The following is a 115,343-nucleotide window of genomic DNA, read 5'->3' as shown; positions in this document are numbered from 1 at the left end:
GTGAACACTCTCAACGGGCTTAAAACGATAGGGGAGGTTATGCTCATTGCTTAGAGGCTTGAAGCGGAACGGGTTTGGTAGAAAGAAAGCACTATATTTCTATGAGTAATAAACACCCCCTCTTACTTAGGCTTTACTCCTCGCCCTTATATAAAATTTAAATAATTGGGGGAAATACTCTTCCTTTTTCATGACTGAGAGAGTTATCAGTAGTAAACGCTCTTTTTTATCGGTATATCAACCTATTTCTCCATTTCTTTCCATCCTTTATAATGAATATATGGATATAATTTCTTTTTCTGGAGGAGGGAGAAATGAAAGTAGTCGATACCTATACGCTCCGTCAGGCCATTAGCGACATCCAGGAGACGATCGATAAGCAGACTGACCAATTTACCAAACTCGAATTGACGATCCAGTCGTTCGTCTCACTGAATTCCTCTTTTTTAGGCCGTGCCGGGGAATCCATTCGTAGTTTCTACCAAGTTGCTCATCTACCATTTATCCAGTCTTTCAAGGACTTTCTGCAAAAGTACCAGCTGGCACTCCAGCAGATTGATCAAGAATTGCAAAGCCTTGAACCATATTTGTATGGGTATATCCGCGAAGATTTTCTGGCAGGGGATGTCAAACAGGGCTTGCTGAACCTCGAGCGAACGGTCACCTCTCTGACCGACACGGCAAATGCGGTTCTTACGAGCGTCCAGGATATTCTATACCTCCCCCCGCTTTCGGATGCCCATGTCCTTCAGGGCATTCATGAGGCGAGGATCGAAACCGACACGACGATCGAGCAGGTATACAGGTTTGACCATAAACATACGGAAGCTTTAAACTTATTACAGACAGACATTCAAACGCTGACAACCTACATAAACGACACTCCAAAATGTTCAGAAACAGGTCAGCTACGTGTTTCCTCCTTTACACCAGGTCAGCTGACCTACCGCACCTCGCACCTGTGGCTACAAACACAGATAAGCGAATCCGTTTCAGATCAGGAGACTCCTTCAAGTCCATCCACTTGGCGGGAAGCAGGATCAGCTATCCTCGATTTTCTGCCATTTTTCGGTAACATCAAGGCCGGCGTGGAAGCCTTAACCGGAAAGGATGCCATCACAGGCCGTCACCTAGAGGGCTGGGAAAGAGTCCTCGCCGGCGCAGCCATTATTGGCGGATCGCTAGCGAAAGGTGTTTCGAGAGGGATTAAGGGTATAGGAAAAGGAGAACAAGTATTAGATAAGGTCAAAACATATGAACAAGCAAGAAACAAGGTACTGGTCCTAGTTGGAGATTTGGGACCAAACTCACAGCCGTATACAGGTAAGCTTAGGTCAAGTACTGGATATGGTCAAGTTGTTGGTAGGCAGTCTGCTGACGGAAAAGTAAGATGGCGATTAGATTATGACCCTAATAAGGGGACGCATATAAATATTGAGGATTTTCGTAATGGTAAAGGGGCTAATGCCCGAAAAATCGCTATCCCATTTGAAGGTAACGAAAGTACTTTTAAATCTTTATTAAAATATTTGAATAGATAAGGTGGACTTTAGATGAGTTTATTTGATGAATGTATTGAAGCACTAGGGGAGGATGTACATGTCTTTTCTGATAATAATAGAGAGCAAATAGTAAGTAATTTTGAAAGTTCATTTCCATTTAAGTGGGGACGTATTGAATGGGAGAAAGTGTCTAGTTATGCTGAAGTGAATACAATCGATGAGATAATCTCCTTTTTTGACCAAAACGTAGATGAATACAGTGATGTTGTTTATGTAATTTGGGACCAAGAGGCTTTACCTATTATTCGATCTACTTTAGATAAAGTATTTAAAGTTATAGATGATGTTACTGCTGTAAGTTTTGATACATGGATATTTTCGCCATCTACAGGATATGTTATTGAAATATTTCATGATGGTGAAGTAAGAGTAGGGTTTAAGAAAAATTGATTAAACCTTGATTGGCTAAATGCCTTTCAAGGTTTCTTTTTGTAGCAGAGTAATGATATTACTACTAATCAAGGCAGGAGTAGGAAATAACAACACGACTACTTGAGCGCGTTGCTAGTTTCAATATAGAGGAGCAAAATAATGAGTATCTGATCACATTGTTCCTTGCACTGTTGTTTCAATAAATAAATATTATGTGAATGTGAATCTTAAAACGGATGATGTCAGAAATGACCTACGTTCTTGTTCAACAGAAATGGCATTATATCTGCGTTACAGACAGACATTCAAACGCTGACAACCTACATAAACGACATCTCCCAAATGTTCAGAACAGGTCAGCTACGTGTTTCCTCCTTTACACCAGGTCAGCTGACCTACCGCACCTCGCACCTGTTGCTACAGACACAGATAAGCGAATCCGTTTCAGATCAGGAGACTCCTTCAAGTCCATCCACTTGGCGGGAAGCAGGATCAGCTATCCTCGATTTTCTGCCATTTGTCGGCAACATCAAGGCCGGCGTGGAAGCCTTAACCGGAAAGGATGCCATCACAGGCCGTCACCTAGAGGGCTGGGAAAGAGCCCTCGCCGGCGCAGCCATTATTGGCGGACCGCTAGCGAAAGGTGTTTCGAGAGGGATTAAGGGTATAGATAATCGTGGTAGGTCGGGTAAACAAAGTAGGCTTAAAGAGATTGCAAATGATGATAAAGTATCTACTGCTTTAAGAGGTGAAATAAAGCAAGATATAAATGAAATAAAACTAGGAAAGAGAAAAAATATAAGAGTTCCACAAGGATATAATTTGGCACATAGACATGGTTATGAAGCAAGAAAAGGTTATGGATATGAATGTAGTGACCTTCAAACCATAAGAAGTCATAGAACTCAGCATAAACATGATGGCTATGGAAAGAGGATAAAATAGAGGAGGTAATGTTATTGAGTAACAAAGAGATTGAAGTAGTTAGTAAACTCCCTATTTCAAAAAGGTATGAATACTTTATAAAGAAAGTAGCTGACTTTGAGGAAGTTTGGGGATTGTTAGATGAAGGGTGGGCAATCTCAGAAGATGATAATGGAAATCCTCTAATGCCCTTTTGGCCGAAAAAAGAATTCGCAAATTTATGTGCAGTTGATGAATGGAAGAATTATAAAGCAGAACAGATAGAACTCGAGGACTTTTTGCAGGAATGGTTACCTGGTATGAAGGTAGATGGAATCAAACCTTCAATATTTTGGAATAATGTAGACTCTGCTGTATTAGATATTGATACATTAATCTTAGATTTAGAAGAGGAGTTAAAAAAATATTGATTTTTAAAAACCTTGATTGGCTACATGCCTTTCAAGGTTTCTTTTTTTTGAGGAAACTTAGTGCTGCACGAACGGCTTAATAAGTATTTGGTAAGCCTTGCAAGCTTAGGTCGTGAGCAGCACTCAGATTTTCTTGTTCGTTATCTCCGTTTTAAATTGCTGCCCCTCTCTCATGTCTCATCTTTCATAAAAGCTCCTTTCATTATCATGAGTTGTTCCCCTATTGTTTGACCATACGAATATCCTTTAACGATCCTTTAACCTTTTTGCCGAAAGGTGGGCGCTATAATGAAGGAATATGAGGAAGGTCAGTTTGTTGCCTATGAGAGCAAGGTAGGAGGTTGTTAAGTTGAAGCGAAGTAAAAAAATCGTCCCTCTTTGGAGCAGCGGTAAAGGCATCTTATTTCTATTTATGGCTATATGCCTTGTGATAGGGTGTTTCACACAAGAAAGTCAGGCCCAGTCGATGGAAGGCCCCGATTATGCTCAGCATTGGGCGAAAGAAACGATTGTGCATTGGCTTGAGCAGGGGCTTGCAAACGGTTATCCGGACGGTTCTTTCAAACCAGATCAGCCTATAACCCGGGCGGAGTGGATGGTGTTCACGAATCGGGTGTTTGGATTTGAGACTGGCTCGACGGGTTCCTTTAGCGATGTTAAGGATGGAGATTGGTATGCGGAGGAAATTGGCAGGGCGGTTGCGGCCGGATATATTCAAGGATATGAAGATAACACTGTCAGACCGTTGAAGGAGGTCTCACGCCAGGAGACGGCAGTGATGATCCACAGGATTTTGGAGCTTGAGACAAGACCGGAGCAAGCCGGCACGTACGTTGATGAGAAGAACATTGCCGAGTGGAGTCGAGGTGCAATCGGTGCATTAACGACGAAGCAGCTGATGGGAGGCTATCCAGACGGACGGTTTAGGCCGGAGCGTGAATTGACACGAGCGGAAGCCGTCGTGCTGCTGGATCAGGCCAAGACGACATGGGAGGCTTCTCAGGATATCAAGCTGGACGATGACGGAGAAACATTCGGTCCGGAAAGAGGCACGGAGCGAATTGGCGGAGATGTGATCGTAAGCGCTCAGGATACGACACTGCAAAACCTGATCGTAGAAGGAGACTTGATTATTGACAAGTCGGTCGGAGAAGGGGATGTCGATCTGCAAAATGTGAAAGTGCAAGGGACGATGCAGCTGCACGGGGGCGGAAGCGACAGCATCCGACTGAAGGACAGTACAGTACGGTTGCTTGTCATTGATAAAGAGGATGGAACGGTTCGTGTGGTGGCGATCGGAGAGACGGCGATATCGGAAACGGAGGTCTATTCTTCGGCCAATCTGGAAGCAGCGGAAGGTATGACGGGAGATGGCTTTCAGTACGTCACAATGGACGGAGGTCACCTCGAGCTGCGGGTAGTTCGGGCAGTGATCGAACAGCTGCAGGCGACAGAAAATGTCAAGGATTCCTATCTATACTTGGTGGAAAATGGGGAAATCATCGAGCTGGTCAATAATGGTGAGTTGCAAGTTATCACTATGGGGAACAATGATGACCGTGATCGTGGCGGTTCAGGCTCAGGTTCAGGCTCTGGTTCTGGTTCGAAACCAGCCCCTATCGAAGCTGATTATATGGAGCTGACAACGGATCCGGAAACCGTCGTGGCAGGTGAGGACATTTCCGTGGAGTTTGCGGTCTATCGTTCGGATGGTACTTTGGATACAGCGTTTGATGGGGAAAAAGAGGTTACGGTAAGTGGATATACTTCTGCGCCGGATGGGACAGTCGGTACTTTTGCAGGGACGACGTTGTCTGGGGCGTCGGTCACCGCAACCCTTGTCTTTCATGATGGAAGAGCATCGGGGAATCTAAGCTTGCATCATGCCGCCGAGCAGACGATTCAGCTGGAGGTGTCCGGAGTCGGGGTGGATACGTTCACCATGACCCCTGAACCGGCTGCGGTGGATCGGTTGATCCTGGTGCAGGAGCCGAGTACCTTAGTTACGGAGAATGTCGTATTCGACGACCAGCCGATCATTCAAGTGGTGGACGAGTATGGTAATCCGTTAACAAGTCTAAATACCGGAACCGTTCAGGTTGAAGTGCAAGACAGCGATACAACAGAGTTCAGTTTGAAGGGGAATGTGACGGCGGCAATTGAGGACGGCATGGCTGCCTTTGATGACCTGGCACTGCTAGGTGAAGGAACTGGAGCCATTCTCCGTTTCACAACGGATATTACTGAAGTGACAACTCCGCTCTTGAGTCGTCCAATCGAAGTTCGAGTCTTTGCGGGAGGAGATGGATCAAGTGAGGCGCCATTTTTAATTGAAAGTCCGGTACATCTCGCCAATATGAGCAAGGATTTAACGGCGCATTACAAACTGAATGCAGACATCAAGCTGTCCAAGGATCTAAGCTTTTATGAGGATGCCGGGGGCTGGGTTCCGATTGGAACAACTACGGAACCTTTTCAAGGAATATTCGATGGCAACGGACACACGATATCGGACCTAAGGATTTCAAGGAATGCGGATCATCAGGGGCTTTTTGGATACGTGAATGATGGAGAAATCAAAAATATTCACTTGGAGAATGCAGAGGTTTGGTCGGATGCAAGTGACAATGCTGGTGCCCTTGCAGGGACAATAAGCACTGGCGTCACAGTATCCAATGTGTCGGCATCGGGGACTGTGGTAGGAAATGGGTTAATTGGAGGACTTATAGGGAGTACTTCTGGAACGGTCATCCGCTCCCATTTCGTCTCTACGGATAAAGTGCAAGGCAACCAGTACGTCGGAGGGCTCGTAGGGGTCAGTAACGGGGACATCTCCGAGAGCTATGCCGATGTCAACGTAATGGGCTGGAATTCAGTTGGTGGGCTTGTCGGATACAACCTTGGGTCGGTCTCCCGCTCTTATGTGTCCTCATCGGGTACAGTGGAAGGCGATGCCAGGATCGGTGGTCTCATCGGGCATAACTTCGAAGAGGTTTCCCAAAGCTTTGCCAACATATCGGTAAAGGGTAGAACTGTGGTTGGAGGACTCGTTGGCTATAACGACGAAGTCAACGGGGTTGTTGAGAGTTACGCAGCAGGTGTGGTCACAGCATCTGAATCTCTTGCTGGCGGACTTGTTGGAGGAGGTGAAGCAGTTATAAATTCGTATTACTATCAAGAGCCGGAGAATGGAATAGGAACTAAAGTGGAGACAGAAGCTGCGATGAAAAACCATAAAACTTATACTGATTGGAAGTTTCTCGGATATGACGAAGTCACCATCGATGATGCCGTATGGGAAATTGATGAAGGTGTTTCATTTCCGACCTTGATCTGGCGCGATTGAGTTGGAATAAGTTCCGTATTCAGTATGCTTAAAAAAGGGGTTTTTTAAAGCTTTGTTGCAGCCTGTTGTGCTCCTTATGAGATAGACGGATGTTATCATGACTTGCTGCGATAACTCATATTGTTCGGACTCTTGACGAGAGGGTTGACCCGATCCGAGGCTATCAGCCTCGGATCTTTTTTAACCTTTCTTTAACCAAATTGGGAGGTAGGCGGTGATAAGATTATTCAGATAAGGTGTTATCAAATAAAACATTTGTAATCTGGGAGGTGGCTATGCAATTGAAAAAGCTAAGTTTGGTTGTCTGGCTCGTTTTGACTCTGTGCCTCGCAGCGGGAGACATCGCGCCTGCGGTTCAGGCCAATCCGGCGGAAGGGGGCGATTATGCCGGCCATTGGGCAAATGAAACGATTGAAAAATGGATGAATATGAACATGCTGAATGGTTTTCCTGACGGATCCATTCGTCCGGATCAGTCGGTCACGCGTGCCGAGTTTATCGTTTTGGTCAATCGCGCGTTCGGATTTTCGGCAGGCGCGGCGATCCCCTTTCATGACGTGGATGAGAACGACTGGTACGCTCCCGCGGTGGCATCTGCAGTTCAAGGAGGATACATATCAGGGTATCGAGATGAGTCATTCCGTCCGTTGCGGGAAGTGAGCCGGGCGGAAGCGGCGCAGATGATGAAAAATATTTTAGCGCTTGATCCCGATCCGGCAGCGGCGGCTACCTTCGTTGACGAAACAGCGATCGCGGAATGGAGCCGCGGTGCGATTGGCGCCGTCAAGGCGAACAGTATTATGAGCGGCTATCCAGACGGACAGTTTCAACCGGAACGTTCGCTGACCCGGGCAGAAGCGATTGTACTGCTAGATCAGGCGCTTGAAGTGAGGGAGGACTCTGATCCGGAAAAGGAAGCAGAGCATGTGATCATTGACGAGGAAGGCGACACACTTGGTCCGGAAGACGGCAGTTTACACTGGATTGCCGGCGATGTGACCGTGACCGCATCAAATGTAACATTGCAAAATGTCATTATTGAGGGCGACCTGGTCATTGCGAAAGAAGTCGGCGAAGGAGATGTTAATCTACACAGAGTAGAGGTGCGCAGCACGATGGAGGTGCACGGCGGAGGAAGTGAAAGTATTCATCTGAACGACAGTGTCGTCCTCCGGCTCGTTATCGACAAAGAAAACGGCGCGGTACGTATTGTCGCTTCTGGAAATACGTCCGTCACAGAAACGATCGTCTTTTCGGATGTCCAGATGGAGGTAACGGACAATGCCGACGGGGAAGGTTTTCAAAACGTCATGCTGAATGGCAGCGAAATGGAGATGAGCATCGTCCGTGCGGTCATCGACCTGCTTTATGTGACGGAAGAAGTGACGGATTCGACATTGTACCTGCTAGACGATGCCCGCATCATCGACTTGATCAATGAAGGACGGATTGAAATGATCGAACCCGGAAGCGGAAACCAGGGCGGAGGAACCGACAGGGGCAGTGGTGGATCTGGTGGTGGCTCCGGTGGGCCTCCAATATCCGATGGGAAAGACGCAAACTATATGAAAGTAGCGGTTTCTGATCCTACCGCTTCAGCGGGGACCCCTGTCGATGTAACTGTCGAGGTCTATCGGTCCGATGACGAACGGGATAGGGATTTTAATGGCGATTATACCGTAACCTTGAGCGGATACAGCTTCGCTCCCGATGGAACTGCGGGTTTCTTCGCCGGCGAGAAGCTGGAAGGCGCGGCGACGGACGCCATATTGCGCTTCACGGACGGGAAGGCAAGTGGCGAGTTAATTTTGCACCATGCCGCCTTGCAACCTATCGAGGTTCGTATCGACGGCGGTGCGGCGATCATCTCCGATACGATGACGGTGGAACCCCAATACGGCACGTTGGCGGAACTCCATTTCAACGCCCCTGTGGCGAGTGTAGTGGAAGAAACGGCTTTTGCCGTATCGGTGAGCGTCACCGATACATTTGGCAATCGGATACCGGAGTCGGTATCCGTGACGGTGGAGGTGTCCGATGCGGGCACCGGCCCGAGTGAACTCGTTGGCGGAACGGCTACGGTTGTTACGACAGACGGTGTGGCCAGCTTCGATCATCTCATTCTTAGAGGCATCGGGGAAGGCGTGAGACTACGGTTTCAAGCTGACACAGTGGAGTTGATCAGCGATCCGATTACCGTAGACAATCTGTTTGAAACGGGAGAGGGGACGGCAGAGACTCCGTTTGAAGTGGCGAATTTCGAGCAATTAACCAGCATTCGCAAAAAACTGGACGCTCACTTCGTGCTAACCGACAATATTGAACTGCCTGCGACGGACGGTGGCGAAATTCGTTGCGACGATTTTGCGGATGTGGAGTGGTGCCTGTCGTATAAGGAAAACGGGGGTTGGGAGCCAATTGGTACGGACGGGAACCCGTTTACCGGAACGTTCGACGGCGGCGACCATACGATTGCCAATCTGACCATCAACAGGGCTGAGGATAACCAAGGGATGTTCGGCCATGTACAAGGAGGACATATCCAGAATGTGGTTCTGGACAACGCGTACGTCGACACAACGACAGACGATGATTCTGAGGGGAAAATGTTTGTCGGTTTGCTCGTTGGAAAATTGGACGGCAATGGGAGCGTCACGAACGCGACGGTCTCCGGTGAAGTGTCCGGTCGTGGCATCGTCGGGGGGCTGCTTGGATTTCTAGACGGAGGTAGTACGGTCACTGACTCCAGTTCGGACGTCACCGTGTTTGGATACACGGATGGCTCACGCTCGGGAGGACTGATCGGAGAGAACTTTGGAACGGTTGCCGATTCCAACGCAACCGGCAACGTGACGGGCGGTTATAATACCGGTGGTCTCATCGGGTACAACAGGGACTCCGCGACCGTCATCCGCACGTACGCGACGGGTGATGTAGAGGTGCCCGGGATAAATCGAGACAATGGCGGCCTGATCGGCACAAACGCTGGTACGGTAGTGCTATCTTTCGCCACGGGCACCATCTCCAGCGGGTCTAATTCCGGCGGTCTGATCGAATGGAATACCGGGAACGTTGCCCATGTCTACGCCACGGGCGACGTGAACGCCACAAATTTCCCTGCTGGTCTCATTTCGGGTAACCCTAGCAGCGGAAACTTTGCCTACGGGTATGCAACGGGGAACGTGAATGGCGACTTAGAGCCCGCCGGTCTGGTTTCCACCGAGTCCGGGGTGTCCGTATACTCCTACCACAACGGTCCCGACAACGCTATCGGCAACCTGAGAACAGACACGGAATTGATGCAACGTTCCACGTATGAGCATTGGCCGTTCGCCGGCGACGACGATTTGGATGGAGAGCCGGTCTGGATCATCAACGACGGTGTCGGGCTGCCGCAATTGTACTGGACGTATGAAGCGCCGGGAGCAGATGAAGGGCTTGAGCTGACGGCAATCACTGGGTCTACCGAGTCGCTCAACCTGAACATGACGGACAACACCACAGCCGCTATCACGTTGACGGGCGAATGGAGTGACGGCACCACCGACGAGGATGTAACGTCGCTAGCGATGTGGCACTCCCGAGATTCCGGAATCGCCACGGTAGAGAATGGTCAGGTTAGGGCTGTCAGTGCAGGAGATACGGTTATCATAGCTGTCTTGGGTGATCAGGTTATCAAGATTGACTTAACTGTAGAATGAATGACGGAGACTGGGTTACGGCTAAGGTTTTGATGGGAAATATGGCAGTGTTTCAGTTCTGTGCAACGTACTAACCTAAGAATCGTTTTGGTAATGGTTAAAATCTGGCGCAGGCTTCGCACACTGCTTCGGAGCTTGAAACAAAAGGTAAACCAGCCTTTTGTTTCAAGTTTTTTCGCTTTTTAGATATACGAGCTCAATAAATCTCCCAGACATTAGAGACAGCCATGCCACCGTTCATGCAGAGGAGGGGGCTTCGTTCGTGGCACGAAGAGAATTGCCGATAAGCTATTGAACATACGTCGACATGAAGCACCCGTGGAATAAAACAGCAAGGCCGTTTGCCGTACTGCCAAGGAGCCGGAAAGGGAATCCGTATGATAAGATGGATTCCTTTTTTGGCTCTTTTTTTCATGCGTTTGGTGCGATGCATCACCTAGTGGTGAAAGACCGTAACTAGCTGGTTGCCAGAATAACAATAGTCGTAAATGCCAGGTGGCCGATCTATCCGTCTTGCTTGTCCATCTCAAACTTATACAAGATCCTTTAACGAAGCTTTAACCATTTTTCTCCTTTTACAATGATAGAATGACTGATAGCTTGATAGAAAAGGAGAGAAGATGGATGACTCGAAAAAAGAGGCGGTTGATCTCCCTACTCTTGATCCTTGTCTTAATGGCGCAAATGTTGCCCATTACAATGGTGAGTGCGACTGAGGGACCATACATTGAGGGAGACTTTCAGTATTATGTGAATGATGATGGCGACGTGATGCTGAGCAACTATTTCGGTGAGAGGGGCATTGATCTGGAGCTGCCTGCGGAACTGGGCGGGCAGCCGCTGAAGATCATTGCCAGCGGAGTGTTAGATAGAAGGGAATTGACCGCAGTAAGCATACCAGATTCTGTAGAGCGGATTGTTATGGGTGCTTTTTCCAACAATCGTTTGACGACGGTGACGATTCCGGCAAGCGTGACGGACATTGGCAATCAGGCTTTTCATAATAACGAGCTGAGCACAGTAGTGGTGCATAATGACAGCGTGACGTTCGGAGATGGTGTGTTTGAGGGCAACGCTTCGGACTTGACTTTAATCGGTGATGTGGGATCAACCACAGAAGCTTATGCCGATGAGCACGGCTATGCTTTCATGAGCATTGCCCACTATTTGGGTTACGGCTTTGAGTATGAAGGGAACGGAGATGGCACGGCGACGATCACGGGATGGGATGAAACAGGTTTTGGTCCTGTCCCTGATCCATTGATCATACCGGCTGAGTTGTCAATCCCTGATGAAGCGGAAACGTTGACCGTGACGGGAGTTGGTGAAGAAGCCTTTCGTGGTAAAGGGCTTACGGAGGTGACCATTTCTCATAGCGTGACAACGATTGGAGCACATGCTTTTCTGGGTAACAACCTGACGGAGCTCGTGATCCCAGAAAGTGTTGTGGAGATTGGCCGGAACGCGTTCTCAGAAAATGATCTCAGCGAAGTGGTGATTCGTCATGACAGCGTGACGTTCGGAGATAATGTGTTTGCGAACAATGCTGCTGAGCTGACCTTGATCGGCGGATCAACCGTACAGGCTTATGCTGATGGGTATGGTTACCACTTTATCGACATTGATGGCTCAGGCTTTCAATATGACGACCACGGTGACGGGACAGCAACGATCACGGGATGGGATGAGGCTGTCTATGGCGCCGTGCCTGATCCGTTGTTCATCCCGGATAGCGTCGGTGAGGACTTGACTGTCACAACGATTGGGGCGAATGCCTTTCGTGATCGTAGTCTAACGGATGTAACCATCCCCGACGAGGTCACGGAGATTGCCGAAGCTGCTTTTGCGGATAACGCTTTAAGTGATGTGACTTTTTCGGCAGCGTTGGAAGTCATCGGGTCGCAAGCGTTTATGGGAAACAAGCTGGAAGTGCTGAATATTCCTGCAAGTGTTACAGAGATTGGTGCTGAAGCTTTTGCCAATAACGAGCTGACGGAAGTGGCGATTCCTAATCGTATTACGGAGATTGGTGATCGGGCTTTTCAGAATAACGGTTTAACTGAAATTGAGTTTCCCGAGGGGTTGGAAACGATTGGCGAGGAAGCCTTTCGGAATAATGACTTGGAGGATGTGGAATTCCCGGACAATCTAACGGAGATTGGTGCGCGGGCTTTTCGGGACAACAGTTTGTCTGAAGCTGCGTTTCCAGAGGATTTGGAAGTCATTGGTGAAGAAGCCTTTCGGAATAATGACTTGGTGGAAGTAACATTCCCGGACAATCTAACGACGATCGGGCGTTGGTCTTTTCAAGATAACCTGCTCACGGAAGTGACGCTTCCTGCTGGTATTACGTCGATTGAGTCGAATGTTTTTTTTCGGAATAATCTTATAGCAGTCGATCTTCCAGAAGGTGTGCAAGCCATCGGCAACCAGTCATTTTTCGGCAATGCTCTGGCGAAAGTCGCTCTTCCGGATCATCTGGAGACCATCGGCAATCAAGCTTTTGCGGGAAATGCTCTCACCGAGGTGATCATCCCTGAAAACGTCACACAGATTGGCGACGGTGCTTTCCAAAACAACGACCTCACACAAGTGGTCATTTCCCCTGAAGATGTGGTGTTTGCAGCTTCCGGCAACATCTTTGCGGACAACACGGACGACCTGGCCTTAGTCGGTTATAGAGGATCGACGACGGAGGCGTATGCCGCGGAGCATGAGTATCGCTTTGTGGATATTCGGCTTTATTCGGGGCTGAGTTTTGAATATGAGATCAACGCCGATGATACGTTAACGATCACTGGATGGAATGAAGCCGATTATGGCCCTGTGCCGACGTCGCTGGTGATTCCGGAGATGATTGAGGGACGGACGGTCACTGCGATTGGGGAGGAAGCCTTCGAGGAAAAATCTCTGACGGAAGTGTCCCTTCCGGATACGCTGACGACAATTGGCGACTATGCGTTTTGGGGGAACAGGCTGACGGAGTTGACGCTTCCAGATGGGGTAACGTCGATTGGGAATTATGCGTTTACGGATAACCGCTTGGAGGAATTAACGCTTCCGAATACGCTCGCGGTGATCGGGAACAATGTGTTTGCGATGAACAATTTGGAGGAAGTGGTGATTCCCGACGGCGTGACTGCAATTGGGAACTGGGCTTTTGGTCAAAACGAACTGACGAGGATTGTCATTCCCGATAGTGTGACGACGATTGGGGAGTATGCCTTTAGGGAGAATGAACTGGAGACGTTGGTGATCCCGGATAGTGTGACGACTATGGGGGCGTATGCTTTTCATGACAATAAGCTCACTGAGGTCGTGTTTGGGACGGGGCTAAACAGAATTGCCGACGAGGCTTTTTCTAGGAACCAGCTGACGTCCGTGGTCATTCCAGATGGGGTGACAGGCATCGGGCATTGGGCTTTTTATGACAATCGTCTTACGGAAATTGAATTCGGCGACGATGTGCTAACGATCGGAACGGAGGCTTTCATGGGGAATGCTCTGGAATCCTTGGATCTTCCAGATAGTGTGACGTCGATTGGCAACGGTGCTTTTGGGTATAACAACCTCACTAGCCTGGAAATCCCGGATAGTGTGACGTCGATTGGCAACGGCGCTTTTGAATATAATGACTTACGAACAGTCATTATTCATAACGACGAGGTTGATTTTTTTTCCGGAAATGTGTTCCCGAACAACGACCCTGATCTGACGTTGATCGGTTATGTAGACTCGACGACGGAAGCGTATGCTGCGGAATACGAGCATCGTTTTGTGGATATTGTTCTTTATTTGGGTCTGGGCTTTGAATATGAGATCAACGCCGATGACACGCTGACGATCACCGGCTGGAACGAAGACGATTATGGCCCTGTGCCGACGTCGCTGGTGATTCCGGAAATGATTGGGGGACGGACGGTCACTGCGATTGGGAGTTATGCCTTTCAGAATAACAATCTGACAGAGGTGACCATTCCAGACAGCGTGGTGGTTATAGGGAGCTCTGCCTTTCAGGGTAATAACCTGACAGAGGTGGTGTTGGGCACCGGTGTGGAGGTGATTGGGGACTCTGCCTTTCAGAATAACAATCTGACAGAGGTGATCATTCCAGACAATGTGACGGAGATAGGGACTGGCGCTTTTTGGAATAACAGCCTGACAGAGGTGGTGTTGGGCGCCGGTGTGGAGACGATTGGGGACTCTGCCTTTCAGAATAACAATCTGACAGAGGTGATCATCCCAGACAGCGTGGTGGTTATAGGGTCTGGCGCCTTTGTGACTAACCCCCTGACAGAGGTGGAGCTGGGCACCGGTGTGCAGACAATTGGGAACTCTGCCTTTGCGTTTAACGCTCTGACGGACGTGATCATCCCAGACAATGTGACGGAGATAGGGTCTGGTGCCTTTGCGAATAACAGCCTGACAGAGGTGGAGCTGGGCACCGGTGTGGAGACAATTGGGAGCACTGCCTTTCAGAATAACGATCTGACGGAGGTGATCATCCCAGACAATGTGACGGAGATAGTGGCTTTTGCCTTTAGGAATAACAACCTGACAGAGGTGATCATTCACAATCTTGATGTTGCGTTCGGCAACGACGTGTTTGAGGATAACGCGGCTGATTTGACACTGATTGGGCACGCGGATTCGACGACGCAATCTTATGCTGCTGAGCACGATCATCGTTTTGTCGCTTTTGACTCAGCTCCTGAAGTCACGATTTTTTATGCTGACGAAGTGGTTGACGCACCGATTGATGTGGTTTTGGGTGCCTCGGCTTCATTGAGGCTCGAGTCCTCCCATAGTCATTTTGAGATTGAAGGGGTGGAATGGACGGTTGACGGGATAACGGCAGGGTCCGATGATACGTTGGAACTCGACACGGGAACCGTGGGAACGTTGACGGTACAGGCCACAGCCACCACGGAATACGGAGGCGCGGCGACAGAAACAGTGACAGTGAATGTCAAGCCGCCTGTCCCGGATACGCCTGTGTTAGAGGTTGACAGCACTTCAACTACGTCGATTCAGGTGAGTTGGGAAAATGTCGCCTATGCCGAAGAGTATGTGCTAACACGTGATGGAGACGAGATTTACCGTGGCGAGGAAATGGTGTATGAAGATACTGGCTTAACACCGGAGACAACGTACGAGTACAGCCTGAAAGCGGTGAATGACTCCGGTGAGAGTGGAGCCTCTACCGTGACAGCGACGACTGCTGCGCGTGCTTCCGGTGGAGGCGGTGGCGGAGGGGGAGCTCCAAGTCCTTCGCCGCGTCCGCCAAGTTCTGCCACGGAGGAAGAGATTCCTGTCGTGGTGGAAGGAATAGAGGAGGAAGTGTTAGTCCTGATTCGGACGACAGGGTCGAACGGAGCCGTGACAGAAGAATTGGTCATAACAGAGTCCTTTGTTACTTTCTTTTTGGATCGAGACGACGTTCCTGATACTCTCCGGCTCTTTTGGCCCGAGGAGGAAGACGTGTCCCGGATGATGATCACGATTGAGAAAGAAGCAGCGGTGCTACTAGAGGAAGCGAATGTGAACGTGGATATCCTTACCTCCTACTTGGGTCTGTTCTTGCCAGTCTCTTCCATGGGGGATGTCAGTGAAGACTTATCCTTGGAGTTGGAGCCGGTCCGAGAGGAAGTTGATCACGAAGCCATCAGTGAGCAAGCACAGGAAGCAGCTCTCCGGCTCGGTCTTGACGATCCGAAAGTGGACATTCTTACCTGGCCGGTGATGGTGACAACCAATGTCCAAGGACGTAGCGTCGACCTGACGATTCCGCTACCGGAACTGGACACGGAAAATCGTGAGGACATCGTCGTATTTATCGAGCATAGTGATGAGGAGCAAGTGCTTGTACCGGTCGAGTTCATTTCATATCCAGGAACGGCGGGAGAGGAAGGAGTTACTTTTCAAGTAGAGAAGTTCAGTACCTTCACTCCGTTGTCCTTGGAAGGATGGGCCAACTACCTTAGGGAAGAAGAAGGAGAGCCAATTCCTCCTTACATTGAAGGCTATCCCGATGGAACATTCCGTCCTAATGAATCAGTAACCAGAGAACAAATGGCGACTATGCTCGGCCGTTATCTCGGGAGCGAGGAAGACGAGAGAGAAGGCTGGTTTGTTGACATTTCCGACGAGCACTGGGCCTACCATGAAATTTCTGTAGTCCAGCGGAACGGCATCATGAACGGATATGAAGATAGGCAGTTCCGGCCTGAAGAAGAAATCACCCGGGCTCAGATGGCGGTTATCGCCTACCGCTGGATGCACGAGCAAAGGGAGGATTGTTGCCCAGATAAGGGAGAAGGTACGGTCATTCTTTACGAGGATGTGTCCCAAAACCATTGGGCCAAGGAAGAGATCGATGCGATCAGCCAATGGGGATTGATGGAAGGGTTTGGAGACAACTCTTTTCGCCCAGCGGCACCATTAACGAGGGCCCAGGCCGTTACTGTGTTAAACCGCCTTTTTGCGCGGGAGGCTGCTGACGTAAGTACGAACCCGAGCTTCGCCGATGTGCCGGTCACCCATTGGGCGTACGCTGACATCGAAACAGCGGCAAGAGGGCAATAAACCGATTTTTAGATCACTGGCAAGGAGCCGAAAAGGATATCCATCTCTTATATGGATTCTCCCTTTCGGCTTTTTTAGCGGCTTCCGGCTCGCCTCTCTGCCCGTATGGCAGTCGTGGTGTTTTTATTATAATGGAAGGGAGACTGGCGCAACTATACTTGGTGTAAGCTGGAGGGGGGAAAGGGTGGGCAATGTGATCATTGCTTCGATGGAGATGTAGGCCTGTTACTCCGTGAAGGAAAAAATTCTCCGGTTGTCTGGGAGGAAGTGGTCCATTCAGAGGAAAAGCTGTCTTCAAAGGGGGAGCAATTTTCCTTTGAGACAGCTCTTTGCTTTTTAAAATAGGAAGGCTCGTGCCATTACCTATTTATGTTTGCGGTCCCTGCACGATTTGTCTTGTCGCGACATTTAGGCGGTTAAACAAATTCACTGTAGCGATTCCGGCAATAAGCGTTGCTAACGCTTTTTCCTCATAATGCCGGGCGGCTTCAAGATACGTCTCCTCAGTAACGGGGTTGCTTTGGTCGCTTAGGCGGGTGACTGCTTCGACAAGTGCCAAAGCGGCACGCTCAGCTTCTGAAAAAAATGGCGTTTCTCTCCAGGCTGCGACAGCTAACACTTTTTCAGGAGAGGCGTCTTCATTTTTCGCATTAGTGGCATGGAGCTGCACGCACACGCTGTCTCCATTAATTTGACTCGCGCGGAGATAGCATAGAAAAAGGATTTGACGCGGGATGTCTGTTTCTGCTGCGGAAGTGAATAACGCCTTTCCTAAGCCTTGCAATGCTTCGTTTACATTCGGAATAACTTCAAGCGGACTTTTCATTCGTGGTTTCATAACATAGCTCCTTTTAAAAATATTTATGAAGAGCATGATTGGCTCCTCTACTACGATGACGTATCGGCTTGATCGGATGTGACAAAAAATAAGAAATACGGTGTCACAACCGTGCGCTTCTTTTCGTCTTACTCTATAAAGAAGGAAAACAAAAGGAATGAACGAAATGACAGAAGAAACGGAACAAAAGGCGGAACAATTTCAATTACATAGAAATCATTTAAAAGCAGTCGCGTACCGCTTGCTGGGCTCAGCCGAAGAAGCGGAGGACGCCGTTCAGGAAGCATGGTTTCGTCTGCAAAGGGTGGAGCTGACCGGGATTGAAAATGTGAAAGGATGGCTGACAACGGTCGTTTCCCGCATCGGTTTGGATATGCTGCGGAGCCGAAGAGCAGGGCTGGAGGTGTCGGAGGAGGAAATGTTCGATGAGATGAGCAGCGATCGCTACATGGAGCCGGAGCGGGAAGTGTTGCTGGCCGATGCTGTGGAGGAGGCGCTGGCAATCGTCCTGCAACAATTGAAGCCTGCTGAACGGCTGGCGTTTGTTTTGCATGATGTTTTTGCTGTTCCCTTTACAGAGATTGCTTCGATTATCGGGAAGTCGGAGTCCGCTGCCAGGCAGTTAGCGAGCCGGGCGCGACGGAAAGTTCACGGAAAAAAAGGGCAGACAGTGGCACATAGAACAGAGCGGGACACGCTGGAAGCGTTTCTCACTGCGGCTTATGCCGGTGACTTCAGCACATTGCTTTCTTTACTGGATCCGGAAGTAGTACTGCGGGATGACCGCGGCGGAGAGGTGAAAGTCGTAAAAGGAGCGGAGCGTTTAGCAAAAGAAGTAGCAGGAAAGGCGCAGCCCGCTCAGTTTATCCTTGTCGATGGAAAGCTCGGCTTGATGGCTGCACGAAACAAAACATTGCTGTACATTCTTAGCTTTAAACTGAAAGAAGGGATCATTACAGAAGTAGAGCTGATTTCCGACAAACGACGGATGGAGAAACTAAAGCTGTCTTTATTGGGGGGATGAAGGGCACTTCCTGCTTAATGTAAGAGCAATGAACGTTTATCGGTGCTATATTAAACATAAGTGAGGAGGAAATGAAATGGTACATCCGAACGAAAAAAGATGGAAACAACGGTTTTAAAACCTTCAAAAGGCTTATTTACAATTCAAGGAAGTGGTAGAGTTAACCGTCAGAAATCCTTAAGCAAACTGGAAAAAGAGGGAATCATTCAACGTTTTGAATACACGTTTGAGCTATCCTGGAAAACATTAAAAGACTATTTGGAAGCTCAGGGTGAAAAAGCCCGCTTTCCAAGAGATGTCATAAAAAAAGCGTTCCAATACGAAATGATTGATAATGGAACGGTTTGGATGCAAATGCTTGAGAGTAGAAATATTCTTTCTCATCCTTATGATGAGCAAGCGTTTGAGACGGTTTTCACTAAAATCATCCAAGAGTATTTTCAAGCGATTACTTCAGCCTTTCAAGAAATGGAGCGGTTATATGAAGGCGACTGAGGAATTTGGTATTGAGAAAGAAAGTCTTGCCCTGATGCGGAACGCTCTTAAGCAAATAAAAGAAGTGGAAGAAGTCATTATTTTTGGCAGTCGGGCCATGGGAACGGAAATTTGGAAGGAGAGGTTGATCATCGTATACGGTTCTTCATATTCCATAGCTGAATCAATAAACCGATCAAAACGGGGTTTATTACGATCCAGAAACGATTCATGCTACGTCCTTAGCGACGTTGCATCAAGAAGTTGCCACTGTTCTTTCCACGGAGGAGTTCATAGCGCAAGTACGCTAACGATATCGGCCGCTTCCTCAGGTCAAGAGGGAGCGGCCGGTCGCTATGGTGTAGGCAGCTTATCCGGATGCATGAGTAGATCGATATCGTGAACCATTTCTTCCTGAATGAGGAAGGAAACCACGGCGTAAATCTCGTGCCGCACATAGCAAGCAAGGGCGGGCTGTTCAATTGCCCGCGCTTCTTCTATATGAAAAGAGCCTCATTGGAAGCAATCAGAGCAATTAACAAAAAATCGAAAGTGTGAATCCTGAATGGCTAAGCCTGTCTGCAACGAGTATAAGGTGAGGGACGTAACGCTAAAGGCTCTCACTGCCAAAACTCCGACTGGCTGTCAATCCAGCTGATATAATCATCAAACGCGCTATCGAGATCGTAGGCCGGGGTGTAGCCGGCATCGTCGATCAATTTTTGAATCGAGAGGGGAGAGCGGTCCTGACTGCCGTGAAAGCTGATGTTGGCTTGTTCGGCTGACTGGACGAGTTCATATTGAAAATCTGGCAGGATCGTTTGGAGCTTTTTGCACCAGTCATAGACTGTCCAGGATGTTCCGGAGCTTATGTTGAGAACATCGCTGGAGATCGCTGTTTTTTGCAAAATTGTGGCGACTGCGCCGGCAATGTCGCGGCTGTACACCCAGTCATTCGGCCCTTTTCTCGGCAGGAATGCTTTTTGGTGTAAATAGGCGAGGCGCGTTGCTTGTAAAGGGGCGCTCAGTGTATCGCGAACGCCGGTATTTCGTTCCCACGGTCCGAAAACAGTACCTACTCTTACGATTCTAATATCGAGATCGAATAATTGTTTATAGCGGAGCGCCGTTTTTTCTGCGGCAAATTTGCTAATGGCATATAATGTTTTAGGTCGGGGGTGCGCAGTGTCTTCGTGTACCGATGTGTAAGCAAAAGCCGCGTCGCCATAGACGGAAGCGGAGCTCAAATAGATGAGTTTTTCGATCTTGTTTGAGAGCGCTGCCTCCAACACTTCCACCGTTCCGGAAAAATTCACGTCTAGGATCTGTTTGCTTGCCGTTTTTTCACGAGTGAGGTCGGGCGTGATGACGGCCGCATGAATGATTTCTGTGATCGAATAGCTTTTGATAATCCGCTTGATTTGAGTGCTGTCGAGGATGCTCGCCTGGACGTGGTGGTATGTACCGCCGTTCGTTTTCAGCGTGTCCTCCGCTTCTTTTAAAAGGGGAGCCATATCGAGCAGAACGACGTCTATCCCCTGTTTCGTCAAGTGTTCTGCGATGTTCATTCCGATAAAGCCGCAACCGCCGGTGATCAGCACAGTCATCGTACTCGCTCCTTTCCGTTCATGAAAGCATGATTTGTGGGTTTACAGTTGGACGGAAGCTTTTTTCTGCGGTTCAATCCATTTCCCCCATCCTTTAACATCAGGCTGAATTTCCCCGTTCTTTGCAACGAGATGGCCGCGGACAATCGTATAGATGGGCAGTCCTCTTATCTCCAAACCATCAAACAGGATAGCTGCATCTCTCGCTCTCGTGATCATCTGACTACTATCGATTTTCTTCTTTGCCTCTAAGTCAACAATCGTAATATCGGCGTCCGTGCCTGCTTGTAAGGAGCCTTTTTGCGGGTATAAATCAAATGCTTTTGCCGGGTTCTCGGATAAAAGCTGAACAACCCTCGCTAAGCTTAATCTGCCTTTGGCAACCTGATGTAACATCAATGGCAGAACGAGTTCCGCTCCGGGGAAGCCGGCGGGAGAACGGAGAATATTGCCAATCCATTTTTCCTTATCAGCTTTGAAAGCCGGTGAATGGTCGCTGGAGATATAATCAATTGTTCCATCACGGATGAAATCCCACATTTTATTAACTTGTTCGGTTGAACGCAGCGGTGGATTGCATTTCCCGTGCGGTCCTAGTTTTTCAACATAGCTTTCATCATAGATCAGGTAATGGGGGCAGGTTTCCGCATAGACGCGCACCCCTTGTTCTTTGGCGGTCTTGATTAATGCGAGAGCCTCGGGACTTGAGACATGACAAATGATTAATGGAACGTTGAATTGTTTGGCGAAGTAAAGCAGCTTATGGATGGCTGATGTTTCGACTACGAGATTACGGACATGCAAGTGGCTTTTAAAATCTGCCGGATCCGTAACCTGTTGCGTGAAAAAGGTGATCAGTTCATCATTTTCGGCATGAACGGCTAAAGGGAGGCCTGTTTTGCTAATTTCAGAGAATCCCTGGATAAGGTCGGCGTCTGTTGTCATGGTAAAGCCTTCATACTCATCTTCACGTCCTTTTGGGGCGCTGTGCATAAACGTTTTATAGGCGACAATTCCTTCCTTGCCGAGTGGCACAATCTCTGCATAATGATCATTGCCCGCTGCTCCGTATAGGGCATAATCGACAACGGCTTGATCTTGAATGATGTCGCGGCGTCTGGTCAGTAATTCTTTATTATAGGTGCATGGATACGAGTTCGGCATTTCAATAATCGTTGTCACCCCGCCGGCTGCCGAGGCGCTCGTTCCGGAAAAGAAGTTTTCCGTGCTTTCCGGGTGTTTGGCAGGTTCCTTAAAATGCACATGTGAATCAATGATGCCCGGCAGCACATATAAGCCGGTTGCGTCAATATAAGCCTTTGACGTAAGCGCGCTATTCGTACTGGAAATTGAGACGATTTTGCCGTCTTTAATGGCAAGATCGTTTCTTTTAAATTCTCCATTTTGCTGATACACGTATCCGTTTCTGATCAAAAGGTCCATCATTATGTTTACCCCTCGTATTCTCATATTTTAATATCATATTTTCATTATATGATAAGTATATTATTATATAATTGCAAGTTTAAATTTTCTGAAAATGTGACGAGGAGCTTTTTTATAGTGATGAGATAAAGAAAAGAATGCCTGCAAGCAAAGGCATCCTCTTCTATAAATTCTTCTCAATTTCGTTTACTGCGTTTTTTATTTTTTCGATCAGCTCTTCTTTGTTGTTTCTGATGATTCTTTCTTTTGGACCTGCGAGGCTTAAAGAACCAAAAATGTTCCCTGATGAAAAAATCGGAACGGCGTATGTGTAGACACCTTCATCCAATTCACTGTCCGACACCGCGTAACCATTCTCTCGGACCTTTTTCATTTCTTTGATTAATTCTTCTTTATCGACGATCGTATGGGGGGTGAATTTTTTGATGAATCCATGTTTATATAATTTGTTAATCGTTTCTGATCCCATATAAGCCAGAATGGCCTTGGAAGACGCGCCGGCAAACAGCGGAATCACTTTTCCGCTTACAGATGAAACTTTAATGAGGTGATGGGATGAGGTGACGTCTTCAAGACAAACCGCATTTAAACCGGAATGAATGACCAGAACGGAAGTCTCCTTCGTTTCATCGGTAAGCTGCTTCATGATTGGATTGGCGATTGAAATAATTTCATTATCAATTCTGGCGAGATTGCCGAGTTCCAAAAGCTTAAATCCAATTTTGTATGAATTTCTCTCCGTCTCAAATACATAGCGGTTCTCTTTGAGAATCCGAATGTAGCGATAGACAGAACTTTGGGGGATGTGCAATAAATTGGAAATTTGCGTGACAGTTAATTCTCTTGTTTCTAAATTAAATAGATTTAAGATTTCTAATGCTTTCTTTATGCTCATCTTTTCAATTCCCATCTTTAGTAAAATTATAAATCATAATAGAAAGATACATGATTACAAGATAAGCGTCAAATAACCCTCGGCTTTTTGAGACGTTGCTGAAAAGTACGATTTTCACTTTTTCAGCAGGTTTTTGGTATAAGTATTTGTCACGATCCTGAGCTTCGATTCGCTCCCAGGATGGGGGGCGCGCTTTCCGCAGGAGGGCGTTGAACTAACCTGAAGGGGCACGAAAAAAATTCCATGCAGGCCTTACGAAAAATGCAAACGAGGCTGAACCATAACTACTGTGTTTACCTGAATGTCGAGCGAAGTCTATTTCAGGAGCGACGGATCCCCTTCTTTTCATTTGTACTCGTCGATAACCTTACCCACTAATCTTAGTATGTTTTGTCTACGGGCTGTAGTAAATGAGCGTAGCCATTACTCTTCTTTGAGTTATGAAAAAGAACGTTTTTCAGGGGCCTTCTGTTTGATGGGGGTATTGGAGGCCTGTTTAAAAATGGCAGCATAAAGTATGTGAGAAAATCGACTATAACGCATTGAATATTATCAGAATTTACACTACAATCGGATTAATTATCACATTCTAATAATTGTTTATTAATATGTGATATTGATTTTCGGAAAATGTTAAAGGGGTGAACGGTTTTATGAAAGGAAATGGACAATTCCACGTTGCGTTTGTCATGTTTATCATGATTTTATTGTTAGCTGCATGCGGCTCAAGTTCAACAGAGGGAGGAACAGGCTCCACTGAACAAGAGGGCAATGATTCAGAAACAAGCGGACAGGAAGTGAGTGAGCAAGAGGGTGAAGCGCAAGGAAAATTAGCGGAAATACTGGAAAGAGGGTCGATTATTATCGCCACGAGCGGAAACAATGCCCCGACCATTTTTCCTAATGAGCAAAATGAACTTGTTGGCATTGATGCGGATTGGGCGCAAATCATCGCCGATCATTTAGGTGTCGAGATTGATTGGAGACGGATGGACTTTAAAGGACTCATTCCAGGGGTAACCGCAGGTAATTTTGATATCGCGATGTCCGGCATCAATGTGACGGAAGAGCGGCTCGAAGCTCTCTATTTCTCAGATCATTACGCCTTTGACGAAGTGGTGGCTGTTTTTCCGGAAAGTACAACGGATATTCACAGTCCGGAAGACATTACGGATCGCGTTGTCGGGGTAGTAGCCGGTTCAACGAACGGGGAAGCGCCGGCAGAAGAAATTGGGGGATACAAAGAATTAAAGTCCTATCCAGGGCTTGCGGAAGCATTGCATGATTTGAAAAATGGCCGGACTGAAGTCGTCATCACAGGAAAAATGTTAGCCGGGCATTGGATTCAAACAGAAGGAGAAGGATTTACGACGTCGGAAGAAGGATTAAATGGACGAGAAGTGGCTGTCGCGTTGAACAAAGGAGAAGACGATCTAAAAGCTGCGATTGATGAAGCGATTCAAAACGCCAAAGAGCAGGGGAAATATGAAGAAATTGCTGAAAAATGGCTTGGAACGACTTTCTCAGAATAAGGTTATGCGGTCAAATTAGAAGAAACATGGCGGTGGCTCCGTTCTGCGCAACCTTTGCTCACTGCTTTAAGCCCGGAGCACAAGGGGAACGTTTGCCTTTGTTCCGGGCTCCTTATAAAAACATCTAGGGGTGAGTCTGAATGATTCAATGGGATATGGTGATTACCTATTTACCCGCTCTGTTGAAGGGAGCATTAGTCACAATAGAAGTGTCCCTGCTAACTTTAGTGATTGCCACGATAGCGGGAACATTTATGGCATTGATGAGGATGTCCAATAACCGTTTTATTCGGACTTTTGCATTTATTTATGTTTGGATTATGCGCGGAACGCCGTTGTTACTAATTTTATTTTTTGTATACTATGCGTTTCCGAGCTGGGGGATAACCTTGCCCGCTTTTGCTGCGGCCGTTCTTGCGATGTCGCTTAATTCCACCGCTTATAAATGTGAAATTATCCGTTCGGGAATTAGCGCCATTCCGAAAGGTCAGACGGAATCGGCGATTGCAATAGGGATGTCGTACTGGCAAGTATTCAGACGAATTATTCTTCCGCAGGCTACGAGAATTGTTCTCCCTCCATATATGAGTAACGCCATCTTGTTAGTGAAAAATTCAGCGTTAGTTTCGGTTATAACGGTTAGTGATTTAATGCTGAACAGTCAACAGATTTACAGTGCGACATACAGACCTGTTGAAATACTTGGCACAGCTGGTGTCCTCTATTTAATTATGACAAGCTGTCTGATGCTCTTTCAGAATTGGGCAGAAAAGAAATTATCTTATTATTCCAGATAGTACTTTTATATGGGGAGTGAAATAAATGGAGCCCTTATTGAAAATTGAAGGACTAAGCAAATCGTATCATGACCTGGAAGTGTTGAAAGGAGTTGACTTGACGGTCAACAAGGGGGAGGTCATCGCGATTATCGGGCCGAGTGGCACGGGGAAAAGTACATTGCTTCGCTGCATTAACTTTTTAGAGGAGCCAACGGCAGGTATCGTTTCAATTGGTGAAGACAAAGTGGAAAGTCTCCCTCAACATAAGAAGCAGCGAACGTTTCATCCGGATATTACAAAATTGCGGACGAAGGTAGGGATGGTATTCCAGCATTTCAACCTGTGGCCACATATGTCGGTGCTGGAGAACGTGATGGAAGGTCCGACATTAATTAAGAAAAAGCCGAAAGCGGAAGCGCTGGAACAGGCAAAGTATTTATTGGACTTAGTGAAGATGGGCGATAAAGCGGATCAATATCCGCTGAGTTTGTCGGGAGGCCAGCAGCAGCGCGTTGCCATCGCCAGAGCGCTGGCGATGGAACCGGAGTTAATGCTTTTTGATGAGGTGACATCCGCCTTAGATCCGCAGCTTGTCGGAGAAGTGCTGGAAGCAATGACAAACCTGGCAAAAAAGGGAATGACGATGCTCGTTGTCACCCATGAAATGCGATTCGCCGAGAACGTGGCGACGAGGGTTATTTTTATGAATGAAGGGAAAATTGCCGAGGAAGGGACACCGGAGAAAGTGTTTCACAATCCTGACAATCCAGCGACTAAGTCGTTCCTGTCATTTTCTAAGCAGTAATGAAATAGAAGATTCCGCTAAACGGTTTTTGTCCATATTCTACGGACAGAGGCCGTTTTGTTTGCTAGTGCGAACCCTCCCTTGTTCAATTAATATACTAGTAAATTAAATGGTTTGGTAGAGAGGAAGAGAGACTTTAGAATGAATCGTTGTTTTTGAAATAAATGTCGTTAAATCGTCATATATTTCAATGTGAATCCACTTGAATTCGATGGGGGATTTCCGGCTTTTTCTTTTTATCGAGCATTATTCTTACTTTACCAATTGGTTTTTGTGTATTATAGTTATAGATGCTCATTATTATAAAAAAGCTTTTAGGGAGGAGAGCATTTTGGATACATTTCTTATTGTTATCAATATCGCTGTCTTTTTACTTTTGATGGCCGGACTTTATACGCTGCAAAGGAAGCATGTGAAGTTCTCAAAACGGGTCTTTGCGGGGCTGGGGCTTGGGATCTTGTTTGGACTTGTCATTCATCTGTTATACGGCACGGCGTCTAATGTCACGGAAACGACCATTCAATGGTTGAACATCATCGGCTCCGGCTATGTCAGTTTGCTGCAAATGATTGTAATGCCATTAGTATTTATTTCGATTATCGCAGCATTTACGAAAGTCAATCTTTCAAAGAACCTCGGCAAAATCAGTTTTTATGGGATCGGAATTTTATTAGTCACAACAGGAATTGCCGCGGCAATCGGGATTGCTGCGACGTTTGGCTTCGGCCTCGATGGAATGGAATTGCAGGCGGGAGAGGCTGAGCTGGAGCGAAATGAGGCGCTTACCGATCGAGTGGCTGATGTTGAAAGCATGACGATCCCCGAGCAGATTCTTTCTTTTATTCCAACTAATCCATTCGCGGATTTGGCAGGATCGCGTTCTACTTCGACGATCGCGGTGGTGATTTTTGCCTCGTTGATCGGAATGGCGTACTTGGGGGTAAGACGGAAGCAGCCTGAACAAGCAGAGTTGTTTACAAAAATCATTGATTCCTTATACGCCATCGTCATGCGGCTTGTGACATTAATCTTACGGCTTACACCTTATGGGGTGCTGGCGCTGATGACAAGGGTCGCTGCTACGAGTGATTATGGTTCAATCGTCAATTTAGGCAAATTTGTTGTCGCTTCATATGTTGCGCTGATTGTGATGTTCCTCGTTCATTTACTGATGATCAGCTTGGCGAAATTAAACCCTGTTACGTATGTGAAAAAAGGATTGCCGGCCTTAACGTTCGCCTTTACGTCACGTTCAAGTGCGGGGACGTTACCGCTTAATATTAAAACGCAAACGGACGGCTATGGTGTCTCGCCGGGGGTGGCGAACTTCGTCGGTCCGTTCAGCTTGACGATTGGTCAAAACGGATGCGCCGGTATTTATCCTGCGATGCTGGCTGTAATGGTGGCGCCGACTGTCGGAATCAATCCGCTCGATCCCGGGTTCATCCTGACATTAATTCTTGTCGTCATCATCGGCTCTTTTGGAGTGGCAGGCGTTGGGGGCGGGGCGACATTCGCGTCCCTGATCGTACTTTCTGTCTTAAATCTCCCTGTCGCGATCGTCGGCTTATTGATTTCAGTTGAACCGTTGATCGATATGGGCCGGACTGCTTTAAACGTCAGCGGCAGTATGACGTCCGGTATTTTAACCGGGAAAATCACCGGCGAGTTTGATGAACAAGTCTACAACGAAAAATCCGGCCTCGATGAAGTGGTTGAAGCGTAAGCCCGGTGTGTGGGGAAGCTGCCTGCATAATATACGATAAGCATTGAAAGAGTAAGATGTAAGATAACATGAGAAACCCGCGAAAGGAGCTGTTCTCATGAATCTTACATCTTTTTTTATATACTGTGTTATCATAAGCTGCTGAAAAAGTACGACTTTTACTTCTTCAATGGCCTCTGTTATTATGAGCTTTACACCAGGTCCGACGAATAGCGTTATTTTATCAACCGTACATAATTGAGGGACGAAGAAAGCGATGGAATATCTATATGGAGCGACAGTCGCTTTTGCTTTATTGCTTATGATTTCAGCGTTGCTGATGGGCATTATTAAATGGTTATCACGCTGCCAGCTAAACATTCGCTGACTCTTTAGGGGAATAAGGGACAAACAGTAACACGATCAGGCCGATCGCAAATAGGATGATTAAGCTGGCGACGCCGAAAGCCGAGCTTCCGGTGAGCTGGGTAATGATCCCGACAAGAAAGGGACCTGAGACGGCGGCAAACCGGCCAAAGATGGTATAAAAGCCGAAAAACTCGTTCGCTTTTTCCTTCGGTACGAGCTGGGCAAAATAGGAGCGGCTCAGTGCCTGAATGCCGCCTTGAGAGGTGGCGACGAGCATTGCCAAAATCCAAAAGTCGGCTGTCGTTTTTAAAAACATCGCATAGACGCAGACGATCATATAAATGATGATCCCTGTATAGAGCATCCTTTTGACGCCGAAGCGATTGGCTAATTTTCCGAATAAGATGGAAAACGGCGCTGCGACAATTTGCACAGCTAAGAGGGCAATGATCAGATCGGTCGCGCCTAATCCTAAATCGGTTCCGTAGGCGGTCGACATGGAGATGATCGTTCCGACCCCGTCGATATAAAAGAAGTAGGCAATTAAAAACAAGAAGATCGTCCGGTATTGCCTGATTTCCTTGAAGGTTTGGCCGAGACGCTTAAAGCTGTTGGCGACAATTCGCGGCTCGGGGTCAATCCCATGCAGCTGCTTGACGTTTTTCAGCATCGGAATGGTAAAGACGAGCCACCACGCAGCCGTAATGAAAAAGGCTGTCCGGCTGGCTCCTGACACCGACAGTGGAATGAACCCCATTTGTGCCGACACAATGATGGCGATGCAGGCGATAAATGGAATCGAGCTGCCGATATATCCTAACGCATAGCCTCTTGCCGACAGTTCATCCATTCGCTCTTTTCCAGTGACATCGACAATATAGGCGTCGTAAAACACATTCGCCCCGCGCGCGCCGAGCGTTGTCAGCGTATAAACGACGAGCAAAAGCAGCCAGTTGTCATCAGGGACAAAAAACAGCGCGACCGTCGATGAGACCCCGATCAGAAAAAAGAAGGTGAAAAATTTCCCCTTCAGCCCTTTATAATCGGCGATTGTCCCTAATATAGGGCCAAGCAGCGCCAACAGAAAAGTGGCAATCGAAATCGTATAACCAAGATAGGCTGTAGAGTCGGCCGAATGAAGCCCGGCATTATCCGCGACCTCTTTATAATAAATCGGAAAAATAGCGGTGACGATAATTAGAAAATAAGCGGAATCGGCCCAATCATACATCATCCAGCTTTTTTCCGCCTTCGTGTATTTGCCCACTGCCGTCCCCTCCTTTATCTAGTAGTCTACTTTAGTCGGAAAAGGATGTATAGATTGCTGGATAAATTTTACTGGATTTTACAAGTGATTTACGTGTTTTTTACATCTGTTCACGGTCGAATGGTCCGAGGTCTGGTGTGTTGTGACGCTTTAAGGGTTCTTTACATTGCTATGTCCGCTAGGTAAGATGAAAGGAAAGGATCGAAAAAGGAAATAGGAGTGTTCCTGATGGCCAATAGCGAACGAAATCCAAAGGTTGATGATTATTTACGCAAAGCAGACAAGTGGAAAACGGAAATGGAAAAGCTGAGAGCGATCGTTCTGACCTGCCCGGTCGAAGAGGAAGTGAAGTGGGGCAAGCCTTGCTACACTGTAGCAGGAAAAAATATATGCATCATCCAGCCATTTAAAGAGTATGTCGCGTTGATGTTTTTCAAAGGAGCGTTGCTGCCTGATCCTCACGGCGTGCTGATTCAAATGACGGAAAATGTGCAGGCGGCGCGCCAACTGCGATTTACCAGCCTTGGGGAGATCGTCGAAGCGGAGTCAATTCTAAAAGCATATGTTCATGAAGCGGTCGAAGTGGAGAAAGCCGGTTTGAACGTGCCTGCTGAAAAAAAAGAACTCGCTCTTCCGGAAGAATTACAGCATAAATTTGCGGAACTGCCGGAGCTGCAAACGGCTTTTGAAGCATTGACGCCAGGACGGCAAAGAGCCTACGTGCTTTACTTCACCGGGGCGAAGCAAGCGAAAACCCGGGTGGCCCGGGTTGAGAAATACGTAAAGAAAATTCTTGATGGAAAAGGATTGAATGAGTAGAGCGAGACATGCGTTTGCACTTTCCTGGTAAACGATGCCGGCTGAGGGGTTTCGCGAGCCTGCAGCCCCAAAGTGCCGTTTGCGGAAACTGTGTCGGCAGGCTTTTTCTCAAGCATTGATTTATAAGCCTGTTTTCAGAGCCCGGGACAGAAGTCAAAGCTGGAAAACAGAGCGGTGGCTCTATCTACGCCTGTTTCGAGCTTAGACAAGAGGGGAAAGTGCCCCTTTAGTCTAAGCTCTTTTTTCATTTGGACACTAATTTTTTACGGATAAATAAGTATTGCAGTCTTCACATAAAACGTCATCTGCATGATGGCTTATGACTTTATCTAAAATTCCGACCCGTCTCTTACCTTCAGGGGGCATGGTTAATCTTACAACTAATTTGTCACCGGTTTTGATCGTTCTGGAACAATTCGAACATGTTAACTCTTTGCCTCCTATAGCTTTTTTTAATTTGCTCAAAAACATAGATAGATCATCCTCACGACTTTATTTTTTCTTTCGCCTAAAATCACACCATCATCATCAATAGAGAATCAGAACTTTATCTTCATTTTATCACTTCTGCTAAACGTGATTGCCAATGAATGCTTGGTGCCGGTCTTCTTTCGCTCAGAAGCGTTGCGGGCTATTGCTTTTATTGTCATTCTCCAGGACAATAGTGGCAAAAGCGTGGCGGGGAGATGGAGCGGATGATAAAGGAGATTATCATAATTGGCGGGGGGATCGGCGGACTTTCTGCCGCGCTGTTGTTGGAAAAGAGAGGTTTTTCTGTACGCGTATACGAAGAGGCCTCCTCTATTAAAGGGGCCGGGGCAGGGATTGGCATTGGCTCCAATGCGATTCGGGCTTTGGATGAGGCGGGTATCGGAGAAACGATTCTGGAGATCGGCAATGTTTTGGAAAAGCAAGTCTTTCTGAATGGACGAGGACGCAAAATGACGGAATTAAATTTTTCCTTGATTGACGAACGATTTGGTGCGAAAAATATTACGATCCACCGGGGAGAGCTGCTTCGCATGTTGCAGCAGGCGCTTCCTGCAAAAAGCATCCAGTTGAAGAAACGATGCATCGATTTCAAGCAATCCAAAGACAAAGTTGAAGTCATATTTGAAGACGGCTCGAAGGATGAAGCAGATTTTGTTATCGCCGCTGATGGCATTCACTCTTTTTTTCGCCGGAAGCTTGTGCCGGGCTCCGTTCCACGCTATGCCGGCTATACATGCTGGCGCGGTGTCGTCGCGAATAAAGGAAGAATCGAGCAGCATAGCGCCGCTGAAATGATTGGGAGGGCGTGCCGCTTCGGTATCGTTCCGTTGAAGAACGAGCAAATTTATTGGTTTGCCTGCATCAATGCCGGACAAAAGGACCCGGCGCTTAAAGGCGCTCGAAGTAAGGATGTCGCCCGGCTGTTTCAAAAATTTCCTCAGCCGGCAGTCGATTTGATTCGGGAAACGCCGGATGACGAATTACTTCATCATGACATTCTCGACATTCGTCCGTTGAAATCCTTTACCTTTGACCGGATTGCGCTTTTAGGAGATGCTGCGCATGCGACGACACCGAACATGGGCCAGGGAGCAGGCCAAGCAATCGAGGACGCCATCGTTCTCACAAATGCGTTCATCAAAGCGAAGACGATCGAGCAGGCCCTGCATTTCTACAATGAAAAGCGCGTTAAACGTACAGCGAAAATTATTACGATGTCACGCCAAATTGGAGCGGCTGCCCAAGCGGAAAATCGTTTCCTCGTGAAGCTGCGCGATGCCGTTTTTACGATAACGCCCCCGAGACTGCTTCATAAACGGTTTCAGTTTTTGTATGATGTTGATTTTGAATAACGAAAATAGGCTATTCGTGATACAATTAAGATAACTAATTAGGCTTTGTGTTTGCCCGAAACCAGGACATCATCATTGAGTTTATAAGTATAAACAGGAAGAAAAAAGAATTGATTTGAAGAACTGAATGATAAAAATATGAAAGGAATGAACGAAGTGAGTGATGAACTGCTAAAGCAAATTCTCACTGCAGTAAATGAGTTAAAAGAGCAACAAGTAAGTACAGACCAAAATATAAGCGCGATATGGAAAGAAATGAAAGGGTTCAAAGAGCAACAATTGAGTACAGGCCAAAGTATAAGCGCAGTTTGGGAAGAAATAAAAGGGTTAAAAGATCAGCAATTGAATTCAGACCAAAATGTAAGTGCAATGCGTGAGGAAATGAAAGGGTTAAAAGATCAGCAATTGAATTCAGACCAAAATGTAAGTGCACTGCGTGAGGAAATGAAAGGATTCAAAGATCAGCAATTGAGTACAGATCAAAATGTAAGTGCAATGCGTGAGGAAATAAAAGAAGTAAAAGACGAACAAGAAAAAATGAGTAAGAAAGTGGATAAGATCGAGAAAACCTTGGATTACAACACGCAAATGACAGAAAAAACGCTGGAGTACGCCATGAATATCGATAAATACCAGCATGATCATGAATGGTATGTAACAAAAAAAGTCATGCAACATGACAAGGAAATTTTGCAGATTAAGGATAAATTAAAGATGTAGCCGTTTGGAATCCTGGACAAAAAAGTGTTTATCGACGAATGATTATCTTTATTCCAATTTACAAACGAAAAATTCTTGAAAAAAGAAACCTAATTTGATAGAGTAAAGATAAGCTATTTTGCAATGCAAGGTAGCTTTTCAAAGACTGACTATATTGTTATACAAGATACTTGAGAGGGACGTATGTCCTTTCTCTTTGCGTCACTATATTGCAATGCAAGGTAGGTGAAGGGCTTGTCGGTACGAAGCCAATTGTTAAAAGGGATTCTCGAAGGATGTATTCTCGCTGTGATTTCAAAGGAAACGATATATGGCTATGAGCTTACGATGAAGCTTCATGCCTTGCGTATCGAAGTAAGTGAAGGCTCGATTTATCCTATTTTACTCCGGCTTCAGAAGGAAAAGCTAATTGTCGGAGAAATGAAGAAATCACCGAGCGGACCAAACCGTAAATATTACACATTGACGGAAAAAGGCGAGGAAGCGCTGCAGGACTTTAAAAGGCATTGGGGGCAATTAAAAGGCCCCGTCGATAAACTGCTGGGAAAAGGAGACGAAGAATGATGCGGGTAAAAGAGCTGATCGAAGAGAACAATCGAAAGCGCGAACTGTTACACAAGGAAAATGAAAATTATTATGAGGGACTGTTGCTATATATCCGAACGTCATTTAATAAATCGGAGCAGGAAACGGAAGAAATCTTAATGGAAGTGCTCGACCACCTCCTTGAAGCACAGGAAGAAGGACGGACAGCCGAAGAAGTATTTGGAGATGATCCAAAGGCATACGCCGAGGAAATTGTCGGCGAGCTGCCAACAGCGATGCCGAAAGAGATCGTAAAGATACTTTCCATGATGGGCTTGATCTTTTTAGGCGTTTTCTCTTTTTCTACAGGGCTGTTGGCGACCATCCTCAGTTACGGCTTCGATATGGGGGACACGATTTATCAATTTTATTTAGGGAGCTTGGCCGTCAGGGTGGCTGGTTCGATTCTCGTCGCCTATCTTTTGGTTGAAGGGGCATTAAGGTATATCCGCTGGTCTGCTTTTCGGTCGATAAATAGAAAAAAAGAATTTATCCTCTTATTTTTGCTCGGTGGAGGAGCATCGGGGATTGTGATAGCCGGCCTTTATCTTATGCCTTCGTTTGGTGTTCCTTTCGAATTTCCTGTTTACTGGCTAATCCCGATTGGAGTTGTCTTATACGGAGCTGGGAAATGGGTGGGGAAGAAGTGATGAAATCAAAATAATGAGGAAATCTAACCAGAGTCGATATGAAGCAAAGAATCAGGATCATCCTAGAAAACATGCAGGAAATCGGTATTTAACCTGTAACGATTGCCGGGAACCGGGAGTCGATGAATGAGCAGGAAAGCTGTGGAATTCAAGCGGATAATGCGGTAAGCTTCAAGAAAGAGAGTCGAAATGGGGGGTATGATGAAGTCGTTTCTGTATTCCTTGCTGCTTTCAGCCGGTTCCTATGTCTTCCTTATTCTTTTGGCGGTGGTTACAGCAGGTCAGGCCGGGCTTGTGCAAATGGCCGGGTTTATCGCAGCGGTTATTTTTTTCTTGTCAGCTGTTCCGTTTCATCGGGCGTTGTACCATGGGAGCAGGGGTGCAGAGCCGACGTATACAGCTTACGTGCCGCCTGATGAACATTTGCATCAGCGAATGGCGGCACGGCACAAAGAACCGAAAAGCGCCGCAAGATCCATTTTGCTGTTTGCCGCGGCAAACAATCTCATCATTACGATCATTCTAGCACTTATTTTTTAACGCTCATCTGCTCTTTCCAGGATTGCCCGAGACCTTAGTGAAGTGTTGTGTCATCAAACGGCTGAAGCGAGGGTTTACGCTGATGTGGCGCATCAGGAAGTGACCGGGCAGGCGCCTATCAGTCTGGCAATATCTAAGGAAGTAACAGGGGATGTAGCTGATCCTGTAGCAGAAACGCCGGTTGCAGGAGGCGCGCCGCCATCAAGGCTCTGCGCAATTTAAACTGAACAGCATGAAAGGAGAGAGATGGCCGGATGAGCCTCATTGAAAAGTGGTACTCGGTGCTAATTTTGGCGGCGGTCCTCATTGGATTGAGCCTCGGCCAATTCGAATCGATCAGCGCTCATGCCGAGCTGGTAATTATGCCGTTGCTGGTAGTGATGCTCTATGTGACTTTCTTGCAAATTCCGTTCAGGGATATCACGAAATCAGGTAAAAACGTCACGTTTACTATAACGGCATTACTGATTAATTTTGTATGGACACCGCTGTTCGCCGCCGCTTTGGCGTTCGTATTTCTGGCTGATCACCCGGCGATCTTTATCGGCTTTATGATGCTGATGGTGACGCCGTGCACGGACTGGTACTTAATTTTTACCGGAATCGCGAAGGGAAATGTGGCGCTTTCGACAGCGATCCTTCCTTTAAATTTAATTGTGCAGGTTATTTTGCTGCCGGTCTATTTGCTCGTGTTCGGAGGCGCGACCGGTGTCATTGAGCTTTCGCTTTTCGTCGAAAGTGTCGCTATCGTGTTAGTCATTCCATTTGTTTTAGCGTTATGCACAAAAGCTTTTCTAAGGCAGAAGCGTCAACTGGCAGATCAGCTGTTAGCAAGGGTCAGCACGCTGCCAATCGTGTTTCTCTGCCTGGCGATTGCGGCGATGTTTGCTTCGCAGGGAAGGGTGCTGCTGGCGAATCTCGATGTCTTATGGTACATGATCATTCCGCTTTTCTGCTTCTTTCTCGTAAACTTCATCATTAGTCAAAAGGTCGGTCAGCTGATGAAGTTCTCCTATAAAGACCGGACAAGCTTAAGCCTAACAACATTAGCGAGAAATTCCCCAATTGCACTGGCGATTGCGATGACGGCGTTTCCCGATGAACCGTTAATCGCCTTAACGCTCGTAATTGGGCCGTTGCTCGAGTTGCCCGTTCTCGCTTTCGTGGCGCAGCTTTTGTTATCGCGAAGGAAAAACGAAGTAGAAAATGATTTTCTGAGGTGAGAGGATGTCGATCAAAGGAATCAATCATCTTTTGTTTTCTGTGTCTGATTTAGAAAAGTCGATTGAGTTTTATAAAAATGTCTTTGAGGCGAAATTACTGGTCAAGGGGAGAAGCACCGCCTATTTTGATTTGAACGGGATGTGGCTTGCTTTAAATGTTGAAAAGGATATTCCGCGCAATGATATAAACGAATCATACACCCATATTGCTTTTACAGTCGATGAAGCAGAGATTGATTCTTTATATAAAAAGCTGGTAAAGCTCAATGTGACGATTTTGCCGGGGCGCCTGCGGGATGAAAGAGACAAGCGCTCGCTATATTTCACCGATCCGGATGGTCATAAATTTGAATTTCATACAGGGACGTTACAGGATCGCCTTGATTACTACAAACAGGATAAACCGCATATGGAATTTTTTGATTGAATACGATGTAGGACAAAATCCAGGCTGCTAAAAAAGTGAACCTTCACTTTTTAGCAGCCTGGATTTCTATCCCCAACTTAGAGCATGAGAGAGAGGTTCATAAATTCGCGCAAGGAAGCGGACAGATGCTGATCTTTGCGGTAAATGAAGAGCGTGTTGACCTTGCCGAATTGTCGTGGAATAGGGTGCAGCACCAATTGAGTTGCTTCGCTGTGCTTTTCGACGACGCTGCGCGGAAGCAGGCTGACCCCGAGCCCGGCTGAGACGCAGCCAATAATCCCGTCGAGTGTGCCAAGCTCCATCATCTTTTCCGGAATCACCCCTTCATAGCGCAGCCAGTCCTCGAAGCGGGCCCGGTATGAACAGCCGTTGCGAAAGACGAGAATGGTTCGGTTTTCGATATCTCGTAAAGAAGAGAGAGGCTGATGGTGCGTATCGGTGAGAAGCACAAGCTCCTCTTCAATCACCGTTTCGCAGGCGAGATCGGGATGCTCGACGGGCCCGGCAACAAATGCGCCGTCAAGCTCATAGTGAAGCACGTCTTGAATGCTCTGTTCGGTCGGTCCGGTTTTTAAGGTCAGATCAACAGCAGGATGCTGGCGGTGAAAGGTTGAAAGCAACGCTGGCAAGCGGACCGCGGCCGTCGTTTCCATCGAACCGATCGTTAAAGAGCCTTGTGGCGTTTGATCATCCCTCATGACGCTTTCCATTTCTTCTAAAAGCTGAAACAGTTCATCCGTATAGGAAAGGAGTAATTTTCCTTTTTCTGTTAAGGTCGTACCGCGGTTATGGCGATAAAAAAGCGTCGTTTGCAAGGTCGCTTCCAATTGGCGGATTTTGGCGGTGAGATTTGATTGTGCGTAGTTGAGCTCATTTGCCGCCCTGGAAATACTGCCTAATCTGGCAACAGCCTGAAAAAATCGTAATGCCTGAAAATCGATTGGAATCCCACCTTTCCTATTGATATATAAAATACAGATATCGGAATATCTATTTTACGTATTATACCATATAGCAGAAAACAGGTAAGATAAAAAAGAACGGAGGTGAAAGAGTGACGAAGCACCCTTTGCTTCTTTTGACAGGAGGCATTTTTGCCTTAATTGTTGCGATGGGAATTGGGAGATTTGCTTATACCCCGCTTCTTCCCTTGATGCAACAGGCGCTTTTCTTTACGGATGCAGACGCCGGCTATCTTGCTTCAAGCAATTACGCCGGCTATTTAATCGGAGCCTGTTTAGCAGGAGTGCTTCCTTTGGCTAAAAGAAAAACCTTCTATGTCAGGTCCGGCCTGGTTGTCAGCATTGTGACGACGCTCAGTATGGGGCTGACCACTTCCTATTTTCTGATGCTGCTGCTACGGCTTGCTTCCGGAGTGGCGAGCGCGTTTATTTTTGTGCTTGCTTCAAGCATCGTGCTCGATAAGCTGGCAGCAACGGGGAGAACGAGCTGGTCGGGTCTGTTCTATTCAGGAGTCGGGCTTGGAATCTTTTTCTCTACCTTATTTATTCCCGGCTTGCATCATCTGTTTGATTGGCAGGGAGTCTGGATTGGACTGGCGGCTGTCAGCGTTCTTCTCGCGCTTTTCATTTGGCTGTGGCTCAAAGATTCACCGGGCCCCGCGACGAAAAGGGAACAGCAAATCAGCGCCGCGCCCGCGCCACCCCGTAAGTGGCTGCCATGGTTAATTGCCTCCTATGGGTTGGAAGGACTCGGCTATATCGTAACAGGAACGTTCATTGTCGCGATTGCCGCCAATACGCCGGCCTTTAATGGTGACGCGACAATTGTCTGGACGGTTGTCGGTTTAGCGGCGGTGCCATCCTGCATCATCTGGTCGATGCTCGCGAAAAAAACGGGCTATAGCAAGGCATTGATGATGGCGATGGTTCTCCAATCCGTGGGAATTGCCCTGCCTGTCTTTTCCTTGTCGCAAGTCAGTCTACTCATCAGCGCCTGCCTGTTTGGCGCGACGTTTATCGGCATTACGACATTGGCAACGACATTAGCGAGGCAAATAAGTCCGACAAACAGCAATCGCGTCATTGGCTATTTAACGGCAGTTTATGCCGGAGGCCAGATGATCGGTCCGACACTTGCCGGCATCCTTTCCTCATACACGGGGAGTTATCATTCAGCTTTAATCGGAGCTGCGAGCGCTGTCTTCCTCGGTGCGCTCCTGCTTGTCGGCGGAATTCGATACGATCAGGCAACTACTCATAATGAAAGGGGACATTTGCATGCCATATATAAACATTAAAATTACGAAGGAAGATGTAACACAAGAGAAAAAAGCGGAGCTGATCCGCGGAGCGACGCAATTGCTCGTCGATGTTTTAGGAAAAAATCCGAATACGACAGTTGTGACGATTGATGAAGTTGAAACGGATAATTGGGGGATCGCCGGCGAAACCGTAACGGTTCGTCGCGCAAAAGGTCAATAGCATAAAAAGGAGTATCCGGGCGGGCTGTTCGATTCGGCCCGCCTGTCTTTCTGTTGTAAAAGTAGCTGAGGGAAGAGCGCCGCCTGCTGCTTCTAAGAAGAGCCGCCGCGCGATTTTTTGATCGTCAGCACGTCTTTTACGACGAATGAGGCACAAGCAATTCGTTCAGAAAAAACAGTATCGTCCTGCGCAAAAAAGTTCAGCAGCTGGTAGCGACTTTCTTCTTTACGTAAGCCATATTGTTCAATTGTCAGGTTGGCATGATCGGCAATCCAGTATTCAGCTACGCCGAAGCTTGCATACGATTCCAGCTTTTCGGTCCGGTCCTGTTTCGCTGTGCTCGGTGAGATGATTTCAATGACCAGATCGGGCGGTCCGACGATAGCATGTTCTTCAATAATATGTTCACGACTTCTGTGGATCAGTAAAATGTCCGGCTGCCTTGTCTCTTTTTCAGAGAGAACGACGTCTATTGGGGCATCGAAGATAATGTACTCTGATTCGCATGAGTCTGTCAGTGTTCGCTCAAGCTTGTGACTGATACGCTGATGGGTCGTGCTTGGAGAAGGCTTCATTTCCAGGACACCATTAATGATTTCATACTGGTTTCCATCTTCAGGCAAGCGGTAATACTCGTCAATTGTCCAATTGTTTTCTTTAATACGCACCGGCTGAGGTTTTTTCTTTGTCATCTCCTTAGTCCTCCTTATTTTTCGATCATTTGCCCCGCGAAGCTATTCTGATGAAAGTACTCCAGTTGCTGTCATTATATAATAATGCTAAACCGGATGAAAAGCGGATTACCGGTATTTTCGTGCGATAGTTGGCTTGCGTGAGGTATGATGGAAGCAGGATTCATCAAGAACAGGAGCGTGAGTGGATGAAGAAGCCGAAAGTAAACAAAAAGGAAGTAAGGCAGCCTGAAGAAATCTGGAACGCGGTGATTGCAGCGCTTGTGGAATATGAGTATCCGACAGAAAGTGAGGCAGTCAATGATGCGTTCAATCTGTTTCACTACTACTCCGGGATGGAAAGCGGCGGCCATGAAGGCTTCCTTTCAGCGGCAGAGGATATGATTGAAGCGGTAGGAAGTGAGCATTATTTTCAGGAGCTGATAGCCGCACTTGAGAAGATTGGCGCTCATGACTGTGCGCGAATTGAAAAAGCATATGGGCAAAAATTATGGAGCTTGTATCAAGCGCTCGAACATGATGAAAGCGAAGAAGATCCGTTTTACAGGCTAATTGAAAAAGCCGATGAGGAATATGGCCGACTTGGCGGGAAGCTGGAGCAGATGCTGGAAGGTTACTTTATAGAACATTACCACGACTTCATTGATGTCGTGGAGAAGTAAGGTTTCAAAGAGCAGGGGGCAACTTTCCCTGCTCTTTGAACTGTCCGGTAGTTAAAACAGCTCTCACGCAAGAGATCCTTTGCCTGCCTGGCCAAAGTCTGAAAATACAGCACCTAAGCTGTGAGCATTTTCCCGTGAATGATCCATTCGGCCAGCAGCAGGTTGATGATCCAGCAGAGCCAGACGGCGATCGTGTAGGATGCCCCGTAGGAAAAACCGACTGCATGATGACTAATGGCGACAATGATATAAATCGTCATGTTGGCGAAGGAAAGCAGGAAGCTCCTTGTTATCCAGCGGCTGTGCAGAGCGATCTGTCGTTTCCTTGCATAGAAATAGCCGAGAAATGTGGTGACGAGCCACAGTGTATTTAATATGAGAAACCCGATGGTGCTGATCCAGCCTCCTGTGGCAAAAAAGGAGACGTAGACACCGGGAATGAAATTCAACAAAATCGACAGCACATAAATTCGGCCATTCCAGCGGTGAAAGCTCAACGACTTTTGCCGAAGCGCCTTAATCGCGCCGAGGGGGCCGGTTATCAGAGAGAGGATGGCAAGAGCAATGTGAAGCCGGACCATCAGCAGCCAAAGCGCTTCATTTGTAAGCAGTTGATCCTTGCGGGAAAGAAAAGAGTTCAGGCTTGGATCAACGATGAAGTTTTTTGAGAAGGTATGCAGCACCCACATCAAAGAGAAGGAACCGAGCGCGATTATTATCATTTTTTTTATAAATGAGGTCTCCTTTCTAAGAAAACAGCTGACGGTTCGTCATGATGAACAAAGAAGCAATAATCATTAACGCTGTCAGCCAGCTGTACGCTTTTATTTTTGCGAGATGCGGCCGATCTTCAGTGCTTATCTGCTTCAATTGTTTTGTCATCATCCCGATCAATCCGGCTGCCAGGATGAGCAAGGATACAGACAGGCCGACCCAGAGCATGGAAGGGTGGGCAGAATAGTGGACAACAAGCCAGCCTCCTGTCACGAATAAAGAAAGCAAGGCATAATGACCGGCCCGGGTGAAGCTAATAATCGTTTGCAGGGCTGCCTTTCGCTCCTTGCCTGTCCGGCGGGTAACCGTGTGAACGACGAAGGGCAGCGAAAGGAAGCTGCCGAGAAACAAGGCACTGGCGACATGAACGAAAACAAGTAAAGAATACATAGTCGTTACCTCGCTAGGAAATCCGTCTGCCTGTTAATCTCGATGCTGGAAGCAGACCGGCTTTTGCCTCTCCATGGAGCTGGTTATTATCGATCACTACGCGGAACTTAAGCGAAAGCCGCATTGGTTTAGTGACATTCATCGACCACGTGCCCTCGTTTCCTTTAAAGGTGAGCTGTTCTAAGCGGACGGTTTCCTCTCCTTGTGTCGCTGTCCCGGTGAGCCGGCCATCCTTGTTGGTGAAGCTGAATAAAACGTGCTGCTTTCCTATTGGGGTAGCGATTGTCGCCTCCCAATCTCCCTCAATGGTTGGACTGGCATCCGCTTTAGGTAGAGCGGGGAATTCATCTTCCGCTTGCGGCTCTGTCTCTAGCGGGGCGCTGCCGCTGTTACTCCAGACCGTTCCTCGGCGCTCATAGGCAAACAGCTGTTCAACAGCGTGGGCAATTCGCGGCCCAAGCTCCCGTTCGACCAAATATAGAGCGACATCCAGTCCCGACGTGATACCGCCGCCGCTGACAAGATCGCCATCATCGACGACGCGGGCGTGAACAGGAATGGCGTCCATCGCTTTTAATAGCTCCATTCCGAGATGGTGGGTGACGGCATGACGTCCCGCTACTAATCCGTCCATCGCTAAAATAAGCGAGCCGCCGCACACTGTCGCGAGCAGAAGATCAGGCTTTCCCGCCGCCTCTTTAAGAAGAGGACCTAATTCTGTATTGGCGGCCTGCTGTAATTTGTGCGGGATCGAGTCCGGGCCGTCATCAACCGCTCCGGCCGCCCCTGGAACGAGGATCAGGCCGTCACGCGTTGGATCGAGTCCGGCGTTCGCCTGAAGAGGCAGCTGGTTAACGCCACTGCGTACAAGCCGCGCTCCTTCGGCCGAGACGAGCTCGACCGTGACTTCTTGGTCGCAGCAGGCCGCGGCCGCTGTGAATACTTCATATGGGGCGATGACGTCCAATACATCAAAGCCATCAAACAGGACAATCTGAATATGCATGGTGGGGACCTCCGTTTTGAAAGTTAGCTTTATACAAAATGAGAATAGCAATCATCTGTCTCAAAATAAGGAGCAAAAGCATCACAAAAGGATCACAACTTGTCACGTTTGTTTGTTGCCTGCGGGAAAAATGGTAAACTGGTTGTGGTTGAAAGGGGTGGGGATCGATGAAGCATACGGTGTTAATCGTCGACGATGATCAAAGTATTGTTGAACTGTTACGGGATTTTTTACGAAATGACGGATTTGAAGTGAAAACAGCCTATGACACCGGACAAGCGCTGGTGCTGTTTGCTGAAAGCACGATCGACTGTATGATCGTTGATATTATGATGCCGGGACCGGACGGCTTCGAATTATGTCGTCATATTCGTCAAAAAAGCGACGTGCCGATTTTGTTTCTAAGTGCCCGCAGCGACGATGTTGATAAAATTCGCGGTCTCGCTCTCGGAGGCGATGATTATATCGTCAAAACAGCTTCGCCAGGGGAGATCGTAGCCCGGGTGAAAGCTGTTTTGCGCCGTGTGTCCAGCCAGAAGGGCCGAAAAAGCATGGTACTGCATTATGGCGGGCTTAGCTTAAATGTATCGACGCGAGAAGTAAAGATCGATGGCAGACAGGTCTCGCTCACTCCGAAGGAATACGAACTATTAAAGCTGCTGGCCGAGCATCCTAAGCAGGTGTTTACATATGAGCAGCTGCTTGAGAAGTTTTGGGCCGGAGTTGGCGATAAACATACCGTGCGCGTCCATCTCAGCAGACTGCGCGAAAAAATTGAAGCGGAGCCAAATGAGCCGCAATATATCGTCAATGTTTGGGGGATTGGCTATCGCTTTATAGGAGAACGAGATGAAAACGATTCGGATTCGTAAATTTACCTTGCTCAGCTTATTTTTTATTTCTCTTGTTCCGTGGGTGTTCTTAGTGACTGCTCATGTCATCAACACAAAGACTTTCAGCTTTGATCCGACGGACTCTCAGCAAGCCAATCTTAAACAGACAGCGCGGCTGATTGAAGCTAATATGAAAAACTGGACAGATCAAGCCTGGCAAATGCAATTTTCCGCTTACTTGCAAGAGCAGGATGTTGAGGCGGAGATCGTTTCAGCTGCGGGTGAGGTGATTTTTCAATCAAATGCTGCGGGTGAGAGGCGCTTTACAATAAGTGAACAATTTTCGCTTGTCGAAGATGGAAACGTCACAGCCCGTGTCGTCGTTTATCAGCAAAATTCCCGGGCGATTCAGCTGATCGCGGCGTTTGCCGGATTTCTTCTGGCGCTGTTTCTCGTTGGTCTGGCGATGAGGCGCTGGATCATCACACCGCTCGAGCAATTAAGCTTTAACGCGCGCCGACTGGCGGATGGGGATTTTGAGGTGGAGCTGCCTTCATCGAGAATGAAGGAAATCGCCGATGTTCGCGACGGGTTTCAAGTGATGGTGAGAGGACTTACGGAGTCGTTCCGGAAACAGATTGAGCTTGAAGAAGAGCGCCGCTTTGTCATTGCAGCGGTCGCCCATGATCTGCGCACTCCTTTATTCGCCCTGCGCGGCTATTTAGATGGACTGGAGCAGGGAGTCGCCCGGTCGCCGGAGCAAATCTCAAAATATGTTGCGGTCTGCAAGGAAAAGTCGGCTCAGCTTGACCATCTCGTGGAAGAGCTGTTTACGTTTACGAAGACGGATTATAGGGAAAGCCCGCTTCAACGAAAGCTTGTGGACTTCGGCCAGGTGTGCAAGCAAGCGGTCGATACGATCACACCGCAGGCGCGGCAACGGGATGTATCTATTTTAGTAAAAGAGGCTGAGGCATCATGCTCTGTTCTAGGAGACGCGCATTTACTGGAACGAGCGCTCACGAATATGTTGGATAATGCAGTGCTGCATTCCCCTCAAAATGGTAAAATTGTTATCGAATATGAACAGATAGCTGGAAATGTCAGCTTTACGTTCCGTGATGAAGGCATGGGCTTCACCGCTGAAGAGCTTCAGCATGTTTTTGCACCATTGTACCGCGGCGAGGAATCGCGTAACCGGGCGACAGGCGGAGTTGGATTAGGATTAACGATTGCGCGGAGAATCATGGAGCAACACGGCGGCGAGCTGCACGCTGCTAATCATCCCGATGGAGGAGCAGTGCTGAGCGGCCGTATTCCTGCCGCTTCTGAATAGGAGAGAGGATTATTATGCGGTGACGTAGTGTGCAAGCATGACGATTTTTGTATCGATATGAATGAGTACCTGGTCGAAGCCGCCGCTGAGATGAAGAAGGTGGCAGTGGCTTCGTTCTGCGCAAGTTCCATACCGAGAACCCCTTTCGGTAGGGAACTTTAAAACCAGGCGCAGACTTCGCGCACTGCTACAAAGGCTCCTTAGTTAGAATCTACGAAACGGTTACAGGTGAATTGGGAGGTGGCAAACTGTATAAGGAGTATACATTTCCGCAATATGATGGAGGGTGTGGCAGCTAATAGAAAATTAGGTTCTCCCGCTTCTATAACCGGCGCTTCGAGGAGTCTCAAAAGGTTGAATAAAGCCCTTTTGAGGCTTTTTCTTGTTTCGCGTTAACAATTCCTTAAAAAGATTTTTACGATTTATTAACCTTTCATACTTGGTGCCAAGGTATTTTAGAAGAAAGACTTGCTTCAAGGAGGTTGCCATGAAAGTAGAACTCCATTGCCACACGAATATCTCCGATTGTCCGCTGTCGATTGAGGCTGTCCTGGCACTAGCTCTCGAACAGGGGGTAACACATGTGGCTATAACGAACCATGACACAACGAAGGGACTTGAAGAGGCGATGGAAACAGGCCGGACGATGGGGATCGAAGTGATTCCGGGAATTGAGGTTTCCGGCTTTGATTTTAGCAGAGAGAGACGTGTTCACATTTTAGGATATTTTATTGAACCGGGACATTGGAAAATCGATGCAGTTTGCCGGCCACTGTTGGAACAAAGACACCGTGCTTCTCAGAAGATGACAGAGCGCCTGCTGGCAGCCGGCTATAAGATTACATGGGAACGCTGCCTGGAGCTGGCCGAAGGAGGAACCGGCGTGTACAAGCAGCATATTATGCAGGCGCTGATTGAAGCGGGGTATACGGATTCAATTTATGGACCGCTCTATAAAAAGCTGTTTAGCCGTGGTCAAAATGGAGAAGAGCCGGGGATTGCCTATATTCCAATGAATTATATTGATGCTAAGACGGCTGTAAAGGTGATTCGGCTGGCGGGAGGGGTGCCGGTGCTTGCTCATCCTGGACAATATCGCAATTTTGAGATGGTTCCGGAATTGGTGGAAGTGGGCTTAGAAGGGATCGAGGTCTGGCATCCGCTGCATACAAAAGAGCATGAGCAACATGCAATGGAGCTCGCCAGCAAATATGACCTCGTGAAGACGGGCGGTTCGGATTTTCATGGCTCATATGGGGAAGCTCCGGTGCTGTTAGGAAGCAAAAGCCCAGGGGTGGAAGCACTTGAGTCACTCAAATTAAGAAAAGAAAGATTGGGTGTATAATATGGTACTTATTGATCAAACGAAAAAAGAAAAAGAGCTTTCCACACTGCCTAATATTGAAGAGTCGAGCCGAATTATCAAAAGTGAGATCGGGGAGTGGACTTCCATTGGTCCTAATAATCGGATTGTCGAATCTTCGTTTGGTGACTACACATATACGATGGAGGATGTGACTGTCAATTATACGGAAATTGGCAAGTTCAGTTCGATCGCTTCTCATGTTTGCATTAATCCTGTTCAGCACCCGATGGACCGAGTTACTCAGCATCATCTGACATATCGTAAAGCAGCATATCGTTTTGCGGAAAACGATGATGAGGCCCTGTTTGACTGGCGCCGTAGTCACAGGGTGAAAATTGGGCATGATGTCTGGGTCGGACACGGGGCGATTATTATGAAGGGTGTTGAAATCGGCACAGGGGCTGTCGTTGGCTCCGGCGCGATCGTCACCAAAAACGTCGAGCCTTATACAATCGTCGTTGGCTCTCCTGCCAGACCGATTAAGAGAAGATTTTCAGAAGAGGTGGCCAATAAATTGCTTGAAATTGCCTGGTGGGATTGGTCGAGAGAAAAGCTTGAAGAGCATTTTGAAGAACTTAATGATGTTGATGCTTTTTTGAAGAGGCACGGATGATGACGGCGGCATGAGCCGGTAGTAGCCGTTTCGAAGTTCAAGCCTGTCGGTTAAAAGCAGGTTCGAAGGGAGCGATGTCAAATGTCCGAAAAAGCGATGCTGGTTGATCGACTGATTGCGGAAATACAGGCAGGCAACTATAAACCTAACGATAAACTGCCGTCGGAAAATGAGCTGGCAGATGATTGTAACGTACCAAGAATCGTGGTACGCAAAGCATATGAAAGGTTGCAGGAGCTCGGCTATATTTTTTCCGTGCAAGGAAAAGGGAGCTATGTCCAAAATAAAAAGCTGCAAATTCCGCTCATATTGACTGGGGATACGAGCTTTAGTGAAAAGATGAGGGAGCTGAATTATGATTTTGAAACGAAGAATCTGGCCTGCGAAAAGATTCCATATGATTCTTTCATCTATCATGTTCTCCGGGTAAAAAAAGAGGAGACGGTATACAAAATCAGCCGGCTGCGTGTAGTTGAAGGCTATCCAATAGCTGTACATACGTCGTTTTTATCTCAATCTACTTTTACCAACATTGAGCGGGAAGGAACAGAGATTACTTCAACCTTTCACTATTATCGGCAGCACGGCTATACCGAGTTTGAACCGATGAAGAGTCAACTCAGCGTCATCTTCCCAACGAAAAAGGAAAGAGAGCTCTTAAAATGTCCAAGCCTCGTTCCACTTCTTCTGCTGGAATCCGGCTGCACGGATCGAAAGTCCGGCACCGTTCTTGAATATTCGAAAATCATGTACCGAAGCGACTGTTTTACGTATCTTATTTAAAGAGCTGGAGGCTGGTCGAAAGGAGGAAAAATCACCTTTTGACCAGCCTTCTTATCATGCGGTAAGTTTTTCGGTAATACCTTGTCACCTCTCCCCGTTACGTTCACCGAGTGGCGTTATGATTCCGTCCATACTGACTGAATTTTTCTTCTGGCGATAGTCCTCTAATTCTTGCTTACTTTTATTTTCAGCCCATTGATGAAGGGTATCCCTCTCACCATCGTATGAATAGAAAGGCACGCTAAATCCGCAAGAAGTTTTTACCGTTTCAATTCGGGCTCTCACAATTTGCCGGGCGCCAGGAAGGATGTTGAAATGCGGCGCCACCTCATCCCATTCTGCAGTACCTGGCAATAGTACCTCGCCTCTGCCGTAAAGGCGTAAGATCAGCGGAGGACCTTCAAACGCTGCGAACATAAAGGTGATTCTGTGATTCTCTTTTAGATGGGCGCTCGTTTCATTTCCGCTCCCGGTCAAATCTAAATACGCGACATCATTCGGCGAAAGAATTCTCAGGACATCATATCCTTTTGGAGAGATGTTGACATGTCCGTCCCCGGATAAAGGTGCTGAACCGACAAAAAACATTCGTTGCTTGCGGATAAATTCTTCGTGACCCGGCAGAATGGATGAATAAACTTTTGCCATTATATCGTCCCCTTTTTCTACTATGCTGTTAAAGCCTATCGTCTTATTACCGTGTGGGATAACCGCACCTTTTGCTGTTTTAATTTTCTTAATAGTATGGTGTTTTCTTTACTAAAGTCAATGGGATCCTTTCGGAATAAATGTGCTTCGTTGATAAATTCCCTCGTCTTAACACGTTTTACAAAAACGATACAAACTTCACTGTTCTTTAACGTGCGCGCACTTGGCAACAAGATACAGTATAGTTGTCAAGCAAAACGTTCGACGGAGGTCTTTATATGAAAAGAAGACGCAGAACTGAAATTCTAATAAATGGCTCGCCGAGTCTAGCAGAAGAGATGGCGGAGACCATTCTTGAAAGCTATGAAGTGAAGGTCATTCAGAAGCCGGAGCATGGGCTGGTGATGATGAAAGTCCGGGAAACCTCAAAAAAGAGCCTGTTTTATCCCGGGGAAGTGTTAGTAACCGAATGCAAGGTACAAGTGGAAGGAAAGGTAGGCATTGGCATTGTGACCGGTGACAAGCCGGAGCTGGCGCGGCATCTGGCGATCATCGATGCTGCGTATCAAGCAAATGTTCCTGAAACGATGAAATGGGACGGTCTGCTTGAAAATGAGGAACAGGCGATTGCTCAGGCGAAAGCAGCAGAGAAGCAGTCAATTTTAAAAACGAAGGTTAATTTTGAAACGATGGATGTTTCGTAAGGAGGGACAGATGGTGACATTCGATTATATTCATGATATCCAGACTGTTTACCGGAAAGTGGTGAATGCTACTTCACGGCCAGGACAGCTGGCTGATTTAGCGGAGGAAGTGGCGTTGCTTGAGGAGGATGGCAAAAATGATTGCCCGGCTTCATTTTTACTGCTGGCATTAACGTTATTTGATCAGGAAGTGACGTTTGCAGTCATGTCAAAAAAAGCGGAAGTCATATCAAAAATTCTGAATCAATTTACATATGCGAAGCCGGTTGCCATCGAGCAGGCGGATTACATCTTAATTCTTCAGGATGCGGGGGAAGGCGCTTTACAGGAAGCCATCGGAAAGGCGAAATCCGGCACGTTAAGAAATCCGCATACATCCGCCTCACTCATTGTCGAAGTGGAAAAGGTATCGAATAACCAAACGTTGCAGCTGAAAGGGCCGGGTATTCGGACAACGGCGTTTATCGATGTCAAGACTAGCGAAAAATGGTTAGAGCTCCGGCAAATGAAAAACAGGGAATATCCGCTTGGCGTTGATTTCCTCTTTATTGATCAGGAGCAGCAGCTTTTGTCATTGCCGCGCACTACACAAATTTCTGAAAACAGGGTGATCGTCTAATGGGCTATGTAGCAGTTAAAGGCGGAACGCAGGCGATTGAAGAGTCGATTAAGCGCTTAAAATTTGAACGGGTGGAGCAAGGAAAAACAATTGAAATTGACAGAATAAAAGCCGGGATGCGAGGACTGATTGATCAGGTGATGTCAGAAAGCAGTCTGTACGATGAGACGCTGGCTGCGATTGCGATTAAGCAGGCGGAAGGAAATCCGGAGGAAGCGGTTTTTCTATTAAGGGCGTACCGCTCGACGGTTCCACGCAAGCATTATTCCAGAGTGATTGAATCGAGCGACATGAGGATCGAACGCCGAATTTCGGCCAGCTTTAAAGATATTCCGGGTGGACAAATTCTCGGGGCAACAACCGATTATACTCACCGGCTGCTCGATTTTCAATTAATGAAGGAAACCGATGAAAGCATAAAGGACTGGCTGAAAGAATACAGCAGCGAGAGCTCGCTGGATCAAGAAGCGAATGATGCTGCTCAAACGTTGCCGAAAGTGCTCGATTACTTGCGCAAGGAAGGCTTGCTTCCTCCATGTGACAATAACGATCAAGAGCCGGATGATGTCACCCGCGACAGTCTCGAGTTTCCATCGACGAGAAGCCAAAGGCTGCAAATATTAACGAGGGGACAAACCGGGGCGGTCACGTCATTTGCCTATTCGGTTATCCGCGGCTACGGGGATTTGCATCCAACTGTCGGTGAGCTTCGCACCGGGTACCTGCCGGTTACGATCAATCATCCGACGGCGGACAGTGAGGACGAGGCAGATGGTTACTATATCGGCGAAGTGAAAGTGACTGAAGTCGAAATGCTGATGCCGGTCACAGTTGAGAAGGAATATGGAAAAAAGGAAATGGAGTTTGAAATCGGCTATGGCCTTTGCTTCGGCCAAAACGAGACAAAGGCGATCGCGATTGGAATTTTAGATTATTGTCTCGAATATCCGAATGATGAGTTTCCAAGTCATAATGAAGAATTTGTCCTCTATCATATCGATTCCGTAGAGTCAACCGGCTTCATTTCGCATCTTAAAATGCCGCATTATGTGACGTTCCAATCGAAGCTGGACAGTGTCCGGAAGACAAAAAAAGACGAAAAGCAAGAGGTGAGAAGCTGATGAATCCGGCCTATAATTTTGCTTTTTTTGATGAAGGCTCGAAACGGGAAATTCGCCGCGCCACACTAAAGGCGATCGCGATTCCAGGCTACCAGGTTCCCTTTGCCTCCCGTGAAATGCCAATTGGCAGGGGCTGGGGTACCGGCGGCTTGCAGTTAACGCTCTCCCTCATTGGCAGAAACGATATTTTAAAGGTGATTGACCAGGGTTCCGATGAATCGGTTAATGCCGTCAATATTAAAAAGCTCGTCGTTGATACAACAGGCGTGGAGACGACGGAACATACAGCGAAGGCGACGCTGATCCAGTCGAGGCACAGAATTCCGGAAGTGCCGCTGACGAGTGAGCAAATTCTCGTCCTTCAAGTACCGCTGCCGGAGCCGCTGCGCTATTATGAGCCGAGCGAAAGTGTCACGAAGAAGCTCCATGCTGAGAAAGAATACAGCGGGGCGTGGCTGATGCTCTTTGAGCAGATTATGAAATACGGCAGCATGACGACCGGAGCCGACCATCCCGTTCTCGTCCATGATCGTTATGTCATGGCGCCGAGTCCGATTCCGCGCTTTGATAATCCGAAAATGAACGAAAGTGAGGCGCTTATTTTGCTTGGGGCCGGACGTGAAAAGAAAGTGTACGCCGTTCCTCCTTACACAAAGGTTGTCTCACTTGATTTTGACGATTATCCGTTTGCCCCGGAAACCTTTGCGGATAAGCAATGCCGACTGTGCGGTTCGACGGGGGTATTCTTGGACGAGCTGTTCGACGAGGGAGCTGATGAGGCAGTCTATCAATGCAATGATACGAGCTACTGTCTTGAAAAATTAAATGCGGCTGAGGTGAACTAAATGACTGAATTTGAAGTTCCGGTGTTATCGGTGAGGAATTTGCATAAGCAGTATGGACCTGGCTGCGAGCATTGCCGCGATGAGCAATCGGCAACCTTAGTGAAAAATCACTGCCAGGTTTGCGGAACGGTTTACGCCTGCCGAAATGTTTCCTTTGATGTCTTTCCAGGCGAGGTGCTAGGAATTGTCGGGGAGAGCGGCAGTGGAAAATCGACGCTGATGCAGTGCCTTTATTTTGACCAGGAAGTCACGAGCGGAGAAGCGTTTGTCAGCGCTTTTGAAAATGGCGAAGAAAACTTATTTGAGCAGTCCTCCCAGCAGCAGCGCTATATTCGCAATCACATTATGGGAAAGGTCTATCAAAATCCGCTGCTAGGCTTACGGATGAATTTCTCCTCAATCGGCAATATTGCAGAAAAACTGATCGCAGCGGGCAGCCGTGACGTCGGCATGATGGAGAACAGGGGAGCGGAGCTGCTTAATAAGGTGAATATTCCTGTTCATCGCCGGAAAGAAGCACCGAAAAATTTTTCGGGAGGGATGCAGCAGCGCGTGCAGATTGCCAAGGCGCTTTCCAACAATCCGCCTTTGCTGCTGCTGGATGAAGTGACAACGGGACTTGATCTTTCTGTTCAGGCGAGCGTTCTCGATTTAATTAAAGGCCTTCAGCGCGAGCTGAACATTAGTATGGTTCTCGTCTCCCATGATTTAGGCGTGATCCGGATGCTGGCGGACCGTACGCTCGTCATGCTGGATGGAATGGTGATTGAGCAAGGCTTGACCGACCAGATTTTGGAGGATCCACAGCACCGTTATACCCAGCAATTGGTCCACTCCCTGCTTTAACGTCGGCCAACATTCTGAAGGTTAGGAGGAAATGCTTTTGTATGTAATCACAAATGGAAGATTGATCACCGAGGATACGGTGTTGCACGGCTATGATCTTTTAATTGAAGAAGACCGGATCGCCAGAATTGCTCCAATTGGGGAGATCAAGTTCAGGGAAGGAATGGAAATCATTGATGCGGGAGGCGGTTTTGTTTCTCCTGGCTTTATCGATATTCATTCAGACTATATTGAGCATATGGCTGCCCCGCGTCCAACGTCGCTGATGGATTTTAATTTGAGCTTAAGAGAAACAGAGAAGGAATTAATCGGGCACGGGATTACGACAATGTTTCATTCTCTTTCGCTTTTTAAAGGAACGGAGTATGAATACAAACCGATTCGCGAGCCGGAAAATGTCCGGAAATTTATCGATTTAATTGAGCAGAGTCATAAAACGAAGCATCTCGTCCGCCATCGGTTTCATGCCAGATTTGAGATTGATAATATCGGTGAGGTTGATAATCTAAAGCGCTACATCGCTGAAAAGAAAGTCCATTTAGTTTCCTTTATGGATCATACGCCGGGACAGGGGCAATACCGTCATTTAGAAATTTATCGTCAAACGGTAAAAAGCTATAACAATGTGAGCGACGCCTCGATTGACGTGATGATTCATAATCACCAGACGAAGGAAAAGCTTTCGATGGAGAGCATGAAGGAAATCGCCGAGCTTGCTCACGAGCACCGGATTGCGGTGGCTTCGCATGATGATGACACACTTGAAAAACTGGAGCTTGTCCACAGCTTCGGTGCGACGATCAGTGAATTTCCAATCACGCTTGAAGTGGCTGAAAGAGCGCGGGAGCTTGGGATGTATACGATTGCCGGGGCCCCGAATGTTCTGCTCGGCGGATCGCATAGCGGAAATCTTTGCGCGGCAGAAGCCATTCAAAAAGAGTCAATTGATATATTGTGCAGCGACTATTATCCTGCGGCGATGCTTCACTCTGTCTTTGCCCTGGTTGACAAATATGGAATGGACCTGGCGGAAATGATGAAGCTTGTCACGATCAACCCGGCTAAAGCAGTCAAAATGGATCATGAGATTGGCTCTGTTCGCGAAGGGAAAAAAGCCGACCTGCTCATTATTGAAAAAATCAGCGATCAGTTTCCGGTTATTACGAGTGTCTTTGTCGATGGACAACTGATTCAGAAAACAAACTATCGGATATAAAGCTTGTTTCCAGCTTCTGAAGAGGTCGCAGCTGGGAAAGAAATAAGAAAGCGGGTGAGCATGTTGGAATCTCTTCTGGAAATTAAAGGGTTATCGAAGTCGTTTGACCTCCATAATTTAGACAAGCATATCCGGGCGGTCAGCGATATTGATATTCAAGTGAAGGAAGGCGAATTTGTCGGTATTACCGGGAAAAGCGGAAGCGGAAAGTCGACGATTTTAAAGTGCCTCTACGGCACGTACCGGATTCAGGAAGGAAGCATTTCGTACGAGTCGAAAGCTTTTGGCCCGCTTAATCTGGCTGAGGCGACCGAGCGGCAAATGCTTTATTTACGAAAGCATGAAATCGGCTATGTGTCCCAATTTCTAAATGTAATGCCAAGAACGACAGCGAGGCAGCTTGTTAAGCAGGCGATTTTGGAGATGGGGGAAAATCAGCAGCTTGCAGAATTGGAAACTGAAAAGATTCTCGCCCATTTTGAATTAGATCCAGCCTTATGGGACAGTTACCCAGCTACGTTTTCGGGAGGTGAAAAGCTCAGGCTTAATATTGCAAGAGCGATGGTCAAAAAGCCGCGGCTGCTTCTGCTTGATGAGCCAACCGCAAGTCTTGACCAGGAGTCGAAAATGAAAGTTAAGCTTCTGATTGAACAGCTGATGAAGGAAGGAACGACGATTTTGGGAATTTTTCATGATCTTGAGTTTATGAATCATCTATGTGACCGTGAGTATAACATGCAAGATGGAGTATTCTCTTATTCTACCAAATTTACTAACTTTTAATAATTGCTAATATCGTCTTAATAGTAGGTTGACAATTACGAGCTATAGTAGAATTGGGAAATTAAAAAAGTGAGGAGATTTTATGATGAAAAAATCATTGCTATATGTACTGACGTTCATTTTGCTATTCATTGCTGGTTGTTCTTCTTCAGGTACAGCAGGACAAGACAGTATCACAATTGCCTGGCTTCCGAATGAATCCGGCACAGATTTGACAGACACACGTGATGAAATTGGTAGAATGATTGAAGAGAAGACGGGCGCAGAAGTTACGCATCAAACGACAACGGATTATATTGTGGCGATCGAGGCAATTGCTAACGGAAATGCGGACATGGCTTACTTAGGGGCGCAAGGGTACATTGAAGCGAAAAATAAAAATGACCAGGTTCTTCCGCTCGTCGTCCCGTCCGGTGAGTCCGGTACGTTGGACGACGCGATTTACTATAGCTGGCTTGCTGTAGAAATAGAAAATGCTGATGAGTACAAAAATGGTGATGAGTTCGCGATTGACAACATCCAAGGAAAGAGATTCTCGTTTGTCTCGAACAGTTCAACCTCAGGCTTTCGGGTTCCTTCCACTGGAATTGTCGATTATTTCAGCGAACAGCCTGGCTTTGAAGATGTAACGGCAGACGATCTGCTTGAAGGTGGCGACAATCATTTCTTTAGTGATGTACTGTATGGCGGTTCTCATCAAGGTTCAGCGGTCAATCTGCTATCTGGGAATGTCGATGTTGCTGCATTTTGTGATACATGCGTCAATAACTACGTTGAATTGATCGAAGGCGAAGAAAACCGGCCGGGGGCGATTTATAAAGTAAGAGAGGACGCGGCAGAGCCGTTCAATACGGTAACAGGGAAAGAATTTATCCTTATTTCCGTCACTCCTGTGTTAAACGCACCATTTGTCATTAATGGGGACAACATTAACGAAGAGATGCAAGCAGAGCTGCTTGAAGTTATGACATCTGATGAGGTGGCGAACAACGAGAAGATTTTCGTGCCTGAGGACTCAGATTTTTCCGGATTGTTTTCAAAAACAGCGGACGAGCGTTTAGTTGATGTTGAGGACGCCTGGTTTAATCCGATTCGCGAGCTTTCTAACTAAAAGGATAAGAGGAGAGTTAACTATGACAGCCTTACTTGAAATCAATCATCTGTCCAAACAATTTGGAAATGATACAAAGGCATTATCTGATGTTAGCTTCTCCGTCAACGAGGGAGAGTTTGTTTCCATCATCGGTCCATCCGGTGCGGGGAAATCGACTCTCCTCCGCTGTATCAATCGGATGATTGATGCCTCACACGGAGAGATTACCTTTGATCGGATCGACGTCATGAATGTTAAAAAGAAGGACTTAAAAAAGGTGCGAACGAAAATCGGAATGATTTTTCAGCATTATAATTTAGTGAATCGCTTAAGTGTGATCGAAAATACGCTTCATGGAACGCTTGGGAAAAAGTCAACTTTAGCGGGGGTTCTCGGCCTATACAGTCAGGCGGAAAAAGAGCAGGCGATCAGAATTTTGTCGCTTCTTGGGCTGGAGGACTTCATCTACAAACGGGCTGACCAGCTGAGTGGAGGTCAGAAGCAGCGCGTCGGTATTGCGAGGGCGCTCGTTCAGGATCCGCGGATGCTTTTGTGCGATGAGCCGATTGCCTCACTTGATCCAAATTCGGCAAAAACAATTATGGATCATCTCCGGACGGTTTCAACAACGATGGGGATCACTGTTCTCGTCAATCTTCATCAAGTCGATGTTGCGCTGAAATATTCGGATACGATTATCGGCATTAACAAGGGCCAGGTCGTCTACAATGGAGCCCCGAAAGAGATGACAAAAGAAGACATTCAGCAAATTTACGGATCCGAGGCTGAAGATCTAATCTTTGACATAGGAGGCATCCATGCAAGCTGATTTTTTTGCACGAAAAAGGAGAAACACTCTCGGATTTCTGCTCGTCTTAGGGTTGATCACACTCGGTGCGATCCTCATTACTGAGTATAATATTGTCAGAGGGTTTGAATCATTTCCGCGGGCTGTTATATGGGCACTTGGGAATTTTTATCCGACGCAGGAATCCTTATCGCGGCTGCCGGGTATTTTAAACAGTTTAATTGAAACGCTGCTCGTATCGATTGCGGCGACAACGCTTGGTGCGATGTTTGCGCTCCTATTTGCTGTACTCGGTTCAAACACAACTCGCGTCAATGCGTTCTTCGGTAGTATTTGCCGCGGGATCGCGACGGTCTTTCGGAATATTGATGTGGCAGCCTGGGCGATGATTCTGCTTTTTTCCTTTGGTCAAAGCTCATTAACCGGCTATTTCGCCCTGTTTTTTGCTTCGTTTGGTTTTTTAACAAGATCCTTTGTCGAAACGATTGATGAAGTAAGCGGGGGTTCGGTTGAGGCATTAAGAGCGACTGGAGCAAGCTATTTTTCGATCATTGCCCAATCGGTCGTTCCATCCAGTCTTCCGCAAATGATCAGCTGGGTTCTCTTTATGATTGAAACGAATGTCCGCAGTGCGACGCTCATTGGCCTTTTAACAGGTTCCGGCATCGGGTTTACCTTTAATCTGTATTACAAAAATCTGAATTATGATATCGCCGCCCTTGTTGTAATTGCGATTGTCGTCGCCATTCTCCTTATTGAAGCCGTATCAAATTATGTAAGGAGGGTGATTTTATAGTGGGTGCCAAGGAGCAAATGATCGGAGAAAAGCCGCTGCTTCCTTCAGGAAAGCGCCTGAAAGTTAAAGTCTTAACGAAGTCGACGATTGTGATCAGGCTGACGCTGTTGACGCTGGCGTTCCTGACGGTCTATGCTTTTTTCAGCTTCGATTACAAGGAAATCAATTTTTTTGAGGCGTTGCTTATCACATTCGCGAACTTGAAAGCAATGTTTGTTGAACCTCATTTTCAGCATTTTACGTTCGGACATGCGGTTCATCAAGTTTTTATTACACTGGGTCTTGCTTTTTTAACAACTTTATTTGGAGCGATCATCGCTGTCTTTCTCGGCCTGCTGGCCGCCGAGAATTTAACGTCAAAGCGCGTCTCTGCCGTCATTAAAGGTCTTGTTGCTTTTATCAGGGCCGTCCCGACCGTGTTATGGGTTCTTATCTTTGCTGTCGCCGCAGGGCTCGGCAGTGTCGCCGCCGTCATCGGCATGACATTTCATTCTGTCGGCTATTTGGTGAAAGCTTACTCAGAATCCTTTGAGGAGCTTGATAAAGGAGTCGTTGAAGCGTTGCAGGCGAGCGGAGCAGGCTTTTGGCAAATCATCTTTCAGGCTGTCATTCCATCCTCCCTCACCTATATGATTTCCTGGACATTTCTACGCTTTGAAATCAATTTCGCCGTCGCGGTGGCGATGGGAGCGGCCGCCGGAGCGGGAGGAATCGGCTTTGACATGTTCATGGCAAGTAATTTTTACCTCGATATTCGCGAAATCGGCACGATTACTTACTTTATCCTTATCATTGCCGTTATGCTCGAGATCGTCGCCACACAGTTTAAGAAAAAATTGAAAGTAAATGGATGAGATGAGACGGGGTGTGTTAAAAAGGAGGCTTCCTTTTGACACATCCTGTCTTTTTTAATGAAAAAATTGAAAGAATTCCATTATAATAAGAGGTGAGTGATAGTATGATAGTGATTAATTAACAAAAGCAGAATAAAGAGGAGGGGTTGGATGGCTCATCAACGATTTCGTCAGACGATTGATTCAGAGGAAGAACTTCGTGAAATTGTTGGGTTTCCGAGTAAACTGGTCAAGAACAAGGTGATTTCTCATTTGGACAGCCATTGTAAGGAGTTTATAGCAAAATCGCCATTTTTGCTGATTTCCACTGCTGATGAGGAAGGCTTCTGTGATGTGTCCCCGCGGGGAGATAAGCCGGGATTTGTTTATATTCTTGATGATAAGCATCTCATTATCCCGGAAAGACCAGGCAATCGGAGAATCGACTCGATGCGCAACATTTTATCTAATGCCAGAATAGGGCTGATTTTTATTATACCCGGCATGGAGGAAACGCTGAGAGTTAATGGAAAGGCGACATTGGTGAAGGATGAAGATCTCCTTGATAAAATGAAAGTGAACGAGCGCCAGCCGCTTTTAGCAATAGGCGTGGAAGTGGAGGAAGGCTTCATTCATTGCGCCAAAGCATTTAAGCGTTCAGGCTTGTGGGATGCTGACTCCTGGCCTGAGAAAGAAACACTGCCATCAGCTGCCAAGATTTTATCGGCCCACTCCAAAATTCCAAATGAAGATGTTGCCGATTTGCTTGAAGAAAGCTATACGAAGCGGCTTTATTAATGGAGGCTGAGGATTTACAGACAGGTTGGACGACTTGTCTGTAAATCCTTTTTTGTTTTTGACTGGGAGGATGACCAAAGATGCTATTGGGGCAGTGCCTTTTCTTTTCACGGTTGTTTTAGTACGATTGAATAAGAGGATTCTGCCAGCAGGTGCTGGAAAACCTCCTTCGGTTTAAGGGACGAAAATACATAAGAGTGGAGGCAAAAAGCTTCTATATGGATGCGCATATGGTGAAACAGGCACTCAACAGGATAACATCAATGTCTCCGGCATTTGCTGAGGAACAGCCGGAGCTGGCCGAGGCGATCGCCCGATATCGGGCCTTTTATCATTTGCCGGCAACTCAATGCACCCATCAATACGGCTATATCACGACGACAGGGAAGCAACGAGTATTCGTCCAGCGCTTCGCTCCTGATAGCAAGGGGAAGCAGGAAACGGTGCTGCTGCTTCACGGCTATCTTGACCATCTCGGTTCTTTGTCGAAGACAATTCACTTTTTAGTGGAGGAGGGCTATACGGTCGTCGGCTTTGATTTGCGCGGGCATGGGCTTTCGACGGGGGACAGAGCAACGATTAAACAGTTTAAGGAGTACGAGGCTGACCTTCATTGCGTTTACGAGCAGGTTCTCGCCGGTAGACAGCCTGTCCATTTGCTTGGCCACAGTACCGGGGCAACGGTCGGGCTGCATTATTTGCAGCGGCGGAGAGAGGCGTTTGACAAGGTTATTCTGATTGCGCCGCTTTTGCGGCCGTATATGTGGCGGCTATCGACGGTAGGTATGTCGTTTGGCAAACGCTACATAAAGAAGCTGAAACGGGTCTTCACAAAAAATTCCACTGATCAGGCCTATTTAACTTTTACAAAAGCTGATCCGTTGCAGGAAAGGAAGCTTCCGCTTGATTGGCTGGTGGCGTTGAAGCAAATGATTGACGGAGAAAACAAACGGCATCCTGCAGACGAGGAGCTTGTTTTTTTAATGATACAGGGTGACAGGGATCGCACAGTCGATGGACGGTACGGAAGAAGCTGGGCGATCGCCCATTATCCGCAGAGCACATTTGTGTTGATGAACGGCGGCAGGCATCAGCTTTTGAATGAAGAAGCGGTGATCCGTACTCAGACTTTCAGATTGATTGCACACTATTTACGCCATAAACAGGGGGAGTAAGCATGGAACGAATAAAGTTGGCCGAAGATTTGTCTTTCTCACGGCTCGTGTACGGGCTGTGGAGGCTGGCGAATTGGAAGCAATCAAGCGGACAGACTCTTGATCTGCTGAAATATGTTTATGAACAGGGCGTTACAACATTTGATCACGCCGATATTTATGGAAGCTATACATGTGAAGAGCTGTTTGGAGTTGCTCTTGCCAAGGAGCCATCCTTGCGGCAAAAAATTGAAATTGTCACGAAATGCGGGATTGTTCTCCCTTCGCCGCAGCGACCGAACCATAAAACGCATCATTATCATACATCCAAGTCCCATATTATTGCCTCGGTGGACCAGTCGCTTAAAAATTTGCAGACGGATTATATTGATGTTCTGCTCATTCACCGGCCTGATCCGCTGATGAATCCTGAGGAAGTGGCAGAAGCCTTTGAGACACTAAAGAAAGACGGGAAAGTACGTTACTTTGGTGTTTCCAATTTCAAAAGCGATCAGCTGACGATGCTGCAATCGTATGTGTCAGAGAAGCTGGTGATCAATCAGGTCGAGCTTTCTCCGCTCGTTTTGGAAAACATCGAGGACGGGACAATGAATGCTTGTTTGGAGAACAGGCTCGTTCCGATGATCTGGTCACCGCTCGCCGGCGGCAAGCTTTTTTCGGACATGAGCGAAAAAGGAGTGCGCGTCCGTGAAGCGTTAACAGAGGTGCAGAAAGAGATTGGCGCCGGCTCGATTGATGAGGTCGCGTATGCTTGGATTTTGCGTCATCCGGCTAAGACAATGCCGATTATCGGCACGCAGAAGAAGGAGCGGATTCAAGCGGCAATCAATGCGCTGCAATATGAGTTAACTCTTGATCAATGGTTTGCGATTCTTCACAGCTCGCTCGGCCATGAAGTGCCGTAAGAGGGTGAGAGAAAGCTGGTAGAACTGGGCCAAAAGGTAAATAAACAACCTTCTGGCCCAGCTCTCATGTGTAGACCGGAAACGCTGCCAGTTTCAGCAGAGTAAAGTATGCTTTACCCGAGCTTCTTCAATCGGGCGATCAGTTCATTTGTCACTTCATTTGTCGAGAAGGTACCGCCGAGATCAGGAGTGGTGATCTGATCAGCGAGAAGCGATTCAATCGTAGCGAGCAATGCTGAGCCGAGCTCTTCCTCGCCAAAATGGTCGAGCATCATTTTCGCTGTCCAAATTTGTCCGATGGGATTGGCCATTCCTTTCCCGGCAATATCGGGCGCTGAGCCATGAACCGGTTCGAACATCGATGGATATTTGCCGTTAACATTGATATTTGCTGAAGGGGCGATACCGACGCTACCCATGATCGCCGCGCCAAGATCGGTCAAAATATCGCCGAATAAATTGCTCGCCACGATGACGTCAAAGCGATGCGGGGCGGTGACGAAAAAGGCGGCCAGCGCATCGATATGCTGTGAATCCGTTTCGATATCAGGATAATCACGCGAAACGTCGGTGAAAATCCGGTCCCAGAATGGCATCGTATGAAAGATGCCGTTTGATTTTGTCGCACTTGTCAGCTTTTTGTTGCGCTTTTTCGCCAATTCAAACGCGTAGCGCATCGCCCGTTCCGTCCCTTTGCGGGAGAAGATCGCATTTTGAATGGCGATTTGATCTCCACCTTGATAGATTTCACCACCTACTGAACTGTACTCTCCTTCACTATTTTCCCGGACAACAATCAAGTCAAAATCATTCGGATTTACTAATGGGGAGCGCAGCCCGTTTAACAGCTTGGCCGGCCGGACATTAATCACCTGTTCAAATTCCCGGCGAATCGTCAGCAACAGTCCCCATAATGAAATATGATCGGGCACGACTCTGGGATCGCCGACCGCCCCTAAAAAGATGCTGTCAAAATCGGTTAACTGTTTCAGCCCGTCATCAGGCATCATTTTACCGGTCTCTGTATAATATTCGCAGCTCCATGGAAAGCGAGTGAATTCGAACGAAAGACCGCCATGAAGCGCAGCAATTGCCTTTACTACTTCCTCGGCCGCGGGGACGACCTCTTGGCCAATTCCATCTCCGGGGATACTTGCTACCTTAATCGTTTTCATTTTCTATGACTCTCCTTCGTGAAAAAAGTTTTGTAAAAATGGTAATAGCTCCTGGAGAACGGCTTCGGGCTGTTCCTCAGGCACATAATGTCCACAGTCGGCAATTGCTTTTCCGCTAACGGTCGTTGCGACCTCTTTCCAGTAATCGAGTACGGGTTGATCGGCTAAATTTCCATGATCACCCCATAATAGCAGGCAAGGCTGTGTCAGTTTTCGCTGAACTTGACGCTCCGCCCGATACTTTGGCAAATCGACTTCATAGGTGGCGCGGTAGTCATTTAGCGCGGCCTGATAACCGCCCGGCTCCTTCCAAGCCCGGAGGTATTCCTGCCACACACCCTCTTTTTTTAATTGCTTGAGCAGTTCCGGGCTGCGGTTAAATAAAAACTGCAAATAAACTTCTTCGCGGCCTTCGATTAATGCTTCAGGCAAGTCAGGCACTAATTGGAACGTCCAATGCCAATATTTTTTCGCGGCTGCCGAAACAGATAGCTGATCATAAATTAATTCCAGCGGAAGAATATCAATAAGGCTAAGGGCGGCGACGGTATCTGGATAATCAAGGGCAAAGCGTCTTGCCACCCTCGCGCCGCGATCATGGCCGACGAGCGCGATTTTTTTTAGCTGCATGGAAGCGATCAATTCGTAAACATCACGTGCCATCGTTCCTTTATCATAGCCGTTCATTCCTTCCGGTTTCTCCGAATCGCCATAGCCTCTTAAATCGACAGCAATGACATGATAGCGCTTTATTAATTCAGGAATGAGATAACGCCACATCTGCCAATTTTGCGGGAAGCCATGTAAAAGGACGACCGTTTGATGATGCTGTTTTCCTGCTTCCACATAGTGAAGACGCACACCGTTTACAAGTGCATACTGCTTAGTAAGTCCTGCTTGCTGAAGGTTTTGCCAATCATTCATTTGCTAAATCACCTCACATCGTAATAGCTTGCTAGGTACAGTCTATCTCGTTTACTATATAATTAAAAATGATTCATTTTGAATAATTCAATCACTTTTTTTGATGGTTATAGGGAAGGGGAGTTAAAGATGGATATGAAAGATCTGCTTATTTTCAAAACGCTCGCCGCTGAACAAAACATCACAAAAACAGCGGAACGGTTGAACTATGTCCAATCGAATGTGACGGCAAGAATGAAAAAGCTGGAGACAGAACTCAACACACAGCTGTTTTATCGTCATCCACGCGGCATCAGTTTGACGGGGAAGGGAAAATTATTATTAAAACAGGCCGAGGAGATTTTGCTGCTTGTCAACGAAACAAAAAAAGCGATCCAGGATTCAGACGAGCCCCATGGCTCGCTTTCCCTAGGAACAAATGAAACAGCCGCCGCGGCCCGACTGCCGCAGCTGTTGGTGAATTATAACGAGCAATTCCCGAATGTCGAGCTATCCTTGCGCGTCGCGTTAACGACACAGCTCATCCAGGATGTGCTTACACATAAGCTGGACGGAGCTTTTGTCATCGGGCCGATTGAAGACAATAAGTTGGAAGCCATCCCAATCTATCAAGAGGAGCTTGTGATCATTTCCAATGCAAAGCAAGACATTGAGCTAAGCGCAAAAAATATCTTGACGCGTCCTCACTGTCCATATAAAACAAGACTCGACCGCTGGTTTGAGACAAATCAAATTTCTCCAGGGAATCGGCTGGAGCTCAGCACCTTGGAAGCGATTTTACATTGCATCGAGGCAGGTCTCGGCATAGCGATTTTACCAAAATCGCTTGCCACCCAGCAAATCAATGAGGGAACGCTCACCGTTCATACCCTTCCCCCTGAAGAGCAAACAGTCGATCTCTTTTTCATTCATCGAAAAGACATTTATCTGGACCAGGCCTACCGCTCCTTTTTACGTTTAATCAAAGAGGAAGAACATAGCAACTAACGCTCTGCCCCTGTAACCCGTCGCATTTTTCTGAGCGGCGGGTTGTTTTTATTTGGTTGAGTGAGGGGAAGAGCGGAGTAAACGGTGGAGGGGAAAAGAAGCTGTAAGATCCTAGCCATCCATGCCCCTGCCAAAGAATGCGATATGACACTGTTGATACTGATTTACTAGATTTCAAATTTCAATCTACGCACTCCATAAAGAGTGCGATTTAAAGTACGGCAAAGGGGTCCCTGTGTCAGCTGAATTTCAATCCACGCACCCATAAAGAGTGCGATCCGAATTGTCATTAACCAGGTGCTGAAGGAGACGATATTTCAATCCACGCCCCCATAAAGAGTGCGATGGGTTTAAGTTTTGGAGTAAGGATCAAGAGCCAAATTTCAATCCACGCACCCATAAAGAGTGCGATCGCAAGTCATTAAGCAAGCTCTACAAGAGCAAAAATTTCAATCCACGCACCCATAAAGAGTGCGATGAGCGCTGGATGGTCACGAAAAGTTCGCTAGGAGATTTCAATCCACGCACTCATAAAGAGTGCGATTTTGTATGCCCTGTACTGTGAATCATTTCATGGAAATTTCAATCCACGCACTCATAAAGAGTGCGATGCCACAGCTCACCCACCTGCTTGAGAAAGGGCACGCATTTCAATCCACGCACCCATAAAGAGTGCGATAAAGCTATGGCTGGAGTAAGAAAGCTGAAACATTAATTTCAATCCACGCACCCATAAAGAGTGCGATTGATTACATCGAAGCGTTTGGATTTAGCAGTGTTATTTCAATCCACGCACCCATAAAGAGTGCGATAACAAGAAAGGAAACGGATAAAAAAGCGACAGAGAATTTCAATCCACGCACCCATAAAGAGTGCGATTCGAATAATCCAACATGCTCTATTAATACAGATTATTTCAATCCACGCACCCATAAAGAGTGCGATTTAACGTAGTGCCAACTCGAATTCCTGAAGGTAATATTTCAATCCACGCACTCATAAAGAGTGCGATATCGCCACGTTTTCAATGCGTTGATATTGCACGAATTTCAATCCACGCACTCATAAAGAGTGCGATTAAACGTATTAACGCCAAACGTCCTGGCTAATCATTTCAATCCACGCACTCATAAAGAGTGCGATCTCTGAGGTGACAGCAGTAGCAGAACCAGAGATTAATTTCAATCCACGCACTCATAAAGAGTGCGATTGTGACAGGCTGAATCGCCTTTATGATCTCGTTGTATTTCAATCCACGCACTCATAAAGAGTGCGATAGCCCGATTTCCCCTAAAAAAAGGAAAAACAGCGCTGGTGAGTACTTTTTATTAACTTTTCTTGGTAATAGAATAGCATATTCTTGTTTGGTGTTACATATTTTTTCATATTTCAGTCTTTTTTTGGTGCGAGTGATCCGGGGTTTTTATGTGCGCTTGGGGTTCGCACCGGCTACCCACTATGAAAAGCTAAGAAAGATATTTGCTGATGTCGGTCACTTTGCCGTCGGGGAAATCATTTGATTCGAGCAGATCGACAATCACTTTGGCGACCTGATCTGGAGCAAGGAGCTTTCCTTCTTCCTTATAGCGGCGGAACGTATCGACATGAATGAAATCATTTTTATCGATTGAGCGGATTTCTCCTTGCATCGCCGTGTCCATAATACCCGGGCCAAAGGAGCAAATCTTTGCCGGGTGAGCGGCTTCCGCTTGTTCGACGGCGACGTTGCGGCTGAATAAATCAAGTCCGGCCTTCGCTGCGCCATAGCAGCTCCATCCGTAAATCGGACGCTGGCCGGCGCCGGAAGAAACGTTGATAATGCGTTTGTCTGCCGGACTGTTTGCGGTGTGCTTGAGAAATTCGGCGGTCAAAAGCATTGGTGCTGCGAGATTAACGTTTACATTTTTCTGAAGCTCCTCGCTTTCGACTCGCTCTAATGGGCGGGCGGGAGCGAGCAGTCCGGCGTTGTTGATAAGATGAATTTGCTTTGCTTCATCCAGTTCAATGGTGGAAAAAATCTTGTCCATTAACGCTGGGAGTGCAGAAACATTGCTTAAATCGACGGAATAGAAATGGTAGCCGATGTTGTGCTGCTCGGCGGCTTGCTTGATCTCTTCATTTTCGTTCCGGGAGATACAAATTAAAGTTTGTGCTTCTTTTGTGAGGAGCCGTGTAGCAATTGCTTGTCCTAATCCTCTTGATGAACCGGTAATAATGGTGTAATTCATCTTGTCCTCCTATTCTGAGACTGAGAAATTATTTCTTGATTTCTCTTTTAGTTTAACAGATTAAGGGAGAAGAGTGGATAATATGAACAAATGTCTTGATTCTTTGGCCGCTTTTTGTATAGTGAGAAGAGAAAGAAAAAGAGGAGGGGGAAAATGAATCTTTTTAAAGCGCATTTTGTTCATCCGTATACGCAGGTTCCATTAATTGTTTACTTTAATGAAAGTGATGGACATGTGACCTTTGAGAAAGATCAGGAAGTGCTCGACATTTTAATGAAAATGGAAAAGAAGATCGGCAAGGACCGGAAGTTTTTACGTGATCTTCATCGTACGAGTCACATGTGTAAAACCCAGTATCCGGTCGCTTCTTTTCAGGACGTATTTGACTTTTTGGAGGGGCTAGGTGTTGATAAAGAGGATCTGACCTTTCAGCAGCTTTATGTCCATTAATTCGTTTTCTAAGCCCCGCTGGCTTTTGTCCTAGCGGGATTTTTTTTGCGGTAAGAATACAGATACTAAATGCTATAGAATATATAGAGTCAAGTGTATTAGTTTAGTCGAATTTTCAGAATTCATTTTAGGATTTGATTGACAGGTGAATTGAGAAACAGTACAATGACGATAAATCTAATCGATTAGATCTGGAGGTTTTCTTTGATTTGGCAACGATAAAAGATATAGCGAAAAAAGCAGGAGTTTCAGTCGCCACAGTCTCCTATGTCCTCAATGACAGACCTGTGAGCGAAGAAAGAAAGACAAAGGTTTTAAAAGCAATTGAAGAATTAAACTATGTTCCGAATGAAGTAGCAAGAAGGCTTCGCGTCAAGAAGAATAATACCATTGCAATGGTACTGCCTGACATTATGAATCCTTTTTACCCTGATTTGGCGAAGGGCTGTCAGGATGTCGCCAGAGAAAACGGTTACACTTTGCTTTTATTCAACACAGAAGATAAGCAGGGACAATTTGCCGGCATAATGGATCAAGTACGTAAAGGCGGAATAGATGGTATGATACTGGCAAATGCTTTGGAGAAAGATATTGAACAAGTAAAGAAGTTAATGGATACTTCCTTTCCTATTGTACTTGCCCACAGAGGGATAGAAGGTCTGGAGGTAGATTCAGTAACGGCTGATAACTTTTCGGGAGGCTACATGGCAGCGAAGCACCTGATTACTGGCGGCCATGTGAAAATAGCCTTTATTGAGGGGCTGAGAGGTTCTGCAGTAAGTGCTGACAGGAAGAAAGGCTTTTTGAAAGCAATGGAAGATGCAAACCTTGAAGTCAAGCCGGAATGGATAGTCTGGGGAAATACCGAATATCAAAAAAGCTATGAGGGAGCTAAGCGGTTATTGGAGCTACCCGCTGATGAAAGACCTACTGCCATTTTTTCCAGCTCTGATTTTATGGCACTCGGGGTAATTGATGCGGTTAAAGATTTAAACCTTTCCATCCCGGGAGATATAGCTGTTGTCGGATTCGATGATTTATTTATTACCTCATTTCGCTTTGTGCAACTTACGACCGTTCATATACCAAGGTATGAAATAGGCAGACGGGCTATGGAGCGATTAATAGAGAAAATCAATCAAAAAGATAAAAAAGATGATATCCAAAATGTTGTTCTTAGTCCAAAGTTAATGATCAGACAAACTTGTGGGGTTGAAAAAGGGTAAATGGTGTAAAGCCATTTCTTTTTCTCAGTCATTTCTAATCGATTAGATTTAATGAAAGCGCTTATATAAAAGGGGGGATGCTTAGAGGAATAATGACATTTTAAAGGAACGGAACATTGGCAAGCGATAGGATGGGTGTTGGTGGATAATATGAGCGTGAGGACAATGATTTGAAAGCTTAAAATTATTTATTGGTGGGAGGGTTGTGCTATGGTGGCACAGTCATGGATAGCCTTTTGGCTGCTTATATGTATGTTCTTTTTAATATTTATGATCGTTAAAATGAAGATTCATCCCTTTCTTTCATTGCTATTTGTGTCCATATTTTTTGGTTTGGCAAGTGGACTTGGGATAGAACAAACGCTTGATACGATTCTTAATGGGTTTGGTTCGATATTGGGAAGTGTAGGGATCGTCATTGTTTCAGGAATAATCATCGGTGAAATCCTTACGGCAACAGGGGGAGCTAAAAAAATTGCTCAATTTATTCTAGGTATTATCGGTAAAAAGAAAAGTACGCTAGGTACGAATGTCTCTGGAGCCGTCGTTTCTATCCCTGTATTTAGTGACTCCGGATTTGTGCTTTTAAACCCAATTATAAAATCCCTTTCTAAAGTCGGTAACATTCCTTATGTGTCCTTAGCTACAGCGCTGATGGCGGGCTTGATGACAACTCATGTGTTGATACCGCCTACTCCGGGGCCCATCGCAGGAGCTGAACTTTTAGGAGCCGACCTTGGGAAGTTTACGATTTATGCCCTCATTGTAGCCATACCTATTGTAATCGTCACTACTTTATGGGCAAACTCTAAGTTTCTAACGCGAAAATATCCGAAGATCATGGTGGAAGAGGATTTAGAACAATCTGATGAGTCAGAGAAAACAATTGTCCACACTCCATCGACTTTTCGCTCTTTTCTGCCCATCATCGTCCCTATTATTTTAATTATTGGCCAATCTTTCTCCAGTCAGTTTCTTTCGGGTGATTCTTTGCTCATAAGCATTATTATTTTCATTGGTTCCCCTCCAATTGCTCTTTTAATAGGGGTGTTACTGGCGTTTTTGCTTCCTAAAAAATTGGACGGAGAAGTGACAGATACGTGGGTTTCTAATGCTATTGAAAAAAGTGCCAATATCTTGCTCATTACAGCGGCAGGGGGAAGCTTCGGAAGCGTGCTTAAAGAAACAAATATCGGTGAGTTTCTAGGCGGGGAGGTATTGGCTCTCGGTTTTCCTGGATTTTTAATTCCCTTTATCATTGCCGCCTTAACAGTTACGGCTGTTGGCTCATCCACTGTAGCTATTACAACTGCTTCAGCGATTGTTATGCCGCTGTTAGGTGATTTAGGCATCAGCCCGGAGCTCGCCTTATTAGCTGTAGCTGTCGGTTCGTTAACAGTTATTCATACTAATGCAAGTTTATTTTGGATGGTTGGAAAAATGGGAGGAATGGATCTCAAACAAAGCTATTGGGCTGTTACATTTACTACATTGATTATGGGGATAACCGGAATTATAGCTGTAGGAATTCTCTCTTTCTTTATTTAAATTAAGTAAAAATAGTAGATAGAAAAAGGAGTGGAAAAAATGAAAATTATTGATGTCATCCCTCACGTATTAATTTCTCCTTTGGAGGAACCATTTGCTTTCTCACAAGGCTGGGTGCATCAGCGCAGCACAGTTCTCGTAGAAATTGTTACAGATCAAGGAGTAACGGGTTGGGGAGAGTCTCTTTGCCACGGGCTTCAGCCACCGGAAATTGCAGCGTCGTTTATTAAGTATTGCTTTAAGCCTCTGCTTTTAGGAAAAGATCCATTTGACGTGGAAGTAATATGGGAAGAAATGTATAATCTTTCAAGGCCGTATGGCCAGAGTGGAGCTGCGGTAAATGCGATAAGTGGCGTGGACATTGCAATATGGGATGTGATCGGGAAAAGTGTAAACAAGCCAGTAAGCAAATTAATTGGAGGGATGTTTCGGAAAGCAATTACGCCTTACGCTACTGGCTTTTATCGAAAAGAGAACCAGGATGATATTGAATCCGGGATTAAAGAGGCGAAAGAGCATTTAGCAAAAGGATTTCAAGCGTTCAAACTGAAAATCGGTTTTGGAGCAGAAGCAGATCTTGAATATATTCATGAAATCCGCAAAGCTGTTGGCGATAAACCGAAAATTATGCTTGATGCCAATGGAGCGTACAATGCTTCTCTTGCCAGAAAAATTTTACTGGAAAGTGAACGCGACAATATTTTCTTTTTCGAAGAACCTTTACCTCCAGAGGATTTAGAAGGATATAAACAATTACGAAATGTAACAAAGACTTTTGTTGCTGCTGGAGAAAACATCTTCGGGAAAATCGGATATCGGCATTGGATTAGTGGAGGAGCACTCGATATTCTGCAGCCGGATCTTTGTTCTTCCGGAGGTTTTACTGAATGCAAAAAAATAGCGGCAATGGCTCAAGCCTATAATACGATGCTTATCCCTCATGTATGGGGCTCCGGGATAGGGCTGGCCGCATCCTTACAATATATTGCTTCGCTTCCCCCGGCACCGTTATCTTTAAATCCATTGGAACCTTATTTGGAATATGATCAATCGTCTCATCCATTCCGCGAAGATTTAATTTTCCATGCGATTCAAATGGAGGATGGAATGGTGAAAATACCTGAAAAGCCTGGATTAGGGATTGAAATCAATCGTGATGTGATTGAGAAATACAGCGTTCGTGTCTTTCGGTAGCAGTTGAGCTAAGGGGCACCCCTGGTCATTCTACTTACTCTCCTCTGACGCATGAATAAAAAAGAGCTCGGCAAAAGGGTTGCTTCTCCCTTTAAGCCGAGCTCTCAACAGTTAGTGAGGCTAGTATTACTGATCCGTATCAGCTGGATACACGCCGTTTTCATCGTGTGTTTCCGCGCCGGTAATCGGCGGATTGAATACGCATACCATGCGCATGTCTGTTTTGGCGCGGAGAAGGTGCTCATCGTGCTGATCAAGGGCATAAATTTCATCTTTCTTGATCGGCCATACTTTATTGTCCTTTAATGTGACGACTTCTCCTTCCCCTTCAATGCAATAAACGGCTTCAAGGTGATTCTGGTACCAAATATGGGTTTCTGTACCTGCTTTAATGATTGTATCGTGGACAGAATAACCCATCCCGTCTTTCTTTAAAAGCAGGCGGCGACTCGTCCAGTTGTCTGCCTTTACTTCCTGATCTGTTCCAATAATGTCTTTTAGGGCAACTACTTTCATCTATGATAACCTCCATCAATGTCTGTTTCGTATTTTAGTGTGGTGTATAGCATTTTGTTTATGAACCGACAAGCTCCTTCGCTCCAACGACGGATTTGACGCTTTCCTCAAGGATGTGCAAGCCTTTTTCGAGGCCTTCATCATCAATGTTAATCGGCGGGAAGAGCTTAAAGACTTCATCCTCAGGTCCCGATGTTTCCATAATCAAGCCGCGCTGGAATGCTTCGGCTGTCACTTTGGAAGCGAATCCTTCAATTTCCGAAGCGACGCCGGCCATGAAGCCTCTGCCGCGAACCTCGCCTTTCATTTCCGGATACATATCGACGAGCTTTTGCAACGTCGCTTTGATGACCTTGGCTTTTTCCTGAACATTTCTTTCCAATGTGTCATCTTTCCAGTATGATAATGCCGCAGTGGCGGTAACGAAGGCGTGGTTGTTACCACGGAATGTTCCGTTATGCTCGCCGGGATCCCAAATATCCAAATCAGGGCGGATCAAGGTGATCGCAAGCGGTGTACCGTACCCGCCGATGGACTTCGACAGACAAATAATATCCGGCTTAATTCCAGCCTGCTCGAAGCTGAAGAATGTACCTGTACGGCCGACGCCGGCTTGCACATCATCTACAATAAGCAGAATATCCCAACGTTTGCAAATCGCTTCAATCCGTTGCAGCCACTCGAAGCGGGCGGCATTTATTCCACCTTCGCCTTGAACGGTCTCAAGAATCATCGCGGCTGGAATCGCTACACCGCTGCCCCGGTCCTCAAGGAAACGCTCAAGGTACTCCAGGTCATCGAGACTGTCGGAGACGAAGTTATCATAAGGCATTGTTACGACATGCTGTAACGGGACGCCGGCTCCTTTTCGTTTAAATGAATTTCCCGTCACTGAGAGAGACCCGATCGTCATCCCGTGAAAGCCATTCGTGAAGCTGATAATATCCGTACGTCCGGTCGCTTTCCGGGCAAGCTTCAATGCGCTTTCTACTGTGTTCGTTCCGGTTGGGCCGGGAAACATAATTTTATATTCCATGTTTCGCGGCTTTAAAATAACATTATTGAAGGTTTCAAGAAATTCAGCTTTCGGTGCTGTAGCCATATCAAGTGAATGGGTAACACCGTCGCTGAGAATATATTCGACTAATTTCTCCTTCATATATGGATCATTATGACCATAGTTCAGCGCGCCGGCACCTGAGAAGAAGTCAATATATTCTTTTCCGGCTTCATCCCACATTTTATAACCTTTTGCTTTCGTAAAAACAGTTGGAAAGCTGCGGCAATAACTACGTACCTCGGATTCAAGCTCTTCAAAAACCTTCATATCTGTTTTCGTCATGTTTATGTTTTCCTCCTTATTCATACATTAATACCTATACTGGGTAACGTATTTGAACAACTACTTTATTCCCCGCTTATCAATCAAGTAAACCTATTTTTTGAGATTTTTTTCAATTGGACCTATTCGAAAAGCTAATTCTTTTTCGTGATGATTACCTGGAAACAGATCTTCAGAGAAACATTCGGTCACTTCGCAATTCGTTTGATAGGTTCGCGCTAAGCGGCGGAAAAGAGCCTGGGATGCTTCATTAGAAGGAGTGATCGTCGCTTCCACGTACGAAATCGCCTTTTTCTGGCGCTCGACAAGTTCTTGCAGCATTTTGGAAGCAAGCCCCTTGCCGCGTTGCGAAGCATCTACTCCAATTTGCCAAACGAAAACAGCATCCTGTCGTTCTGGAGGAATAAAAGCTGTAATAAAGCCGACGAGAGTATCACCCTCTTTTGCGACTACACATGTATCGGCGAAAAATTCACACATCATGATGTATTTATAAGCAGAATTCTGATCTAAAGTCGATTGATTGACCAATTCCCACATTGCAGCGCCATCTTCAACAGTAGGTTTATCGAAATGAATTTTTTCGACTGTTGCTGTTGCAGATGTTAGTTGATTTTTAATAGTGATTGCCCTCCTTACGTCCAATTTTTTTCACATTTTTATCATACGGGGATGGAGAAAAGATCGCAACTTAGCTTATTACGGATTAATCGGCTTAAGACACTCTTAGGTCTGATTAGAGAGACTAAGGGCAGTCATCGCTGTAAATACTGCTAAATGGTTAACATTTCTAACAAATTGAAAAAAAGCGAAAATTGATTTTTGGCGAAAGGTCAATATTGATAAGGGGTTCGCCGGTTTTATTAAAAAGAAGACAGAAAAAAAAGCGCCCGAATGTTTTACTCGTGCGCTTTCGACAAGCTTATTCATCTTTCTTGCTTTCTCACTTTTTCCTGCTTCATTGCCTCATCAGCAGCGTGGAATTCTGAAGCGTAATTCACTTCCTGAGCCTTTTTCAAGGTGGAATATTCTTCTTTGACCTGTTTTTTCTTACTCTCCATCTGTATCACCACATTTCCTTATAAGCTGTTTATAGGTTATGCAATCTCAAATGGGATATACTTCAAGCTTTTGCCACGGTCCCATACTTTTCCTACGCCTCTTTTGCCCCGAGCTCGTCAAGTGTAGGCTGTGCCGTTCTCATCATATAAAGATGGTACTGGTCTTTTTCAATTTGAAAAAGATGATAATGATCGCCTGATTGGTTAATCATCCGGTAAAGGTCGGGACGCAGTTCATTCGCTAGTGAACAATAAGGCAGCTTTTGTGCAGCCATTGTTGAGCGGATGTTTTCTTTACGAATCCGCATGAAAACGGTTTGAATATCACCGCTGAAAAATAGTTCACTAAAAAAAGCTTCCTTCGCCAATTTGTTATAGCCCTTCCCAAAATAAGGCTTTCCGATCCAAGTACCGAGGAATCCGCTGCCGTTTTCAATATCGTATAACGTGATGGCCCCGATAGGTGCGCCCCATTCATCAACAATTGTCCGGGAGATGAGTTCGCCGCGTTCTTCTGCTTCGATTGTCTGTTTTGTCAGAAAGACGAATTCATCATAGGAAGACACTTTTTGCCGAACGAAAGGAAATACAGCCGGATCTATTAACAGGTCATACATAACATGACAATCAGCGACGTCTCGTTTCTTTAAAGTCATCAAAAAAACCCCCTTTGGACATGGGGGCAGAACATTGGCACACCCCCGAATTTAACGATGAAACGAATCAAATTCAACTTGCAGACTGGCGGTGACCAAAAACCTTACAAATGTTCAAATAACTCTATATATGTTTAAATATTAAGATTAAACGTGTTTATTGATGTTGAATCATTGAATAAGGCTGATATTCGCTTGTATGCTCTTGAATACTTCTATATATTAATGGTTTTTCTTAAAAAAAGATACACTTTTTTATTAATTTTTTGTGAAAAATTTTCTCTTTTTTAGTGATTTTTTAACAGATCTTCTAAAGCCTGCTTTGCGTGCGGGAAATGATACTCGTAGCCGTGTCTTTTCGCCTTCTCAGGCAGAACCTGTTGTCCGTCTAAAACGAGCGTGCTCATCTCTCCAAGCAAGGCTTTTAAGGCAAAAGCAGGGGCCGGAAGCCAATGGGGACGTTGAAGAACAGCAGCGATTGTTTTGCCGAACTCCTTCATTTGCAGCGGCGCGGGAGCGGTCAGGTTGAGCGGCCCTTCCACCTCCTGATTTGTAAGGGCAAAGTCAATCATGCCGATGACATCGCGAATATGAATCCAGCTTACCCACTGGTTGCCCGACCCTAGAGTCCCTCCGGCAAATAATTGATAAGGAAGCAGCATTCTTTGCAGCGCACCTTCCTCCTTGTCGAGGACGATACCTAAACGGCAATAGACAACCCGGATACCGAGAGAGCGCGCGCTGCCGGCTTCATTTTCCCAGCGCTGGACAACATCGGATAGAAAGTCCGAGTCGACAGGGGCGGAATCTTCCTTGAAAACGGCTGTCTCCGAATGGCCGTAATAGCCGATCGCAGAAGCGTTAATCAGTACTTCCGGTTTCTTATCCAATGCGTTAAACAGATCAATGACCGCCCGGGTAGACTCGATCCTGCTCTGTAAAATGCGCTGTTTTCTTTTGGCGGTCCAGCGCCCCGCGCCTATTGATTCTCCAGCTAAATTGACAAAGGCATCAATTCCTTCCAGCAGTTGTTCCGGCCTCGCCGTTTCATTGAGCCATTCCACAAAGGTAATTCCGCTTTTCGATGGCTTATTGCCCGCGTTTCTTGTTAAAATGTAAACAGTATGACCTTGCTTGACGAAATGCTCGGACAGCTTTGTACCAATAAAGCCCGAGCCCCCGGCTATCGCAATTTTCATCGTGCATCCCTCCTGATTATTCTCTACCCTTTCAACGCTAAGAGTAGACAGTGTTATGCTTATTATAGAACAGGGAGGTGCTCCCATGGCGGCGATCATCACAAAAATTACGGCACAAAAGCGAAATAAGGCCCGTTACAACCTTTATCTTGATCGTGGATCAGGAGAAGAGTATGCCTGCAGTGTGGACGAGGATGTCCTTATTAAGTACCATTTGCGAAAAGGATTAGAGATTCAGGAAGAGGAACTGATCCGGCTGCTTGAAGAAGATGAAATGAAAAAGGCGTATCATCTCGCTCTCCATTATTTATCGTACCGGATGCGTTCGATTGCCGAGGTGCGCGATTATTTGCAGAAAAAAGAAAAGAAAGCAAGCGATATTGAAGCGGTTATTGCCAATTTACTTGAACAACAGCTGTTGAATGACGGGGAGTTTGCCCGTGCCTACATCCGTTCGAAAAAAAACAGTCTGCTGAGAGGGCCTTTTAAATTAAAGCAGGAGCTGCTGCAAAAGGGTGTGAAGGCTGATGTTGTTGACGAGGCGCTGATGGAATTTCCCCCTGGCGAACAGCAGGAGCGGATTGCAGCCTGGCTGCAAAAGCAGCAATCGCGCAGTCCGAAGCTGTCCGAACAGGCGTGGCGGACTAAATTGGCAAATCAATTGATGAGCAAAGGCTTTACCCATGAGGTGATTACGGCGGCCTTCCAGCAGGTCGAGCTTACAAACAGCGCGGATGAGGAATGGGATGCGATTATGTATCAAGGGGAGAAGCTTTTACGGAAATATACGAAATATGAGGGATGGGAACGGCAACAGAGAATCAAACAGGCCTTATACCGCAAAGGATTTTCACTTGAAATCATCGAGCGGTTTTTAACGGAACAGGAGCTAAAGTAGCTTATTTTGTCACAGGTTTGTGGTTGTCTTATAATGATCGTACAGAGAGGAATGACGAGATGGATACGAAACGCTTCAGTGAAATGTCAGAATTTGAATTAAAGCAGGAAATCGCCGCTTTAAATGAAAAGGCAAAAAAAGCAGAGCAATTAGGGATGATGAATGAATTTGCTGTTCATGAGAGAAGAATGCTGATGGCAAAAGCGTATTTGCTTGATCCGAATGATTTTCAACCGGGGAAAACATATCTCCTGACCGATGGTGAATCGAGCTTTCAAATATCCTATTTAAATGGCCACTTTGCCTGGGGATACCGCAATGACGGGACAGAGCTTGAAGCCGTTCCGATTTCCCTGTTGGCGAAGGAGAAATAAAAAAAACAGCGGTTTCGTCTGCGCAAATCCTATACCGAATAAAACGTTCGGTATAGGAATTTAAAACTGGACGCAGACTTTGCACACTGACGTATTTGCTATCTTTGACGTTTTCTTACGTTGTTTTTGAGCACAATCTCATGCTGAGTCATTTGTGTTTCCCCATTCACCTGATCTCCGGCATGCTTTGGATTGGCACGAGGGGAGTCGAAGGGATCTTTATAGCGAACGAATTGTTTCTCCTTACCCATAGCTGGCACCTCCGTCATCAGATAAGCTTATTTCCCGCCTTTGCGCATACGGTCGCGCGGGTGGGTGTTGATCGTGCCGTCTGCACGAAGCGACTGATGTTCATTATGATTTGGTGATTGTCCTGCAAATGATTTATGATTCGGAAAGCCCTTCGCTTTGTTTCGCATTTTTGTCAGCCCCCCTTGTGAAGTGCTCAACTGTAGTATAAGTAAACAGGTTCCGCACTATGTTGTATAAAGATTGTCAAAGGAGGAAGAACCGGTGGAGGATCAGTTCCGCAAGTTAACAGAACAGTTATTATCAGTCAATCAGGAGCTTTCCACGGGACAGGCGCGTACGTGGGTAGAAAGCCTATGGGAAGATTTTGAAGCGACGCGGGCTAAAGGAGGCTGGAGCTATAAAGGCCCTGAAGTGACCGCGCAGATTGTCAGCAAGTGGATTAACCAGTACGGTCCTCATTTGCATCGTTATCAGCCCCGCGATAAAAAATTCGCTCATCTTAACAAAGAAGACGAGCTAAAACAGTAAAGGGTGTACGCCTTTAAAGGGTTGTTTTTCCTTTTGACGTACACCCGAAACTTAACAGGCTATTCAGTTACAACATTTAATTTTTTTTGCAAAGTCTCCTCGCTGAATACCCAGCCTGTGTAGGAGCTGACAATTTCCAAATCCTTTGTCAGCTGAACAATGGCGACAAAGGGGTAATGTCCTTTACTGCGGTAGCGTAAGTCAACGAAGCGGACTTCGGTTAACTCACCTTTCTCCTCAACTTCCCAGCGATAAGTCGGGGAAAAGGAGAGAAAGGCTGCTAAATTTGGATCACGCCTGGCCGCAGAAATAACCGGAATATCTGGAATCGGATCAAATGAGTATTTCTCAAAGTACTCAATTTTGTTATTGCGTGATTCAGCGACATATAACAGCTCCGGTGTCCGAATGACAAGGTGCCACTGGTTCCAGCGAATCGAAGGAGAGACAAAAACATGGGTTGCATCTGGATGCAGCCTTTTCGCATGTTTGTCGACTTTCTTCTTTTCGAATATTCGCCAGCTGTAGTAAAGCACAAGGAGGAGATAAAGAATGAAAAAGGTCGGTCCGGCTGCAGCGCCGAATGCCCAGAGCGCAAAAGCTGCCAAGTGACTAAAAAAGATAAACGGGTCAAAGATGTTAATGACACCGAGCGCAATCCATTTATTTGAAATAGGTCTGAGCGCCTGTGTACCGTAAGAGTTGAAAATATCCACAAAGACATGGAGCACAACGGCAATAAAGGACCAAAGCAGCACGAGCTGCCAGTTAGTTTCAGGAGTAAATGCGACAATGCCTGCTGTAATAAGCAGGGGCCAGATAAAAAGAGCAGGCAGGGAATGAGTAATCCCGCGGTGATTTCGAATGTAGACCGCGTTGTTACGCAGCTTTAACACCGTATCGAAATCAGGCGCCTGAGAACCGATGATCGTCGCAATCATAATCGAAGTAGGCAGCAATGGATCATTTGCGATTGTAGGGTCGAGAGTCGCTAAGCCGCCAAGAGAGAGGCCCATGACAACATGTGTTCCAGTATCCAAGTTTGCAGACCTCCTTGTTAACATGAAAGCAAAATCAATGTCAGCCGATAAAGAACAGCCGGAAATTAGTTTTCTTATACTATAATGTATTTATACCCGGTTAAGCAACGGCTAAAAGAGGAGTTATAAAAATATGACAAAACCTTTACAAATTTTTATGGAATATAAGGTGAAAGAGGACCAAATTGGGCGATATGAAGAGGCGATGAAGGAAATTATTCAGGTGCTGCCCGAATACGGCGCAAGTCAGATCGAGTGGTTTGTGGCCGAGGATCAGCCTCATCTTTATGTGGAAATGTTTGCAGTGCCGACATTATCGCATTATCATGTATTAAAAAAATTGCGGAGATCAGAGGAGCATTCGCTCTTTCGGAAGATCGCGCCCTATATTGAAGGTGGAGCGGAAAACATTCATTGCTGGGCGTTTCAACGGAAAGAATAAGAGGAGGAAAAGAGTGGAGAACGAACTGCTGCAAGATTTTGCAACTGAGTCATTTAGAGAGAGTTTGGTCAACTGGTTTTATGAAAATCAACGGATATTGCCGTGGCGGGAGTCAAAGGACGCCTACAGAGTGTGGGTGTCGGAGATCATGCTCCAGCAAACGAGAGTCGAGACGGTTATTCCGTATTATGAAGCGTTTATGCGGCGTTTCCCTACCGCGGAGGATTTAGCGGCGGCGGATGAAGAGGACATTTTGAAAGCGTGGGAAGGGCTAGGCTATTATTCCCGCGTGCGCAATTTGCAAAGCGCAGTGAAGGAAGTCGTCGAACAATATGGCGGAAAGGTGCCCGATACAAAAGAAGAAATCTCCTCTTTAAAAGGGGTAGGCCCTTATACGGCGGGAGCGATTTTAAGCATTGCTTACGGCAAACCGGAACCGGCCGTTGATGGAAATGTGATGAGGGTGCTTTCGCGGATTTTGCTGATTGAGGAAGACATCGCGAAGCCGGCAGCGAGAAAACGGTTTGAACAGGTATTATATGAGCTGATTTCCAAAGAGGACCCGTCAGCCTTTAATCAAGGGTTGATGGAGCTGGGCGCATTGATTTGCACGCCTCGTTCCCCTGGCTGTCTGTTATGCCCCGTACGTCCGCATTGCCGGGCTTACGAGGCGGGTGTCCAGGAAGGATTGCCGATTAAGTCAAAAAAGAAAAAGCCGTTACCGAAGCTGATGGCGGCGCTGATTGTGCGCAATGAGGAGGGCGAAGTGCTGATTGAAAAGCGGCCCGCCGAAGGGCTTCTGGCACGGCTGTGGCAGTTTCCGAATATCGAAACGGCCGGCGTGGCCACTCAGAAGGAGGAGCTGGCCGCCTGGGCAGAGGAGCAGTTCCAGGTGGAAGCGCTGAGCAAGCCGGTGCAGACAGTCGAGCATGTGTTTTCTCATTTGATTTGGCAAATTACAGTATATGAAGCGCGGGTGAAAGGTCGTCCAATTGGAGAAAGCGAAAGCAGGAGATGGGTATCAAAACAGGAAATTGAGCAATTCGCATTCCCGGTTTCCCATCAGAAAATCATTCAGCATTCAATTTAGGAGGAAACGAGATGGAGCTTTATCTGGCTGACAAGGTCGTTCTTGTAACAGGCGGTTCAAAAGGAATCGGACGGGCCATCGCGGCCGCTTTTAAAGCGGAAGGCGCTGAAGTGGCGATCGTCGGTCGTGGAAAAGAAGCGCTTGAACGAGCGCGCAAGGAGCTTGATGTTTTCGCGATTGAGGGTGATGTGACGAAGGAAGAGGACCGGCGACAGATGATTGATGAAGTCATCAAACAATGGGGACGAATTGATATTCTGATCAATAATGCCGGCGGAAGCAACGGGACGACGGTCGCTAATACGGATGTCGCCTTGTTCTATGAAGCGATGGAGCTGAATTATTTTTCGGCGGTTGCCTTAAGCAAGCACGTCCTGCCTTATATGAAAGAAAGGCGCTCCGGCTGCATTATTAATATTACCTCGATTTTCGGCAGGGAATCCGGAGGAAAGGCGACTTACAATAATGCGAAAGCAGCTTTAATCAGTTTCACAAAGGCTTTAGCTGACGAAGCAATTGCCGATGGAGTCCGGGTTAACGGCGTAGCGCCAGGCTCCATTCTCCATCCAAGCGGAAACTGGCAAAAAAGACTCGAAGAAAACCCTGAGAAAATCAACCGCTTTATTAATGATCAAATTCCAGCCCGGCGGTTTGGCACACCGGAAGAAATTGCCGACGTAGTGACGTTTTTAGCCTCGGACAGAGCAAGCTGGATTGTCGGGGCGACGCTCAACGTCGACGGCGGACAATCAAAAGCTTTTTAGAGCTTTTCTTAAGCTCGAAGCAGTGAGCGGAACCGCCACGCTCTCTTTTAACAGCTTCCTCACAACGGGCTTATGGTGAGTGAAGCCACTGAAAAACCTCTTTTTCCGTAACTCGAAGAAGAGTAATGGCTCCGCGCGTTGCGCGCCTTACTACGAGAAACCCACTCGTAGCAAGGCTTTCAAAATCAGGAAACGGCTACGCTCATTACGAAAAAGCTGTTGAAAAAGTGAAAATCGTACTTTTTCAGCAGCTTCTCCTCTCTAAGCTTTTAAAGACATGTAGCGCCTCCGTTCATTGCATAAAAGAAGTGTCCCAAAGAATTTTTGGGACACTTCTTTATTGATCATCATTAATCAGGTGGATTTCGCTTATTTTTTGCTTTGTTTCAGCGGTGCCGAGGCGGTACAGCTCTTCAAAGACATCATTTAGTCCGCGCTGGAATTCGTTTTTATCGGCGTCGCCTGTTTCATCATCAAAATGCCGGAAGGAAAAGAGGTTCCCAAGTTCAACATCATGGGCCTGAACCTGGTGCAGCAGATCTTCCAGCGCTTTCTTTTCAGCAGGCGTCGCTTCAATTTCATATTCAATCAGTTGCCCGTCATCGACACGGGTCGGGCTGATCGTATCCATACTGATCGGATTTAAATTCACATAATATAATTGTTTTTCCATGAGCCTACTCCCCTTTCTAGCCTTAGCATGTCCAGTTTTGACAAAGATACCCGAACGCCGGGGAGCTTGATTGGCGATGAAAGAAAAGGCTGTCCCTGACTCGCTTGAGCAAAGTCCGGGGCAGCCTTTTTCCGTTTGCACCCTCATCAGTGAGAGAGGATGATTCGTCCGTTAATTTTCTTTTGTTCCACAAGCTCGTGAGCAGTGGCCGGTTCCGAGAATGGGAGCAATTTGCCGACATGCGCCTGTAAGGTGCCCGCCGCGAACTTTTCAGCAATCTCCTGCCCGGCCCGTTTCATTTCTTCAATTGGTGCGGTTAATAAAAGAATTCCTTGCAGGGAAGCATTTTTTGCGTTCAGCATCCGCCAAGGCAAGGTCGGAGTGTTGTCAACCGGAGAACCAATTGTCACGATCCGCCCGCCGGTGGCAATCATCTCTAAATCCTTTTCGATATTTTCACTTAATGACATATCAAGAATCAGATCGACGCCTTTTTGCTCCGTCAGCTCTTTCGCGCGCTCTACAAGATCCTCCTCCTTGTACATAATCACATTATCGGCGCCCGCTTCCTTGGCGAGTTTCGCTTTTTCGTCATCGCCAGCTGTGGCAATAACATGAGCACCTGACTGTTTCGCAAGCTGAACGGCTGCATGGCCGACGGCTCCCGCTGCGCCAAAGATGAGAACCGACTGGTTCGGTTGCAAGTCTCCACGATAATAAAGCGAAAGATGGGCGGTCATGAACGGCATTGCCAGCGCGGCCCCGTCCGTGAAGGTAGTATTCTCAGGAAGCGGGAAGACGAGCTCATGTGATACAGCGGCAAATTCCGCCGATGAGCCTTTAGCTCCCGTCGCCCAGACGCGGTCGCCAACAGCGACTCCGGTGACAGAGGAACCGATTTCGACAACTTCTCCCGCCAGGTCAAAATGAGGAATATGAGGGAAACTGTCGACAGGGCGAATCCCTTTCCGGAAATATGTATCAACTGGGTTTACTCCACTCGCTTTTACCGCAATAAGAACTTCTTTTGCCTGAATAACCGGCTTTTCGACTTCTGCTACCTTTAAGACAGAAGGATCTCCATATTGTTCGTATACGATTGCTTTCATGACTATCGCTCCTTTTCAATAAACTAAACGCTTTCAATTTTCATTTTATACGAATGTTTCGAAAAAACATATAATCTTGCTTTAAAAAGTTAAGGTTTCCTTTACAACTGGTTATCGTTTCGATTTGGAACGAATTTTTGTTTCAAAACGAAACAAGAAACACTTTCCGGTGTTGCTAGTCAGCGTTTTAATGGGGATTTCAAGTTGGCACGGTCATTGCATACTAATTACGTGAAATGATTCTGCAATTGAAGGAGAGAGCTCAAATGTTTTCAGAAAAAATGGATTTGCGTTTGCCTGGTCCGGTTCAAGTGCCGAAAGAAATTCAGCGCGCCATGCTGCAAAGCTTCGACAGTCCGATGATGGATTATCGGAACCCTCAGTTTCAGGAAGTGCTGCAACAGACAATTCAAAAAGCGAAAATGATTTTTCAAACGGAAAATTTAGTTATTCCGTTAACATCAAGTGGAGCGTCGGCGCTTGAGGCGGCGATTGTCAACACGGTCGGGAAGAACGATACGATCATCCTCTGTGTGATTGGCTACTTTGGGGAGTATTTGCAGAAGATCACAAACCATATCGGCTGTAACGTCGTGCGGATCGAGGCGGAATGGGGTGAGGTCATTGACCCTGAAGATGTCCGCAAGGCGCTGAAGGAGCATCCGGAAGCGAAGGCGGTTTTCGCCACTCATTGTGAAACGTCGACCTCCGCGCTTAATCCAATCCAAGAGATTGCCGCCATCGTAAAAGAGACCGACGCTTTATTTTTAGTTGATGCGGTCAGCTCGATTGTCGGCGCGCCCTTATATATGGATGAATGGGGGATTGACATCGTCGCGACCGGTGGGCAAAAAGCGTTAATGCTACCGCCTGGTCTGGCTTTGATTACGGTCAGTGAAAAGGGCTGGAATGTAATTGACCAGCAGGACTGTCCATCCTTCTACTTTGATTTATCTGCCTATCGCAAAAGCCTCGATGCCGGAGTGGGCACACCTTACACTCCTAATATCGCTCTCGTAAGCGGCTTGCTTGAAGCATGCAATATGATCGAACGAGGGGGAGGAATGGAACAGGAATTCAAGCGTCACGCCGCCCTGCGCGACATGACACGGGCGGGGGTCCGCGCATTAGGGGTTGAATTATTAGTCGCCGACGAAGCAGCCAGTCCGACGCTAACCGCGGTAAAGCTGGAGGAAGCAGACGAGTTTCGCAAGCTGATGCGTGAAACCTTTCATATTGCGCTGGGGGGCGGACTTGGAAAAGTAAAAAACAAAATAGTGCGGCTTGGTCATATGGGCTATACAGATGCAGCCGATATTTTGAAAATGTTCGCCGCAATTGAATTGGGATTGAGACAGTCCGGCCATGACGTTGAACTCGGGGCCGGGGTCGCAGCCGCGCAAAAGCAATGGCTTGAAAATCCAAATTGTTAATAAAATTCCAAAATTCAAACTTGCTCGTTTCATTGCGTGCTATGATAGAACTATCAAGTCGCAAGGGGTGGACGACATGTCTGAAATCGTTATTTTAGCTCCAATAAACGAATTGGTAGAAGTTGCTCAGGAAGCCTGTGAGAAAACGGGAGAACAAATCCCGATCAAAAAAGTTTCTCTTGCAGAAGCGGTTCGCATCGCGAAACAATGCGAACAGGCCGGAGCTGAGATCATTATTAGCCGCGGCACAGTAGGCTCGACGATCAGCGGTTCCGATATTACGATTCCGGTCGTGCAAATTCCGATTACAGGTTATGATTTGCTGCGGACGATCATGAAAGCGTTTAAATGCGGAACGAAGGTCGGCATTGCCGATACGGCTGAAGTATTGCAAGGAGTGGAAAGCATCGAGGCCTCTCTTGGACGGAAAATCGAAAAAGTTCAGGTAAATACATTGGAGGAAGTCAAAGCGGGCGTCGCGGAATTGCTTGAGCGTAAGATTGATGTATTGATCGGCAAAAACATTTACGTCAACGAGGTGAAAGAGACTGATGTTAAAACGGTCATGCTTTCATCCGGTGTTGAATCAGTCATTCAGGCAATCAACGAAGCGAAAAGCTTAATCGACGTAAGACGGGCGGAAATCTCGCGGACAAAGCAGCTGAAAGCGATTCTTGATTTTATCGCGGAAGGAGTCATCGCTGTTGATGATAAAGGAATTATCACCGTCTGCAATCCTCCTGTCAGCAAAATTCTAAATATTCCGTATGATCGCCTGATTGGAAGGCCGATTGAAGAGGTGTTTTCAAACTCGCGTATTAAAAAGGTCATCGCCACCGGAAAAGAAGAGTTGAACCGGATTCAGGAGGAAAACGGCGTTAAGATTATTACGAATCAGATTCCGATCAGGCATGAAAATAGCGTGTTCGGCGCGGTTTGCACCTTTCAGGAGCTTCAGGTGCTGCAGCGCCAGGAGCAGGAAATCCGGAAAAAGCTGCTTCATCGCGGTCATGTGACGAAATACCGCTTTGAGAATATCGTCGGCAAAAGCCCTGTTTTTTTAGAAGCGCTGGAAAAGGTGAGACGTTACTCACAAGTCGACTCCACAGTGCTATTGACGGGTGAAACAGGAGTGGGAAAGGAAGTGTTCGCCCACTTACTCCACGCCTACAGCAAGCGTTCGGACGGTCCATTCGTCGCTGTTAACTGCGCCGCGATCCCGGCCAATTTGCTGGAAAGTGAGCTGTTCGGCTATGTCGACGGCGCTTTTACCGGAGCGAGAAAAGGCGGGAAGACAGGGCTGTTCGAGCTTGCCCATCGCGGCACGATTTTTCTTGATGAAATTGGTGAACTGGATGAATCGTTGCAGGCACAGCTGCTTCGCGTTCTTCAGGAAGGAGAGGTCATGCGGCTTGGCGATGAGCGCGTCATTCCGATTGATATTCGGGTGATTGCGGCGAGCAACCGCGACTTCGCCAAAATGATGGAAGAAGCCAAATTCCGTGCTGATCTCTATTACCGCCTTAATATTCTCGACATTATCATTCCTGCGCTGCGGGAGCGGGCCGACGACATTCCACTATTATGTGATTATTTCATCGCCGAGCTTACGCCAAGCATCCAGCGGGAGATCAAAGGCTTCGATCAGGAAGCGTTAACGCTCTTGCAGCGCTACCAATGGCCTGGAAACATCAGACAGCTGCGCAATGTCGTCGAGCGCTCAATGATTCTCTCGCCGGAGAGCACGATCAGCGCAGAAACGGTAAAAGTCGCCGGCGGAAAAGATTTTGCTGACTATATCGCAGCGGAAAAAGGAGAGGCACAAGATCAGGGGAAGCTGCAAAATTTTGAACGCGATTATATTCTCCAGGTGCTGAAGCAGGTGAATGGAAATAAGACGGAAGCGGCGAAAATACTTGGCATTGGCCGGACGACGTTATGGCGCAAAATCAATAATAAATAAAGGAGAATGGCCTATGAAGGATACAATGATATCTTCCTTGTTGGACGACAAAGTGATTACCCGCCTGAAGGAAATCTTCGGCGCCGATCGTGTCATGACAGGGAAAACTGATATGATCACTTACTCATATGATGCTTCATTTGAAACGCAGCTTCATCCGCGGGAACCGGAAGTGGCGGTGATCGCTCTCTCAACCGAGGAAGTAAGCGAATGCGTCAAGCTGGCAAATGATTATCAGATCCCGGTCTATCCCCGCGGGGCCGCCACTGGGCAAACAGGGGGAGCTGTGTCGACGAAAGGCGGCATCATGATCGATCTGTCTAAGATGAACCGTATTGTAGAAATCGACTACAAAAATATGCAGGCGATCATCGAGCCAGGTGTGGTGCAAAATGATTTGAATGAAGCGTTGAAGCCATATGGACTGCGGTTTCCGCCTGATCCGGGAAGCGCCAATATGTGTACGATCGGCGGCATGGTCGCAAACAATTCGAGCGGGCTGCGCGCGGTGAAATACGGCGTGACACGGCATTATGTACTCGGCATGGAGGTTGTTCTTCCAACCGGCGAAGTGATCGTAACAGGGGGAGCGAAATCAAAGGCGTTAAAATCGGTTTCCGGCTATGACCTCGCTCACCTATTAATCGGTTCTGAAGGAACACTTGGCATAATGACCCGTTTACGGCTTAAGCTGCTGCCTCTTCCGGTGACGCGCGGGATCGTTTTATGCTCGTTCGAGCAGCTTGAGCAGGCCGGTGAAGCGGTCAACGCTGTCTTCTCGTCAGGACTTCAACCATCAGCGATTGAAATTATGGATTTCAACTGTACGAAGGCTGTGAAAATGATGAAGCCCGAAATCGATTTGCCGCTTGATTGTGAGGCCGTGCTCGTATTTGAGGTTGATGGGGCGAAGGAAGAAGTCACCTCTCAAGTCAACCGCTTAAAGAAAGTGGTAGAGCCTTATACGAATTTCCTTCGATTCAGCGATGAGCCGGATGAATGCGAGCAGCTTTGGCAGGCGAGAAAGCTCGTTGGCGCCTCCGTCGGTTTGCTGAAGCCGGGTGGTTTCAGAGTATATGGAGGAGAGGATATTTGCGTACCGATTTCGCGTTTGCCGGAAACGTTGCGGGCGATTCATAACATTGCCGAGAAATACGGAATAGTGTGCGGGATTTACGGTCATGTCGGCGATGGCAATATGCATACCGGCCCGGTCATTAACCGCAATAATGAGCTGGAAATGACAAATGTGCAAAAAATGATCGATGATATTCACGAGCTGGCGATTGAGATGGAAGGAACGACGACGGCTGAGCATGGAGTCGGGCTTGTCCGGGCGAAATATATGGATCTGGAGCACGGCGCGGCAATGGATGTAATGCGGGCGATTAAGAAAACGCTCGATCCGAACAATATTTTAAATCCGGGAAAAATGGCGTTGCCGAATTAAGAACCCTTTGGAGGTGAGGAAATGAAAACGCTAACAGCGGAAGAGTCAATGCATACGTGCGTGCGTTGCGGCGCATGCCGCGGTGTTTGTCCGACGCTCGACATTACGGGGAGGGAAGCGGATGGTCCGAGGGGACGGGTGCTGATGGCGCGGAGCCTGATTGAAGGCGAGATTCCGGTCAATCAGGAGATTAAGCAGCAGCTGGATCGCTGTCTTCTTTGCTCAGCCTGCGTTGATGCCTGTCCGATTGATGTGCAGGTGCCGGACATTGTTATGCTGGCGAAAGAGAAAGTCGCTGCTGCAGTCGAGAGCAGCACGGCCGTCGCAACCGATCTGGAGAAGCCGTCCTATCCGGTGCGAACCTTTAAAGATTTCTTCTTCGATAAAATCCTGCCGAACCAGAAGCGCCTGAATCAAGTCGGCCATTTGCTATGGTTCTATCAAAAAAGCGGGCTGCAAACGGTCACCCGCGGGCTTGGCATTATGAAGCTTTTTCCGGAACAGCTCCGGCTCATGGAGCGCATCACTCCGGCTGTGGAAGCGCCTCGTAAGCGAAAGCCGCATCCGGAATTTACCGCCCGTGCGAATACCGATGCACCGGCCAAAGCTCGTGTCGCTTTTTTTCAGGGCTGTATTATGGATGTAATGTTCAGAAAGACAAATGAAAATTCGATCAAGCTGCTGGCGAAAACCGGCTTTGACGTTGTCACACCGACATTGCAGAAATGCTGTGGGGCTCTTCATCATCACAGTGGCAAAGTCGACAAAACGATAGAGCTTGCCAAGCTGAATATCGAAGCGTTTGAAGAAGCGGAAGTTGATTATATTATTTCAAATGCAGGAGGCTGTGGCGCTGCATTAAAGGAATATGTTGATTTGTTTAGAGATGATCCCGAGTGGCTGCCGCGGGCGAAAGCTTTTTCGGCAAAAATTCGTGACATTAGTGAACTGATTTATGAGAAAGGGGAGATGCCGGAGACCGTCGGAAGAGGAGAGCGGGTCACCTATCAGGCGTCCTGTCATTTGCAATATGTGATGAAGGTGAAGGATGCGCCGGCACAGCTTGTCAAAAAAGTGCCGGAGACCGAATATGTCGAGCTGGCCGATAAAAAGCTGTGCTGCGGCTCGGCGGGAATTTACAACCTGTTGCAGCCGAAGCTGGCCAATGACATCCTTGATAAAAAGATGAAGCATGTGCAGCAAACAGATTCGGCGGTACTTCTCACAGCTAATCCCGGCTGCTTTTTGCAAATGAAGCTTGGCATCCATAAAGAGGGCATGGAGGAACAAATCGAAGCAAAGCATGTTGTCGATTATTTAGTAGAGTCGATTGAAAGAGCTGAAGGAGATCAGGAGGAAAACAGCAAAATCATTGAGATGCAAGGAGGAGATATTCATGCAAAACTATGAGAAGGTTGGAAGTTTTCAAGTCGCTTCAGAGCTGTACCAGTTTATTAACACAGAAGCACTGCCGGACAGCGGTGTGGAGCAGCAGCAATTTTGGACTGATTTTGAAGCATTGGTTAAGGAGTTTGCACCGGAAAACAAAGCACTGCTTGCCGAGCGTGATGCCCTCCAGCAGAAAATTGACGACTGGTATCGGAAAAATAGTGGAGCATTTGAATTTGCGCAGTATAAATCCTTCCTGACAGAAATTGGATACTTGGAGCCTGAGCCGGAGGATTTCCAAATTACGACCGATCAGGTTGATGTCGAATTTTCTAGCCAGGCGGGTCCGCAGCTCGTTGTTCCGGTTAATAACGCCCGCTATGCAATCAATGCCGCCAATGCCCGCTGGGAAGCTTATATGATGCCCTTTACGGCACTGATGCGATTTCCGAAGAGGGCGGGGCAGAGCGCGGTGAGGGATACAATCCGGTCCGTGGCGAAAAGGTTATTTCCTTTTCGAAAGATTTTCTTGATAAAACGTTTCCTTTGGAAAACGGCTCTCATCATGAGGTGACAGACTATCGGCTGATCAATGGTCAACTTACGATTGCTCTTGAGAATGGTCAATCTGCTATGTTAGCTAATGAAGAAAAGTTTGTCGGCTATCAGGGAGCGCCGGATGCGCCAAGCTCGATTTTGCTGAAAAACAACGGCCTCCATATTGAGATTCAAATTGACCGGACACATCCTATCGGAAAAACAGACAAAGCCGGCGTGAAGGATATCGTCGTCGAAGCGGCGATTACAACGATCATGGATTGCGAGGATTCGGTGGCGGCGGTCGATGCGGAAGATAAAGTACTCGTGTACCGCAACTGGCTTGGGTTAATGAAAGGCGATCTTTCAGCGACCTTCGCTAAAGGAGGAAAGCAAATCACTCGTACGCTTCAGCCTGACCGTCAGTATACGACCGCCGCGGGAGATGAGATTACGCTGCGCGGACGTTCGATGATGCTCGTCCGCAATGTCGGCCATCTGATGACCATTAACGCCGTGCTCGACCAAAACGGCGAAGAAATTCCGGAGGGGATTCTTGACGCTGTCGTGACGAGCTTAATTGCGAAGCACACGCTGCTTGGCAATGGCATATACCAAAACTCGTCGGAAGGCTCCATTTATATTGTAAAACCGAAAATGCACGGCTCCAAAGAGGTAGCCTTTGCCAACACGTTATTTGCTCGCGTTGAGAAGATGCTCGGGCTGATGCCGGATACGCTGAAAATCGGCGTCATGGATGAAGAACGGCGGACATCGTTAAATTTAAAAGCGTGCATTCGAGAGGTGAAGGACAGAGTCGTCTTTATAAATACCGGCTTCCTTGACCGGACAGGGGATGAAATTCACACTTCGATGGAAGCGGGACCGATGATCCGGAAAAACGATATGAAATCGGCAGCCTGGCTTGGCGCGTACGAAAAATCAAATGTGCAAACCGGATTGGAGACAGGGCTGCAAGGAAAAGCCCAGATCGGCAAAGGAATGTGGGCGATGCCTGATTTAATGAAGGCAATGCTTGAACAAAAATCAGCTCAGCTTGAAGCAGGGGCGAATACAGCCTGGGTGCCATCACCGACAGCGGCGGCCCTTCATGCTCTCCATTATCATGAGATTGATGTCATAGCCGTGCAAAATGAGCTGAAGCAGAAAGCCGAACGCTACCAAGATGCGATACTGGAGCTGCCTGTGGCGCAGGAGGCTCATTGGAGCGCGGAGGAGATTCAGCAGGAGCTTGATAATAACGCGCAAGGCATTCTCGGCTATGTCGTCCGCTGGGTGGAGCAGGGAGTCGGCTGCTCGAAGGTCCCTGACATTACGAATATCGGCTTGATGGAAGACCGGGCGACATTGAGGATTTCGAGCCAGCATATGGCGAACTGGCTCCGTCATGGTATTTGCATGGAAGAGCAAGTAGTGGAAACGCTGAAACGAATGGCGAAGGTTGTCGATGAACAAAACAGCCATGATCCGGCCTATCGTCCGATGGCAGCTAACTTTGACGAGTCCGTCGCTTTCCAGGCGGCAAAAGATTTGGTTTTTAGAGGAAGAGAGCAGCCGAATGGTTATACTGAGCCTATTTTGCATCAGCGTAGAATTGAATTTAAAGCGAAAACAGCGCAAAGAGCGTAACGGCTGACAAAAAAAGCATGTAATAAGGAGATGAAGGAAATGCGGACCATCAGAGAGAAGGCATTAGCCCTGCACAAGCAAGCGAACGGAAAACTAAGCGTTGATTTGAAAGTTGAGTTAAACAGTATGGAAGACTTAAGTTTAGCCTATTCTCCTGGGGTCGCAGAGCCGTGCACAGCTATTCACCAACATCCGGAGAAGGTTTATGATTATACGATAAAAGGCAACCTCGTCGGCATTATCTCCGATGGCACGTCGGTGCTTGGACTTGGCAATATCGGAGGCGAAGCTTCGATGCCGGTGATGGAAGGAAAGGCGGCTTTGTTTAAAGCATTTGCCAATATTGACGCGTTTCCGATTTGTTTAAACACGCAGGACCCGGACGACATTATTCAAACGGTTAAAGCGATGGAGCCGACATTCGGCGGCATTAATCTCGAGGATATTTCAGCGCCGAATTGTTTTATTATTGAGGAGCAGTTAAAGAAAGAGATGAACATTCCGGTTTTTCATGATGACCAGCACGGGACAGCAATCGTTACGGCAGCAGGCTTGCTCAATGCTTTAAACTATGTCAACAAGGAAATGGAAGATGTGACGGTAGTCGTCAATGGAGCGGGGGCAGCGGGCATCGCCATTACGAAATTGCTGCTGCATATTGGAGTGAATGACCTGATTCTTTGTGATTCAAAGGGACCGATTCATCAAGGTCGAAGCGGTTTAAATGAAATGAAACAATCAATTGCCGGACAGACGAATCAACGGCAAATTTCTGCCTCACTCGCAGAAGCGGTCAAGGGGGCGGATGTATTTATTGGTGTCTCAGTTGCCGGAGCGCTGACAAGCGAGATGATTTCGACGATGAATGAAGACCCGATTATTTTTGCGATGGCGAATCCCCAGCCGGAAATCATGCCGGATGCTGCCAAGGCGGCCGGGGCAGCTGTCATCGGCACAGGACGGTCAGATTTGCCGAATCAGGTGAACAATGTGCTCGCTTTCCCGGGTATTTTTAAAGGAGCATTGAGTGTGAGAGCTTCCGAGATCAATGAAGAAATGAAAATAGCGGCGGTATATGCGATCGCCAATTTAATTGAACGGGAAAGCCTCACAGCTGATTATGTGATTCCGAACGTATTCGACGCGCGCGTCGTTCCGGCAGTGGCCGAAGCAGTGGCACAAACGGCTATTGAAACAGGAGTCGCAAGAAGAGCTACAACAAGTGATGCGGTCATATAAGGGAGGAAGGATGCAATGAAATTTATCAGATATGAGCAAAATGGACAGATTCATCACGGTGTGCTTGAAGGCACAACGATTAAGAAAATTAGCGGGACAATTTTTGGAGCGTGGGAGGAGACGGGGGATACGGTCACGAGCTCAGATGTTCAGGTGCTGGCACCACTTGAACCGCGAAATATTATCGGCATCGGCGCGAACTTCGTTGGCCAAACGGATGATTTACCTGAAACATTGCCGGAGATTCCTGTCTTTTTCTTCAAGCCGACCTCGTCTGTCATCGGACCGGGGGAAGATATCGTGATACCCCCGGCGCTTGAGGAAGTAAAATTTGAATCAGAACTGGCGGTGATCATCGGGAAAGAAGCTAAAAATGTCCCCGAAGATAGCGTGCTTGATTACGTCTTCGGCTATACGGTGGCCAATGACGTCACAGCGCCGCAATATTTCCATGAAAATGGTCATTGGACAATCGGCAAAGCATTTGACACATTTACGCCGCTTGGACCTGTCATTGAGACGGAGCTTGATCCGTTTGGCGTGAATGTTACCGCGACACTGAACGGAGTCGAAAAGCAAAACAGTCCAACGAGCTTGATGATTGTTCCGATCAGAAAAATGATTTCTTATCTTTCGCAGGTGATGACGCTACAGCAAGGGGATGTAATCCTGACCGGCAGTCCGCTCGGAGCGGAATTTGTGCGGGATGGAGATCAGATTGAGTGTGAAATAAAGGAAATCGGCGTTCTGAGAAATACGTTTGTCGTAGAGTGAGGGAGAGGCATAACGAGGCAGCATACAGCAGCAACGGCTCCGCTCATTGCTTAAAGGCTAGGATAAAAGGGTAAAAAACAACCTTTTATCCTAGCCTCTTTTTCGTTTCTAAATGAAACGGAGCGTGAACAAGATGGTGCAATAAGAAACATTTTTTATGTGAGAAGCAGAGAAATCACACAGGATTCCAAGCTTTTTTTGCTGGTACGTTTTTTGCATGCAACTATCAATGGGACGCAATTCATGATCTGAGGGGGTGGAACAGATGGGTTGCTGTTAGAAGCTGCAAGATAATGATAGCGCTTTCTTTTTTGTTATTGGAACCGAACCAAAGAAATGGGGGAGATCATTGTGCAAATGAAAAAAATCGTAATTCCGTTTCTGTTATTAGCAATGGTTGTACTGATGCAAGCCTGTGGAGGAGGCGCGACGGATGAAGCCGCCGCCGGAGAAGGGACTACGGAGGAAGGGTCGGGCTCTGCCAGCGGATATCCGGAGAGGCCGATTGAAATTATTGTTGGGTTTGGGGCCGGTGGCGGCAGCGATAATTTTGCAAGAGCGATTGCCAAGGAACTCGAAGATATCCTCGATGCGACGGTCAACATTGTAAACCTTGAAGGAGCGGCTGGAATCCACGCTGCCGATCATGTCGCCCGCGCACCGGCTGATGGCTATACGATCTGGTCCATGACTTCGAACTATCCGATCAATCTTGCTTCTGGCAGCACTCCTCATGAGTTAAGCACGTATAAGGCAATTGGTCGTGTCCAGCACGACACGATGGCTTTTCATGCGTTGAGTGATGGCAGGTTTGCGGACATTGATGATCTGATTGCTCAGGCAAAGGAAAGTCCGGGAGAAATTATGATTGGCGGGACGGGTTCCGCCGGGTTCGATGAACTTGTCGTCAGGCAGTTTGAAGAAGCGACAGGGACGAAATTAAATTATATTTCCTATGAAGGCGCCGGGGAAATGACAGCAGCATTGTTAGGCGGCCATATTGATGTCATTGCCGAGGAACCTGGGCCGGCGATGGGCTATCTTCAGGAGGGAACATTGAACATGCTCGTCGCTTTCGCGGATTCCCCATTAGAAGGCTTTGAGGATACCCCGATTTCAACAGAAATAGGGATTGACGTAACAGATGGGCAAAACCGCGGATTTATGGTTCATGCCGATACACCGCCGGAGATTGTCGAGCTTTTGGAGCAGGCGCTTGAAGAAGCAAAAGAGCGCCCTGATTATAAAGAATACGAAGAAGCGAATTATTTGCATTTGCGCGATGGCTGGTTAAATTCAGAGGACTTTATGAAAGAGCTGGAGAACCTGACCGAGACATATGGTTCGATTTTGGAAGGGCTGCAATAACATTGGCAGAGTCGTTGAAGCAGGAAACCCGCTTTCCTGCTTACTTTTCTATTGTCGTGTCGCCTTCTTAGCACGATTTACGGCGGCTCCGCTCATTGCTTAGAGGCTCGGATAAAAGGTAAAGAACAGCCTTTTATCCGAGCCTCTTTTAACATCCGCACGATTTTCGAATCAGCAGTGAGGTCGGTAATTCGATATGCTGGCAATAGTCGTTATTATTGATTTTGCTGAGCAAGGCATCGAATGCTGTAATGCCGATCGTTTCGGGCGCCAGGCGGACGGTTGTGACGGGAGGGTCAATAATGGAAGCAGCTTCAAAGTCGCCGCAGCCAATAACAGCAACATCTTCGGGGCAGGCAAGCTCCATTTCATGAAGAGCTTCAATCGAGCCGATCGTTGTCAGATCATTGACGCAAAACAGCGCAGTAAGCTGCGGGTGTTTTGCTAATAACGCTTTTGTTGCTCTTTTTCCACCTTCTACTGTAGCATTGGTGGCGACTAGATAATCCTCGTTTACGTGTAGGTTATGCTTTAGTAAAGCCTCTTTGTAACCTTTAATCCGCTCTTCCGTCGTCGTGATGTAATTTTTCCTTAACCCGCAAACTAAGCCGATTTCCTGGTGGCCGTGTTTAATAAGATGCGTAGTCGCGTCAAAGCCCGCCTGATAGTTGTTCGCCCCGACCCTTGGAATCTGATCGTACAAAGTATCATAGCGGTTGACGAAAACAATCGGGAACTGTTTATCAATCAGTTTTTGCAAGTAGGTTAAATTGCTTGAGGTAGGAGATAAAATCAACCCATCAACCATTTTCGAATGGAGAAGATGGATCGTTTCCCGCTCGTACTCTTCATTTTCATTCGTGTTCACGAAGAGCAGATTATAGCCTGCTTCCTGTGCTCGTCTGCCAATTCCATTGACGATATTCGTAACATGTGAATCGGGAAAGCTGGATACAACTAAGCCTGCTGTTTTGGTCGAATGATTTCGCAAGCTTTGAGCCATTGAATTAGGAACATAATTATATTTCTTAATGAGATCCGTTATGATTTTATGCTTTTCTGCTGATATTTTTTTAGTTCCGTTGATGACATGTGAAACGGTGGTGACCGAAACCCCAGCTTCTTGCGCAATCGTTTTCATCGTTATTTTCATTATGTAACTCCTAACTCCTCTATCTAATAGAATAGCGTAAATTAATTTCTCCCTATAGTAAGTGTAACGATCCCCCGTATTGAATTCAACGAATGTATCCCAGGAACAGCAGCAGGTTTAGGTTTAACGATTAACTATTTAGGGTGCAGAAATTAATGTTTTTTCCATTATACCTAAAAAACGAGCTTTTGATATGTTTTTTGTTCTGAAGCAGAGAGAAAGAAATGGATTGCATTAATTCGCTTTATTATAAGGTATTTGCTGAAATTGGATAAATGAGACGCTTAATAAAATTAATTTTCAGAAAGTTATTGACACGAAAAGGAACATATTTTATAGTCTAAATAGGTTAAACGTTTAACCTATTTACGGAAATTAGTTGCATATTAAGTAAGTTTTTTACTGATGTTAAACGTTTAATTAACGGAGGTGAAATAGAACGTTATTCCGCTTTAGTAAACTGTTATCGACTTATTTATTTGAATTTTCGAAAAGAGAGTGTGGCTAAATGATGAAAAAGATAGGTTTGATTGGCGTTGGAGCAATTGGCAGAGGAGTGCTGAAAAATTTACGGAAAAACAATTGTGAAGTGCTTGCCTATGACATTTCAGAAGCAGGACAGGAGGCAATTAAAGGAGCGGGAGGTCTCGTTGCCCGTCATCCGCGAGAGGTTGCGCAGTTTGCAGATGTGATGTTTTTAAGTCTTCCCGGGCCGCAGGTCATTAAGGAGCTGTTTCACGGAGAGGACGGAATAGCGGATTCAATTCTCGGCGGAACTAGAATTCTCGATCTAAGTACAATCGATCCGGCGACGACGCGGGAGATGAATACTTTCTGTCAGCAGCGTGGCGCTTATTATTTTGACTGCCCGGTCAGTGGAGGTCCTGCCGGAGCGGAGGACGGGACACTGACGATTATGGTTGGCGGCGATCAGGAGCAGTTCGAGGAAGTGCGAACGTATGTTGAGTACATCGGTGGAAATATTGAATACATCGGAGATTCAGGATTGGCGCAGGCGTTGAAGCTCTGCCATAACATGGTCGGAGCAGCAAATATCGTCGCTTTAGGTGAAGCGTTCGCGACAGGGGTTAAGCACGGGCTGAATGTTCAAGTCATCGCTGATGTGATTGGAAAAAGCTTAGCCGGCAGCAGATCATTGGAGTATTTCGGTCCCAATATTATTCACAACACCTATGAAAATGTTAAATTCATGCTAAATCATATGCATAAGGATCTTGGCCTCTATGTACGGATGACACAGCAAATCGGAGTCCCTTCCTTTATTGGCGCAAGCGCGTATAACTTATATCACGCAGCGAGAAACAATGGAAAAGGTCCGCTCGATCATACGGCTGTTTGCCAGGTGATTGAACAGTTAGCCGGTGTTACGTTAATTGAAAACAATCATTTGCCAAAAGCGGAATTGAAAGCGGTGTCATTAGAGGGAGCTAAAAAAGTCGGTTTAATCGGTGTCGGCGCTATTGGCAGAGGAGTGCTGAAAAATTTACGAAAAAACAATTGTGAAGTGCTTGCCTATGATATTTCAGAAGCAGGGCAGGAAGCTATTCGTCAGGCGGGAGGTCTCGTTGCCCGTCATCCAAGGGAGGTAGCGCAATTTGCTGATGTGATCTTTTTAAGCCTTCCTGGTCCGCAGGTGATTAAGGAGCTGTTTCAAGGAGAGGATGGGATAGCTGATTCGATTCTCAGTGGAACAAGGATTCTGGATTTAAGTACGATTGATCCGGCGACAACGCGTGAAATGAATGACTTCTGTCAGCGGCGTGACGCTTATTACTTTGATTGCCCGGTCAGCGGGGGACCTGCCGGAGCCGAAGATGGAACATTGACGATCATGGTTGGCGGGGATAAAGAACGGTTTGAGGAAGTGCTCGCCTATGTCGAATATATTGGCGAGAACATTGAATACATCGGAGAGTCTGGATTGGCACAAGCGTTGAAGCTCTGCCACAACATGGTCGGGGCGGCAAGCATCGTCGCTTTGGGCGAGTCGTTTGCGACAGGGGTTAAGCACGGATTGGATGTAAAAGTGATGGCTGATGTATTTGCGAAAAGCATGGGCAACAGTAAAATTTTGCAATATTTCGGTCCGAATATTATTTATAACACCTATGAAAACGTCAAATTCATGCTAAATCATATGCATAAGGATCTCGGTCTCTTTATGGAGATGACGCAGAGGGCCGAAGTGCCGTCCTTTGTCGGAACAAGCACCTACAATTTGTTCCATACAGCGAAAATTCATAATAAGGGTGCACTGGACCAGACGGCGGTTTGTCAAGTGATAGAGGATTTAGCCGCAGTGAAGCTGGTTGAAAATGTCGCCTCGGTTTAATGAAAATGAAGAGCTTAAGGGGGAAGATGAAAATGAAAAAGGTAGCCAATGTGAAAAATGTAAGCGCTTTATTGATTGTGGCCTTTCTCTTGCTTTTAGCAGCATGCGGAAACGAGGCAGCTGAATCAGGCGGGGACGGGGAGGCGCAAGCTGGTACGGAAACCGAAGCGCAAGTCATCACTGTTGCGCATCAGCAGCCGGACTCGCATCCTGTTCATATTTCGTTCACGGAGAAACTGAAACCGATGATTGAAGAAAACAGCAATGGTCAGCTGCAAGTTGAAATATACGGTGGCGGCCAACTGGGTGGAGAACGTGATGTCATGGAACAGACGCAGGCAGGACAAATTCATATTACCCATTTAAGTCCGATATTAGGGACGATTTACGAACCTGTTAACTTAACTGACCTTCCGTATTTATTTCGCGACTTTGATCATGTCGATCAAGTGCTCGATGGGGAACTAGGACAGGAAATATTGGACGGAATGGCGGCGGAGACCGGGTTGAGAGGACTGGCGTTTATTGATAACGGATTTCGGCAAATCACCAACAGCAGCAGGGAAATCAATTCGTTGGAGGATGTAAAGGGACTCAGTCTTCGGGTGCCGGAAGCTCCGATTTCCATCGCCAATCTTGAAGCGCTTGGGGCGAATGTGACGACAATTGCCTATAACGAGCTGTATAGTGCACTGCAGCAAGGGGTGGTTGACGGCCAGGAAAATGCCTATACAACCGCTGCTTCGGGAAAATTTTACGAAGTGCAGGATTATGTAGCTGAGACGAACCATATGTACGGGCAAAATATTATTCTTGCCAACGATAAATGGTTTACCGACCTCTCGCCAGAGCTACAGGAGGTCGTAACCGAAGCGGTAAAGGAAACGGCGCGTTATCACAACGAACTTCACCGTGGACAGGAAGCGGAAAATAAGCAGCTCCTCGTTGATAACGGCATGATTTTGACAACACCGGACTTAACGGAATTTAGAGAAGCAAGTGAAGTCGTCTATCAGAGTTTTTATCAGGAAAATCCGGATCTGGAAGAGCTGGTAGAAGAAATACGCCATCTTGGAGAATAGGCTGCATGCCGTACTCGCTGTTTTGCTGTGAGGCTTCCTTATGGCAGAGCAGCGAGGAATTATAGAAGAAAGGGTCATTCATATGTCCAAACAACAATCGAGCTTACAAGTTGAGCAGATGGAAATCGAAGAAGAGCTGCAATCGAAGCGGAAGAAGAAACGATTGATTATGCTGGAGAAGGCTGAGAACACCCTTGTTGCGACAATGCTGTTTCTCATCTTAATCGTTGTCATTGCTCAAGTTTATGCCCGCTTTGTGACGGGGAATTCCATTACTTGGGCCGGAGAGCTTTCCCGCTTTCTCGCTGTTTGGTTAATTTTCTTAGGCTCCGCCATTGCTTTGAGGCGTAATTTGCATATTCAGGTAGATAATGTATACAACAACGTTTCGGAAAAATTGGGTCTCGCTCTGTATGTATTGCGCGGTCTGATCATTCTGGCTTTTCTCGCGGTTATTTTCATCGGGAGCTTAGAGATGCTGGAAATCGTCTCGATGCAAACTTCACCAGGCCTAGGAATTCAGATGAATTTCGTTTATATCGTGATGCCGGTGTCCATTTGCTTGATGGTCGGCGTTGTGCTGTTTCAAATGTTCTTCAGATTCAGAAAGAAAAGAGGGTAGCGTATGTTGGCTTTGTTGCTTTTCCTAGTCGTTCTCTTTGCCTGCCTGGCCATCGGCATCCCGATTTTCATCGCCCTCGGGGTGGGAACAATCTCGATTTCCTTGTTTCTTACCGGCGGGATTCCGATTTCGATGCTTGGTCAGAAAATGATTACCGGTGTCGACAGCTTTCCGCTAATGGCGATTCCTCTTTTTATTCTTGCCGGAGAATTAATGAATACGAAAAGTATCTCCGGTCAGCTCGTCGAGTTTACGAAGGCGATCATTGGGCGTGTCAGAGGGGGCTTGGCGTATGTCGGGATCGGCACGAGCATGTTTTTTTCCAGCATTAGCGGCTCGGCCTCTGCAGGGACGGCCGCAGTTGGCGGCATTATGATTCCGGCGTTGAAAAAAGAAGGCTACCATAAGAACTTTGCCTCCGGCGTCATCGCGGCAGCTGGTTCGATTGGTCCGATTATTCCGCCGAGCATTCCGCTCATTATTTATGGCTTAACGGCCGAGGTATCGATTGGTCAGCTTTTTATCGCCGGCTATGTTCCGGGAGTGCTGATGGCGATTCTTTTTGCCGTAGTGGTGTTTTTTCACGCGAGAAAAGAGAATTACCCCATTGGATCAAAAATTTTCTTCCGTCAGTTTTTGAAAATTTCGTTAAAAACGATTCCGGCTTTTTTGCTGCCTGTTATTATAATGGGAGGAATTGTGATCGGGGCTTTTACGCCGACGGAATCTGCCGCTGTCGCCGCGGGCTATGCGTTTATTTTGTCGGTGATTGTGTTCAGGGAAATCTCTCTTAAAGAGCTTCCGAGTGTATTTGCGCGCGCCGCTTATGCTTCTTGCGTTATTATGATTGTTATCGCTTCGGCTAATTTATTGTCGTGGACATTAACGATTCAGCAAATTCCCGCGGCGATGACCGAAAGCTTGTTAACGATTACGGAAAACAAAATTCTTATTTTGCTGTTAATTAATTTTATCGTCATTATTCTCGGAATGTTCCTCGACGCCGGCTCGGTCATTTTAGTCGTCACACCGCTCTTTTTGCCGGCTATCCTGAATATCGGCTATGACCCGATTTTGTTTGGCGTCATGCTGGCGGTCAATTTAAGTATTGGTGTGTTGACGCCGCCTGTCGGACTGAATCTGTTTGTCGCCTCGTCGATCGGGAATGCCGGACTGTTTCAGGTTGCGAGGGCCTGTATTCCCTTTATTATTTGTATCATGGTTATTTTAGTGTTGATGATTGTTTTGCCTGACCTGTTTAATTATTTGCCGAACCTCTTTTACGGGTGACGGGGAGTTTTAGCTTGTATGTTTAAATAAGAAAAGGAAGGTGTTTTAAATGAAAACCGAAACAATCACACGAGAGCTTATGCTAATTAACGGAAAGTGGACAGAAGCAGCGGGAAAGGAATTTTTTCAAATTGAGAACCCGGCGAAACGGGGAACCGTTATTGCCGAAGTGCCGCGTGCGACAGCTGAGGATGTCGACAACGCCGTGCAGGCAGCGAACGAGGCGTTTGACAGTTGGAGAAAAGTGCCGGCGCGAGAACGGGGGCGGATGCTCTGGAAAATCGCTGATGCCGTTGATGCGCAGTTTGAAGAGCTGGCCCGGACGATTGCCACGGAAACGGGGAATGCCTTGAAAACACAGGCGAAAGGGGAAGCAAAGGGTGTCGTTGATGTCATTCGCTATTTCGGTGGCGTCGCCGGAGAGCTGAAAGGCGAAACCCTCCCTGTTGATAATCAACTCTTCGCTTATACCCAGCGAGAGCCATATGGCGTGATCGGCGGAATTATCCCATGGAATGCCCCGGTTCAGCTTGCCGCGTTAAAAATCGCGCCGGCGTTGGCGGCAGGGAATACGATCGTGTTGAAAGCAGCCGAGGATGCGCCATTAGGCGTGCTGAAGCTCGCTAAAATTTGCGCGGACATATTGCCGCCGGGTGTCGTCAACATTTTGACCGGCTTTGGTGAAGAGTGCGGCCTGCCACTGGCGAAGCATCCGCTTGTGAGAAAGCTGACATTTACCGGTTCGACGCAAACAGGAAAAATCATCATGCATGAAGCGGCTGAACGGATCATTCCGATTTCGTTAGAGCTTGGCGGGAAAAGCCCGCAAATTGTTTACCCTGATGCCGACAGTGAGAAGGTAATCGACAATGTGATGTCGGCAATGCGATTTGCGCGCCAAGGCCAGTCGTGCTCAGCCGGATCCCGTCTCTATTTGCATAAATCAATCTATGATTCCTTTGTTGAAAAGCTGATTGCGAAGGCGAAGCTTCTTCAAGTAGGCGATCCGCTTGATGAGAATAACGATATGGGCTCGATTATTAATGAGAAGCAGTATAACAAAGTTTGCTCCTACATCGAGGAAGGGATCAATCACCCCGATATCGAGCTGCTTCTCGGCGGATTACCACCGGCGGAAGGCCCGCTCTCAGAAGGGTATTTCCTTGAGCCGACGATCTTCGCCGCTCCTCATGATGATCTGCGTCTGGCGAAGGAAGAAATCTTCGGTCCGGTTTTAATCGTCATTCCGTGGGACGATGAAGAGGAAGTCATTAAGATGGCGAACAGAAGTGATTATGGGTTAGCTGCGTTTATTTGGACGAAGGATACGACCCGTGCGATGCGGACGGCAAATCTGCTTGAAGCCGGCTGGGTTCAAATCAACCGCGGCGGCGGAATGATGACGGGGCACTCGTACGGCGGCTATAAGCAAAGCGGAATTGGCCGTGAATATTCTTTGGAAAGTATGATTGAAAGTTTTACTCAGACAAAAAGTATCATGATTGATTTTGATGAATAAGGAACGCGCGCGGGGCCGGGCCGAAGGTGAAAAGCACCTTTGGTCCGGCCTCCTTGTTTTTGCCGGCCGATTGCCGACGCTATTAAAATTCTGAAAGTGATGTTAAAATATGGACAAGTAAGATCGTGTTAGTCCATTTTACATAATCGATTTGGGAGGGGAATGTTTGATGACTCAAACAGTTGGCTTTATCGGTACAGGTGTAATGGGAAAAGGTATGATCAGAAACTTGATGAAAGCAGGCTATACGTTACACGTTTATACGCGGACAAAAGCAAAGGCGGAAGAACTGCTGGCAGAAGGGGCCATCTGGAAGGAGACTCCGGCAGAGCTGGCGGCTGCCTCAGACGTCGTCATTACAATTGTCGGTTATCCCCGGGATGTAGAAGAAATTTATCTTGGTGAAAATGGAATTGTTGAACAGGCGAAGGCGGGCAGTTATATCATTGATATGACGACATCCTCGCCGCGGCTGGCCGTTGATATTTATCAAAAAGCAAAAGAAAAGCAACTATATGCCCTGGACGCTCCTGTGTCCGGAGGGGATATTGGGGCGCGTGACGGAAAGCTGTCAATCATGGTTGGCGGAGATGAAGAAGCTTTTCAGGCAGTGAAGCCAATTTTTGAAGCGATGGGAACGAATATTAGGTATCAAGGAGAGGCTGGCGCTGGGCAGCATACGAAATTAGCGAATCAGATTGCGATTGCCGGCAATATGCTCGGTGTGTGTGAAGCGATGGTTTATGCTGAAAAAGCCGGCCTTGACCAGCACAAAGTGCTGACGAGTATTACGACGGGAGCGGCGGGGAGCTGGTCGTTGAGCAATCTCGCTCCAAAGATGATTGATGGTGATTTCGCGCCTGGCTTTTACGTGAAACATTTTATTAAAGATATGACGATTGCGCTGGAATCGGCAGAAGAGATGGGACTGCTCACCCCGGCATTAAAGCAGGCAAAGACGATGTACGAAGAATTGGCGGCGATGGGGGAAGAAAACAGTGGAACCCAGGCGCTTTACCGCTGGTACCAAAGCAAGAGCTGAAAAAAAGCGTCTGAAGGGAAAGAATCCCTTTAGACGCTTTTTTCTAACAGGTGTGCAATTCTCTTAAAATGGATCCAAAAATCCTTGGTGGTGAGTAATGGGCTGCTGCAATCCTCCCCGGTTTTCAATTTCTTTAATAATTTCCCGGTGAATGGTTACACCTTCAGCATTCACATATGGAGCTATCTGCTGGAAACTGTGATGAAAAAAAGCAAGCTCATCGTCGCTCCAGTTCTGCTTTTCCACGGTAGAAAGCTCAGTCATATCACGACCGTCATACATCACATTCCCTCCTCTTTGCCTAGTGTGGCTGTTCGCAGTCGGAGCTATGCGCTATAATGTAAAGGTATGAAAAGGTATTGTTTCGAATTAATCGTTGCTGAAATGGAGGCATTTTAAGATGGAACAGAAGGTAGCCCTGGTCACTGGCAGCAGCCGCGGGATCGGGAAAAATATCGCGCTGAAATTAGCGGAGCGCGGGTATGATTTGGTGATTAATTATGCAAGAAGCAAGCAGGCGGCGCTTGATACGGCGCAGGAAATTGAAGCGCTCGGGCGAAAAGCGTTAGTCGTGAAGGCGAATGTCGGAAAGCCGGACAAAATCAAAGCGTTATTTGCCGAAATTGACGAGACGTTCGGAAGGCTCGATATATTGGTGAACAATGCGGCTTCCGGTGTGCTGCGACCGTTGATGGAGCTGGAGGAAAGTCATTGGGACTGGACGATGGATATAAACAGTAAGGCGCTTTTGTTTTGCGCTCAGGAAGCGGCAAAGCGGATGGAGAAAACCGGCGGCGGTCATATTGTCAGCCTCAGTTCGCTCGGGTCAATCCGCTATTTGAAAAATTACACGACAGTCGGTGTATCAAAAGCGGCCGTCGAGGCGTTAACGCGCTATCTGGCTGTTGAACTGGCGGAAAAAGGGATCATCGTCAATGCCGTATCCGGCGGCGCGGTCGATACCGATGCGTTGACTCACTTTCCGAACCGCGAGGAGCTTCTGGCGGACGCGGCGGCGCGGACCCCGGCTGGCCGGATTGTCGAGCCGGATGATCTGGCGAAAGCGGTGCTCTTTTTATTATCGGACGATGCGAAAATGATTCGCGGGCAGACGCTGATCGTTGATGGCGGGATTTCCCTGCTGGCCTAAAAAATTATTGTATAATCTTACACCTCCCCGGACATCTTAAGTATCGTGGAGGTGATATCACATGGACAAACAACAACAAGCTTCTAAAACAAATGCTCAACAAGTCCGTAAGCAAAACGCTGCTTCTGCGCAAAACCAAAGCTTCAACACTGAGTTTGCGAGCGAAACAAACGCTCAAGAAGTAAAACAGCAAAATGCTCAAGCGGAAGCTCGTAAAGGTCAAGCATCCGCTCAACAGCAACAACAGCAACAACGTCAACAATAATGTAAGCAAGTTGTATGAGATTGCGTCAAACAGGCAGGGAGCGAACCTAAACGGTTTTGCTTCCTGCTTTTTGTTATCGTTTCCTAAACAGAGAGAATCGTTGGGATGTTGTCGAGAACGTTTACTTTGTGCCTATCTATACATAATTTCCGCTTATTTTGCAGCAAAAAGCGCTAACCATTTCAAAACAGAATAGAACGAGTTATAATATAGAAGAATGAAGAGAATTTTTTACCGCAAGCAAACGTAATAGTAATGGATAGGGTAGGAAAAAAGGATGAGGGAACAAGTGAAGTGAGCGCGCGTTTTTGATGAGACCTACTGACGTCCGAAATTTTGTGAGGAAGGAGATCTTTATGAATTTTCCCAAAGTTGGAAGTCATATTCAGATCCAGAGCTATAAGCATAATGGATCGATTCATCGCATTTGGGAAGAAACAATTGTGCTTAAAGGGACGTCAAAGGTTGTAATAGGCGGGAATGATCGAATACTTGTGAAAGAATCTGACGGACGGAATTGGCGGACACGGGAGCCGGCCATTTGCTACTTTGATTCTGAACAATGGTTTAATACGATCGGAATGATTCGATCCGACGGAATTTATTACTATTGCAACCTTGGTTCACCTTTTACCTGGGATGAGGAAGCGTTAAAGTATATTGACTATGACCTAGATATTAAGGTGTATCCGGATATGACCTTTAAGCTCTTGGATGAGGATGAATATGAATTGCACAGTAAGCAAATGAATTATCCACCGGCTGTCGATGATTTGCTGAAACGGGGCGTCGATGAGTTGATTTCATGGATTCATCAACGGAAAGGCCCCTTTGCGCCGCAATTTGTTGAAAGCTGGTATGAACGGTTTTTGCAATATCGCTAAATAAGTCAGACAGGGGTGTGCCAAAAGGGTTACCTACCTTTTGGCACACCCCCTTCTCAGCGAATGAAAAGGGGGTGGCGAAACTGAATAGCATAAAGCGCTATCTGGCTTTCGTCAAGCCATATTGGAAGGAAATCATTCTGACGGTTTTAATTGGGGTGCTGAAATTCGGCATTCCTTTACTTTTGCCGTTAGTGATGATGTATGTGATTGATGACATCATTTTCGCAGAAGCGTTAGCTGATGATGAAAAGCTGTCACTTTTATTTAAAATCATGATTGGCATGTTTTTTATTTTTGTCGTTTTGCGCCCGCCGATTGAGTACTTCCGTCAGTACTTTGCCCAGTTCATCGGCAACAAGGTGCTGTATGATATCCGTGACCAACTGTTTACCCATATTCAGAAGCTCAGTTTGAAATTTTACTCCAATCGCAAGGTCGGGGAAATCATTTCGCGGGTGATTCACGATGTGGAACAAACGAAGACGTTTGTCATTACCGGACTAATGAATATTTGGCTGGACTTATTTACGATTATTATTGCGGTTATTATTATGTTGAATTTAAACGTCTGGCTGACAATTGTCGCGATTTCGATGTTTCCGCTTTACGGTTTTTCGATCAAGTTCTTTTACAGCAGGCTCCGTCATTTGACGCGTGTGCGTTCTCAGGCGCTTGCTGAGGTCCAGGGGCATCTTCATGAACGGGTACAAGGGATGAACGTCATTCGCAGCTTCGCGTTGGAGGAGTATGAGCAGGACCAGTTTGCCAAGCGGAATGGGCATTTTCTGACGAAAGCAATCGATCATACGAAATGGAACGCGAAAACCTTTGCCGTCGTCAATACGATTACCGATGTCGCCCCGCTGCTAGTCATTTTCGTCTCCGGTTATTTTGTCATTACCGGACAGCTTGAAGTAGGGGCGATGACCGCCTTTGTGCTCTATATGGAGCGGCTGTACGGCCCGCTTCGCCGGCTCGTAAATTCCTCGACGACATTGACGCAGGCTATTGCTTCGATGGATCGTGTATTTGAATTTATTGATGAAAAGTATGATATTGTCGATCGCTCTTCTGCAACTCCGCTCAAACGGGCGCAAGGCAGCTTTGAATTTGACAATGTAACCTTTCGCTACAATGAAGATGAGGAACCGGTTTTAAAAAATTTACAGCTCAAAGTAGAACGGGGAGAGACGATCGCCTTTGTCGGGATGAGCGGCGGAGGAAAGAGCACGCTCATTAGTCTGCTGCCGCGCTTTTATGATGTCACCGAAGGACGGATTCTCTTGGATGGCAAGGATTTGCGCGACTATCAGGTCCGCACGCTGCGCGACAATATCGGCATGGTGCTGCAGGATAATATTCTGTTCAGTCATTCCGTCAAGGCGAATATTTTGATGGGGCGGCCTGACGCCACTGACGAAGAAGTAGTTGCCGCTGCAAAAGCTGCTAATGCGCACGGCTTCATTATGTCCCTGCCGAACGGCTATGAGACGGAGGTCGGCGAAAGAGGCGTGAAGCTTTCAGGCGGTCAAAAGCAACGCGTGGCGATTGCCAGAGTCTTTTTGAAAAATCCGCCGATCCTGATTTTTGATGAGGCGACTTCGGCGCTTGATTTGGAAAGCGAACATTATATTCAAGAGGCGCTTGAAAAATTGGCGCGTGATCGCACGACCTTTATCGTCGCCCACAGGCTCTCGACGATTACCCACGCGGATCGGATCGTCGTCATTGAAAATGGCGAAATTGTCGAGTCCGGCAGTCACGAGGACCTAATGGTCAAAGGCGGCAGCTATCAGAAATTATTCGAGGTTCAGCAGCTTTAAAAGGGGCTTGGCAAAAGGTGAAAAAACAACCTTTTTGCCAAGCCCTCTTTTCAGTCATCTTCAGGATCTTTGATTTTGACTTCATTTTCTAATTTGTGGTAGTTGAAGAAGCTGTCGACAAGCTGGTCGAGATGTTCAAGCTGCTCCTGGTATTCAATCATTTGCGAGACGATTGGCAGCAGCTGGAGCCATTGCTCATGTGTGGTGCAGTCCTGTTCCCGCAATTCAATAAAGCAGGAGACGAGCTGTTCCTTGCCGCTGTTCATCCGTTCGGTCAATTCCTCCGGATGGTGCGAATGAACTTTCCCGACATAGCGCAGTAAAATCAAGTCATGATAGGCGGTTAAATAGTCGAGCTGCTTTTCAAATTTCTTTTGGATCTTGTCGGAAGTATGATTCAATGCTTCCGCCCGCCGTTCGAGGTTTTTCAGCACACTGAATGCTTTTTTTGTCGTGACGAGCATTTGGCGGAATAAGACAACTTTACGTGCTTTGCCGTATTTGTTCCGCTGAAAATAATTGCGCTCTTCCTTATATAAAAGATACAGGTTTTCGATTTTAATCATGCTCTCTTCCAGGCGGCCCAAGTCTTTTTTCAGCGCGCGCGGGTCAGCGTCGTTGCGAATAAAAAGCATCGTCCACTGGTTGATGTCTTCCGTCGCCTTTTGCAGCTTGTGATAGAGCTTCGTTTCATAGCGCGGTGGAACGAAGACGAGATTGACAATAAAGGCGGAAATCACCCCGAGCAAAATTAAGAAAAAGCGGCCGGTAGAAAACTCGATAAAGTTATCGGCCGGGCTCTCCATCACGATGATAACGGTAATAATCGCCAATGGAATCGTTGAAGACTCGAGCTTCACTTTTAAAATGATCGCGATCGCGATGACGACGACGATTCCGATAACGAACGGCTCATGGCCAAAGGTCATCACGAAAATAACGCCTAGAACCGCACCGATCAGGTTGGCTTGCACTTGATCCAAAATCGTTTGAAATGTGCGGTAAATAGATGGCTGAACAGCGAATGCGGCAGCGAGGGCGGCGAAAACCGGCGGCTCAAGCCCGAGCCATATCGCTAAATACAGGGAAATCATAATGGCAAGACCCGTTTTAAAAATACGAGCTCCAAGTTTCATATAAAAATGATGTCCTTTCTTGTTTTCCGTTTAGTTTCTCTTACATCTAGTATTGCAATTATCATTACTCAATACCCTTCATAAAAGATTACCGAACGTAATATACAATATCTGCCGGAAAGCGGCAAGTGATTTTTTTCAGAAAGATGAAAAGAGGTCTTTTTGAGGAAGCTGCTGAAAAAGTGCGATTTTCACTTTTTCAGCAGCTTTTTCGTAATGAGCGTAACCATTGCCTGGTTTTGAAAGCCTTGCTACGAGCGGGTTTCTCGAAGCAAGGCGCGGAGCTATTCCTCTTTCTCGAGTTGCGAAAAACATTTGGAGGAACGAAATGACTTAGGAGGCTGTTATTTAATTCATCGCTGCGAAAGCTTGATCAACCGCGTCTAACGTTTTCTCGATATCTTCTTCTGTGTGGGCGATCGTCAGGAACCACGCTTCGAATTTCGACGGCGCGATATGAACGCCGCGTTTTAGCAGTTCCTTGAAAAAGATGCCGAATTTCTCGCTGTCGGTTTTTTCGGCCTGCTCATAATTGGTGATCCGCTCAGCGCCAAAATAAATCGTCAGCGCGCCTTTGAGACGGTTAACGGTGACAGTCTGTTGATGCTTCTCGGCAAGGGTCAGCATTCCTTCTTCAAGCTTTGCTCCAATCTGATCGAGCCGCTCATACAGTCCGCTTTCCTGCAAAACTTCCAGGCAGGCAATGCCGGCGCTCATGGAAGCTGGATTACCGGCCATTGTACCGGCCTGATAGGCTGGCCCGAGCGGGGCAACCTTTTCCATAATGTCCACCCGGCCGCCATAGGCGCCAATCGGCAGGCCGCCGCCGATGATTTTCCCGAGCGCCGTCATATCCGGTTCGACTCCTAAATAGTTTTGCGCGCCGCCATACATGAAGCGGAAGGCGGTGATCACTTCGTCATAAATAACGAGAGCGCCGGCATCATGTGTAAGCTCATTGACTGCTTCAAGGAAGCCTGGTGCCGGCTCGACGATGCCGAAGTTGCCGACAATCGGTTCCACGAGAACGGCGGCGATGTCGCAGCCCCATTTATCAATTGCCTGCTTGTATGCGTTGATGTCATTAAAAGGTACGGTGATCACTTCTTTGGCGATGCTCTTTGTCACCCCGGCGGAGTCAGGCGTGCCCAACGTAGAAGGTCCCGAACCGGCGGCGACGAGGACGAGGTCGGAATGGCCGTGATAGCACCCGGCGAATTTGATGATTTTATCGCGTCCCGTATAAGCTCTGGCGACGCGGATCGTTGTCATCACCGCTTCTGTGCCGGAGTTGACAAACCGCACTTTTTCGAGCGATGGAATCGCTTCTTTCAGCATTTTCGCGAACTGATTTTCCAATTTCGTCGGTGTTCCGTACAGGACGCCGTTTTCGGCAGCACGGGTGATCGCTTCTGTAATATGAGGATGAGCATGTCCCGTAATAATCGGGCCGTATGCCGCCAAGTAATCAATGTAACGGTTTCCGTCAACATCCCAGAAGTAAGCCCCTTTGGCCCGCTCCATAAACACAGGGGTGCCGCCGCCGACGCCCTTATAAGCCCGTGACGGGCTGTTAACGCCGCCGACGATATGCTCTTGAGCTTCTTTATATAAGGCTTCTGATTGTGAATGATTCATGTTATACCCTCCAGCTGTGGTCAATTTGCTAAGAATTCCTGTTCTTATTCAACCATACAACTCTTGTCATCAGCAAGGCCAGCCTCTTCTAAAATGCGCCAGACAAGCATAATGATCAAGGGAGGGGGAACAATGATGACAATGCTTTTATATGGTATTTTAGTTACGGCGACGACAGGGACGATCGTCAGCCTTCTGCTGCTGCTTCGTTACCGACCGTCGCGCGGGGCTTATGCTGTATCTCTTCGTCATTTTACTTTGCTTGTGCTAGTTTACATCACCGTGATCCTTTCCTTTTCCATTCTGTATCTTGGATTAGAGCTGTTGGGCGTTCATGTCTTGGTCGAAGCGAATCATTCGATTCAAGGGCCGATGCCGCATATGCTTGAAGATATTATTTACTTTAGCGCTGTGACCTTGCTTTCAGTCGGCTACGGGGATTTAGTGCCAATTGGAGTGGGCCGGATCATCGCCGTGATTCAGGCGCTTTTTGGGTACCTTCTCCCGGCGGCCTTTGTCGTGACAACCGTCTTCCATGTAAAAAGCAAGGGTGGTTAGTTGTCTTCCAGCTTAAATTCGGCTACGCTTAAAGAAATCGTATGGAAAGGATGATTCGATGAAAGCTCAAATTGGACAAGAAGCTCCTCCATTTACTCTTCCGTCAAGCAACGGAGAAACGGTGTCACTGGCAGACTTTAAAGGAAAGACCGTTGTGCTTTATTTTTATCCAAAGGATATGACTCCAGGCTGCACGACACAGGCGTGCGACTTTCGTGACCGGATTGACGATTTCTCCGGTCTGAATACGGTGATTCTTGGTGTAAGTCCGGACCCGGTTGACCGTCATAAAAAATTTATTGATAAATATGAGCTGCCCTTTCAGCTGCTTGCCGATGAGGATCATCAAGTGGCCGAGGATTATGGCGTATGGAAGCTAAAAAAGAATTTCGGTAAGGAATATATGGGAATTGAACGTTCAACCTTTGTCATTGATAAAGACGGGATCTTAGTGAAGGAATGGAGAAAGGTCCGTGTGAAAGACCATGTGGAGGAAGCGTTGACCTACATTAAAGATGAACTTGAAAGCTGAGTAACAGCTGTACATGAGAGGGATGGCCGGGGAAAGGACAGGCTCCCCCCGTTACATTCTCCGTGAAAGAACCCCACTTTCATGGAGAATGAAGATATTGAACGGGTCCGCGCAATGCTTCTAAGAAAAAGCCTGCGCGCTTTTCTTAAAGGATTTCTCGTACGAACCACGAATCATTCACTTGAATAAATTACTAATGAACACCTAATAGAAATGGGGGGTAACATGAAGCTCTTAGTATGTATTATTGATAACATGTATGCCAATGAGGTAGAAACTCAACTGAGAAAGCAAGGCTATCGAATGACAGAGTTGGCCAGTTCCGGAGGCTTCTGGAGAAAAGGGAACACGACTTTTCTTTTTGGGGTTGAGGAAGCGGATCTTCCCGGGTTATCAGACGCCCTTAAAGCAGCCTGCCTTGATGTGGAAAAGAAGAAACAAAGGGCAAGCAAACAAGAGCATCGGTATACCTCCTTTTTGTTGCAAGTGAAGGATGCGGCTCCTTTGTTAAATATTTGAGAGCGTTGACAGAGAAGGCTTTTGCATATTATACTTATTATAAGGTAAGAATGGTTTTCTTTTGAAAGAGAGGTGCATGACAATGTCTGCCCATCGCTTGCAAGATGCACTTGATGCGTTGAAAAACACCCGCGTGCGTATGACTCCGCAACGTCATGCGATTTTGGAATTTTTATATGAATCAATGACTCATCCGACAGCTGACGATATTTATAAGGCGTTGGAGGGTCGTTTTCCCAATATGAGTGTGGCAACCGTTTATAATAACCTGCGGGTCTTTAAGGAAGCAGGGATCGTTAAAGAGCTGACATATGGAGACTCATCGAGCAGATTTGATTCGGTTACCTCTGATCACTACCATGTGATCTGTGGGAATTGTGGAAAGATCGTCGACTTTCATTATCCTGGGTTAGACGAGGTGGAAACGCTGGCGGAGCATGTGACAGGCTTTAAAGTTCATAGTCACCGGATGGAGATTTATGGAACGTGCCCATCGTGTCAAGGAGAAAAGGTCAATCATTAAAGGGGCTGGGACAAAGGGTGTTTTTCACCTTTTGCCCAGCCCCTAAGAATGTGGTAAGTGAAGCCATTGCACCTATATGCTCTTAGTGTTTGGTGCCTGTCCGACACGGACAGGCACTTTCTTATTGCTTCGATTTTGATTTGCGGTTATAGGTTTCGTCAAATTCTTTTCCTTCGAGTGATTTATCTAACGTTAATGGCTCGCTGCAATGCATGCAGGCATCAACCCGGCCAAGCATTTTTGTCGCTCCGCCACAGCTGGGACACACAACCTGAATCGTCCTCGTCGACAGCATTCCGATCCAAAAGTAGACGACGGTACTTCCGATCACAAATAAAAAACCGAGCAGCATCGTAATGGTCATCAGAATAACCGATTGTCTGAAGAAGATGCCGATATACATCACAAGGATGCCGATAAACACAAGTGACAACGCAAAGGTTCTGATCTTATTAATTTTGTTCGTGTATTTTAAAGCCATGATTGTCCCTCCTAGCATGTAGTATAGCATATGGCGGTCAATTCAACATCCGTTCGATTCTGTAAGAGTGGCAGGAGATTTCTCGTGGGCGTCGAAGAAGATAGTTCTGCATCGGTATTTTTTGATTTGAGAAAGGAGTTTGATGGTAATGGAAGGAACACTGCGTCAATTATATCAGGACAGAGCCGGCTTGGAGGAAACGCTGGCTATTATGTTAATTGAAAAGGAGATGTCCCCGCTGTCCATTACCGATGGCTCTGAAGTTGTTATCCTTCTTATTCATAATAAGCCTGAAGAGGAATGGCAGGTAAAGCATTACGAGGTGGATGGCAAACAGGTTTCGTTTCATTTCTTAAGTCAATGCTTGATGCATCAGGTTTTAATTGCCGGAAATCAGCGCCGGTTAATAGATTGGCTCGTCAATGGGAAGATTGTTTTTGACCGGAATGAGTTTTTAATGGGGATTAAAGATAGAATTGAATCCTTCCCGCCCAAGGACCGTTCGAAAAAAATGACGATTCAATTCACAAAGCTGCTCAGAAGGTTTGAGGAAGGAAGAACGTTGTTCAGACATCAGCATTACTTCGATGCATACAGCCATATGATGCATGCGTTGCATCATTTAGCACGTTTATCGGTTATTCATCACGGCTATTATCCGGAAGTGACGGTTTGGGAGCAGGTTCGTCATATTGAACCGCAAACGTACAAGCTTTATCAGGAGCTATTGAAGAGTGAAGAACCGTTGGAAAAGCGGATTGAGCTTCTTATTTTAGCGACGGAATTCGCTGTTCATTCCAAAACGAGCGTCGGTAGCCAGCATTTTCTTTCTATTATTGAAGAGGGACCGTCGACGATGGCCGATTATATGGAGCATCCGGAAGTCGAGGATTACCGCGTCGATTTAGAATTGTTGGTCCAGCATTTAGTTGAAAAAGGTTTTCTTTCAACGGAAGAGGAAAAAACAAAAGCGGAAGGAATAACAAAAATCACTTATTTTCTTGAAAAAATATGTTGACGTCATTTTGTAGGTGTGATAAATTATTACTTGTCGCCGCTGAGGTGATGAAATAATTTAAATTAACCCTTGACGCGAAATGTCAACCGGTGTTAAGATATAAAAGTCGCCATTGGCGATTCGAGTTCTTTGAAAACTGAACAAAAGCCAAGCGAAAAAAAGGTGACGAATGTCACCGTCAAAAAAGCCAGCGGAGCCTGCACAGGATGCAGTGTGAAGCGACTTTCAAATTATTAACGTAAGAGCTTAATCAGCTCACCATTTTTATGGAGAGTTTGATCCTGGCTCAGGACGAACGCTGGCGGCGTGCCTAATACATGCAAGTCGAGCGGATGAACCTGATTGATTCCTTCGGGATGACGTCAGGGGATTCAGCGGCGGACGGGTGAGTAACACGTGGGCAACCTGCCCCTCAGACTGGGATAACATCGAGAAATCGGTGCTAATACCGGATAATTTTCGGGATCGCATGATCCCGTTATAAAAGATGGCTTCGGCTATCACTGGGGGATGGGCCCGCGGCGCATTAGCTAGTTGGTGAGGTAGAGGCTCACCAAGGCGACGATGCGTAGCCGACCTGAGAGGGTGATCGGCCACACTGGGACTGAGACACGGCCCAGACTCCTACGGGAGGCAGCAGTAGGGAATCTTCCGCAATGGACGAAAGTCTGACGGAGCAACGCCGCGTGAGTGATGAAGGGTTTCGGCTCGTAAAGCTCTGTTGTCAGGGAAGAACAAGTATCGTTCGAATAGGGCGGTACCTTGACGGTACCTGACCAGAAAGCCACGGCTAACTACGTGCCAGCAGCCGCGGTAATACGTAGGTGGCAAGCGTTGTCCGGAATTATTGGGCGTAAAGCGCGCGCAGGCGGTTTCTTAAGTCTGATGTGAAAGCCCCCGGCTCAACCGGGGAGGGTCATTGGAAACTGGGAGACTTGAGTACAGAAGAGGAGAGTGGAATTCCACGTGTAGCGGTGAAATGCGTAGATATGTGGAGGAACACCAGTGGCGAAGGCGACTCTCTGGTCTGTAACTGACGCTGAGGCGCGAAAGCGTGGGGAGCAAACAGGATTAGATACCCTGGTAGTCCACGCCGTAAACGATGAGTGCTAGGTGTTAGGGGTTTCGATGCCCTTAGTGCCGAAGTTAACACATTAAGCACTCCGCCTGGGGAGTACGACCGCAAGGTTGAAACTCAAAGGAATTGACGGGGGCCCGCACAAGCAGTGGAGCATGTGGTTTAATTCGAAGCAACGCGAAGAACCTTACCAGGTCTTGACATCCTTTGACCACTCTGGAGACAGAGCTTTCCCCTTCGGGGGACAAAGTGACAGGTGGTGCATGGTTGTCGTCAGCTCGTGTCGTGAGATGTTGGGTTAAGTCCCGCAACGAGCGCAACCCTTGACCTTAGTTGCCAGCATTGAGTTGGGCACTCTAAGGTGACTGCCGGTGACAAACCGGAGGAAGGTGGGGATGACGTCAAATCATCATGCCCCTTATGACCTGGGCTACACACGTGCTACAATGGATGGTACAAAGGGCAGCGAAGCCGCGAGGTGGAGCCAATCCCATAAAGCCATTCTCAGTTCGGATTGCAGGCTGCAACTCGCCTGCATGAAGCCGGAATTGCTAGTAATCGCGGATCAGCATGCCGCGGTGAATACGTTCCCGGGCCTTGTACACACCGCCCGTCACACCACGAGAGTTTGTAACACCCGAAGTCGGTGGGGTAACC

At 47.0% G+C, this 115,343-nt stretch carries 108 protein-coding genes, 1 rRNA gene, 2 pseudogenes and 1 CRISPR repeat array; of the genes and pseudogenes, 81 read left to right on the top strand and 30 right to left on the bottom strand.

The window, feature by feature from the left end; all coding sequences use genetic code 11:
• Nucleotides 1-314 precede the first annotated feature (314 nt).
• The 7 genes from M3202_RS10115 to M3202_RS10085 all read left to right on the top strand — a co-directional run bounded on the left by M3202_RS10115 (nt 315) and on the right by M3202_RS10085 (nt 16,900).
• Nucleotides 315-1,541: a T7SS effector LXG polymorphic toxin gene (locus tag M3202_RS10115; protein ID WP_251223221.1), complete on the top strand. Its 1,227-nt coding sequence runs from the start codon at nt 315-317 to the stop codon at nt 1,539-1,541.
• Nucleotides 1,542-1,553: 12 nt separating this feature from the next.
• Nucleotides 1,554-1,952, top strand: a complete 399-nt coding sequence (locus tag M3202_RS10110; protein ID WP_251223220.1) for a CDI toxin immunity protein — start codon at nt 1,554-1,556, stop codon at nt 1,950-1,952.
• A gap of 324 nt (nt 1,953-2,276) precedes the next feature.
• On the top strand, nt 2,277-2,879 hold the full coding sequence (locus tag M3202_RS10105; protein WP_251223219.1) for a polymorphic toxin type 8 domain-containing protein: 603 nt from the start codon (nt 2,277-2,279) through the stop codon (nt 2,877-2,879).
• Nucleotides 2,880-2,887: 8 nt separating this feature from the next.
• Nucleotides 2,888-3,268, top strand: a complete 381-nt coding sequence (locus M3202_RS10100) for a DUF2750 domain-containing protein (protein WP_349775614.1) — start codon at nt 2,888-2,890, stop codon at nt 3,266-3,268.
• Nucleotides 3,269-3,617: 349 nt separating this feature from the next.
• Nucleotides 3,618-6,614, top strand: coding sequence for an S-layer homology domain-containing protein (locus tag M3202_RS10095; protein ID WP_251223217.1), 2,997 nt, complete (start codon nt 3,618-3,620; stop codon nt 6,612-6,614).
• 275 nt (nt 6,615-6,889) lie between these two features.
• Nucleotides 6,890-10,315, top strand: a complete 3,426-nt coding sequence (locus M3202_RS10090) for an S-layer homology domain-containing protein (RefSeq protein ID WP_251223216.1) — start codon at nt 6,890-6,892, stop codon at nt 10,313-10,315.
• A gap of 624 nt (nt 10,316-10,939) precedes the next feature.
• The gene (locus M3202_RS10085) at nt 10,940-16,900 is read left to right on the top strand and encodes a leucine-rich repeat protein (protein WP_251223215.1); all 5,961 of its coding nucleotides are present in this window, start codon (nt 10,940-10,942) and stop codon (nt 16,898-16,900) included.
• 367 nt (nt 16,901-17,267) lie between these two features.
• On the opposite strand, the gene M3202_RS10080 is transcribed toward M3202_RS10085, so the two are convergent.
• Nucleotides 17,268-17,738, bottom strand: a complete 471-nt coding sequence (locus M3202_RS10080; protein WP_251223214.1) for a carboxymuconolactone decarboxylase family protein — start codon at nt 17,736-17,738, stop codon at nt 17,268-17,270.
• Between the two features lie 157 nt (nt 17,739-17,895).
• Here M3202_RS10080 and M3202_RS10075 point away from each other — a divergent pair, with 157 nt between their 5' ends.
• The 3 genes and pseudogenes from M3202_RS10075 to M3202_RS10065 all read left to right on the top strand — a co-directional run.
• Nucleotides 17,896-18,762, top strand: coding sequence for a sigma-70 family RNA polymerase sigma factor (locus M3202_RS10075; protein ID WP_251223213.1), 867 nt, complete (start codon nt 17,896-17,898; stop codon nt 18,760-18,762).
• A gap of 99 nt (nt 18,763-18,861) precedes the next feature.
• Nucleotides 18,862-19,257, top strand: a complete 396-nt coding sequence (locus M3202_RS10070) for a nucleotidyltransferase substrate binding protein (protein ID WP_251223212.1) — start codon at nt 18,862-18,864, stop codon at nt 19,255-19,257.
• A gap of 173 nt (nt 19,258-19,430) precedes the next feature.
• A pseudogene (locus M3202_RS10065) lies at nt 19,431-19,547 on the top strand (cysteine hydrolase); the annotation flags it as partial.
• 309 nt (nt 19,548-19,856) lie between these two features.
• On the opposite strand, the gene M3202_RS10060 reads toward M3202_RS10065, so the two are convergent.
• The 3 genes from M3202_RS10060 to M3202_RS10050 all read right to left on the bottom strand — a co-directional run bounded on the left by M3202_RS10060 (nt 19,857) and on the right by M3202_RS10050 (nt 23,184).
• The gene (locus M3202_RS10060) at nt 19,857-20,843 is read right to left on the bottom strand and encodes an NAD-dependent epimerase/dehydratase family protein (RefSeq protein ID WP_251223211.1); all 987 of its coding nucleotides are present in this window, start codon (nt 20,841-20,843) and stop codon (nt 19,857-19,859) included.
• Nucleotides 20,844-20,885: 42 nt separating this feature from the next.
• Complete coding sequence (locus M3202_RS10055) at nt 20,886-22,289, bottom strand: dihydroorotase (RefSeq protein WP_251223210.1); 1,404 nt, start codon at nt 22,287-22,289, stop codon at nt 20,886-20,888.
• Nucleotides 22,290-22,452: 163 nt separating this feature from the next.
• Nucleotides 22,453-23,184 carry an IclR family transcriptional regulator gene (locus M3202_RS10050; protein WP_251223209.1) on the bottom strand — a complete coding sequence of 244 codons (732 nt, stop codon included), beginning with the start codon at nt 23,182-23,184 and terminating at the stop codon, nt 22,453-22,455.
• A gap of 653 nt (nt 23,185-23,837) precedes the next feature.
• Between M3202_RS10050 and M3202_RS10045 the strand changes: the two genes are divergently transcribed.
• The 4 genes from M3202_RS10045 to M3202_RS10030 all read left to right on the top strand — a co-directional run bounded on the left by M3202_RS10045 (nt 23,838) and on the right by M3202_RS10030 (nt 28,026).
• Complete coding sequence (locus M3202_RS10045; protein WP_251223208.1) at nt 23,838-24,716, top strand: substrate-binding periplasmic protein; 879 nt, start codon at nt 23,838-23,840, stop codon at nt 24,714-24,716.
• A gap of 140 nt (nt 24,717-24,856) precedes the next feature.
• Complete coding sequence (locus tag M3202_RS10040) at nt 24,857-25,513, top strand: amino acid ABC transporter permease (protein WP_251223207.1); 657 nt, start codon at nt 24,857-24,859, stop codon at nt 25,511-25,513.
• Nucleotides 25,514-25,538: 25 nt separating this feature from the next.
• On the top strand, nt 25,539-26,300 hold the full coding sequence (locus M3202_RS10035; RefSeq protein WP_251223206.1) for an amino acid ABC transporter ATP-binding protein: 762 nt from the start codon (nt 25,539-25,541) through the stop codon (nt 26,298-26,300).
• 331 nt (nt 26,301-26,631) lie between these two features.
• Nucleotides 26,632-28,026: an L-cystine transporter gene (locus M3202_RS10030; protein WP_251223205.1), complete on the top strand. Its 1,395-nt coding sequence runs from the start codon at nt 26,632-26,634 to the stop codon at nt 28,024-28,026.
• Between the two features lie 352 nt (nt 28,027-28,378).
• Here the strand turns inward: M3202_RS10030 and M3202_RS10025 are convergent, their stop codons facing one another.
• A complete protein-coding gene (locus M3202_RS10025; protein WP_251223277.1) occupies nt 28,379-29,608 on the bottom strand; it encodes an MFS transporter in 1,230 nt (409 codons plus the stop codon).
• A gap of 261 nt (nt 29,609-29,869) precedes the next feature.
• Here M3202_RS10025 and M3202_RS10020 point away from each other — a divergent pair, with 261 nt between their 5' ends.
• From M3202_RS10020 to fosM, 9 genes are all read left to right on the top strand, one after another.
• Nucleotides 29,870-30,460: a YdeI/OmpD-associated family protein gene (locus M3202_RS10020; RefSeq protein WP_251223204.1), complete on the top strand. Its 591-nt coding sequence runs from the start codon at nt 29,870-29,872 to the stop codon at nt 30,458-30,460.
• 695 nt (nt 30,461-31,155) lie between these two features.
• Complete coding sequence (locus M3202_RS10015) at nt 31,156-32,304, top strand: FAD-dependent monooxygenase (RefSeq protein ID WP_251223203.1); 1,149 nt, start codon at nt 31,156-31,158, stop codon at nt 32,302-32,304.
• Between the two features lie 156 nt (nt 32,305-32,460).
• Nucleotides 32,461-33,024 (top strand): hypothetical protein, encoded by a 564-nt coding sequence (locus tag M3202_RS10010; RefSeq protein ID WP_251223202.1) that lies wholly within the window; start codon nt 32,461-32,463, stop codon nt 33,022-33,024.
• A gap of 234 nt (nt 33,025-33,258) precedes the next feature.
• The gene (locus tag M3202_RS10005) at nt 33,259-33,588 is read left to right on the top strand and encodes a PadR family transcriptional regulator (RefSeq protein ID WP_251223201.1); all 330 of its coding nucleotides are present in this window, start codon (nt 33,259-33,261) and stop codon (nt 33,586-33,588) included.
• A complete protein-coding gene (locus M3202_RS10000; protein ID WP_251223200.1) occupies nt 33,585-34,259 on the top strand; it encodes a DUF1129 family protein in 675 nt (224 codons plus the stop codon). Before M3202_RS10005 ends, M3202_RS10000 begins: the two co-directional genes overlap by 4 nt.
• Nucleotides 34,260-34,460: 201 nt before the next feature.
• Entirely contained in the window at nt 34,461-34,799 is a 339-nt protein-coding gene (locus M3202_RS09995; RefSeq protein WP_251223199.1) for a hypothetical protein, read from the top strand.
• A 42-nt stretch (nt 34,800-34,841) separates the two neighbouring features.
• Nucleotides 34,842-35,021, top strand: coding sequence for a hypothetical protein (locus tag M3202_RS09990; RefSeq protein ID WP_251223198.1), 180 nt, complete (start codon nt 34,842-34,844; stop codon nt 35,019-35,021).
• Between the two features lie 32 nt (nt 35,022-35,053).
• Complete coding sequence (locus tag M3202_RS09985) at nt 35,054-36,022, top strand: arsenic resistance protein (RefSeq protein WP_251223197.1); 969 nt, start codon at nt 35,054-35,056, stop codon at nt 36,020-36,022.
• Between the two features lie 4 nt (nt 36,023-36,026).
• Nucleotides 36,027-36,449 carry a FosM family fosfomycin resistance protein gene (gene fosM / locus M3202_RS09980; protein WP_251223196.1) on the top strand — a complete coding sequence of 141 codons (423 nt, stop codon included), beginning with the start codon at nt 36,027-36,029 and terminating at the stop codon, nt 36,447-36,449.
• 77 nt (nt 36,450-36,526) lie between these two features.
• Here the strand turns inward: fosM and M3202_RS09975 are convergent, their stop codons facing one another.
• Nucleotides 36,527-37,390 carry a LysR family transcriptional regulator gene (locus M3202_RS09975; RefSeq protein WP_251223276.1) on the bottom strand — a complete coding sequence of 288 codons (864 nt, stop codon included), beginning with the start codon at nt 37,388-37,390 and terminating at the stop codon, nt 36,527-36,529.
• A gap of 113 nt (nt 37,391-37,503) precedes the next feature.
• On the opposite strand from M3202_RS09975, the gene M3202_RS09970 reads away from it, so the two are divergent.
• Together M3202_RS09970 and M3202_RS09965 are read left to right on the top strand one after the other, a co-directional pair.
• Entirely contained in the window at nt 37,504-38,709 is a 1,206-nt protein-coding gene (locus M3202_RS09970; RefSeq protein WP_251223195.1) for a YbfB/YjiJ family MFS transporter, read from the top strand.
• Entirely contained in the window at nt 38,690-38,893 is a 204-nt protein-coding gene (locus M3202_RS09965; protein WP_251223194.1) for a 2-hydroxymuconate tautomerase family protein, read from the top strand. Before M3202_RS09970 ends, M3202_RS09965 begins: the two co-directional genes overlap by 20 nt.
• A gap of 92 nt (nt 38,894-38,985) precedes the next feature.
• Here the strand turns inward: M3202_RS09965 and M3202_RS09960 are convergent, their stop codons facing one another.
• Nucleotides 38,986-39,585 (bottom strand): Uma2 family endonuclease, encoded by a 600-nt coding sequence (locus M3202_RS09960; protein WP_251223193.1) that lies wholly within the window; start codon nt 39,583-39,585, stop codon nt 38,986-38,988.
• Nucleotides 39,586-39,773: 188 nt separating this feature from the next.
• Between M3202_RS09960 and M3202_RS09955 the strand changes: the two genes are divergently transcribed.
• Nucleotides 39,774-40,247 carry a DMP19 family protein gene (locus M3202_RS09955; protein WP_251223192.1) on the top strand — a complete coding sequence of 158 codons (474 nt, stop codon included), beginning with the start codon at nt 39,774-39,776 and terminating at the stop codon, nt 40,245-40,247.
• A gap of 113 nt (nt 40,248-40,360) precedes the next feature.
• Here the strand turns inward: M3202_RS09955 and M3202_RS09950 are convergent, their stop codons facing one another.
• Genes M3202_RS09950 through M3202_RS09940 form a run of 3 tightly spaced genes read right to left on the bottom strand, consistent with a single transcriptional unit; the run spans nt 40,361 to nt 42,417 of the window.
• On the bottom strand, nt 40,361-40,936 hold the full coding sequence (locus tag M3202_RS09950; protein WP_251223275.1) for a DUF2306 domain-containing protein: 576 nt from the start codon (nt 40,934-40,936) through the stop codon (nt 40,361-40,363).
• 58 nt (nt 40,937-40,994) lie between these two features.
• Complete coding sequence (locus M3202_RS09945; protein ID WP_251223191.1) at nt 40,995-41,411, bottom strand: hypothetical protein; 417 nt, start codon at nt 41,409-41,411, stop codon at nt 40,995-40,997.
• A gap of 13 nt (nt 41,412-41,424) precedes the next feature.
• The gene (locus M3202_RS09940; protein ID WP_251223190.1) at nt 41,425-42,417 is read right to left on the bottom strand and encodes a DJ-1/PfpI family protein; all 993 of its coding nucleotides are present in this window, start codon (nt 42,415-42,417) and stop codon (nt 41,425-41,427) included.
• Nucleotides 42,418-42,584: 167 nt separating this feature from the next.
• Between M3202_RS09940 and M3202_RS09935 the strand changes: the two genes are divergently transcribed.
• The 5 genes from M3202_RS09935 (at nt 42,585) to M3202_RS09915 (ending at nt 47,348) form a co-directional block, all read left to right on the top strand.
• Nucleotides 42,585-43,289 (top strand): response regulator transcription factor, encoded by a 705-nt coding sequence (locus M3202_RS09935; RefSeq protein ID WP_251223189.1) that lies wholly within the window; start codon nt 42,585-42,587, stop codon nt 43,287-43,289.
• The gene (locus M3202_RS09930) at nt 43,267-44,586 is read left to right on the top strand and encodes a sensor histidine kinase (protein ID WP_251223188.1); all 1,320 of its coding nucleotides are present in this window, start codon (nt 43,267-43,269) and stop codon (nt 44,584-44,586) included. Before M3202_RS09935 ends, M3202_RS09930 begins: the two co-directional genes overlap by 23 nt.
• A gap of 487 nt (nt 44,587-45,073) precedes the next feature.
• A complete protein-coding gene (locus M3202_RS09925) occupies nt 45,074-45,931 on the top strand; it encodes a PHP domain-containing protein (protein WP_251223187.1) in 858 nt (285 codons plus the stop codon).
• Nucleotide 45,932: 1 nt separating this feature from the next.
• Entirely contained in the window at nt 45,933-46,565 is a 633-nt protein-coding gene (locus M3202_RS09920) for a DapH/DapD/GlmU-related protein (protein ID WP_251223186.1), read from the top strand.
• 81 nt (nt 46,566-46,646) lie between these two features.
• Nucleotides 46,647-47,348, top strand: a complete 702-nt coding sequence (locus M3202_RS09915; RefSeq protein ID WP_251223185.1) for a GntR family transcriptional regulator — start codon at nt 46,647-46,649, stop codon at nt 47,346-47,348.
• Between the two features lie 84 nt (nt 47,349-47,432).
• Here M3202_RS09915 and M3202_RS09910 read toward each other — a convergent pair whose 3' ends face one another.
• Nucleotides 47,433-47,996 carry a pyridoxamine 5'-phosphate oxidase family protein gene (locus M3202_RS09910; RefSeq protein ID WP_251223184.1) on the bottom strand — a complete coding sequence of 188 codons (564 nt, stop codon included), beginning with the start codon at nt 47,994-47,996 and terminating at the stop codon, nt 47,433-47,435.
• A gap of 278 nt (nt 47,997-48,274) precedes the next feature.
• Between M3202_RS09910 and phnG the strand changes: the two genes are divergently transcribed.
• From phnG to M3202_RS09840, 14 genes are all read left to right on the top strand, one after another.
• Nucleotides 48,275-48,700: a phosphonate C-P lyase system protein PhnG gene (gene phnG, locus M3202_RS09905; RefSeq protein WP_251223183.1), complete on the top strand. Its 426-nt coding sequence runs from the start codon at nt 48,275-48,277 to the stop codon at nt 48,698-48,700.
• Between the two features lie 13 nt (nt 48,701-48,713).
• Nucleotides 48,714-49,319: a phosphonate C-P lyase system protein PhnH gene (phnH, locus tag M3202_RS09900; RefSeq protein ID WP_251223182.1), complete on the top strand. Its 606-nt coding sequence runs from the start codon at nt 48,714-48,716 to the stop codon at nt 49,317-49,319.
• On the top strand, nt 49,319-50,440 hold the full coding sequence (locus M3202_RS09895) for a carbon-phosphorus lyase complex subunit PhnI (RefSeq protein ID WP_251223181.1): 1,122 nt from the start codon (nt 49,319-49,321) through the stop codon (nt 50,438-50,440). The genes phnH and M3202_RS09895 overlap by 1 nt, the downstream gene beginning before the upstream one ends.
• Nucleotides 50,440-51,285, top strand: coding sequence for an alpha-D-ribose 1-methylphosphonate 5-phosphate C-P-lyase PhnJ (locus M3202_RS09890; protein WP_251223180.1), 846 nt, complete (start codon nt 50,440-50,442; stop codon nt 51,283-51,285). The genes M3202_RS09895 and M3202_RS09890 overlap by 1 nt, the downstream gene beginning before the upstream one ends.
• Nucleotides 51,286-52,131, top strand: a complete 846-nt coding sequence (locus tag M3202_RS09885) for an ATP-binding cassette domain-containing protein (RefSeq protein ID WP_251223179.1) — start codon at nt 51,286-51,288, stop codon at nt 52,129-52,131.
• 37 nt (nt 52,132-52,168) lie between these two features.
• Nucleotides 52,169-53,347, top strand: a complete 1,179-nt coding sequence (gene phnM, locus M3202_RS09880) for a phosphonate metabolism protein PhnM (protein ID WP_251223178.1) — start codon at nt 52,169-52,171, stop codon at nt 53,345-53,347.
• Between the two features lie 63 nt (nt 53,348-53,410).
• The gene (locus tag M3202_RS09875) at nt 53,411-54,130 is read left to right on the top strand and encodes a phosphonate C-P lyase system protein PhnL (protein WP_251223274.1); all 720 of its coding nucleotides are present in this window, start codon (nt 53,411-53,413) and stop codon (nt 54,128-54,130) included.
• 85 nt (nt 54,131-54,215) lie between these two features.
• Nucleotides 54,216-55,241 carry a PhnD/SsuA/transferrin family substrate-binding protein gene (locus M3202_RS09870; protein WP_251223177.1) on the top strand — a complete coding sequence of 342 codons (1,026 nt, stop codon included), beginning with the start codon at nt 54,216-54,218 and terminating at the stop codon, nt 55,239-55,241.
• A 22-nt stretch (nt 55,242-55,263) separates the two neighbouring features.
• Entirely contained in the window at nt 55,264-56,052 is a 789-nt protein-coding gene (gene phnC / locus M3202_RS09865) for a phosphonate ABC transporter ATP-binding protein (RefSeq protein ID WP_251223176.1), read from the top strand.
• Nucleotides 56,042-56,827: a PhnE/PtxC family ABC transporter permease gene (locus tag M3202_RS09860; protein ID WP_251223175.1), complete on the top strand. Its 786-nt coding sequence runs from the start codon at nt 56,042-56,044 to the stop codon at nt 56,825-56,827. The genes phnC and M3202_RS09860 overlap by 11 nt, the downstream gene beginning before the upstream one ends.
• A 17-nt stretch (nt 56,828-56,844) precedes the next feature.
• Nucleotides 56,845-57,681, top strand: coding sequence for a PhnE/PtxC family ABC transporter permease (locus M3202_RS09855; protein ID WP_251223273.1), 837 nt, complete (start codon nt 56,845-56,847; stop codon nt 57,679-57,681).
• A gap of 150 nt (nt 57,682-57,831) precedes the next feature.
• On the top strand, nt 57,832-58,458 hold the full coding sequence (locus M3202_RS09850) for a pyridoxamine 5'-phosphate oxidase family protein (protein ID WP_251223174.1): 627 nt from the start codon (nt 57,832-57,834) through the stop codon (nt 58,456-58,458).
• A 263-nt stretch (nt 58,459-58,721) separates the two neighbouring features.
• Entirely contained in the window at nt 58,722-59,633 is a 912-nt protein-coding gene (locus M3202_RS09845) for an alpha/beta hydrolase (RefSeq protein ID WP_251223173.1), read from the top strand.
• 2 nt (nt 59,634-59,635) lie between these two features.
• A complete protein-coding gene (locus M3202_RS09840) occupies nt 59,636-60,538 on the top strand; it encodes an aldo/keto reductase (RefSeq protein WP_251223172.1) in 903 nt (300 codons plus the stop codon).
• 113 nt (nt 60,539-60,651) lie between these two features.
• On the opposite strand, the gene M3202_RS09835 is transcribed toward M3202_RS09840, so the two are convergent.
• Together M3202_RS09835 and M3202_RS09830 are read right to left on the bottom strand one after the other, a co-directional pair.
• A complete protein-coding gene (locus M3202_RS09835; protein ID WP_251223171.1) occupies nt 60,652-61,713 on the bottom strand; it encodes a tartrate dehydrogenase in 1,062 nt (353 codons plus the stop codon).
• A 3-nt stretch (nt 61,714-61,716) separates the two neighbouring features.
• Nucleotides 61,717-62,637: an alpha/beta fold hydrolase gene (locus M3202_RS09830; protein WP_251223170.1), complete on the bottom strand. Its 921-nt coding sequence runs from the start codon at nt 62,635-62,637 to the stop codon at nt 61,717-61,719.
• A 129-nt stretch (nt 62,638-62,766) separates the two neighbouring features.
• Here M3202_RS09830 and M3202_RS09825 point away from each other — a divergent pair, with 129 nt between their 5' ends.
• A complete protein-coding gene (locus tag M3202_RS09825) occupies nt 62,767-63,624 on the top strand; it encodes a LysR family transcriptional regulator (protein WP_251223169.1) in 858 nt (285 codons plus the stop codon).
• A 246-nt stretch (nt 63,625-63,870) separates the two neighbouring features.
• Nucleotides 63,871-64,901: a CRISPR direct-repeat array (repeat unit 32 nt; unit sequence ATTTCAATCCACGCACTCATAAAGAGTGCGAT).
• Nucleotides 64,902-65,090: 189 nt separating this feature from the next.
• Here M3202_RS09825 and M3202_RS09820 read toward each other — a convergent pair.
• Nucleotides 65,091-65,852 (bottom strand): (S)-benzoin forming benzil reductase, encoded by a 762-nt coding sequence (locus tag M3202_RS09820; protein ID WP_251223168.1) that lies wholly within the window; start codon nt 65,850-65,852, stop codon nt 65,091-65,093.
• A gap of 153 nt (nt 65,853-66,005) precedes the next feature.
• Between M3202_RS09820 and M3202_RS09815 the strand changes: the two genes are divergently transcribed.
• The 4 genes from M3202_RS09815 (at nt 66,006) to M3202_RS09800 (ending at nt 70,270) form a co-directional block, all read left to right on the top strand.
• A complete protein-coding gene (locus M3202_RS09815) occupies nt 66,006-66,302 on the top strand; it encodes a hypothetical protein (RefSeq protein WP_251223167.1) in 297 nt (98 codons plus the stop codon).
• A 209-nt stretch (nt 66,303-66,511) separates the two neighbouring features.
• Nucleotides 66,512-67,528 (top strand): LacI family DNA-binding transcriptional regulator, encoded by a 1,017-nt coding sequence (locus tag M3202_RS09810; protein WP_251223166.1) that lies wholly within the window; start codon nt 66,512-66,514, stop codon nt 67,526-67,528.
• Nucleotides 67,529-67,738: 210 nt separating this feature from the next.
• Nucleotides 67,739-69,076: a GntP family permease gene (locus tag M3202_RS09805; protein ID WP_251223165.1), complete on the top strand. Its 1,338-nt coding sequence runs from the start codon at nt 67,739-67,741 to the stop codon at nt 69,074-69,076.
• Between the two features lie 39 nt (nt 69,077-69,115).
• On the top strand, nt 69,116-70,270 hold the full coding sequence (locus tag M3202_RS09800) for a mandelate racemase/muconate lactonizing enzyme family protein (RefSeq protein ID WP_251223164.1): 1,155 nt from the start codon (nt 69,116-69,118) through the stop codon (nt 70,268-70,270).
• A gap of 126 nt (nt 70,271-70,396) precedes the next feature.
• Here M3202_RS09800 and M3202_RS09795 read toward each other — a convergent pair whose 3' ends face one another.
• The 6 genes from M3202_RS09795 to M3202_RS09770 all read right to left on the bottom strand — a co-directional run bounded on the left by M3202_RS09795 (nt 70,397) and on the right by M3202_RS09770 (nt 75,044).
• A complete protein-coding gene (locus tag M3202_RS09795) occupies nt 70,397-70,786 on the bottom strand; it encodes an ectoine synthase (RefSeq protein ID WP_251223163.1) in 390 nt (129 codons plus the stop codon).
• 58 nt (nt 70,787-70,844) lie between these two features.
• The gene (gene ectB / locus M3202_RS09790; RefSeq protein ID WP_251223162.1) at nt 70,845-72,128 is read right to left on the bottom strand and encodes a diaminobutyrate--2-oxoglutarate transaminase; all 1,284 of its coding nucleotides are present in this window, start codon (nt 72,126-72,128) and stop codon (nt 70,845-70,847) included.
• A gap of 93 nt (nt 72,129-72,221) precedes the next feature.
• Nucleotides 72,222-72,755, bottom strand: coding sequence for a diaminobutyrate acetyltransferase (ectA, locus tag M3202_RS09785; RefSeq protein WP_390189459.1), 534 nt, complete (start codon nt 72,753-72,755; stop codon nt 72,222-72,224).
• Nucleotides 72,756-73,054: 299 nt separating this feature from the next.
• Nucleotides 73,055-73,189, bottom strand: a complete 135-nt coding sequence (locus M3202_RS09780; protein ID WP_251223161.1) for a YfhE family protein — start codon at nt 73,187-73,189, stop codon at nt 73,055-73,057.
• A gap of 92 nt (nt 73,190-73,281) precedes the next feature.
• Nucleotides 73,282-73,845: a GNAT family N-acetyltransferase gene (locus M3202_RS09775; protein WP_251223160.1), complete on the bottom strand. Its 564-nt coding sequence runs from the start codon at nt 73,843-73,845 to the stop codon at nt 73,282-73,284.
• A 287-nt stretch (nt 73,846-74,132) separates the two neighbouring features.
• Nucleotides 74,133-75,044: a TIGR01777 family oxidoreductase gene (locus M3202_RS09770; protein ID WP_251223159.1), complete on the bottom strand. Its 912-nt coding sequence runs from the start codon at nt 75,042-75,044 to the stop codon at nt 74,133-74,135.
• An 85-nt stretch (nt 75,045-75,129) separates the two neighbouring features.
• Here M3202_RS09770 and recX point away from each other — a divergent pair, with 85 nt between their 5' ends.
• Complete coding sequence (gene recX / locus M3202_RS09765) at nt 75,130-75,942, top strand: recombination regulator RecX (RefSeq protein ID WP_251223158.1); 813 nt, start codon at nt 75,130-75,132, stop codon at nt 75,940-75,942.
• 59 nt (nt 75,943-76,001) lie between these two features.
• Nucleotides 76,002-76,316, top strand: a complete 315-nt coding sequence (locus M3202_RS09760; protein ID WP_251223157.1) for a YfhH family protein — start codon at nt 76,002-76,004, stop codon at nt 76,314-76,316.
• Between the two features lie 98 nt (nt 76,317-76,414).
• On the opposite strand, the gene M3202_RS09755 is transcribed toward M3202_RS09760, so the two are convergent.
• On the bottom strand, nt 76,415-76,567 hold the full coding sequence (locus tag M3202_RS09755; RefSeq protein ID WP_251223156.1) for a YpzG family protein: 153 nt from the start codon (nt 76,565-76,567) through the stop codon (nt 76,415-76,417).
• A 27-nt stretch (nt 76,568-76,594) separates the two neighbouring features.
• The gene (gene sspK / locus M3202_RS09750; RefSeq protein ID WP_251223155.1) at nt 76,595-76,735 is read right to left on the bottom strand and encodes a small acid-soluble spore protein K; all 141 of its coding nucleotides are present in this window, start codon (nt 76,733-76,735) and stop codon (nt 76,595-76,597) included.
• Between the two features lie 94 nt (nt 76,736-76,829).
• On the opposite strand from sspK, the gene M3202_RS09745 reads away from it, so the two are divergent.
• Nucleotides 76,830-77,096, top strand: a complete 267-nt coding sequence (locus tag M3202_RS09745; RefSeq protein WP_251223154.1) for a YfhJ family protein — start codon at nt 76,830-76,832, stop codon at nt 77,094-77,096.
• A gap of 59 nt (nt 77,097-77,155) precedes the next feature.
• On the opposite strand, the gene M3202_RS09740 is transcribed toward M3202_RS09745, so the two are convergent.
• Complete coding sequence (locus M3202_RS09740; protein ID WP_251223153.1) at nt 77,156-78,136, bottom strand: metal-dependent hydrolase; 981 nt, start codon at nt 78,134-78,136, stop codon at nt 77,156-77,158.
• 133 nt (nt 78,137-78,269) lie between these two features.
• Here M3202_RS09740 and M3202_RS09735 point away from each other — a divergent pair, with 133 nt between their 5' ends.
• The 3 genes from M3202_RS09735 to M3202_RS09725 are packed head-to-tail and all read left to right on the top strand — an operon-like array spanning nt 78,270 to nt 80,432.
• Nucleotides 78,270-78,578: an MFS transporter gene (locus M3202_RS09735; RefSeq protein WP_251223152.1), complete on the top strand. Its 309-nt coding sequence runs from the start codon at nt 78,270-78,272 to the stop codon at nt 78,576-78,578.
• A gap of 13 nt (nt 78,579-78,591) precedes the next feature.
• On the top strand, nt 78,592-79,668 hold the full coding sequence (gene mutY, locus M3202_RS09730) for an A/G-specific adenine glycosylase (RefSeq protein ID WP_251223151.1): 1,077 nt from the start codon (nt 78,592-78,594) through the stop codon (nt 79,666-79,668).
• A gap of 11 nt (nt 79,669-79,679) precedes the next feature.
• Nucleotides 79,680-80,432 carry an SDR family NAD(P)-dependent oxidoreductase gene (locus M3202_RS09725; protein WP_251223150.1) on the top strand — a complete coding sequence of 251 codons (753 nt, stop codon included), beginning with the start codon at nt 79,680-79,682 and terminating at the stop codon, nt 80,430-80,432.
• Between the two features lie 337 nt (nt 80,433-80,769).
• Here M3202_RS09725 and M3202_RS09720 read toward each other — a convergent pair whose 3' ends face one another.
• Both M3202_RS09720 and M3202_RS09715 read right to left on the bottom strand, forming a co-directional pair.
• Nucleotides 80,770-81,105 carry a hypothetical protein gene (locus M3202_RS09720; protein ID WP_251223149.1) on the bottom strand — a complete coding sequence of 112 codons (336 nt, stop codon included), beginning with the start codon at nt 81,103-81,105 and terminating at the stop codon, nt 80,770-80,772.
• A gap of 146 nt (nt 81,106-81,251) precedes the next feature.
• The gene (locus M3202_RS09715; protein WP_251223148.1) at nt 81,252-82,214 is read right to left on the bottom strand and encodes an NADPH:quinone reductase; all 963 of its coding nucleotides are present in this window, start codon (nt 82,212-82,214) and stop codon (nt 81,252-81,254) included.
• Between the two features lie 266 nt (nt 82,215-82,480).
• Here M3202_RS09715 and M3202_RS09710 point away from each other — a divergent pair, with 266 nt between their 5' ends.
• The 9 genes and pseudogenes from M3202_RS09710 (at nt 82,481) to M3202_RS09675 (ending at nt 94,017) form a co-directional block, all read left to right on the top strand.
• A complete protein-coding gene (locus tag M3202_RS09710; RefSeq protein WP_251223147.1) occupies nt 82,481-83,647 on the top strand; it encodes a pyridoxal-phosphate-dependent aminotransferase family protein in 1,167 nt (388 codons plus the stop codon).
• Nucleotides 83,648-83,723: 76 nt separating this feature from the next.
• Complete coding sequence (locus M3202_RS09705; protein WP_251223146.1) at nt 83,724-85,610, top strand: sigma 54-interacting transcriptional regulator; 1,887 nt, start codon at nt 83,724-83,726, stop codon at nt 85,608-85,610.
• Nucleotides 85,611-85,623: 13 nt separating this feature from the next.
• A complete protein-coding gene (locus M3202_RS09700; protein ID WP_251223145.1) occupies nt 85,624-87,060 on the top strand; it encodes an FAD-binding oxidoreductase in 1,437 nt (478 codons plus the stop codon).
• Between the two features lie 21 nt (nt 87,061-87,081).
• Entirely contained in the window at nt 87,082-88,470 is a 1,389-nt protein-coding gene (locus M3202_RS09695) for a (Fe-S)-binding protein (RefSeq protein WP_251223144.1), read from the top strand.
• A pseudogene (locus tag M3202_RS22700) lies at nt 88,457-88,615 on the top strand (hypothetical protein); the annotation flags it as partial. The gene M3202_RS09695 and the pseudogene M3202_RS22700, both read left to right, overlap by 14 nt.
• Nucleotides 88,616-88,854: 239 nt before the next feature.
• Complete coding sequence (locus tag M3202_RS09690; RefSeq protein WP_432805971.1) at nt 88,855-90,636, top strand: malate synthase G; 1,782 nt, start codon at nt 88,855-88,857, stop codon at nt 90,634-90,636.
• 39 nt (nt 90,637-90,675) lie between these two features.
• Nucleotides 90,676-91,875 carry an NAD(P)-dependent malic enzyme gene (locus M3202_RS09685; protein WP_251223143.1) on the top strand — a complete coding sequence of 400 codons (1,200 nt, stop codon included), beginning with the start codon at nt 90,676-90,678 and terminating at the stop codon, nt 91,873-91,875.
• A 15-nt stretch (nt 91,876-91,890) separates the two neighbouring features.
• Nucleotides 91,891-92,649 carry a fumarylacetoacetate hydrolase family protein gene (locus tag M3202_RS09680; RefSeq protein ID WP_251223142.1) on the top strand — a complete coding sequence of 253 codons (759 nt, stop codon included), beginning with the start codon at nt 91,891-91,893 and terminating at the stop codon, nt 92,647-92,649.
• Between the two features lie 357 nt (nt 92,650-93,006).
• Nucleotides 93,007-94,017, top strand: a complete 1,011-nt coding sequence (locus M3202_RS09675; RefSeq protein WP_251223141.1) for a tripartite tricarboxylate transporter substrate binding protein — start codon at nt 93,007-93,009, stop codon at nt 94,015-94,017.
• Between the two features lie 148 nt (nt 94,018-94,165).
• On the opposite strand, the gene M3202_RS09670 is transcribed toward M3202_RS09675, so the two are convergent.
• Complete coding sequence (locus M3202_RS09670; protein WP_251223140.1) at nt 94,166-95,170, bottom strand: LacI family DNA-binding transcriptional regulator; 1,005 nt, start codon at nt 95,168-95,170, stop codon at nt 94,166-94,168.
• Between the two features lie 508 nt (nt 95,171-95,678).
• Here M3202_RS09670 and M3202_RS09665 point away from each other — a divergent pair.
• The 6 genes from M3202_RS09665 to M3202_RS09640 all read left to right on the top strand — a co-directional run bounded on the left by M3202_RS09665 (nt 95,679) and on the right by M3202_RS09640 (nt 103,078).
• Nucleotides 95,679-97,523: an NAD(P)-dependent oxidoreductase gene (locus M3202_RS09665; protein ID WP_251223139.1), complete on the top strand. Its 1,845-nt coding sequence runs from the start codon at nt 95,679-95,681 to the stop codon at nt 97,521-97,523.
• Nucleotides 97,524-97,555: 32 nt separating this feature from the next.
• The gene (locus tag M3202_RS09660; RefSeq protein WP_251223138.1) at nt 97,556-98,605 is read left to right on the top strand and encodes a TRAP transporter substrate-binding protein; all 1,050 of its coding nucleotides are present in this window, start codon (nt 97,556-97,558) and stop codon (nt 98,603-98,605) included.
• A 40-nt stretch (nt 98,606-98,645) separates the two neighbouring features.
• A complete protein-coding gene (locus M3202_RS09655; RefSeq protein WP_251223137.1) occupies nt 98,646-99,227 on the top strand; it encodes a TRAP transporter small permease in 582 nt (193 codons plus the stop codon).
• 3 nt (nt 99,228-99,230) lie between these two features.
• Nucleotides 99,231-100,517 carry a TRAP transporter large permease gene (locus M3202_RS09650; protein ID WP_251223136.1) on the top strand — a complete coding sequence of 429 codons (1,287 nt, stop codon included), beginning with the start codon at nt 99,231-99,233 and terminating at the stop codon, nt 100,515-100,517.
• A 49-nt stretch (nt 100,518-100,566) separates the two neighbouring features.
• A complete protein-coding gene (locus tag M3202_RS09645) occupies nt 100,567-102,036 on the top strand; it encodes an aldehyde dehydrogenase family protein (protein ID WP_251223135.1) in 1,470 nt (489 codons plus the stop codon).
• A 169-nt stretch (nt 102,037-102,205) separates the two neighbouring features.
• On the top strand, nt 102,206-103,078 hold the full coding sequence (locus M3202_RS09640; RefSeq protein WP_251223134.1) for an NAD(P)-dependent oxidoreductase: 873 nt from the start codon (nt 102,206-102,208) through the stop codon (nt 103,076-103,078).
• A 63-nt stretch (nt 103,079-103,141) separates the two neighbouring features.
• Here the strand turns inward: M3202_RS09640 and M3202_RS09635 are convergent, their stop codons facing one another.
• Entirely contained in the window at nt 103,142-103,360 is a 219-nt protein-coding gene (locus M3202_RS09635) for a mother cell protein YfhS (RefSeq protein WP_251223271.1), read from the bottom strand.
• A gap of 118 nt (nt 103,361-103,478) precedes the next feature.
• Here M3202_RS09635 and fabL point away from each other — a divergent pair, with 118 nt between their 5' ends.
• From fabL to M3202_RS09615, 4 genes are all read left to right on the top strand, one after another.
• Nucleotides 103,479-104,228: an enoyl-[acyl-carrier-protein] reductase FabL gene (fabL, locus tag M3202_RS09630; RefSeq protein ID WP_251194967.1), complete on the top strand. Its 750-nt coding sequence runs from the start codon at nt 103,479-103,481 to the stop codon at nt 104,226-104,228.
• A gap of 61 nt (nt 104,229-104,289) precedes the next feature.
• Nucleotides 104,290-104,493, top strand: coding sequence for a gamma-type small acid-soluble spore protein (locus M3202_RS09625; protein ID WP_251223133.1), 204 nt, complete (start codon nt 104,290-104,292; stop codon nt 104,491-104,493).
• Nucleotides 104,494-104,849: 356 nt separating this feature from the next.
• Entirely contained in the window at nt 104,850-105,377 is a 528-nt protein-coding gene (gene ntdP, locus M3202_RS09620) for a nucleoside tri-diphosphate phosphatase (protein WP_251194969.1), read from the top strand.
• Between the two features lie 83 nt (nt 105,378-105,460).
• Entirely contained in the window at nt 105,461-107,203 is a 1,743-nt protein-coding gene (locus tag M3202_RS09615; RefSeq protein WP_251223270.1) for an ABC transporter ATP-binding protein, read from the top strand.
• A gap of 50 nt (nt 107,204-107,253) precedes the next feature.
• Here the strand turns inward: M3202_RS09615 and M3202_RS09610 are convergent, their stop codons facing one another.
• Together M3202_RS09610 and M3202_RS09605 are read right to left on the bottom strand one after the other, a co-directional pair.
• Nucleotides 107,254-108,339, bottom strand: a complete 1,086-nt coding sequence (locus tag M3202_RS09610; RefSeq protein ID WP_251194971.1) for an aromatic acid exporter family protein — start codon at nt 108,337-108,339, stop codon at nt 107,254-107,256.
• 348 nt (nt 108,340-108,687) lie between these two features.
• On the bottom strand, nt 108,688-109,977 hold the full coding sequence (locus M3202_RS09605) for a glutamate-1-semialdehyde 2,1-aminomutase (protein WP_251223132.1): 1,290 nt from the start codon (nt 109,975-109,977) through the stop codon (nt 108,688-108,690).
• A 132-nt stretch (nt 109,978-110,109) separates the two neighbouring features.
• On the opposite strand from M3202_RS09605, the gene M3202_RS09600 reads away from it, so the two are divergent.
• From M3202_RS09600 to perR, 4 genes are all read left to right on the top strand, one after another.
• A complete protein-coding gene (locus M3202_RS09600) occupies nt 110,110-110,535 on the top strand; it encodes a potassium channel family protein (protein ID WP_251223131.1) in 426 nt (141 codons plus the stop codon).
• Nucleotides 110,536-110,593: 58 nt separating this feature from the next.
• A complete protein-coding gene (bcp, locus tag M3202_RS09595; RefSeq protein WP_251194974.1) occupies nt 110,594-111,067 on the top strand; it encodes a thioredoxin-dependent thiol peroxidase in 474 nt (157 codons plus the stop codon).
• 225 nt (nt 111,068-111,292) lie between these two features.
• On the top strand, nt 111,293-111,586 hold the full coding sequence (locus M3202_RS09590) for a cyclic-di-AMP receptor (RefSeq protein ID WP_251194975.1): 294 nt from the start codon (nt 111,293-111,295) through the stop codon (nt 111,584-111,586).
• An 82-nt stretch (nt 111,587-111,668) separates the two neighbouring features.
• Nucleotides 111,669-112,109 (top strand): peroxide-responsive transcriptional repressor PerR, encoded by a 441-nt coding sequence (gene perR, locus M3202_RS09585; RefSeq protein ID WP_251223130.1) that lies wholly within the window; start codon nt 111,669-111,671, stop codon nt 112,107-112,109.
• 121 nt (nt 112,110-112,230) lie between these two features.
• Here perR and M3202_RS09580 read toward each other — a convergent pair whose 3' ends face one another.
• Complete coding sequence (locus tag M3202_RS09580; RefSeq protein WP_251223129.1) at nt 112,231-112,590, bottom strand: YgzB family protein; 360 nt, start codon at nt 112,588-112,590, stop codon at nt 112,231-112,233.
• 148 nt (nt 112,591-112,738) lie between these two features.
• On the opposite strand from M3202_RS09580, the gene M3202_RS09575 reads away from it, so the two are divergent.
• Both M3202_RS09575 and M3202_RS09570 read left to right on the top strand, forming a co-directional pair.
• Nucleotides 112,739-113,608, top strand: coding sequence for a nucleotidyltransferase-like protein (locus M3202_RS09575; RefSeq protein ID WP_251223128.1), 870 nt, complete (start codon nt 112,739-112,741; stop codon nt 113,606-113,608).
• Between the two features lie 263 nt (nt 113,609-113,871).
• Nucleotides 113,872-115,343: ribosomal RNA gene (locus tag M3202_RS09570) — 16S ribosomal RNA — on the top strand; the annotation flags it as partial.

The organism is Halalkalibacter oceani (genome assembly GCF_023715605.1).
Lineage (GTDB): Bacteria > Bacillota > Bacilli > Bacillales > Bacillaceae_D > Halalkalibacter > Halalkalibacter oceani.
The sequence above is the reverse complement of the archived record's forward strand: the minus strand, read 5'-3'. Positions and strand labels throughout refer to the sequence as shown.

Excerpts from the sequence above, each read along its gene's own strand:
- M3202_RS10115 (WP_251223221.1), top strand. The coding sequence starts at position 315 with ATGAAAGTAGTCGATACCTATACGCTCCGTCAGGCCATTAGCGACATC.
- M3202_RS10110 (WP_251223220.1), top strand. The coding sequence starts at position 1,554 with ATGAGTTTATTTGATGAATGTATTGAAGCACTAGGGGAGGATGTACAT.
- M3202_RS10105 (WP_251223219.1), top strand. The coding sequence starts at position 2,277 with ATGTTCAGAACAGGTCAGCTACGTGTTTCCTCCTTTACACCAGGTCAG.
- M3202_RS10100 (WP_349775614.1), top strand. The coding sequence starts at position 2,888 with ATGTTATTGAGTAACAAAGAGATTGAAGTAGTTAGTAAACTCCCTATT.
- M3202_RS10090 (WP_251223216.1), top strand. The coding sequence starts at position 6,890 with ATGCAATTGAAAAAGCTAAGTTTGGTTGTCTGGCTCGTTTTGACTCTG.
- M3202_RS10085 (WP_251223215.1), top strand. The coding sequence starts at position 10,940 with ATGACTCGAAAAAAGAGGCGGTTGATCTCCCTACTCTTGATCCTTGTC.
- M3202_RS10080 (WP_251223214.1), bottom strand. The coding sequence starts at position 17,738 with ATGAAACCACGAATGAAAAGTCCGCTTGAAGTTATTCCGAATGTAAAC.
- M3202_RS10075 (WP_251223213.1), top strand. The coding sequence starts at position 17,896 with ATGAACGAAATGACAGAAGAAACGGAACAAAAGGCGGAACAATTTCAA.
- M3202_RS10070 (WP_251223212.1), top strand. The coding sequence starts at position 18,862 with ATGGAAACAACGGTTTTAAAACCTTCAAAAGGCTTATTTACAATTCAA.
- M3202_RS10060 (WP_251223211.1), bottom strand. The coding sequence starts at position 20,843 with ATGACTGTGCTGATCACCGGCGGTTGCGGCTTTATCGGAATGAACATC.
- M3202_RS10055 (WP_251223210.1), bottom strand. The coding sequence starts at position 22,289 with ATGATGGACCTTTTGATCAGAAACGGATACGTGTATCAGCAAAATGGA.
- M3202_RS10050 (WP_251223209.1), bottom strand. The coding sequence starts at position 23,184 with ATGAGCATAAAGAAAGCATTAGAAATCTTAAATCTATTTAATTTAGAA.
- M3202_RS10045 (WP_251223208.1), top strand. The coding sequence starts at position 23,838 with ATGAAAGGAAATGGACAATTCCACGTTGCGTTTGTCATGTTTATCATG.
- M3202_RS10040 (WP_251223207.1), top strand. The coding sequence starts at position 24,857 with ATGATTCAATGGGATATGGTGATTACCTATTTACCCGCTCTGTTGAAG.
- M3202_RS10035 (WP_251223206.1), top strand. The coding sequence starts at position 25,539 with ATGGAGCCCTTATTGAAAATTGAAGGACTAAGCAAATCGTATCATGAC.
- M3202_RS10025 (WP_251223277.1), bottom strand. The coding sequence starts at position 29,608 with ATGATGTATGATTGGGCCGATTCCGCTTATTTTCTAATTATCGTCACC.
- M3202_RS10020 (WP_251223204.1), top strand. The coding sequence starts at position 29,870 with ATGGCCAATAGCGAACGAAATCCAAAGGTTGATGATTATTTACGCAAA.
- M3202_RS10015 (WP_251223203.1), top strand. The coding sequence starts at position 31,156 with ATGATAAAGGAGATTATCATAATTGGCGGGGGGATCGGCGGACTTTCT.
- M3202_RS10000 (WP_251223200.1), top strand. The coding sequence starts at position 33,585 with ATGATGCGGGTAAAAGAGCTGATCGAAGAGAACAATCGAAAGCGCGAA.
- M3202_RS09995 (WP_251223199.1), top strand. The coding sequence starts at position 34,461 with ATGAAGTCGTTTCTGTATTCCTTGCTGCTTTCAGCCGGTTCCTATGTC.
- M3202_RS09985 (WP_251223197.1), top strand. The coding sequence starts at position 35,054 with ATGAGCCTCATTGAAAAGTGGTACTCGGTGCTAATTTTGGCGGCGGTC.
- fosM (WP_251223196.1), top strand. The coding sequence starts at position 36,027 with ATGTCGATCAAAGGAATCAATCATCTTTTGTTTTCTGTGTCTGATTTA.
- M3202_RS09965 (WP_251223194.1), top strand. The coding sequence starts at position 38,690 with ATGCCATATATAAACATTAAAATTACGAAGGAAGATGTAACACAAGAG.
- M3202_RS09960 (WP_251223193.1), bottom strand. The coding sequence starts at position 39,585 with ATGACAAAGAAAAAACCTCAGCCGGTGCGTATTAAAGAAAACAATTGG.
- M3202_RS09955 (WP_251223192.1), top strand. The coding sequence starts at position 39,774 with ATGAAGAAGCCGAAAGTAAACAAAAAGGAAGTAAGGCAGCCTGAAGAA.
- M3202_RS09950 (WP_251223275.1), bottom strand. The coding sequence starts at position 40,936 with ATGTGGGTGCTGCATACCTTCTCAAAAAACTTCATCGTTGATCCAAGC.
- M3202_RS09945 (WP_251223191.1), bottom strand. The coding sequence starts at position 41,411 with ATGTATTCTTTACTTGTTTTCGTTCATGTCGCCAGTGCCTTGTTTCTC.
- M3202_RS09940 (WP_251223190.1), bottom strand. The coding sequence starts at position 42,417 with ATGCATATTCAGATTGTCCTGTTTGATGGCTTTGATGTATTGGACGTC.
- M3202_RS09935 (WP_251223189.1), top strand. The coding sequence starts at position 42,585 with ATGAAGCATACGGTGTTAATCGTCGACGATGATCAAAGTATTGTTGAA.
- M3202_RS09930 (WP_251223188.1), top strand. The coding sequence starts at position 43,267 with ATGAAAACGATTCGGATTCGTAAATTTACCTTGCTCAGCTTATTTTTT.
- M3202_RS09925 (WP_251223187.1), top strand. The coding sequence starts at position 45,074 with ATGAAAGTAGAACTCCATTGCCACACGAATATCTCCGATTGTCCGCTG.
- M3202_RS09920 (WP_251223186.1), top strand. The coding sequence starts at position 45,933 with ATGGTACTTATTGATCAAACGAAAAAAGAAAAAGAGCTTTCCACACTG.
- M3202_RS09915 (WP_251223185.1), top strand. The coding sequence starts at position 46,647 with ATGTCCGAAAAAGCGATGCTGGTTGATCGACTGATTGCGGAAATACAG.
- M3202_RS09910 (WP_251223184.1), bottom strand. The coding sequence starts at position 47,996 with ATGGCAAAAGTTTATTCATCCATTCTGCCGGGTCACGAAGAATTTATC.
- phnG (WP_251223183.1), top strand. The coding sequence starts at position 48,275 with ATGAAAAGAAGACGCAGAACTGAAATTCTAATAAATGGCTCGCCGAGT.
- M3202_RS09895 (WP_251223181.1), top strand. The coding sequence starts at position 49,319 with ATGGGCTATGTAGCAGTTAAAGGCGGAACGCAGGCGATTGAAGAGTCG.
- M3202_RS09890 (WP_251223180.1), top strand. The coding sequence starts at position 50,440 with ATGAATCCGGCCTATAATTTTGCTTTTTTTGATGAAGGCTCGAAACGG.
- M3202_RS09885 (WP_251223179.1), top strand. The coding sequence starts at position 51,286 with ATGACTGAATTTGAAGTTCCGGTGTTATCGGTGAGGAATTTGCATAAG.
- M3202_RS09870 (WP_251223177.1), top strand. The coding sequence starts at position 54,216 with ATGAAAAAATCATTGCTATATGTACTGACGTTCATTTTGCTATTCATT.
- phnC (WP_251223176.1), top strand. The coding sequence starts at position 55,264 with ATGACAGCCTTACTTGAAATCAATCATCTGTCCAAACAATTTGGAAAT.
- M3202_RS09860 (WP_251223175.1), top strand. The coding sequence starts at position 56,042 with ATGCAAGCTGATTTTTTTGCACGAAAAAGGAGAAACACTCTCGGATTT.
- M3202_RS09855 (WP_251223273.1), top strand. The coding sequence starts at position 56,845 with ATGATCGGAGAAAAGCCGCTGCTTCCTTCAGGAAAGCGCCTGAAAGTT.
- M3202_RS09850 (WP_251223174.1), top strand. The coding sequence starts at position 57,832 with ATGGCTCATCAACGATTTCGTCAGACGATTGATTCAGAGGAAGAACTT.
- M3202_RS09845 (WP_251223173.1), top strand. The coding sequence starts at position 58,722 with ATGTCTCCGGCATTTGCTGAGGAACAGCCGGAGCTGGCCGAGGCGATC.
- M3202_RS09840 (WP_251223172.1), top strand. The coding sequence starts at position 59,636 with ATGGAACGAATAAAGTTGGCCGAAGATTTGTCTTTCTCACGGCTCGTG.
- M3202_RS09835 (WP_251223171.1), bottom strand. The coding sequence starts at position 61,713 with ATGAAAACGATTAAGGTAGCAAGTATCCCCGGAGATGGAATTGGCCAA.
- M3202_RS09830 (WP_251223170.1), bottom strand. The coding sequence starts at position 62,637 with ATGAATGATTGGCAAAACCTTCAGCAAGCAGGACTTACTAAGCAGTAT.
- M3202_RS09825 (WP_251223169.1), top strand. The coding sequence starts at position 62,767 with ATGGATATGAAAGATCTGCTTATTTTCAAAACGCTCGCCGCTGAACAA.
- M3202_RS09820 (WP_251223168.1), bottom strand. The coding sequence starts at position 65,852 with ATGAATTACACCATTATTACCGGTTCATCAAGAGGATTAGGACAAGCA.
- M3202_RS09815 (WP_251223167.1), top strand. The coding sequence starts at position 66,006 with ATGAATCTTTTTAAAGCGCATTTTGTTCATCCGTATACGCAGGTTCCA.
- M3202_RS09805 (WP_251223165.1), top strand. The coding sequence starts at position 67,739 with ATGGTGGCACAGTCATGGATAGCCTTTTGGCTGCTTATATGTATGTTC.
- M3202_RS09800 (WP_251223164.1), top strand. The coding sequence starts at position 69,116 with ATGAAAATTATTGATGTCATCCCTCACGTATTAATTTCTCCTTTGGAG.
- M3202_RS09795 (WP_251223163.1), bottom strand. The coding sequence starts at position 70,786 with ATGAAAGTAGTTGCCCTAAAAGACATTATTGGAACAGATCAGGAAGTA.
- ectB (WP_251223162.1), bottom strand. The coding sequence starts at position 72,128 with ATGACGAAAACAGATATGAAGGTTTTTGAAGAGCTTGAATCCGAGGTA.
- M3202_RS09780 (WP_251223161.1), bottom strand. The coding sequence starts at position 73,189 with ATGGAGAGTAAGAAAAAACAGGTCAAAGAAGAATATTCCACCTTGAAA.
- M3202_RS09775 (WP_251223160.1), bottom strand. The coding sequence starts at position 73,845 with ATGACTTTAAAGAAACGAGACGTCGCTGATTGTCATGTTATGTATGAC.
- M3202_RS09770 (WP_251223159.1), bottom strand. The coding sequence starts at position 75,044 with ATGAAAATTGCGATAGCCGGGGGCTCGGGCTTTATTGGTACAAAGCTG.
- recX (WP_251223158.1), top strand. The coding sequence starts at position 75,130 with ATGGCGGCGATCATCACAAAAATTACGGCACAAAAGCGAAATAAGGCC.
- M3202_RS09760 (WP_251223157.1), top strand. The coding sequence starts at position 76,002 with ATGGATACGAAACGCTTCAGTGAAATGTCAGAATTTGAATTAAAGCAG.
- M3202_RS09755 (WP_251223156.1), bottom strand. The coding sequence starts at position 76,567 with ATGGGTAAGGAGAAACAATTCGTTCGCTATAAAGATCCCTTCGACTCC.
- sspK (WP_251223155.1), bottom strand. The coding sequence starts at position 76,735 with ATGCGAAACAAAGCGAAGGGCTTTCCGAATCATAAATCATTTGCAGGA.
- M3202_RS09735 (WP_251223152.1), top strand. The coding sequence starts at position 78,270 with ATGACAAAACCTTTACAAATTTTTATGGAATATAAGGTGAAAGAGGAC.
- M3202_RS09725 (WP_251223150.1), top strand. The coding sequence starts at position 79,680 with ATGGAGCTTTATCTGGCTGACAAGGTCGTTCTTGTAACAGGCGGTTCA.
- M3202_RS09720 (WP_251223149.1), bottom strand. The coding sequence starts at position 81,105 with ATGGAAAAACAATTATATTATGTGAATTTAAATCCGATCAGTATGGAT.
- M3202_RS09715 (WP_251223148.1), bottom strand. The coding sequence starts at position 82,214 with ATGAAAGCAATCGTATACGAACAATATGGAGATCCTTCTGTCTTAAAG.
- M3202_RS09710 (WP_251223147.1), top strand. The coding sequence starts at position 82,481 with ATGTTTTCAGAAAAAATGGATTTGCGTTTGCCTGGTCCGGTTCAAGTG.
- M3202_RS09705 (WP_251223146.1), top strand. The coding sequence starts at position 83,724 with ATGTCTGAAATCGTTATTTTAGCTCCAATAAACGAATTGGTAGAAGTT.
- M3202_RS09700 (WP_251223145.1), top strand. The coding sequence starts at position 85,624 with ATGAAGGATACAATGATATCTTCCTTGTTGGACGACAAAGTGATTACC.
- M3202_RS09695 (WP_251223144.1), top strand. The coding sequence starts at position 87,082 with ATGAAAACGCTAACAGCGGAAGAGTCAATGCATACGTGCGTGCGTTGC.
- M3202_RS09685 (WP_251223143.1), top strand. The coding sequence starts at position 90,676 with ATGCGGACCATCAGAGAGAAGGCATTAGCCCTGCACAAGCAAGCGAAC.
- M3202_RS09680 (WP_251223142.1), top strand. The coding sequence starts at position 91,891 with ATGAAATTTATCAGATATGAGCAAAATGGACAGATTCATCACGGTGTG.
- M3202_RS09675 (WP_251223141.1), top strand. The coding sequence starts at position 93,007 with ATGAAAAAAATCGTAATTCCGTTTCTGTTATTAGCAATGGTTGTACTG.
- M3202_RS09670 (WP_251223140.1), bottom strand. The coding sequence starts at position 95,170 with ATGAAAATAACGATGAAAACGATTGCGCAAGAAGCTGGGGTTTCGGTC.
- M3202_RS09665 (WP_251223139.1), top strand. The coding sequence starts at position 95,679 with ATGATGAAAAAGATAGGTTTGATTGGCGTTGGAGCAATTGGCAGAGGA.
- M3202_RS09660 (WP_251223138.1), top strand. The coding sequence starts at position 97,556 with ATGAAAAAGGTAGCCAATGTGAAAAATGTAAGCGCTTTATTGATTGTG.
- M3202_RS09655 (WP_251223137.1), top strand. The coding sequence starts at position 98,646 with ATGGCAGAGCAGCGAGGAATTATAGAAGAAAGGGTCATTCATATGTCC.
- M3202_RS09650 (WP_251223136.1), top strand. The coding sequence starts at position 99,231 with ATGTTGGCTTTGTTGCTTTTCCTAGTCGTTCTCTTTGCCTGCCTGGCC.
- M3202_RS09645 (WP_251223135.1), top strand. The coding sequence starts at position 100,567 with ATGAAAACCGAAACAATCACACGAGAGCTTATGCTAATTAACGGAAAG.
- M3202_RS09640 (WP_251223134.1), top strand. The coding sequence starts at position 102,206 with ATGACTCAAACAGTTGGCTTTATCGGTACAGGTGTAATGGGAAAAGGT.
- M3202_RS09635 (WP_251223271.1), bottom strand. The coding sequence starts at position 103,360 with ATGTATGACGGTCGTGATATGACTGAGCTTTCTACCGTGGAAAAGCAG.
- fabL (WP_251194967.1), top strand. The coding sequence starts at position 103,479 with ATGGAACAGAAGGTAGCCCTGGTCACTGGCAGCAGCCGCGGGATCGGG.
- M3202_RS09625 (WP_251223133.1), top strand. The coding sequence starts at position 104,290 with ATGGACAAACAACAACAAGCTTCTAAAACAAATGCTCAACAAGTCCGT.
- ntdP (WP_251194969.1), top strand. The coding sequence starts at position 104,850 with ATGAATTTTCCCAAAGTTGGAAGTCATATTCAGATCCAGAGCTATAAG.
- M3202_RS09610 (WP_251194971.1), bottom strand. The coding sequence starts at position 108,339 with ATGAAACTTGGAGCTCGTATTTTTAAAACGGGTCTTGCCATTATGATT.
- M3202_RS09605 (WP_251223132.1), bottom strand. The coding sequence starts at position 109,977 with ATGAATCATTCACAATCAGAAGCCTTATATAAAGAAGCTCAAGAGCAT.
- M3202_RS09600 (WP_251223131.1), top strand. The coding sequence starts at position 110,110 with ATGATGACAATGCTTTTATATGGTATTTTAGTTACGGCGACGACAGGG.
- bcp (WP_251194974.1), top strand. The coding sequence starts at position 110,594 with ATGAAAGCTCAAATTGGACAAGAAGCTCCTCCATTTACTCTTCCGTCA.
- M3202_RS09590 (WP_251194975.1), top strand. The coding sequence starts at position 111,293 with ATGAAGCTCTTAGTATGTATTATTGATAACATGTATGCCAATGAGGTA.
- perR (WP_251223130.1), top strand. The coding sequence starts at position 111,669 with ATGTCTGCCCATCGCTTGCAAGATGCACTTGATGCGTTGAAAAACACC.
- M3202_RS09580 (WP_251223129.1), bottom strand. The coding sequence starts at position 112,590 with ATGGCTTTAAAATACACGAACAAAATTAATAAGATCAGAACCTTTGCG.
- M3202_RS09575 (WP_251223128.1), top strand. The coding sequence starts at position 112,739 with ATGGAAGGAACACTGCGTCAATTATATCAGGACAGAGCCGGCTTGGAG.